The following is a 114,783-nucleotide window of genomic DNA, read 5'->3' as shown; positions in this document are numbered from 1 at the left end:
TCCTAACTTATTTGTTTAGTCACTCATAAGTATAGCGCATTTACATGGCTTTTTTAATATCTAATGGGATTATGCATTTCATTTTACAACAGACCATTATAAATGAATAACAATTTTTTCTCAAAAAATTAGAGCAATGATAAGTTGGTTTACCGTAGCCTTAAATGTTACAAAAGACACAAGATAGCATATCTTTTTTAAGATGAAGAGGAGTAAAGGCTTTAGTCCTAGTTGATTATGGTATAATGACTTGAACTTATGTTAAGAGTTTTAAATGGATGCACAACGTGATTTCAAAAAGTGAACCGAGAAGACTAACGAAGGACTGAAGACTAGCGATGAAAAAAAGAACACAATACCGATTGATGAGTGTCGCTGTAGCGATTACTATTAGTCTGGTTATCATTATTTTACATATTGTGTCGCACCGTGAGACGCAAGAAATATATACAAATCAAATGGAACATTTAGCATTAAATATTAAAAAGGACTTTTTGCATGATACAGTGAATAATGTGATTGGAGAAATCGAACATTTACGTGAATCGAAACGTAATATCTATCAAATAAATACAAATCATCGTTTGAATCGTTTTCAAGAAGCGTTACGCATGACAGACGTTGCTTTTGTTGACTTTTATGTCTCTGAATTTGAAGAAGAAAAATTTGAAGATTTGTGGAGTGGGTTATTGTACAACAAGGCAACTCAAGAGTTACTGTATACCACAGAGGAGAATAAGGGAGATTTAGCTGAGTTAATTCATGAATTTAATACCAATCTATCGGCGCAAGCTACAATTGAAAAAGGAGACCTTGTTGGCGTTTTTGGTGTACATAACCATTACATTGATACGGTTATAAAAACTGAAATCAAAACGATGTTGCACCAACAAACCTATGCGAATGATGCGTATATTTGGGTCAATGAAGTGGTTGATTATAATGGCGGGGATGACTATGCGGTTCGGCGTATTCATCCAAACCTAAAAGATACTGAAGGCATGTATCTTTCAACAGATGCTGAAGACCTTGTTGGAAATAAGCCTTATCAAGAAGAACTCAATGGAATTAATCAAGAGGGTGAACTGTTTTTCACTTATTTTTTTAAAGAAATGAAAAGTGACAGCATTTCCGAAAAGGTTACCTATGCAAAGCTATATGAACCGTATGACTGGATCATTGCGATGGGCGTTCATCTAAATGATATCGAGCACTATGTTAATGTGGTTAATGAAGAAAGTGACGCAAGACTAAGTGGAGTCATCGCGCGGTTATTGATTTATTTAACCGTTGCCGCTTTATTTGGATTTTTCTTACTTTATATCGTCAGCGAATTAAACTTAACACGAACGACCTCACGTTTAGAGCGTGAAGCAAACTTCGACCCATTAACCGACGTGTATTCACGTCGGTATGGGGAACGGCTGCTTGAAGAGTCATTTAGTCGTTATCAATTGTTGAATGAGTCGTTTGTAATTGTCATGATTGATATTGATAACTTCAAAGAGATCAATGATCATTATGGACATGAAGCGGGTGACGATGTGCTAAGAGCCCTATCAAAACAATTAAAAGCGAGTGTAAATAAGAGTGAGTTTGTCATCAGGTGGGGTGGTGATGAATTTATTCTGATACTAAAAGAAACAGATGAACAATTAATGCCCCGATTAAATGATTTAAAAGAACAGCTTAGCAATCGTGCAGTGACAACAAACAATGATGAAATCTTTACATCAGTTTCAATTGGTGCAACGCATTTTGCTCCATCAGACATAGATCCTTTGAAAAGTGTCGCGCGTGCGGATAAAATGATGTATCAATCCAAACATGATGGGGAAGTGTACATCAATTATGAAAGGTGAAAATTTTGTTCAAGCAACCTTAAATCATTCGTGATTTAGCGTTGCTTTTTCTTTAAGTGAAGGCGTAATATAGAAGAAGTACATCTTTTAAGAAGATAAATTATTGCTGGTTATCAGATGGATTTGATGACTTTAAGGAGTTCACTATGAGAAAATCAACAAAACGTATTTTAGTTGTTATTTTTGGTAACGTTTTATTAGGAATTGCGATTGGTGTATTAAGAATTGGGGGAATGGGCACCGATCCTTTTGCGACCATGAACTTAGGGGTTAGTAGTACGTTAGGTTTAACTTTTGGAGTGTACCAAGTAATCTTTAATGCACTTCTATTCATTGTTTTAATCGCAAATAGCCGCGAATTGATTGGGTTTGGTACCCTTATTAATATGACGATTCTTGGCTTTATATCCGACTTTATTGTGTTTGGTTTTGATGGATTAGCTTTCGATGAGCTCTCTCTTTTTGTTCGGCTAACTTTATTATTTCTGGGAATTATTTTGTCTTCACTTGGTTTATCATTGTATGTAACGGCAAACTTGGGGGTATCGCCTTATGATGCTTTACCACTTATGATTCAAAAAGCGACTGGACAAAAGCTTTCATTCGGTGTTGCTCGAATTATTGTCGATGTTACTGCGGTATTAATTGGGTTTTTATTTGGTGCAATTGTTGGTGTAGGGACCTTAATGATTGCCTTGTTACTCGGGCCTTTGACTACGGTCATCAATAAGCGAATTTCTGAACCCTTTATTTACCCAAAAGCGCGACTATAACAGTACGGTGTGAGGCAACTAGAAAGTTGGAAATCTTGATTTCAGTTAGAAGGGCGTATTTCTTATGAAACTAGCATTCATTGTAAATCCGGCATCGGGTAAAGGTAAAAAAACATTTCAACGTTTCAAGAAAGGGATTCGTACCCCTTTTCGAACGTACATGACTGAGTACACCAATCATGCGACTAAAATCACTAAACACTTAGTTAAGGAAGCGAAGATAACGTGTATTATTGTCGTAGGTGGCGATGGCACTATTCACGAAGTGATTAATGGCTTAAACGGCGCCCCCATGATAATTGGAGTGATCGGAAATGGGACAGGTAATGATTTTTCACGTTATTTTTATACCTTCAAACACCCTAAAGCGTTAGCGCGGTTCATAAACCGGCCGAAAACAGACCAGGCTGATTTGGGTGAAGTTAAGCATGCGAACTTGCGTCGGATGTTCGTTAATAACAGTGGCATTGGTTTTGATGCGCTCGTATGCGAGCGTGTGAATCAATCTGGATTGAAACCTTGGCTTAATCGTTTGAATTTGGGGAAACTTAATTATCTGTACCATTTTATCCGGGCGTTATCAACGTTCCAGCCATTTAGTATCAAATTATCAGATGGTAGAGATACCTGGTGCTTTGATCGTGTTTGGTTTGTAACCATCAGCAACCAACCTTATTTTGGCGGGGGAATGAAAATATCGCCAAAAGCGGACGCTTATGATCAACGATTAAATGTCACAGTCGTACATAATATCACTAAACAAATGATTTTGAAGTTGTTTTGGCGTGTCTATAATGGTACGCATGTCAATTATGATGCTGTCGAACAATTTACGAGTCGAGCGGTTATGGTTGAATTAAATGATCGGCGCGTTGCACATAGTGATGGCGAGACATACTACTTAAACCAGCATTTCCCAGTATTATATCAAGTGAAAGCGAATGAATTAACCCTTGTGAAAGGAGTAAAGCGAAGCTAGTGTTTATCAACGATTTGATGATGTTAAAAGACCTCAGGGAAATTAATTATCCTGAGGTCTTTTCCGTTCCCGTTTATTTTGATACATTAACTGATCAACATGATGGTAGAACTCATTAAAGTTTATGCCGTGATGGTAGACATCGCTACCAATGGCGACGTCAATGGGGTAATTCAATCCATGTTCGTTTGTGAGTAGTTGATGTCTGAACCGGATGATGAGGTTTTGATACAGTTTGCGATCGCCATTTGACATAATAATTGCAAACTCATCGCCACCTAATCGATAGCAAGTGCCATGGTCTGTAAATATTTCTTCAAGTGTGTGATGGACTGTAATGATGGCGTGATCACCATTCGCATGACCATAAGTATCATTTATCTGCTTTAAACCATTCAAATCAATTAAAATCAGTCTGAAATCTGAGTTGGGCGCACCAACGTATTTAGCTAAATCACGTTCGTAAGCGGTCCGGTTGAAGCCATCTGTCAACAAATCTTTATAGGCTAATTTTTGTAATGCACGTCGCTCACGTTCTTGTTCCGCACTAACTTTCACGTATTTATAGGCATCGTAGAACAAGAAAACAAAGAAGATTAAGAAGCCAATTCTTAAAATGCTCGAAATCGCTTGAAACCTTTCTAAGGCAAACAAAATGGCTTCAATGAAAAACGCGACAAAGAGGACGAAGAAGTAACGAAACAGTTGCACAACCGCTAAATTTTTATCGACAAACCATTCATAGAGAAGCAAACCTATTTGTAACAAAGACAAGCCGACAAGTAAGAACCATGTATGAGAAATGAGTTCAATATAACTATAAACATTTAATTGTTGTAAAATGATCATTGAAAGCGTTAGCACTGAATAAAAAACAGCCGAGAGTCTAAATGTCAGTCTAAATCGTTTCGTCGTCACTTCTTTAATATATAAAGACATAAACACTAACATAGTTGGGACCATTAGGTAACTTAAGGCCCCGATGACAAACGGATTACTCGTAATGAATTGAAGAAGTTTTGATTCGCCAATGATCCAAATACTGCTGGATACAGCCAGTAAGCCGAGGTATAAAATCCGATTATCACCGTACTTATTATAAGAAAAGCTTAAGCCAATATAGACTAGGCCTGCTAATAGAAGGATGCTTCCAATAAATCCGCCAATCCAGTTGGTTTTTAAGATATTTAAAAGAAGCGCATCGGCCGATCCTATTAACATAGGATTAATATCACCTGCAAATGCGGCGGTTTCTGATTTTAATTCAACTAATAATTCTTTACCCTGATAATCATGTGAGATAAACACGAGTTCCCAGGTGCTTGTGACGGGCGTTCTTAACCAGCCTTCTCGGCTGTTTTCTTTGTGATGAATAAGCTCACCATCCAGATATACTGTCACGTCTTGTAAAGATGCGCGTAAGAGCAAATGATCATAATCATCAGGTGTATGAGGTAATATGGTTGTGACGTAATACGTTGTTTCTGGACCGACTTTTAATTCAGTTGGGAGTGTCGTTGTTTTAACAAACATCTCGCCATAGTAAATATCCCAGTCCTGATCGAGTTCCACCATCCGGTTTGGAATTAATAAAGGCTCATCAGTCCGATGATAAATTGAAAGTGCACTTACAATAATAATGAAGAAAACAGATAGACTAAGTACTAAGTATCGGTTTCGTGGGTGATTATTCATGATGGCAGCCCTCGCTTCCGCGAACTAAAGATATTTATATTTTAGCACAAACTAAACGAATTGTATCGAGTGGTGTGCTTGGAAAAATGTAAAAAGATGATGGGTATAAAGTTGAATGAGAAAAAAGAGGATTAGGTTGATGGGCATCTGTTTTAGTAAACAGTAAATAAAATAATTAGCTTGCATATGTTTGGAGGTTTTATTTGTCGAGGCATTGGAGGTTATCGCGGAAATTCCGCTCAAATGGATGTCTATGTCTAAATGATTAGCGAGTGCTTAGTCTCGTTTCAAAAAAGAAGATGATGGTTCAGGTGTGTATGCATTTGATTGAACAGCTCGACAAAAATGAACGGACGTACGTAGTTATTGAAAGATGAAATCCTAAGCTTCTTTGGACGAGAGGAACAATCAATGCCTGTGAGAAGGGGAGCACTTAAAAATATGTAAAAAGGAATTGACTTGGTTAAGGTTGTCTTTTATAATGAAAACGAAAGCGCTTTCTAAAACGAAAAATACAAATAAATAAAAGTAAAAAGATTAACAATAGTTCTTGACTTCTTAATCAAAAGCCTATATATTTATAGTATTAACGAAAGCGCTTTCGGGTCGAGGAGGATAGAGCGAAATGACTACAATCTATGATATAGCAAAACAAACAGGCGTCTCCATCACAACGGTTTCGAAGGCTTTAAACAACTACCCAGATGTTGGCGTTAAGACAAAAGCGAAAATATTAGCTGCTGTCGAAGAAATGGGTTATTATCCGAACTCTTCAGCGCGCACCTTGACAACAAAGAAATCATGGACGTTGGGTGTTATCTTTATTGAAGATCTTGGTGTCGGCATTAAACATCCGTTCTTCAGTGCTGTTATTCAAAGTTTCAAACAAGAAGTGGAGAAATTAGGGTATGATTTAATTTTCTTAAGCCAAAATATTGGTCAAGAAAAGAAAAGTTATCTCGATCATGCCATTTATCGTGGTGTAGATGGTGTAGTCATTGTTTCTTCTGTTAAAGACGACCTTGAAGTATTAAAACTGATTGACTCAAAAATACCGACTGTCGTCATTGATTTACACAGCAATAAATCCAGTGTCGTATACAGTGATAATTTTTCTGGAAGTGAGTTAGCGGTTGAACACTTGTTTAAACTTGGGCACGAGAAAATTGCCCATATACGTGGTCATCAACTGACGTTCGCAGGATTTGAGCGTTATCGAGGTTTTATGCATGCAGCAGAAAAATTCAGCTTAACAATTCCTTCATCCTATATTGTTGAAGGTGACTTCTTTTCTTATGAAGGTGGTTATAATGCCATGTGTAAATTGCTTGAGCTTAAAGAACCCCCTACAGCCGTTTATACAGCAGGGGATATGATGGCGATTGGCGCGATCAATGCCATTACCGATCATGGTCTAGACGTACCGAAAGACATATCAGTTGTTGGATTTGATGATATTGAACTTTCTAAGTTTATGACACCAAAATTAACAACCGTTAAGCAAAACACAGATTTGATTGGTGAGAATGCAGCCAAGCTGTTGCTCAATCAAATTAGTGAAAATCACAAAGTGTTTACTGCGGTGACAATCCCGGTTGAACTTATTAATCGCGCATCAACAGCCGAAGTGAAGAAATAAAGAGGATGCACAAATCGTGCATTTCCACGAAAACGAAAGCGCTTTTGTAAAAGTTGATTCATCGGTGTTTTTGTGAGATAATAAGAAAACGAAAGCGCAACCATCATTAATTTTACACACCGCGCTTTTATTTTTTAAACGTCTTTCGAAAGCGCTTTTGATAAATGGCTTTTCTACGCAGTAGAAGCCGAATAAAAATTATAAGAAATGGGTGATTTAGAATGAAAAAAGTATTATTATTTCTATTGATTTCTGTTTTGACACTTGGTCTAGCTGCTTGTGGCGATGATGATTCTAGTAACGGATCGAGTGACGATAACTCAGGTGATAAAGAAACACTGACGGTTTGGTCATTTACGGATGAACTTGAACCAGCGATTGAAGCGTTTAAAGAAGAGCATGATGTTGATGTTGAATTAACCATTGTTCCAATTGAAGACTATCCAACACGTTTAAGACCAGTATTAGAAAGTGGTCAAGGCGCACCAGATATTTTCACAGGTGAACTCGTTTTTGTTAAAGAATGGATTGAACAAGGTTACTGGGAAACATTAAACCAAGAGCCATATAATGTGGAAGAAATTTCAGACGATTTTGTTGAATATGTTTATGAATTAGGTCGTAACTCTTCAGGTGAAGTTAAGGCGTTGTCTTGGCAAACAACACCAGGTGGCATCTTCTATCGTAGAAGTATTGCTGAAGAGGTGTTAGGAACAGATGATCCTGAAGCAGTTGGCGAAATGTTCGCTACACGTGATGCAATGTTTGAAACTGGCGCAAAACTAAAAGACGCTGGTTACCGTTTATTCCCGGATGAAGGCGCTGTACGTTGGTTCGCACAAGGTCAAGATCCAGAACCATGGGTAAACGAAAATGATGAACTTATCATGACTGAAGGTCGTTTAAACCACTTTGATTACGCAAAAGAATTACGTGAAGAAGATTTAACTGCATTTGCACCAGAATGGTCACCGGCTTGGTTTGCTGCAATGGACGGACCAATCAACTATAATGCTGGATGGGACGAAGTTGATGCAGAAGCAACAACAGAAGTTGAAGTATTCTCTTATGCTCTACCTACTTGGGGATTACACAGTGTACTTAAGCCTAACGTAGAAGATACTGCAGGCGACTGGGCAGTAACAAGCGGTCCAAACCCATACTTCTGGGGTGGTACATGGTTAGGTATGTATAGTGGTTCTGAAAATAAAGATTTAGCATGGGAATTCATTCAAATGATGACGCATGATGAAGAATTCTTGACGGATTGGGCACTTGAAACGGGTGACGTTCTATCTTACCTACCTGTAACGGATAAAATTAAAGATGATTTCTCTGAGGATTTCTTAGGTGGTCAAAATAACTACACATTCTTCTTAGAAGAAGCACAAAAAATTGATGCAAGTGTCGTTACGCGTTACGATCAACAAATTGATACGATGTTTGGTAGTATGGTAACAGAGTATGTCGAAGGTGTTAAAACAAAAGAAGAAGCAGTTCAAGAGTTTTATAACTTAGTCAGAAACTCTTATCCGCAAATTACAACACCAGATCAACAATAACAATAAATAATTAAGCAATAAGAGGAGTAATAAAGTGCTTACTCCTCTTATTGCTTTATAGAGAGGGGAAACAGTTTATGCAAAGCAAACTTAACAAATATGGTTATGTCTTTATTTTGCCTTTCTTCATCGTTTTTGCCACTTTTACGATTTATCCTATCATTCTTACCTTCTACTATAGCTTTACGAGTTACAGTGGTTTTGGTGATGCTGCGTTCATCGGTTTTGATAATTACCAACGGTTACTGACAGATAGTTATTTTTGGGAAGCCTTTTACAATACCATCTATATTTGGGGGATAAATTTTGGTTTCCAATTAGGGATTGCATTATTACTGGCCATTTTATTTTCAGATATTCGATTGAAAATGAAAGGATTAAGCTTTTTCAGAGCAGCATTTTACTTGCCAAACTTGATCACTATTGCATCGGTTGCCCTTCTATTTGGTATATTACTTGGTTGGCACCACGGTACAATTAATCATATCTTACTTGATTTAGGCTTTATTTCAGAACCTATTAATTGGTTGAATAATCCAACAACTGCACGGTGGTCAGTCGCTCTTATTGGTGCTTGGATGTGGTTTGGACATACATTCATCATCTTGATGGCTGGGATCTCCGGTATTTCAAATGATTATTTTGAGGCAGCACTAATTGATGGTGCGAGTCGGTTACAAATGTTCTTTAAAATCACCTTACCTTTACTAAAACCGATCATGTTGTATGTATTGATTACCTCATTAATCGGAGGATTACAAATCTTCGATTTACCGATGTTATTAACAGACGGACGAGGCGCACCACAAGGGTCATTAAATACGATGGTGCTTTATTTGTACAATCAAGCGTTTAGAGTAAATAATTATGGTTATGCGGCAGCGATTGCTTATGGACTATTCATCATTACCGTATGTTTTTCTCTTATAACCTTTAAAGCCATGTACAGAAAAAGCGTCAAGGGGGAATAGCGATCATGAATGAACAAACAAAGAAAAAAAATAAAATTATAAAATCAATATTTTATACATTGCTCGTTTTATTAGTGATCATTAGCTTTATTCCGTTTTATATGATGATTGTTAATGCGACACGGTCAAATGCAGATATTTTAAGAAATGGATTCACTTTAATACCAGGGCAAGCCATTGTTGATAACTATAATGTTCTATTAGAATATATGAACCTTTGGCGCGGATTTGCGAACAGTTTAATTGTTGCGTTAGCTGTAACTGTTTTGAGTTCGTATTTCTCAGCACTAACCGCATTTGGGTTTTCTGTTTACAAATTTAAAGGTAGTAACTTTTTATTTGTAACAATCTTAGTATTGATGATGGTACCAGGGCAATTAGGTTTAATTGGCTTTTATGACATTATGAGAACCTTTGGTTTCTTGGATACGTACATTCCGTTAATTGTCCCGCCAATTGCATCAACCTTTACTGTGTTCTTCCTCAGACAATTCTTATCGTCAGTTTTACACAGCTCATTAATTGAAGCAGCCCGAATTGATGGTGCCCATGAGTTCACGATCTTCCATAAAATTGGAGTGCCAATGATGATGCCTGCGATTTCTACCATGGCAATCTTCTCATTCATTGGTTCATGGAATAACTATATCTTACCTTTAGTTGTATTATTTAGTCCTGAAAAATACACGTTACCCGTTATGATGGGGGCATTAAGAGGCTCACAAGTTGCGCAAAACTTAGGGGCAATGTATCTCGGGATTGCGATTTCAGTTGTTCCGATCATGACTGCATTTATCTTCTTGTCTAAATACATTATCAGTAGTATATCTGCTGGGGCGGTTAAAGAATAATAAAAGAGGACTTGCCGCTGTGTAGCACGTAACGTTTAGGAGAGCGGCTACATTAAGCGGACGATGATGAGAATTTTAACTAACGAATATGACTTAAAAGCAAAACTTACAAGATTGAACTAGGTTTTGCTTTTAAGTATTTTTAAGGTAATGCATTAAACGCGCCTGACGAAAGCGCATGTTTGAAACATCGAGTTATAGTACAGTAACTGAATAAACAGCCCTCAAGTTCAGGGCATTAATAACAGTTTTCGGAGGTTTAATATGTATAAATTAAATGAAAATAATGACTTTCAAATTCAGCAATATCAACAAAAAGCAACGTTCTCAAGCTTCTTACCTGGCATTGCCGGCGTCGATGGAATACCAATGTGGGCGTTTTATGTTAATCGTGGGCAAGGGATCGCAAGCTTTGGTGTTCAAGATAAAGACCATGCCATTATGGAATTTTTACCTGCAGATAAATCTTATCAATTTGTCCAAGTTCAAGGGTTTCGAACATTCATTAAAATAATTGAAGATGGATCTGAAGTTGTGGTTGAACCATTTTCAAATCAACAGACCACGCCAACCGAAACCATGTACATTTCTGAAAATAAACTTATGTTGGAATATGTGGATGAAGTGTTACAACTCAAAATGAAGGTCGAATACTTTATTCTTCCAGAATCTCCAGTCGCAGGTTTAGTGAGACATGTTACCTTAGAAAACACAGCCACAACAGAACGTCAATTCGAACTACTTGATGGTTTGCCAAGCGTATTTCCAAGTGGCGTTGGAAATGCTGCCTATAAAGAGTTAGGCAACACGATTAAAAGCTGGTTTGATGTTGAGAATTTAGAACATCACATACCGTTTTATAAGCTGCGCGGAAGCATGGAAGATACCGCTGAGGTTAAAGTAGTGAATCAAGGTAACTTCTTTAAATCGATGATTCATTATCGTGGTGATGTCGAACTAAATCAACCAATCGTTGATCGAGATGTTATTTTCGGCACCGATACGGCGTTACAAGTTCCAGTGAATTTTATTAAAAACAACTTGAATGACCTGAAAAAACAACAGGCCGTTACAACAAATAAAGTATCGGGTGGTTTTGCCGCTAAGCAGTTTTCGCTAAACGCAAACGAAGCTGTTGAGTTATACACAGTTGTCGGGCAAGCCAGCCATATTGATAAGGTCAATGCGTATGTAAAAAACGACATAACGTTCGCACGTTTAAAGGCCATGCAAAAAACAGCAACAACAATTACTGATAAAATAACCGCACCAATTAACTGTCAGACAGGCGATAAGGTTTTTGATGCATATAGTCGACAAAGCTATTTGGATAATGGCTTAAGAGGGGGGTTCCCCTTTGTCTTTGAAGATGAAGATAAGCAAAATTTATATTATTTATATTCTCGGAAGCATGGCGATTTAGAACGAGATTATAATTTCTTTAGCATCAGTCCAACGTTTTATTCACAAGGAAATGGGAATTACCGAGATATCAATCAAAATCGCCGCTGTGATGTGTTTTTTGAACCGCGCGTGAAAGATTATAATATCAAAATGTTTATGAATTTAATTCAGTTAGATGGTTATAACCCTCTCGGTGTAAAAGGGGTTCGCTTCCAGTTAACGAATGATCGCTTTGAGTTTGCTCGCTATCTGGATGATGCTGACCAAGAGAAGGTCAAAAAATTCTTTATGACGCCGTTCACACCAGGTGAGTTGAAGCATTTTGTTGAAGATGAAGCGATTACAATAACTATTGATTTCAATACGTTCCTCGCGCGAGTATTAAGTGACTCCGAGCATTTGTTCCAAGCAGAATTTGGTGAAGGTTATTGGGTCGATCACTGGACGTATAATTTAGATTTAATCGAAAGCTTTTTAGCCATTTATCCAGATAAAGTCGCTACACTTTACTTTAATAATGACTATCAATATTTTGAAAGCCCAGCGCGCGTAAAAGCACGTCGTGATAAATATGTGTTGAACAATGGGCACTTACGTCAATATGATGCAGTCTATGAAGATGAAGTAAAAGAACAGGAAGCTAAAAAGCATCAAGGTGTGATGTGGATTAAAACAAATTATGGTCAAGGTGAGTTGTATAAAACCAGTCTCTATGCGAAATTATTTGTTTTAGGTCTGGTGAAGACCGCAACCCTAGCACCACAAGGCCTTGGTGTAGAGATGGAAGCAGGGAAACCGGGTTGGAACGACTCATTAAATGGGTTACCAGGAATGGTTGGCGCGAGTACATCTGAACTTTATGAAGTAAAACGCCTATTCGCGATGCTGTTAGCGGTTAATGATGACGAGGCCGTTGTTTCCTTACCTAAAGAAGTGGTAGGACTCATTGATGCCATGCTAGAAGCACTTGAAGACTTACAACAATCACGCTTAACCGAAGATCAGTATTGGCATGAGGTTGCAACCGCTAGAGAAACATACCGAGAAACAATCTATGGTGGCATTAGTGGTGAAGAGGTGTCATATCGTGTTGATGAACTGCAAGTGATTATTGAGCGTCTTAACGCGCGGGTAGAAGCAGGGATTAAAAACGTGCGAGCTGTAGATGATGCCTTAGTACCAACATATTTCTATTTTGTTCCTAAAAATGATTTAACAAACGGGTTGCCTGAGGTTGCAGAACTTGAGTGGGAGGCAAAACCGGTGACGCCATTCTTAGAAGGAATTGTTAAATCATTAAAACTGACAGAGGACCAAGCTGACGCCAAACGTATTTATCAAGCTGTTAAGTCCTCAGCCATTTATGACCAAAAGTTGGGGATGTATAAAACATCCATGTCAATTGCTGAAGAATCGAATGAACTGGGACGAGCAAATGCGTTCACACCAGGTTGGTTAGAGAATGAATCGGTCTTCTTGCATATGGAATATAAATATTTACTGGCAACATTAAAATCAGGTTTAGCAACAGATTTCTATCAAGATATAAAAACAGCACTGATCCCGTTCTTAGACCCGGAAGTGTATGGGCGTAGTACGTTAGAGAATAGTTCCTTTATTGCAAGCAGTGCAAACCCTAATAAAGACCTTCATGGGCGTGGATTTGTCTCGCGGTTAAGTGGATCAACAATTGAATTTATGAATATGTGGTTTGTGATGATGACAGGTGGAAAACCGTTTACAGTGAAAGGTAATCAATTAACATTTTCGCTTGCCCCGATTCTACCACGTTGGATGTTTAAAGCAGATGGTGCGTTAAGTTACACATTCCTTGGCCAGTGTCAAGTTACGTATCTGAACGCAACAAACGCTGATACCTTTGGTAAGGAAGCAGTTCAACCAAACGTGTACGTCTTGACCTATACAAATGGAGCGACGGTAACAATCAAAGCGCGTGATGTGGAAGGTCAGTATGCAGAAGATATTAGAAATGGAAACGTAAGTGAGATGGTTGTTACGCTTGCTTAAATGAATAAGGGGTAGGAAACGCTGCCCCTTATTCAATAAGTATCCATGCAAAAAAATAAAAGATAAGTAATGGTACATAGAGCGCGTTATCGAACCAAGAGGTAGACCCTGTATCATATAATTAGATGAGAGAGGTGATGAAATGCAAACCGAGGGCTTTTTTGTAAAATTATATTTTTGGCTTGATCAGTTCATGAAAATTGCTTATGTAAATCTTTTATGGCTAGTTTTTTCTTTAATTGGATTAGGTGTATTTGGTGTATTACCTGCCTTTGTTGCTGTATTAACAATCATTCGCAAGTGGATGATGAAGGATACAGATGTACCGATTTTCCAAACGTTTTTAGCGGCGTTTAAGCAAGCCTTTATCAAAGCAAATCTTTCAGGTTTGATTTTTGCTTTTATCTATTTCATTTTATCAGTGAATTATCAATATATGATGACACTTTCAGGTGCCCTACAAGTTGTTATGGCTGCAGCGTTTGGTATGAACGCCATCTTATTTTTTGTGACACTTGTCTACTTCTATCCTGTTTATGTCCATTATGATCTTCGATTGTGGGGCTATTTTAAACAAGCCTTTTTATTTGGCTTGATTCATATTCACTATGTTTTAGTCATAGGGATCCTTATTTATGGTCTTTATCATTTGTTCGTGGTCATTCCTGCGATTATTCTCATGTTTAGTCCTATTCTACTTGGCTTGATCCTGATGCCAATCACGTTATTATCTTTTAAGAAAATCGAGAAAAAAAAGCAAAACATTGCTGAAACGAATACCTGAACAATCCGATCATCAATACATGCGAAACAATGCCTGCGCTCACTATTATTTAAAATGTCTGGAGGACTAATCATGACCAATCAAACACAGTCCATAGCTGGATTTGCTGAATTTAGTCGTAAAGCTGCAGCTGAAGGTGCAGTGTTATTAAAAAATGATTTTCACACCTTACCACTTAAAACCGGGGAACACATTTCAATATTTGGAAGAAGTCAAATTGATTTCTACCGGAGTGGCACGGGTTCTGGTGGTAGTGTGAATGTTGCTTATAGTATTGATTTACTAGAGGGACTCATCAATAAACAATCAATCAGTGTGAATGAAGAACTCGCAGATACGTATAAAACCTGGATTAATCATCACCCGTTTGATAATGGCGGTGGTGGATGGGCACAAGAACCGTGGTTCCAAAAAGAAATGCCACTAACTAAAGCAATTGTTGAACAAGCCAGTCGTAAATCATCCAAAGCAATTATCGTACTAGGACGTACTGCGGGTGAAGATAAAGATAATCAAGATGAACCAGGTAGTTATCAATTAACCAAAGATGAAAGACAGATGTTAACGTTAGTAACGGAGTCATTTGATCAGGTAATTGTTGTGTTAAATGTATCGAATATTATAGATATGGCTTGGTTAACGGAAGCACCGTTTGCCGATGCCATTCAAAGTGTCCTATACGTATGGCAGGGTGGTATGGAAGGTGGCAACGCAGCTGCTGATATTTTAGTCGGTAACGTTACACCGAGTGGAAAGTTAACCGATACGATTGCATATTCGCTAGAAGATTATCCGTCGACAGAAAACTATGGCGATGCGATTAAAAATTATTATGTCGAAGATATTTATGTAGGCTATCGCTATTTTGAAACGTTTTGTCCAGACAAGGTTCAATATGAATTTGGGTTTGGGTTATCGTATACAGACTTTAGTTTAGAAACAACGCGTGCGACCGTTTATCATCAGGCGGGGGAAGCCTATTTAGAAGTCAGTGTAAAGGTAAGTAATACTGGCCAAACTTTTGCCGGTAAAGAAGTTGTACAACTTTATGCCGAAGCACCTCAAGGGCTGTTAGGTAAACCGAAACGCAGTTTGATTGGTTTTGAAAAAACCAATCAACTTGAACCTGGAGAAAGTGAAGAGGTTCAAATCCATGTGCCCCTTAGTCGCTTAGCATCCTATGATGACGCAGGGCTGACAGGTCACCGCTCAAGTTATGTATTAGAAGCAGGTCACTATCATATTTTTGTTGGGACAAGTGTTAAAGCACTGGATAGGGTTGCAATTGATCATCAACCAGCATTAGTCATTGACCAATTAGAAGTTATTGAAACGCTTGAAGAAGCTCTTGCTCCTGTTGAATATTTTAAACGGATGAAACCGGGCGACCTGACAGCTGATGGGTCATACCAGCTAACTTATGAAGCAGTCCCGCAACGACAGATATCACTGGCATCACGTATTGATGCGAACTTACCTAAAGAAATTGAACAGACTGGGAATAAAGGCTATACCCTACAAGATGTAAATGATAAGAAAGTAAGCATGCAAACATTTATTGCGCAATTAAATGATGAGCAATTAGCAACAATCGTCCGCGGAGAAGGAATGAGTAGTCCTTTAGTGACCCCAGGTACAGCTTCGGCATTTGGAGGTGTGAGCGATGATTTATTCAATTATGGAATTCCAATTGCTTGTACAGCCGATGGGCCATCAGGCTTGCGGATGGAAAGTGGTGCGTACTCAACACAAGTGCCAATCGGCACTTTACTAGCAGCGACGTGGAATACAGCACTTGTAGAAGAATTGTATACCTTTGAAGGGCAAGAAATGCTCGTTAATCAGGTTGATATCCTTCTAGGGCCAGGCATGAATATTAGACGTAGCCCATTGAACGGTCGTAATTTTGAGTACTTCTCAGAAGATCCTCTGATCACGGGTGCATTTGCAACGGCGGTAACTAGAGGTATTAAAAAATCAGGAACAGAAGCGACATTGAAGCACTTTGCTTGTAATAACCAAGAGAAAGACCGTCACAATGTTGATGCCGTAGTCTCTGAACGAGCGGTGAGAGAGCTATATTTAAAAGGATTTGAAATGGCAGTAAAAGAGGCGTCAGCGCAATCAATTATGACAGCCTATAATCCACTAAATGGTCACTGGACAGCTTCAAATTATGATTTGGCGACAACCATTTTACGAAACGAGTGGGGTTTTAACGGAATTGTTATGACTGACTGGTGGGCGAAGATGAATGATGTAGCTGAAGGAGGCGAAGCCAAGTCAGAATACACAGATCAGATGGTTCGTTCGCAAAATGATTTGTACATGGTGGTGAATAACTACGGAGCTGAAATAAATTCAGGTAATGATAATACACTGTCGTCTTTAGAAAAGGGTACGTTGACGCGTGGCGAACTTCAGCGCGCAGCGACGAACATTTGTACAGTGCTGATGGCGCTTCCCGTCTTTTTACGTAAACAAGAGCTTAACGAGACGGCAGTAATGATCGAACCTAAAGCGACATCAGTGTACAGTGATTCTTATCTGTTGCGCGAAGCCACACAGGTGTTAACAAAGCGTTCAACTGTCACATCACTTGAAGTAAAAACGCCAGGGACGTACCGTATTATTGTAAAATTGATGTCACCCAAGTCTAATTTAGCGCAAACGGCTTGTCAGTTAATGTTGAATGATCACTATGTGACAACCATCCAGACCAACGGTACGGATGGGAACTGGATTAGACAGAAATTAGTTAAAGTTAGTTTAAAACCTGGGTTTTATCTGATGAAATTAGCGGACATAAAAACAGATCTTGAGATTGAATGGATTGAGTTCAAGGCAATAGAATAATCGAAGGACAGACCAGACCTTTAGCGCAGTAAAGGTTTGGTCTTAAAAAAATAATGTAAGCGCTAACTAGTCAGATAATTTTAATTCAAAGCAGTAGTTTCATTTGGGCGTTTTCGAAAGCGCTTTCGTCATTTGAAGGAGGTGATGAACAGGTTATTGGTTTTTAAAATGCACATGCTTGAATACAATAGAATAATGGAGGTTTGACACGGATGATGACACGTTATACGAAGGCAGTATTTGCAATTTTAATTACATTATTGATGGTTTATGGTTTAACACCAACGGAACAAACGGAAGCAGCTGGTGAATGGCAATTAACGTTTGAAGATAATTTTGACGGTACGACTTTAGATACAAACAAGTGGAACTATGATACGGGAAACGGTTTTTATGATGGAGATACCTTTATTTCAGGTTGGGGAAATGAAGAGTTAGAATATTATCAAGAAGATAACGTTCGACTTGAAGATGGGCAGTTGATTATTGAAGGTAAAGAGGAGAGCGTTACTGATGAAACAGGAACGTATGACTATACCTCTGGGAAAATACATACCAAAGGTAAATTCAGTCAAACCTATGGTAGATTTGAGGCGAAAATGTCGCTTCCTGCAGGTCAAGGCTACTGGCCTGCTTTTTGGATGATGCCTGAAAATGATGTGTATGGCACGTGGGCGGCCTCAGGTGAAATTGATATCATGGAAAATAGCGGATCTCATCCAAATAAAATCGGGGGCGCTATTCATTATGGTGCTAAATGGCCGAACAATACGTATACAGCTAAAGATTATCTTTTCCCAGCAGGTCAAGATATTACTGATATGAATGTTTATGCGGTCGAATGGGAACCAGGTGAAATTCGTTGGTATGTAAATGATCAGTTATTCCAGACGTTAAATAATTGGTCGACGACAGATGAAGACCTTGCAACAAAATATGCATATCCCGCCCCTTTTGATCAAGACTTTTACATGATTTTGAATTTGGCCATTGGTGGTTGGTATGGTGGTGCGCCGGATGATACGACTACTTTCCCTGGTGAAATGGTTGTTGATTATGTCCGTGTTTACGAGCGTGCTGGTGAAAACTATCCTGCACCGACAGAACCAGAATTTGAGGCAGAGCCACTACCAGAAGGTGAAAAAGCAGCGATTGATGGTAATTATGTTTATGATCCAACCTATGCGGAAGGATTCACAAACTTAAAGACCAATGATGACGTTAGTCAGCACTGGACAGAACGCGACTGGAATTTTTTGCACTTAGAAGATTTTGGTGGTGATGGTTCAGTCAGTGTAGACACGATTGATGGTGTTCCTTTTGCAAAGGTTGATATTGCAAATCCCGGAAACCAAACGTATTCGATTCAAATGATTCAAAATGTGACAGTTGGCAAAGGGCGTTGGTATAAACTATCGTTTGATGCGAAATCAACCGAAGATCGAGATATAAATATAAAGATTGGTGGTGGCGCTGATCGCGGTTATGTGGCGTACTCACCAAATGCAAATTATGCCTTAAGTGATACCGTGGAAAGTCATGATGTTGTTTTTCAAATGCAACAAGACAGTGATACACGCGCGCGGTTGGAATTTAACTTAGGTACGAACGTTCAACCCGTTTGGATTGGAAATGTGGCGTTAGAAGAAGTAGAGCCTGTCGATGTTTTTAATGAGAATGATCCAAAAAAACCACTTCCAAACGGAAATCATGTTTACAATGGCACGTTTGATTTAGGTAAAATCAATCGCATGACATACTGGACATTTGATGTGCTAAGCGGTCATGCTACAGGAGCAGTTAATGAAGCCACGCGTATGTTTACTGCTTCAATTACCGATGGGGGAACGAAAGCTGATGATCTGCAGTTACATCAAACAGGACTAGATCTCCGAGCGAATGATGAATATGCATTAACATTTGATGCAAAAGCAACAGCAACCCGTACGATTTCGGTGGCTGTGATGAACGATGCTTCCGATATCACGTATTTAGAAAACCAATCGGTTGAATTGACAGAAACGGTCGATACAAAAACGGTTAATTTCACGATGCCAGATGTTAGTGATAATCAAGGGAAATTAGTATTCTTATTGGGTGGTGATGATCCAGCGGTCACAATTGACAATGTGTTTTTAAAGCGGATAACAAATAATAGTGCTGCATTAACAGTTGAAGAAGCTTTTCCATTAACGAACGGAACCTTTAATCTAGGTTTAGACAAATGGAGCATTCACAATCAAGGCGATCATGAACCTTCTTCTGAAGCGAGTGTGTCAGTTGTTGATGGTAAATTTGTTGCAAACGTGATGGATAACGGTACTGAGCCGTGGCACATCATGCTTATGCAAAATGATTTAACACTACTTGGGGATCATCGATATGAGTTAATGTTTGATGTCTCATCAACATTAGAACGTCAAATTGATGTGTCGATTGAAAATGCCTCTTACCATCGGTATTTTAGTGAAATCATCACGGTAGGGCCTGAAACAGAAACATTTAGTTATCAGTTTGATATGACTAAAACAGACACAGTTGGCTTGAAGTATTTATTAGGCGCAATTGCCGGTGCAGCGAATTTAGATGCGCATGAGGTTACGATTGATAATGTAAGACTTGAAGTTGTGGGCGAACGTGAGAAGAAATTCTTATTAAGTAATCCGGACTTTGATCACGGTTTAACCGATTGGACAGAACATGTCCAAGGTGTCTATGGCGATAACTCATCAGATGCGACATTTACGGTTGAAGATAAAATGGTGAAAGCGAGCGTAAGTGATACGGGAGAAAATCCATGGGATATCTCCTTCTCACAAGAAGGAAAAACAGTTGAGGCAGGTAAAACGTATTTGGTTCAATTTGATGCTTATGCGACAACAAATCGTAAAATTGAGCTTGTTGTTGATAACGGTGCACCAAGTTATCATCGTTACTTATCAGAAGAAATTGACCTAACAAATAATTTTGACACGTATTCGTTTGAAATGACGATGGAAGCAGCAGATGTTGTAGGTCTTAAATTTTTAATGGGTGCGATTGGCGAAGTTGCTAACTCACATGATATTTTTATTGATAATGTGAGATTTGAAGAAGTAGGTGTACGCGAATACCTTTATGGTTCTGATATTTTAGCAGTTACAGATCAAGCGGTAGAAGCTGTTGGTGAGAATGATGCTTTAACCATCTCCTTCGTTGATCAAGAATACATGAAAACAGTAACGTTAACTGCTAACCAACTAGAAGCACTAAAAGCAAAAAATGCCACCATTATCGTTAAGCGGAAGGATGTTATGGTAGAAATACCAAGTGCGAATCTTTCTGGAGATACGACCATTGAAGTTGTACCTAATGAAGCGAGTGACTTAACCTACACAAATGAAGCGTTAAGTGAGATTTATACCTTTAGTATTACAGCAAATGGTGAGGCAATGACAGCATTTGAAGCAGCTGTCAAATTAAGCTTTTTAGTAGATCATGCAGACATGAATCCTGCTAACCTTGCGGTTTATTATTTTAACCCTGAAACAAAAATGTGGGAAAACGTTGAAGGAAGTTATGAAGATGGCTATGTATCAACAGACGTAACGCATTTTAGTACCTATGCTGTCTTTAGTGAAACAACTTTTGATACAACGGGAGACAATTCGACCGGAGATAACACAACCGGAGACAATTTGAGCGGAGATGATACGACGGGAGATAACACAACCGGAAACAATTCGACCGGAGATGACACAACCGGAGATAACCCGACGGAAGACAACACAACGGACGAAGATAAAGAAGTTGGTGCGGTATTACCTGATACTGCAACACCACTGTATAATTTATTGGTGCTAGGTTTGATCTTGTTACTTGTCGGTTCTGGTGTATACGTTTATTCGAAAAGGCTAATTTGAAGTGTTATCGGATATAATTAGTTAAATATATTAAAAGAAGCATAAGCCTTAGCTGGTTTATGCTTTTTTACTGCGCTTAATTACATACATAGGGTGTATTTATGAAGAACAATAATTGCGAATTAGAAACGAGCTGATTGCTAAATGCTTTTTGCTACTACAATAAAGAATAGAGATATTGCTAAGATGAGAATCCAAGGGGTGATTAACATAGAGAAATATGATAAAAATAATTTATCTAGCTAAATCGGCTAGATATGATAAGCTATTTTAGATGTTAAATAGAATGATAAAAGCACTAGTATTAAAAAAGTTTAAACTTTAGATCAACAGTTTTTGATAGTTTAAGATTAGAAATTGCAACAAGTGATATTTGGTGAAAGAAACTTGTTGAAAGGAATTGTAATATTCAAAAAAAGATGTCATCGCTATAATGAAGTTGTGCCGATGATAACGCTATCAAATTTAAGTAGTTAAGTTAGGAAGTGTGTATCATATGTTAACTGAAAGGCAAAAAAGATTATTCGAATTATTGGTTTCTCAGCAAGATTTCCAGACTGTAGAGTTTTTTTCTTCAAAGTTGGGCGTTTCATCCCGTACGGTTCACTCTGAGTTAGAAGAAGTACAAAAACACATTGAAAGAAAAGGAGGCATACTTGAAAAAAAGAGAGGTGTAGGCATTCTTTACAAAAAAGATCATGAGACAGGAACACCCCCGTCACTAGAAAATGAAGATCTATATAACTTGAAAAACCGCCGAATGAAAATTATGGAGTTATTACTGTTTAGTGATCGTAAAGTTAGCTTTAATTCTTTGTCAGAAAAATTCTTAGTAAGTAAAACATCCATTATAAAAGATTTAGAGTTTATCATGAGTATTCTAAAAATAGATTCAAATCTGCAACTGAAAAGTGATATTACTGGGACTGAACTTTTCGGTAATGAAGAAGATATTCAGAAAGCACATTTGCAATTTGTGCGTTACGTTCTCCATGCATCGGACTATTGTCCAGATGATGTGGTCGAAAAGAAAATAAAATTATTAGAAGGTTTTTATGGTTCTCAAGTGATTTCGGTATGTTCAAACATTTTATACTCTTTTATTAGAGAAAATTTAAATGCTATTTCTGATCACTATATTCAAAACATGTTAAACATATTTGTGGTTTTAGTATACAGAATATCTAATGGACACCATATTAAACATAATAATAATCGCTTGATGACAGGCAATCAACAATTTTTTGATGATAGCGCAGTGAAAATGATACACAAAGCAAGTCTTCGTCTCGGTTTCTCTTATGAAAATACCGACGTTGAATATTTATCAATGCATTTAGTATCAAATCGAGTTAAACCGGTTCCGGATGAACGAATCGATACAGATGTAACTGAAGCATTGATTGAAAAAGTCTCGGCATTATTAAGCATTAACTTTTCAGATGATGCGAAGCTGGAAGATCAGTTAAAAAAACATATACCAGCGATGATTTATCGATTAAAGTCTCACAATAAGACAGACAATCCATTCGTAAATCAGATTAAACAAGAATTTTCATTAACATTTAATGTTATTTGGTTAGCCGTGAGTGAATTTGAAGAACAACTCCAAGTGACATTTAATGAGGAAGAAATATCTTTTCTTACAATGTATTTTCAGGCAGCGATCGAAAGAGCAAACCGGAATAAAAAGCTACTAATTATTTGTCAAATGGGAATTGCAACATCTGAACTTTTAATGAATCGGATTAAGAATGTTATTCCTTCACTTGACCGTGTTGAAGTGGCTTCTCTTCCAGAACTAGAACAAATGGACATTAAAGCCTTTGACCTAATTATATCCACAATTAAAATTAACGTTCCGGACGTTCCGGTTATTCTTGTATCACCGCTGCTTACAAATGAAGATGTAGAAAAAATCAAACAGTCGGGATACAGACCAAGTATGGTGAAGCAGCAGCCTCAAGCGTTTGTTGGAAGTGAGCTTGGCAAGCATCTAAATAAAGAAATGATTGTCTATCAATCAGATTTTTCAACGCGTGAAGACCTTATCAACACGGTGGGTCAATCACTTATTGATAACAGGTACGTAACGGAAGCATTCATTGAAAGTTTAAAGGAGCGGGAGAAATTAGGGGGCACAGACTTGCCTTCTGGAACAGCGACGCCCCACGGAAACCCGACATTTGTGAATGAAACGATAGTAGCGTTAGTTAAAAATAAGAAAAAGATCAAATGGGACAAGTATTATGTTGATATAGTTTTCGTCATTTGTATTGCCCCAAAAGATAAACAACTTACGCGTAGTCTATTATCTGATGTTTATAACGTTGTGGATAATAAAAAAGTTTTGAGTGAGTTAAGAAAACAAAAAAGTAAACAAGCATTTATTAATGTACTAGGGAGTGATGAATTTGACCAGCTTAGATGAGGATAAGTTAGAAGTAATATCAGAAAGGTTAATTTCTGTAGATTGTCACGTGTCGACAAGAGAAGAAGCGCTTAAATATCTAATCACTCAAGTTAAGCAAGAAAATTATGTTGATGATGGTGACCGGTTTTTTCAAGCAGTGATGGAAAGGGAAAAAGAAGCTTCAACAGCTATTGGTGATTTAATAGCCATTCCACATGGAAAAACAGATGTTGTCAAAAGGCCATTTGTAGCTTTCCTAAGATCGGACCAAGCGTTTCGGTGGTCTGATGCATCAACGGAAGCGGCTCAATTAATATTTTTAATTGGGGTACCAAAAGAAAGTGAAAGCAAATTACATTTAAAAATAATTTCAGAATTAAGTAAAAAACTACTGGATGAAGCCTTTAAAGAGAAGTTAATGACCTATACGAATCCTAAAGAAATATATGCCTTGTTAAATGCAATTAACGTTTAAAGGGTGGATGCAAGTCAATAAAAACGAAGGAGGAAGTAGTTATGAAAATTGTAGCAGTTACGGCGTGTCCAACGGGTGTGGCTCATACTTACATGGCTCAGGAGGCAATTGAAAAGGAATGCAGAAAAAGAGGTTACGACGTTAAGGTGGAGACGCAGGGAAGTATGGGAATTGAAAATGAATTAGAGCAGGAAGACGTCGATGAAGCAGATCTTGTCATTTTAGCTATTGCAATTGGAATTGAAGGGGAAGAACGCTTTGAAGACAAGGAAGAACAAGGAAAAGTTATTACTGTCGAGCCAGGAGAAGCTATCAAACGACCAGCTGAACTACTGAATAAAGCAGAAAATCTTTAGTGAAAAAAAGGAGGAGAAAAAATGAGTAAAAAATCAAGCATGTTTAAAGAGCTACAAAAAGCTTTTAATACCGGTGTATCTTACATGATTCCTGCCGTTGTAGTTGGTGGTGTATTCTTAGCGATTGCACTAGCAACAGGAACAGCAACGGATGCTGGAATGGAAGTAACAAATCCATTTATGCAAAATCTATTAGACTTAGGTATCTCAGGGTTCTCTATGATGATTCCGATTCTTTCGGGTTATATTGCTTATTCTATAGCAGGTAAGCCTGCTCTGGCTCCAGGTTTCATCTTAGGTTATGTTGCGAACAACCCGATTGGAGAATCTCAAGTACAAACAGGTTTCCTTGGGGCAATGATTTTAGGTGTTGCGGTAGGGTATTTCGTTAAGTGGTGTAAAACATGGAAGGTAGCACCAACAATTCGAACAATCATGCCTATCTTAATTATTCCAGTGCTAACAACATTTCTTTTAGGTATGGTCTATATCTATGTAATCGCTGTACCAATTGGTGGATTCATGGATTGGCTAGTTGTTGCGTTGAGTGAGATGCAAGGCAGCAGCGCAATTGTTTTAGGCTTAGTTATTGGTGCAATGACGGCCATTGATATGGGTGGACCTATTAATAAGACTGCCACAGCCTTTACATTAGCTTTAATGGCTGAAGGGGTTTATGCACCAAATGGTGCACACAGAATTGCAGTAGCGATTCCGCCATTAGCTTTAGCAATTTCTACGTTCATTGACAAGAAGAAGTATACAACAGAAGACCGGGAACTGGGTATGCCAGCATTCTTTATGGGGTTAATTGGTATTACAGAAGGTGCTATTCCTTTCGCTGTAAAAGATATTAAACGCGTGTTACCAGCGATTATCATTGGTAGTGCAGTTGGTGGGGCGTTAGGGATGATGAATGGTGTTGAAACATTGGTACCACATGGTGGTTTAATCGTGTTACCAGTTGTAAACGGAAAACTATGGTTCTTCTTAGCAATGCTAATTGGTACGTTAGTTTCAGTGGCGATTCTTCACTTCACCAAACCAAATGTAGAAAAAGCAGAAAAAGTAGAAACAGAAAAATAATAAAAGGGAGCGGATGATCTTATGCATAAATTATCAATTAAAAATACTGTCGAATCACTATTGGAATTACAAGCTGATGGAAAAAGTGCTACGTTATTAGGTATTGGTCCCATGTCAAGAAATTGTGTGCAAGCAACCTTGGAACTATCTAATGAAGATAACTACCCTGTCATGTTTATTGCTAGTCGTAATCAAGTCGATGCCGATGAACTTGGTGGTGGGTATGTGAATGGTTGGAATCAGTTTAGTTTTGCCAAAGCTGTTGAGGAAGTTGCTAAAGCGATTAATTATGATAACATGTACTACTTATGTCGAGATCATGGTGGTCCGTGGCAAAGAGATAAAGAACGTAATGACCACCTTCCAGTTGAGGAAGCAATGGAACTAGGTAAGAAATCGTATGTGGCGGATATTGAAGCGGGCTTTGACTTGTTGATGATTGACCCAACAAAAGATCCTTTTGAGGTTGGTAAAGTCGTTCCATTGAATACTGTTATTGATCGAACCGTTGAGCTCATTGAATTTTGTGAAAAGGAACGCTTATCTCGAAATTTACCTGAGATTGGCTATGAAGTAGGTACAGAAGAAACAAACGGGGGATTAACTTCAACGGAGACCTATGAAACTTTTATTTTAAAACTAAGTGAAGAACTTAAGAAACGCGATTTACCAATGCCTACATTTATTGTTGGTCAAACAGGTACTTTAACGCGTAAGACGGAGCAAGTAGGTAAATTCAATTTTAATAATGCGTTAGAATTAGCCCAAATGGCTAAAAGATATGGTGTCGGATTGAAAGAGCATAATGGCGATTACCTGGATGATGTGTCTTTACTTGAACATATCCCTTCCCAGATTACGGCAACTAATGTAGCGCCGCAGTATGGTACAGAAGAAACACGTGCCTATCTAAAACTGGCAACTGTCGAAGAAAGGTTAGAAACCTATGGTTTAATTAAAAAAAGCTCTAAGGTTAGAGAGACGTTACTTATTAAAGCGATTGAAAGCGAACGTTGGAGAAAATGGATGATGGATGGTCAAAAAGATTTGACGGTTGAACAAATTCTCAAGAGCAATGACGACGCGTTACGTCGTGAGATTCTAGATATTGCAGGTCACTATACCTTTAATAATGACGAAGTTAAAGCCGAAATTGAAAAAATGTATCAAAACCTTAAAGAGAATAATATTGATGGTCAACGATTCGTTATTGATCATATAAAACGACCAATTCGTGATTATGCAGAAGCCTATAACTTGAAAAATGTTACGTCTAGAATTTTAAAAACCAATCAATAATAAAAATACTTGGCTGGAAGTCTCTAATATTGAGGTATCAACAACAAAAGATAAGACTGAATATTCAAAAAATAAAAACCGAATATGACTGTTCAGAGAAGGAAGGAGATAGTCAATGTTTGAATCAATCGATGTAAAAGCTATAAATACAATCAGATCGCTAAGCATTGATGCGGTAGAAGCAGCAAATTCAGGTCACCCAGGACTACCCCTGGGTGCCGCGCCAATGGCATATGTACTCTGGTCAAAATTCTTAAAAATCAATCCATCAACAAGTAAAGCGTGGAACAACAGAGATCGTTTTATTTTGTCAGCAGGACATGGGTCAGCGCTGCTATATAGTTTACTGCATTTAGCGGGTTATGATGTAACAACAGAAGACCTTAAGTCATTTAGACAAAAAGATTCTAAAACACCTGGGCATCCAGAAGTTAATCATACAGATGGTGTCGAAGCGACGACGGGTCCATTGGGCCAAGGAATCGGTATGGCAGTTGGGATGGCAATGGCAGAAGCGCATCTAGCTGCAGTGTATAATGCCCCTGGCTTTCCAATTGTTGATCATCACACGTATAGTATTTGTGGTGATGGAGATTTAATGGAGGGTGTTGCACAAGAAGCGTGCTCACTAGCAGGTCATCTTGGTTTAGGGAAATTGGTACTGCTTTATGATTCTAACGATATTTCGCTTGATGGACCCACTAACAAATCATTTACGGAAGATACTAAAGCAAAGTTTAAAGGATATGGCTGGCAGTATATTTTAGTTGAAGATGGTAATGATTTATCATCCATATATCAAGCGATTGACAAAGCTAAAGCAGAAACAGAGAAACCAACGATTATCGAGGTAAAAACGGTTATTGGTTTTGGTTCATCTAATCAAGGGACTGCTAAAGTCCATGGTGCACCTTTAGGAAAAGAAGATGTGGCGCGTATAAAAGCGTCATACGGTTTTGAGAAACTGAAAGCATTTGAAGTTTCGGAAGAAGTGAAGAATCATTTTTATGATGAGATTGTTGACAAAGGAAAAAAGGCAGAAAAAGCATGGAATGAACTGTTTGACAAGTATACGAAAGCTTATCCAAAGTTGGCCGCTCAGTATCTTTCAGCGCATGGGAATGACCTGCCGGAAAATTGGGTGAACCATCTCCCAACTTTTGAAGAAAGTTATCAATCGGCTAGTCGTGTGACAAGCTCGGAAATCATTCAATCACTTGCAGAAAATATCCCATATTTATGGGGCGGATCTGCAGACTTATCTTCTTCAAACCATACAATGATTAAAGGTGCAGCTGATTTTGGTAAAGAAAATTATCAAGGAAGAAACATATGGTTTGGCGTCCGAGAGTTTGCGATGGCAGCAGCTGCAAATGGTATTCAGCTCCATGGTGGATCAAGGGTTTATTGTGGGACGTTTTTTGTATTTGTTGATTACTTAAAAGCTGCAATTCGATTAAGCGCGATACAAAATAATCCAGTCACCTATGTCTTGACACATGATTCGATTGCTGTTGGTGAAGATGGTCCAACGCATGAACCAGTAGAACAGCTGGCGAGTCTTAGAAGTATACCGAATATAAATGTGATAAGACCTGCAGATGGCAACGAAACGTTAGTCGCGTGGAAGATTGCGATGGAAGCTCAATCAACACCGACAGTACTCGTTTTGAGTCGCCAAAATCTACCTTTAATTCAGGAAGCTAATGAGTATGCTGAAGAAGGAGTCAGAAGAGGTGGGTATACCATTTCTAAACAAAAGGGTGAATATCCAGACGGTATATTGATTGCAACCGGCTCTGAAGTGAAACTAGCGTTGGAAGCTCAGAAACAGTTATTATCAGAAGCGATGGATGTAGCTGTTGTGTCTTTACCGAGTTTTGAACTGTTTAATCGTCAAAGCGAGGCCTATAAAGAGAGCGTATTACCAAAAAATGTTGAAAAACGACTTGCAATTGAGATGGGATCTAGTTTTGGATGGCACCAGTACACCGGATTCAATGGAAGGATTTGTTCGGTGGATAAATTTGGTGCCAGTGGCCCTGGTCCGGAAATTGTAGAAATGTACGGCTTTACTGTCGAGAAGATTGTTGCGATGTACAAAATGATTGATTAATAGTCCATATGAACACATGGACTGTTGAATGATCTCATTTAGAAACATAAAGGAAAAGGAGCTTATAGATAGTTTATAAGCTCCTTATTTGTTGTGCTTTCCTTTAATCTGCGGTAGCTAAAACTGTTATGAGATTGATGTAACTCTTTCTTACATAAAGATCTGTCGTAAGGCATGAAAAAAACACCTTTGCGTTAAGGTTAGGCGCAAAAAGATTGAAATAATTTAAAAAACATAACCGAATGAGTACGCTTCAAATTATAGTTATTACTTTACAAGTGTTGACTTATATTCAAATGAACATTAGAATGTAGTTAATCAAAGGAACGTTTGAATATGGAGGTATTTCGATGACTGAGCTTAAAAAAGACACGTGTGACGTATCAGAATTTAATGAAGATAAAGTGTACCGAGTAAAAGAAATGGTGGAAAGTGAAAATATTTTACAAGTCAGTGAGATGTTTAAAGCGCTCTGTGATGAAACACGCTTAAAAATCGCCTATGCATTAACGCAAGAAGTAAGGCTATGTGTATGTGATGTTGCTCATATTATTGGTGCCTCAACAGCAACGGCTTCTCATCATTTACGTCATTTGCGTAAATTAGGACTGGCGCAAAGTGTCAAAGAAGGTAAGCAAGTGTACTATTCGCTTGATGATGATCATGTAAAGACATTAATTACAATCGGTCTCGTGCACCAGAAGGAGGTTGAGCAACGTGGCCGAAACTAAACGAACGTACCGTGTTGAAGGTTTCTCGTGTGCGAACTGTGCAGGTAAATTCGAACGCAATGTTAATCGTCTACCGGAAGTGGAGACAGCGAAGGTTAACTTTGGCGCTTCTAAAATTACTGTCGTTGGCGAAACAACGATTGAAGCGTTAGAAGAAGCTGGTGCGTTTGAAGAGCTGAAAGTAATCGAAGAAGGAAAAGAAAAAGCTGAAAAAAAAGAAGTGTCACAAACAGAAGCTTGGTATCAAACGTATATCATTGAGCTTTTTGGGTTACTCCTTCTCACACTAGGCATCGTGTCTTATTTTATTAATGGCGAGATGAATCTAGTGACGATTTTACTAATACTCAGTTCTATTTTGACGCTAGGTGCGCATTTGCTAAAAGTTGGTGTGGTAAACCTTAGGCACTTTGATTTTGATATGAAAACATTGATGACGGTAGCTGTAATTGGTGGTGCATTAATTGGTGAGTGGTTAGAGATTGGTATTGTCGTGATGCTGTTTCGGGTCAGTGAACGTTTAGAGAAGTATTCGATGGATAAAGCGCGTCAATCAATTGCATCTTTAATGGAAATTGCGCCAAAACAAGCGCAAATCAGACGTGGCGATGAGGATAAGATAGTTCCAGTCGATGAAATTGAAATAAATGATGTGATGGTTGTCAAACCAGGTGAGAAGTTAGCGATGGATGGTATTGTGTTGGAAGGTACCTCTGCTGTTAATCAAGCGGCAATTACTGGAGAAAGCATCCCACAACCGAAAGAAACTGGGGACGAAGTCTTTGCAGGCACGCTTAATGAAGAAGGCTTATTGTTTGTCAGGGTGACTAAAAAAGTTAAAGATACGACATTACAGAAGATTATTCATCTGGTAGAAGAAGCGCAAGGAGAGCGTGCCCCGGCACAGGCATTTATTGATACATTTGCGAAATATTATACCCCGGCAATTATGTTTATAAGTTTACTCGTGGTCCTGATTCCGCCACTTGTGTTTGGTCTTGAGTTTAACACATGGCTTTACCAAGGATTAGCAGTGCTTGTGGTTGGTTGTCCCTGTGCTTTAGTTGTTTCAACACCTATATCAATCGTATCAGCAATAGGTAATGCGGCGAAAAAAGGTGTACTTATTAAGGGTGGGATTCATTTAGAAACGCTGGGGAAAGTAAACGCAATAGCTTTTGATAAAACAGGCACATTAACAGAAGGAACACCAGTGGTAACAGATCAAATTATCGTTGATCAAACATTTGATCAGAACTACTTTGCATCGATTATCTATCATTTGGAACAGAACACGACGCATCCGTTAGCGAAGGCATTAACAAAACATACGAAAACAAGTGCTAACGATGAGTTGAACGTTAAAAACGTTCAAGCCTTAACCGGTCGAGGAGTGTCAGCCGAGGTTAATGGTACAGAATTTGTTATTGAAAGCCCACGAGCATTGATTGAAGAAGGACAGGTAGACCAAGTGATACAGTCAAGTATTGAAGAACTAGAAGAAAACGGGAAGACAGTAGTTGTCTTACAAACTGATCAACGATTGATTGGATATTTAGCCTTACAAGACCCGGTCAGAACGTCTTCTAGAGCCGTACTTGAACAATTATCAGCATTAGGTGTAAAATCAACCGTCATGTTGACGGGCGATAACTATCGGACGGGTAAAGCAATTGCTGCGGCAACAGGGATTGGGGATTTTCGTGCAGAATTACTCCCGAAAGATAAACTGGATGTCATTAAACAGTTATCAAAATCACATCATCGGGTGGCCATGGTTGGAGATGGCATCAATGATGCGCCTGCCTTAGCAACGGCAGACGTCGGTATCGCAATGGGTGGTGCTGGAACGGATACGGCGTTAGAAACAGCAGATATTGCCTTAATGGCCGATGACTTAGCGAAGTTACCATTTACGATTAAGTTAAGTCGTAAAGCATTAAGAATTATTAAAGCAAACATTAGTTTTTCGTTATTAATTAAATTAGTAGCGTTATTTCTAGTGATTCCAGGGTGGTTAACGTTATGGATTGCTATTTTATCAGACATTGGTGCAACCCTGATTGTTTCGCTGAATAGCATGCGGCTAATGCGCGTCAAGGAGTAATGAATGAAGATCGAGAGAACGGTTGAAAGAGTATGATAAAAATAGCCCACTTTCGCATTAGTTTTAGCGAAGGTGGGCTATTTTTCAATTAAACTAAATATTTTTCATCTTCGGGTAGGTAATTCATGTATTCTTGATAGAAGTGCATCACGACTGCTTTAATTACAGCATAAGCGGGAACTGCAAAAATTAGACCAACAAAGCCAATCAAGGCACCCGCAGCGAGCATAATGACAACGACAGTGAGGGGATGAACATGAAGCACCTTTCCCATGATATTTGGTTCAACAAAATTCCCTTCAATCTGTTGCACGGCAATGACGACCACCGCTGTCCAGACACCGACCATTGGATCTTGGAAGAAACCAATTAAAACGGCAGGAATCGCCGACAGCCAAGGACCAAGGTAAGGAATTAAATTAAGCACAAGCGCTAGTAAGGCTAAAACAAGTGCGTAGTTAATGCCAACAATCAAATAACCGATGAACAACATAATTCCGAGGCTAACACTCACGAGCATTTGCCCTTGGATAAATGAGCCAAGGGAGTCATCCACTGATTTCAAGAGACGCTCGGTACTATCTTTCACTCTCGGACTTAAAAACTGAGTAATGAAAGGTACAAATTTGCCTGAATCTTTCAACATGAAGAACAGAAAGAATGGAATCAAAACAAATGAAAAGAGAAAACTAAAAACAGCACTAAGTGCACTGAAGACCGATGTAACGATTCGATCACCGTAGGAACTAAGGCTATCAATCGCCGAATCAACGGTAGATTGAACTTGATCTGGAATGGCAGCTTCATTATTTTGATAGAGCGCAAACATACTTTGGAACCATTCTTGGAATTCTGGTGCACTTTCATATAACTGTTGCAGCTGTGCTTGGGCAACGGGAATAATAAAATACACACTGAGCGCAATCAGCAAGATAATCACAACAAAGATGATAATCACGGCATAGACCCGTTTAATATGCAAACGTTCCAGTAAGTTTACGAAGGGGTTTGTAATATAAAATAAAAACCCCGCACCAATGATAGGTACTGCTACAGAAGCGAGCACGGTACCAATGGGTTGAAAAACAAAATCTGTTAATGATAATAAATAGATTAAACCAAAAATCATGAGCGCATAGACGAGAAAACGAAATGGTTTTTTATTTAACATAATCAAATTCCTTCCTTCATAGGGTATAGTAAACCATACCCGAAAAACAATCAGATGAAAACGGGTCAATTTTGTTATCTTTTATGAGGAACGGGTAAATATAAGTATTAAAGGGGGCGGAATCTGATGAAAAGAATACTATGGTTGCTATTTATTTCTTTGTTCATCATCGGTGCATGTAGCCAAGATGATTCGAATGGTGAGCCAGCAACGTCTGATGAAGAAACAGAAGATCAACAAGGAGACGAAGAGCCGTCAGAAACAGATGAAGACGAAGGGACAGACGAAGAAGAGCCTGCTGTTGATACAACGGAAGTAGACGTAAATGAGTTGCTTGTGGTTTCGTATGGCTTTAGTGATAACGACGAATTTTTACGGTACGAACTGATGCCAGTGGAAGGGGAATTAACGGAAGAAGAGCGTTTGCTAGAAACGTTACGGTTAAGTGATCCTACGGTGAGCCAATCATTTCAGTATTTAGAAAGTGTAACCATTGAAGCAGGAACGGCAACACTACAGTTTGAAGTCAGTGATCCATTTCTATCGCTAGCTTCAACAGAACATCTGCTACTTGATCAAATGTTACATCAAGTCGCACGTCACTACCAGATTGAACAATATGTACTAATGGAAGGGGAAACACGTGGTCTAGATTATGGTCAAGTCGGCTTTGTAGAAGAAATTGATGTTGAGTTAGAGCCTTATGCTGGTGTCTTTCTCATGACAGACCAGGCATTGATTGATGATGTAGAGATGCCGGTATTTCGAATGATTTCTGGTTTTGTTGAAACAGAAGACAATCAAAGCTTTGATGAAGCTGTTATGTTTAGTGCTGATCAAGTCGCACCAACGGGTTACGCGTCGATTTTAAATGGTATGACGTTACAAGATGTGAGTGTCTCAAATGAAGAAGCAGTCCTTACTGTCGAAGGTCAAGCCGAAGATGAAGCAGCCTTCCATGAGGGGTTAGCATTAATGGCCATGGTATATGATCTTGCTGCAGTGACAATCGAGTATCCAGATCAAATGGCTGAGACGAAACTAATGATAAAGTAACGTGAGCCAGCAATTTAAAAACCGCCAAGCGATTTCTCGCTTGGCGGTTTATTAATTAATTGAATAAGTCTGTAATTTCACCGGTTTCTGGATTAACAAGGTACCAGCCGTATGTTGCAGTGTGGTTTGCTCCGTCCCCGTTGTCGACCACTTCAAAGACTTGAATGCGATAATTCCCGCTGTCATCATCGCCATCATAGCGATAGTTCATTTCGGTTGAGAGGCCATCAGCCTGTAAATACTCCTCAACTAAACGAACGGCATCATCAGAACTATAACTACCCCCTGCATCCGTTTCGGGATTGTCTGAATCATTGGTTGTATCGTTTGTGTCATTCCCATCAGTGTCTGAACCATTTTCTGAAGGATCTGTTTCTGTATCAGTATCAGTTGAATCTTCTTCTGAATCTTCCTCTGTGTTTGATGAGTCACCATTTGTATTCTCATCCGTGTCTTCGGGTGTATCGGTATTATCGGAATCTGTATCTTCAACCGGCTCATTATCAGTGTTTTCAGGTTCTTCAGTTTGATCATTATTACAAGCTGTCATAAGCAGTAGCGCTGTAACAAGTAAAAGAAAAATCTTTTTCATGTGTGTCATCCCCTTTTCTAATATCATTATTGATAATGGTACGGTTTAATAGGAAAGAAGTCAATCGGGAAATAGAAGGAATTCGTTGCATTCGTATTTACTTTTTTTGACGTTGAACAACTAAAAGTGGAGTGCTATAATTATTACATCTAAGTAAGGAGGCGAAAGGCATGAACCAAACAACAGAAACGGTTGAATCTTATTTAGAATCCATTGAACATCAAGGCAAAAAAGAAGACACTCAGACGCTTTTTGAACTTTTCAAAGAAGTTTCAGGAAAACCACCCGTGATCTATCAAGGTGGAATCGTTGGTTTTGGAAGCTATCATTATGTTTATCCGTCGGGCCACTCAGGTGATGCGCCATTGATTGGATTTAAGACGCAAAAGGCTAAGTTTAGTATCTATCTCGCGACCGGTGATGCAGAACGCGACCGGCTCCTCAGTGAATTAGGTAAACATAAGATGGGTAAAGCTTGTTTATATGTAAATAAGCTCGCTGATATCGACCTCGATGTGCTTAGCGCATTATTGAAGCAATCGATTGATTTCTTGAAAAAGAACTATCCAGAAACTAAAGAGTAACTATTCTTTTCGGTTTCTTTTCGTGCTATAATAGACTTAATTGTGCGGTGAAAGCGCAATCATGAAACTGTTGAGTTAAACATATATATATAAAGAAGGAATAGGAGAAGGAGGCAACTGGTCATGGAGTACAATTATCAAACACCGCGTTATTTGCTGGTGATTGAACAAATTAAAGAAAAAATTAAAGAAGGCGAACTAGAACCAGGTGAACGTCTGCCTTCTGAAATGGAATTTTCTAAGCAATTACGTGTTTCTCGAAATACATTAAGAGAGGCACTTCGGATATTGGAAGAAGAAAATATCATTATTAGAAAACACGGCGTCGGTACATTTGTTAATCGCAAGCCTCAGTTTAGAGGTGGCTTAGAAGAATTATTTAGTATCACAGATATGATCAAACGGGAAGGGAAGGAACCAAGTACTGAGTGGTTATTTACAGGTTATACCGATCCGCACAGTGATGATATTGAAGAACTAGAGCTGACTGAGGATGAACGGGTATATCTGGTTAAACGACTAAGAAAAGCAGATGGTTTACCACTCGTTTACTGTATTGATAAACTACCTGAACATAAACTATCCGCTGACTTTATGATTCGGGGCGAGTCGATGTTGGACGCCCTACAAAAAGATGCGGGTATTATTATAAGTTATGCTAAGGCAGATATTAATACGATTAGCTATCATCATGAAATTTCAAAAATGTTGAATTGTGATAAAGATACACCGTTACTTGTCCTCAAACAAATTCACTTTGATTTAGATGATCATCCGATTTTGTATTCGTTAAACTTTTTTAGATCTGATGAAGTAAGTTTTAATGTTTTTAGAAAGCGAATGTTCTGATTTGTGTTTGTTGGACGTCATATCAATATAAACGAGGTTTGATAAGTCTTTTTTGTTAAGCCTCGTTTGTTTGCTGTTTATGCTGAAAATTAGTCATTTTTAGTTGACTTGTTGGACGTCTAACTTATATAATGAAAGAGTACTGTCGTGAAAGGGATTTCATCGCTTGGGTTAGTTGTTGGACGTCCTATCTAAAACGCACAACAAATGATAGGTGAAAATGAAGAAACTCACGTCACGACCCTACTATTAAATAGAGATAAAAACGTAAGACAACCTAGATTTAATCAGTGAAGTCATTGAATCAATGACTAGTCCCCTGCTAATCCGGGTATACAATTATGGGGGTCCGACGTCTTACGTAAGCTGTTACTCTCCCGTTACAAGCATATTGGACCCCTAAAAATTATTTAAATAGAAGCTATTTTGCTAATAACAACGCATCAGCTATTCACCTAATATATACATGAGAGAGGATGAGTAAGTAATGAGAATGGTTGACTTAATTGCCAAAAAACGTGATGGTGGCGAATTAACGAAAGCAGAGATTGATTTTATGATCAAGGGGTATACGGATGGTGATATTCCAGATTATCAAATGTCAGCAATGGCAATGGCACTTTACTTTAAAGAAATGACAACTGACGAACGTGTTAATTTAACAATGGCAATGGTTAAAAGCGGTGATGAAATTGATTTATCAGCGATTGAAGGAATTAAAGTGGATAAGCATTCAACTGGTGGTGTTGGTGATACGACAACCCTAATTTTAGCACCTTTAGTGGCCAGTGTCGGTGTCCCTGTTGCAAAGATGTCCGGTCGTGGACTTGGACATACAGGTGGGACGATTGATAAATTAGAATCCGTTCCGGGTTTCCAAGTTGAAATTGATGGCGAAACATTTAACAATCTCGTTAATAAAAATAAAGTATCCGTCGTAGGACAAAGTGGCAACCTTACCCCTGCCGATAAAAAACTCTATGCGTTACGTGATGTAACAGCTACTGTCAATTCAATTCCATTAATTGCATCGTCAATCATGAGTAAAAAGATCGCTTCTGGTGCAGATGCGATTGTTTTAGATGTAAAAACCGGTTCCGGTGCCTTTATGAAGAATATCGAGGATGCACGAGCACTTGCGAAAGCGATGGTTGATATCGGTAATGGCGCGGGTCGAAAAACAATTGGCGTTATTTCTGACATGAGCCAACCGCTTGGTTTTGCCGTCGGTAATGCGCTTGAAGTCAAAGAAGCAATTGATACCTTAAATGGTCATGGTCCAAAAGATTTAACGGAACTTTGTTTAACGCTAGGTAGCCATATGGTTGTTTTAGCTAATAAGGCAAAAACCATCGAAGAAGCGCGTGAGAAATTACAAGCGGTTATTGACAATAAGCAAGCACTAGAAACGTTTAAAGTCTTTTTAGCTTCACAAGGTGGTGACGCTTCTGTCGTTGATGATCCAAGTCGCTTACCTAAAGCTCGAGTGACGAAAGAAGTTCATGCACCTAAATCAGGCTATGTGGCTGAAATTGTTGCAGATGAAGTTGGCATTGCTGCAGGGATGCTCGGTGCCGGTCGGATGACAAAAACCTCGATAATCGATCTTGCCGTCGGTGTGGTTTTAAACAAAAAAGTCGGTGACTTTGTCGAAAAGGGTGACTCACTCGTAACCTTACACACAAATACGGAAGACACAAAAGAAGTGGAAGAAAAATTACTGAACGCTTATGCAATCAAGGAAGAAAAGCCGGCAGATTTACCACTTGTGTACGATGTTATTACGGAATAAAACTATAATTATAGAACGAGGAGAATGAATTATGAAGGAAGTAATCTTGGCGCTAATTTCCGGCATGCTCGTAGGGATTTTATTCAAATTCTTAAAGCTACCACTACCTGCTCCACCAGTGTTTTCTGCAGTTGTTGGCGTGTTTGGTGTATATTTCGGTGGCGTTGTTGCTGAATACATCAAAGCATTTATTAGTTAATCCAGTCTGGAAAACTTTTAACACATAAGGCAAAACAATAAAGCAAATAAAAGGAAGACAGTTCTATTAGAAAGATTAACAATAAGGAGGAGATAAGGATGACAGAACACTTTAAACGTATTTTCTTAGTAGTACTAGATTCAGTGGGTATCGGCGAAGCGCCTGATGCTGAGGCATTTGGTGATGAAGGTGCTGACACATTAGGCCACATCGCTCAACACATGAATGGCCTTTCTATGCCGACAATGGGGAAACTAGGACTCAGTAATATTCGTGAGATTCCTGGGATTGAAAAAGCAGAAACACCGCTTGCGCATTTCACAAAAATGCAAGAAGCTTCGAATGGAAAAGACACAATGACTGGACATTGGGAGATTATGGGGCTTTACATTGATCAACCTTTTCAAACATTTCCGGATGGCTTCCCCGATGATCTTTTAGATGAATTAAAAGAGAAAACAGGTCGTGGCATCATTGGTAACAAACCAGCATCAGGTACTGAAATTATGGTTGAACTGGGTGAAGAACATATGAAGACAGGAGACTTGATTGTTTATACATCTGCTGATTCAGTGCTCCAGATTGCTGCTCACGAAGATGTTGTCCCGATTGATGAGTTATATGAAATTTGTGAAACGGCCCGTGCAATGACGATGAATGATAAGTATATGGTCGGGCGTATTATTGCGCGTCCATTCACCGGAAAACCAGGTGCATTTGAACGGACATCAAACCGTCATGACTATGCGTTGAAACCATTTGGCGAGACAGTGATGAATGCTTTAGAAGATGGCGGCTTAGATGTGGTGGCTTTAGGCAAGATTGCTGATATTTATGATGGTGAAGGCGTGACGAAAGCGATTCGTACAGCCGATAATGATGATGGAATGGAAAAATTCATCCAATCGATTGATGATGATTTTCGTGGCTTAAATTTCTTGAATTTAGTGGACTTTGATGCTAAATATGGTCACCGCCGTGATCCACAAGGGTATGGTGAAGCGTTAGAAACGTTTGATGTGCGTCTACCAGAAGTACTTGAAAAATTAAATGATGATGATTTATTATTAATCACAGCTGACCATGGTAATGACCCTGTTGCAGAAGGGACCGATCACACCCGTGAGTATGTCCCGTTACTTGCCTATCATAAAGGCATCAAAGCAGGTAAACAGTTACCCATTCGCCAAACATTTGCTGATATTGGCGCAACAGTCGCTGATAACTTTGGGGTAAAAATGCCTGAATACGGCGTTAGTTTCTTGAAAGATATTAAAGAATAACGTATCGTTAAGATGAGATGAAAACAGAAAAATCAAGGAGGAATGAACATGACACAATTACATGAAGCAACAGCGTTTATTAAAGATAAATTACAAGTCACGCCGAAAGTTGGACTGATTTTAGGTTCTGGTTTAGGTATGCTTGCTGATGAGATTGAAAACCCGCTAAAAATCAAGTATGACCAAATCCCCGGATTTCCGGTATCAACGGTTGAAGGGCATGCCGGTCAACTGGTCATCGGTGAATTACAAGGTGTAAATGTAATTGCGATGCAGGGGCGGTTCCACTTTTACGAAGGCTACGGTTTAGATGCTGTAACATTCCCTGTCCGTGTGATGAAGCAATTAGGTATTGAAAAGTTATTCGTGACAAATGCAGCTGGCGGAGTCAATGAAAGTTTTGAGCCAGGTAATTTAATGTTGATCACTGATCACATCAACAATACAGGTCAAAACCCATTAATGGGACCGAATGATGCTGAGCAAGGGGTCCGTTTCCCAGACATGTCTCAAGCCTATGATCGGAAACTACAAGCAGTGGCAAAGGCAGTGGCACGTGACTTATCACTCGATCTTAAAGAAGGGGTCTATGTTTGGAATACGGGTCCAACCTATGAAACACCGGCAGAAATAAGAATGTTACAAACCGTGGGTGGCGATGCGGTCGGGATGTCTACTGTGCCTGAGGTTATTGTGGCAAGACACGCAGGTTTAGAGGTGCTCGGTATTTCATGTATCTCGAACATGGCAGCCGGGATTTTGGATCAACCACTTAACCACGAAGAAGTTATCGAAACAACTGAAAAAGTACGAGAAGATTTTCTGGGATTTGTCAAAACAATTCTGTCACGTCTTGCGTAACTTATTGATAGAACCAGTCTAGAGGAGGACTTAGGTATGTGTTATGAAACGATGATTAACGAAGCAAAAGAAGCACGCAAAAAAGCTTACACCCCTTATTCGAAATTTAAAGTTGGTGCAGCCCTGAAAACTAAAAGTGGGCACGTCTATCATGGATGTAACGTTGAAAATGCCGCTTATTCAGCTTGTAACTGTGCAGAGCGGAGCGCAATATTTTCAGCCTACAGCAATGGTGAACGTGAATTTGAAACGCTCGTTGTCGTCGCTGATACCGATCGTCCCGTTTCACCATGTGGGGTATGTCGTCAGGTGATCAGTGAATTATGTGAACCAAACATGCCAATTGTATTAACTAATTTAAACGGTGATGTGATGGAGACGACGGTAACAGATCTCTTACCAGGTGCCTTTTTAGCAGACGATTTAAAATCTGAGGAGGATTAATATGAATAAAGATTTAGCACAATATATTGATCATACAGCATTGAAACCAGATACAACAAAAGAACAAATCACAGCGCTTTGTGACGAAGCGATGCAATACAAGTTTTATTCTGTATGTGTCAACCCAACCTGGGTAGAAACAGCAGCGAAAGCACTTAAAGATAGTGAGGTTGATGTTTGTACAGTGATTGGTTTTCCATTAGGTGCCACAACGTCAGAAGTAAAAGCGTTTGAAACAAAAGATGCGATTGCAAAAGGTGCGACTGAAGTAGATATGGTGATTAATATTGCCGCTCTAAAAGATGGAAACGATCAATTTGTTGAGGATGATATTCGTGCAGTAGTAGAAGCGGCTGATAAACAAGCACGTGTGAAGGTCATCATTGAGACATGTTTATTAACGGATGCGGAGAAAGTTAAAGCATGTGACTTTGCGGTTGCAGCTGGTGCTGACTTTGTTAAAACGTCAACGGGTTTTTCAACAGGTGGTGCAACGGTTGATGACATTAAGTTAATGCGTAAAACAGTGGGGCCAGATATCGGAGTAAAAGCAAGTGGTGGTGTTCGTGATCGCAATGGTGCTCTTGATATGATTGAAGCAGGCGCAACGCGCATTGGTGCAAGTAGTGGCATTCAAATTGTTACGGGTGGAAAATCAGATTCTGATTATTAATCATTGAGTAGCCAACACGTGTATTAAGAGATACGCTAAAGGTAAGCGCTGCATGTAGCGCTTACCTTTTTTATACATAAAAAAAGGTGTGCAGACTGAGCTTAGCGACTCGGTCTACACATCTTTTTAAGTCTATTTATTTAACAACAAAGACAGGACAGTTTGCCTGTTTAACCACTTTATGACTCACGCTACCGAGGACCATCTTTTGAAACTTACTTAATCCACGACTGCCAATGACTAACAAATCATAGTTGCCTTTGTTTGCGAAAGCAACGATAGTCGGACCTGGATCGCCATGAAGCAGATGATAAGTATGGGTGACATTATTATCTTTAAGCATCTTTTCAATAGGTAAAAGTTTTTTTCTGCGTTTTGCCTCTAACTCTTCTTTATCGTGCGCATGTAAAACGTCATATTTAGCCTTGTCATAATCTGCTACGTAAACCACATCGATATGAGCATCATCAGATGAGTCGTGTAATTTGATTGCTTCCTCGGTTGAACGTAACGAATGTTCTGAACCGTCAACAGCTAGTAAAATATTTTTATACATTGTTCTCACTCCATTCCAAATCGCTATTCGTTTGTGTTAGTGCGCGGCTGGTTTTGCATTGGGGTCGTCAAAGATTGCCAACTTCTCTACGAGCTCTTGACTTTGAGTGTTTAGGTTTTTTAAATTTACCGTGTTATGATTTTTTCTGAGCTTAATTACGACTTTATCAATCGCAAACACAGCAGAATCATCCCAAATGTGCGCCTCGTTAAAATCAATATCAATGATTTGGTTTTCTACTGAATAATCAAACCCTTGGGTGAAACTATCGACGGAAGCGAAGAAAACTTGGCCCCTTACCCAATAAGTAGTAAGGTCAGCGGTCGTTTTAGTGTCGACCTTAACAATTGAAATTTTAGCAACAAAGAAAATCGCACTTAAGACAACCCCAGCCAATACTCCTTGGGAAAGGTCGTGAGTATAGACAACAATGCCGACAGTTGCAAGCATGATGATGGCATCTGATTTAGGTGCGTTTTTCAAATACTTGAATGAGCCCCAATCAAAGGTACCAATTGATACCATGATCATGATACCAACGAGAACGGGCATCGGAATTTGAATAACAACGTTACCCAATGCTAAAATGAGGAACATTAAGAAAATCCCAGCAACAAAGCTAGATAGTCGTTTGCGGCCGCCTGACTTTACGTTGATAATCGATTGACCAATCATGGCACAACCGGCCATCCCGCCAAAGAATCCAGTTACAACGTTTGCAAGCCCTTGCCCACGTGATTCTTTGTTTTTATTACTCTCTGTATCAGTAATGTCATCGACAATTGTTGCGGTGAGCAGTGATTCAAGCAACCCAACAATTGAAAGGGCAATGGCGTAAGGTAAAATAATGCCAAGCGTTTCAAATGTAAAAGGGACATTAGGAATAATGAACGAAGGCAACTGACGTGTCACCTCACCTAAGTCACCTACCGTACCTAAATTATAATCACCGAAGATTGCAATGGCGGTAAGGACGACGATTGCAACGAGTGGTGCAGGTATTGCAGTTGTAAAGCGCGGCAATACATAAATAATAATAAGTGTGATAATAACAAAAACATAAGTCATGGTAGAAATGCCGATGAAGTGAGGGATTTGTGAAGTGAAAATAAGAATAGCAAGTGCGTTCACAAATCCAATCATCACCGCACGTGGAATGAATTTCATTAGACGTGCAACTTTTAGAGCGCCGAAAATGTATTGAATAATACCCGTTACAATTGTTGCAGCGAGTAAATAGTCAAGACCGTAATCCTTGACCAGGGGCAGCATTAACAATGCCATAGCTCCTGTTGCCCCAGAAATCATCGCGGGCCGCCCCCCGAAAATACTGGTGACAATCGCAATGGTGAATGAAGCGTATAACCCGACCATAGGGTCAACGCCCGCAATGATTGAAAAGGCAATTGCTTCTGGAATAAGCGCAAGCGCAACAACAATTCCAGATAAAACATCTCCTTTTACATTACCAAACCATTGTTCTTTCATTTGTGTCATCATGGTTGATGTCCTCCTTAGAATTTCTTTGATTTTTTTCGCGTCACTTTATCTGAACATAGAAATTCCTCCAATAGTGCATGTGTGTGACATGAACTGCGGAGGAATGTGCATGTAACATATAGAATGAGTTGAACTGTCCGACATGCGTATCATTAATCGATACAACGACTAACTATACCAAAGCAATGCCAAACAGGCAATAGGCTTTGCAGATGTAACCCTTTACATCTCAAACTTTTTTATCTAAATTAGGCGAGAAAACCCCCATCTTCAAATTTCGTAAGAAATTAAGGTGGAGTAATTCAAGTCGTGTAATCAAAAAACTAAAATTGAATCAATGTCATGACTATTCATTTTCCCTGTATACAGCTTGGGTGGGTACTTTCTTTCTGATGCTTCAAAACCGTTGGGCCATAAGACCTCAGAATTACGACATGCGTTCAACTATAAAAAATCGAATGGTGATGGAGCATCAATATACGCAACCGTTAATGCTGGAAACTGTTGTTGCAGCGAACGCGCGAAGAAACGCATCCCAGGTGTTTCGCTTTCACGATGGCCAAGAATGATCGCTGCTTTTTTATTGTTTGTTTCTTGGGTATCTCGAATATACTCTGGGGTTTCCCACTCGTAACCTTCCCCATAAATAACCGTGTCACAGTCATGAACAGTCATTGCAGGAATGACCGTGGCACCGTTCCCGCGAAAACCAACAAAAATCGCAATGCGACTAACAAGTTGTTCTGGGGCACCAACATAGCGAAGCTTACCAAGCCCAAGCTTTCTTTTGATTTCATTAAGGTGTTCAATCAGAGGACGTTGATCTGGCAATTCAATAACACTTGTTTCACGATGCGCTTCAACAAGTTGGTCTTCCCAGCCTAGTGCTTGAACGAGACCGTGGGTGATAAGATCGGGTTGGTACTGGTGAATATAATCATGGAACCGAAAGATTTGTAGATCATGGGCTTTAATGAAGGCTTCTTTCTCGAGCATTAAAGCATCTGTTGAGGGGTGTTGATCCCAGTGACTATAATAGAGCCCTTCATGCGTTAACACCATGTTGCAGCCCTTATTAACAGCTTCTTTAAGAGCGGACAGGGTAGGCATAAACATCACAGCTATTCCTTTAACAACGGTGAGCCCATCTCCATATTTTAAGGTGTCGACAGTAGCTTCTGTCAAGACAATATCTTGTTTAATGAACGCAAGTACATCTTTTACTAACATCACTTCATTCACTCATTTCATTATGTATTTAGCTTGCAGTTTAAGCTTAGGGTTTTATGGTCGCAAAATATAGTGAGAAAGCAAAGGGATTCTTTAAAAAACTTTATATTAGCAGATGCGTGACAGCCATCGCATAGTTAACCTGTTAATTTTGATCGGCTTCACAAATCCTCTGCTTGACAACAACTTCGTACAACAGTTAAACTAAGGGTAATGAAGTTGATGGCTGCCTAGGCGGAAAGGTAACGGTGATGGCAGTATTTTTTTGTTGTTAAATGTTAACGCTTACAAACATAAGGAGTGTGTGACATGCACAAAGTTATTATTGTTGATGACGAACACTTTGTCAGAAAAGGAATTATGGCTTTGGTGGACTGGCGCCAAATAGATTATACGGTAATTGGGGAAGCTGATAACGGGGAAGACGCCTTGGCTCTTATTTTGAAAGAAGAACCTGACGTTGTTTTATCCGATATTCGTATGCCTATTTTTGATGGTTTAGAATTAATCAAAGCCGTTAAAGCACAGGCGAAAACCATGCCGAAATTTATTATTGTAAGTGGCTACAATGACTTTCAATATGCACAACGTGCTGTAAGACTCGGTGTGAGTGATTTTATTTTAAAGCCAGTCAATAAAAAAGAGTTAGAAGAAACGTTATTAAAGCTTTCGCATGAGATTTACGAAGAGCGGATGGAACAACAGACCAATCAGGCTTTTATTAACCATCACATTTTTCAGCGCGTTATTTTAGAAGAAAAAGACCCAACACCACGAGAACTCGGTATGTTGATAAAGCAAATCGATGAGCCTTCACGTTATCTAATCATTGATGTTCGCCATGGTTCAACAGACACAGCGATGGATGAAAAAATTCAGCATATCGTTACGCATTTTATTGGGGACCAAGAAATTTTCATACATCCTATCGATCGGGAAGGTTATGGCATCATTTTGGAACAGCGCCATTTACCTAAAAACGCCAATGAATTAAATTGGTTTTTTGACCACTTTAAACGGATGTTGGAAAAGGAAATTCATCAATCGATTTTTATGTTCGTAGGAAAAAGTGAGAGCGGTTTAAATGGAGTCATTACCTCTTATCAAACAGCAAAGGCACTAAGTGAACACCGGTACATTCAAATGGATGATCAACCAATTATCTACGATCAAGATAAACAGACCCAACTGGATCTTGCCCAGATGTTTGATCCAAGCGTAATGCGTCGGTTAATTGAGCATGTAGAGGAGAATAACGCTAACATTATTAAAGAGACGGTGAGTCAATGGATTGATGTGATTAAGTCACACGCAGTATCTATTGAGAATGTACGCTTATTTATTTATCAAACAGAGAAAGCACTCGATCAAGCGATGAAAAGGGCAAGTGATGAAGAAGGTTTTGAAGTAAAAACATTTATGCGCCAATTTGAGCAAAAATTAACCTTAGTCGAATTAGAAAAACATTTTGCTGCGTATCTTGTCGAGAAAGCTGAGCAACTCGCAACTTATCATAAAGCAAAGTTTAACGGAGATATTTATAAGGTGAAGCGCTATATTGATCGTCACTATCATGAGAGTCTGACGCTAAAGAAAATGGCGAATAAGTTTTTTATGAATCCGGTATATTTAGGACAACTTTTCAAAAAAACGTATGGAACGTATTTTAAAGATTATTTACTAGCGGTACGGATTGAAAAAGCAAAACAAATGTTACGCCAAACAGATCTTAGGGTCTACGAAGTTGCTGAGGAAGTTGGTTTTGGAAGTTCAGACTATTTTGTTACACAATTTGAAAAGATAGAGGGGTCTACCCCATCAAAATATCGTCAAAAGCTTACCGTTGAGAACAGGTAATAGACGAGAGGCAGGGTGCTCAAAGGTGAAGTCAATTTTTGATTATCGTGTTGTCACGTCTCAAGAGATGACCGTTAACATCGGATAACAATAAACAGGCCCAAAAGTCATCGTGACTTTTGGGCCTGTTTGCTTTAGTGTAAAAATTTCCAGTGAATAAGAACGCTTATTTACTGCGGTTAGGGTTATAACTAAAGTAATCAAAATCTGCATGTAACTGTTCACCAGAATTATCTTGAACACACATGCCAACAAATGCGCCTGTAAAGAAGCCGCCACCTTGAATGTAATCATCTGAAAGTTTATAAGACTCAAAGGTAGGTCCGATTTTCGAGAATGTTTTTCCGTCTAAACTATAGCTGTAATAATAGTCGTTGTAATCAACATTCACGCGTAAATAGACAGCCTCAGCATCTCCAAGTACAACCTCATGTCCTTGAATCGGTTGGTTAAATGTTGTATTATCTAAGGTCATGATGTCTAAAACACGACCTTTTTCTTCGTTATGTGTAATGTTTAAGTAGGTCCAGTTTTCAGTGTTGTAGTAGTTTACTAAACCGGCTTGTTGTTGGAAACTCGTTGGGTTAAACTCAACCTTTGTTTCAGCTTCAAAAACAAAATCTTGCCAGCGACGCGCAACAAGCGCTTGGGTAAAGAGTGACGTTAACGATTCCCGTCCATAAATACGTAAATGACTTTCCCGCGCCTGCAACGAAACGATCTCGTCACCAAGTGGGATCCGCAAGGATTGGAAATCAAGTGGTAAAGTATCTGCATCAAAGTCTACTTTAACAGGTTGTTCTTCGAAGGGTTGTTCGTCAATCTCAGGTCCATCAATTACTTCAAGTGGTGCGTTTCCACCAACAATATAAGGCCAATCATTCTGCCATTCAACTCGTTGAATGGCTGTTTCTCGCCCGAGTGGACAATAGCCACGTGGGTCAAGTAAAGGATCGGATGTTTTCGGAAGAATTCGTCCAGTTAAATGGACAAAGTACCATTCATCGGTATGTGTTTGCACAAGTGAGCCGTGCCCCGCTTTTTGTAGGGTGATTCTAGGATGCGCAAATGATGAGATCAATGGATTTTCTGGATGGACCTCGTAGGGGCCATCAATTGTTTTTGAGCGTGCAATGGTAGCTTGGTGATCAAATTTCGTCCCACCTTCGGCTGTTAAAAGGTAGTAATAGCCATTTATATAATAGAGATGAGGTGCTTCCGTTAATTTTACATCGGTACCTTTGAAGATGATTTTCTTTTCGCCGACTAATTTCTGTTGGTTGTGATCATATTCTTGGAGCACAATGCCGTAGAAGTTATGGTTTCCTTGACGATGATCCCAAACCATATTGACGAAATATTTTTTTCCATCATTGGGATTATGGAAAAGTGACGGGTCAAATCCAGATGAATTCATGTAGATAGGTTCTGACCACTCGCCGTCAATCGTATCACAGGTTGTTAAGTAGTTATGTGAATCCTTCCAATTCCCATCAGTAACTTTAATATCCGAATAAATCAGCCAAAACTTATCGTCATGATAAGAAAGTTGTGGTGCCCATACACCCCCGGAATTTGGGTTTCCTTTCATATCAAGTAAAGATTTGCGGTTAAGTGGACGTGCTTTAAGTTGCCAGTTTTTTAAATCTTTTGAGTGATGAATGCTGACACCTGGGAACCATTCAAAGGTTGACGTCGCAATGTAATAATCTTCACCAGCTCGACAAATACTCGGGTCAGGGTTAAAACCTGTTAAAATTGGATTTTCAATACGCATAATTAATCTCCTCCATTTGGGTTGTATTCGTTCTCTTTTGGTTTATAAATATTAAATTGTCCAGCTAAGGAAAGTAAGCTGAAGAAGTATAAACAGTTATCATAATAGCGTCTTTCACCAGTTCTCAGTGGCATGTTGAAAAAGTCCTTAACATAGCGGTCACTTAATTCGCCAGTTGTTGCTAGAGAGCCCATCGCAAGTGTTGCAAATAAGCCGACAGGGTGGAGTGCCTTTTCATCAAAAGGATCTCCATTGATTTTGTAGCGACGATAGTCACGCATTGGAATATCTTTAAAAAACAGTTGTAACTTTTCGTTAACTTGAACGGGTGTTTCTGGGGCGTGGAACCACTGATAATCGAGCCCAATGTTACAGCTGACGCGGTAAGAGTCACTAAAGAAATCACCGAAACCACGAATGTGATTAGGTGTACCGTCATAAAAAGCATATTCCGGCGATAAGCCAGTAATGGGGTGAGCGGCTTTTTCAATATAGCGTCTCGATTGTACAGTAGCCGCTTGCCAGAATGGGCGATCCAAAGGGTCAGCCCATTCGCTAAAGAGCTGATAGAAATGCGGCAAATGATAGGACGGATCAGAAAAATCAACTTCTGGAACAAATTTAATCAAGTGATTGTCGCGGTCCCACATCGGATAACCAGAGCCGTTTTCGCCGTTATGCACACAAGTTTTTAACAAATCTGTTGCTTGGCGGTGATAATCAAATGGGGCTTTGCGATCGCCCCAACGGTGACTGGCGAAATATAGAGCCAATGCGAAATACTCTTCACCGTCAGGTGCAGGTCCATAGGCGTTTTTAGTCCCATCTAACTGACAGGACCAAGCAAAGTAACCTTTGTGCAAACCTTCTTCCATGTACATATAAGTCTTTGACCATTTCCAAATCCGGTCAAAGATATCCTGGCGGTTCATTTGTACTGCCATCATCATTCCGTATGACTGTCCTTCGGTGCGAACATCATTATTTCCCGTGTCGACCATATAGCCAAGATCATCCCCTGATTCGAAGTATATTTGTGTTTCGGGATGGTTATCAGTGAAGAGGCGTTCCCATGTATCGACTATTTTAGCTTGTACAGCTGTTTGATCAATGCCGACGGTAGTAAAGCGATTCTGATAGTGATCGGTATAATAAGCACCTTTGGTCATTGTATGATCCTCCTGGATTATTAATAAGATGTAATTTTTGAATCGTCTAAATCACGGTAACTACTCGTTTCATCATCAACAGGCAGGCAAGTAATGAGACAGACCTCGTTTTTTGCGAGTTTATGAGTCACAGAGACACTACCTGGCGCTAACTGCATCGTTTCAACCTTCGGCATCATTGTTTTTTTGATGCGCTCAATCTGATCTTGGCTGGGAAAGCGCGGGCGACCAAGCTGTTGCCATGTGCGCCACGGGTTCCCGTCTGATTCGGTTAGGCGTTCCTTTTGAACGAAGACAGCTTTTGACTGGTTTGCGAGCGCAAATTCAATCAAGCGTTCATCTACATCGCCTTTTTCATCAGAATAGTTCCAAGCTAAGGCAACCAGTGTGCCGTCTATGCGTTCAGTTAGATAAAGTGAATCATCACGATAAAGTTCGCTGTCACCTAATTGACTAAAAAATTCATACAGGTGATAGGTTGGTTTTTTAATCCCGTGTAACGCTAGCATACCAAAGCCACCATGAAATAACGATTTAGGAATGCCCGCTTCTTCAAAAACATCACTAAAGGTCCAGTAGCTAAACCCGTCAACGCTATCACTCGCATTCACGAGGATGCTAGCTAGGTAACTCGCATTGACGAGTGTGTCATGAACAGGGTTAATTGGCGAATAAGATGTGTTGAATTCAGTAATGTAAAAGGGTAAGTGTTTAAAACCTTGCGCATCAATTTGCTTACGTACTGACGTGAATTGATCAAGCATGTCCTTAGGCGGTTCAAGCGCTTGATAATAATAGTCTGCTGTTTTAACCGGTGGTTTCGAGGTATAGGCATGTCGTGAGAAGAAATCAACCGGTACGTTTTCTTTCTTGCAAAATGTTAAAAAGTCATCCACCCAGTGATCTGAACCGCCACAAATAGCAGGACCTCCGACTTGCAGACGCGCATCAATTGCTTTAACCGTCATGGCCGTTAGTTTATATAATTCAAAGTAGGCGGCTTGGTCGGCGTCTTTCCAAAAATTCGTTAAATTGGGTTCGTTCCAGACCTCAATTGGCCACGTTACCACTTCGTCGAAGCCGTAACGCTCAATGAAATGAACCAAGGTTGCTTCAACAAGTTGTGCCCATTTTTTTGGTGTTTTCGGAGGGGTAATATTCCCTTTCCAATAAAAGACGGTTTCCTCGCTTGATTTTAATTTTTCAGGCATAAATCCAAGCTCTAAAAAAGGCTTGAGTCCAATCGCTAAAAAGCTATCAAAAATCCGATCGATATAGGTGAAGTTATAAAAGACTTCCGTTCTGCCCTCTGTTTCAACCTCTTGGTAAATGCCGATATCATCATGGAAGAGTCCATGGCCACGTATGTACTGAAAGCCAATCCTCGTCTGAACCTCACGTAAATGATTCATGTATTCTTCCTGTAAAGCGAGTCCTAACCGACCGGTACCAATCGAATAGTTAAATTGTGATGATCGTTTGCTTCTTGTGTAGTCAGATGATGCTAACATGTGCTTGTGTCTCCCTTCTCACTTAGGCAATAAAGATGCTTTGTCTTCATCTTACAAAAGAAAGCGCTTTAATATAAGGGTATACACTATAGGTTTTGGTGAAAAAACTATAGATATTTGTCAGTAAGTCGATCCTAACGGTTCTTTTTTGATCATCTTTATTTTTCAAAGGATTTTCTATAGTATTTGATAGATGAAAACGCTTTATTATGTGATATGCTGAGACTATCTTTAGAAATTATGGGTAAGTCTTTATCATTAATCACAGATGTTTACTAACTGATAAACAATCATGTGAATGGAGGTTGAACAATGCTTAATCAAAAATATGTGCTACTTATTGGTGTTATCCTATATGTACTTGTTTTACAATTTTACTTCTTCTCATCAGAAAGGCATCTTTTACACATGCTGCTTGGGTTTGCCCTGGCGGTGATGACCTTTAGACGCTACCGTCAATTAAAACAAAGAAATAAGAAGTCGAAAGCACAATTCCCTTTAATTCTTTTTTATTTCCTCACCTTTACCTTGTTTGTGTGGTACATTCAACCCTTTGTCGTTAGTTTTATGGTGTAAGGATGATGACTAATAGGGCAGATGCAAGTAAATTAAAAGTAGTGATGATTGTTGGTGTGCTTAGTCTCTTTCTACTGGTTGGGTGTGGCGGACGAGCAGAAAATTTACACCGTGAAGATGTCTTTCAAGTGACGTTCATTTCAAGTTTACCGACAAATGATGTTGAAGAGATGGAAGCATATCTGTATGAATTATTGGCTGAAGATTTGCCTGAAGGAATCTCGATTCAAGTACAGATGACGTTACCTTCATTTGATCGTCTAACGGTAGAATTGATTAATAAACAAGCGGATGTCGTTATTGTCGACGATGGGCTGGATCAAATTTTGATTGATCCCTATTATTTAGCACCTCTAGAATCAATTGATGGGGTGAATAAGCAAGAATTTGACCGGTTCGTCCGAGAAGATGATCGAGATGGGCGTGAACATCTTTATGCAGTTGGGTATGATGAAATGAGCCGACTTAGGGAAGATGTCCCTTATGAATTAGAATATGATCTGGTAGCGGGTGTGGTAGCGACAAGTCCGCATCAGACGTTAGCGCTAAATTTAATCAAAAAATGGTTGTAGGGGGAGATAGACTTGGGGAATAATTATGGCTTTGTATCGACGGGGTTTTATCGTCTGTTGGAGTGGTTGTGGTTTTTTATTTATCTCAATTTATTATGGTTAGGTTTCACGTTACTTGGGGTAATTGTCGTTGGTGTTTTACCAGCTACACTTGCGGTGATGGCGGTTATGCAACGCTTTGTTACTGGGGATAAGGATTTTTCAATCTTCCGCAGTTTCTTTGAAGCCTTCAAGACACATTTTTTTAAAGCGAATATTATCGGTTTATTTATTGGCGTACTCAGCTATTTGCTGTGGTTTAATTACCACTATTTATTAACGACGACGGGTGGAGAAGCGATTCTTTTGGCTTTGGGATGGAATGTTACGTTAGTGGTGGTAATTGTTTTCGTGTTGTATAGTTTCCCGCTTTATTTACACCAGCCCAAACATCTGAAAACACTAGTGAAAGACAGTCTGTTACTCGTATTAGCCACGCCCCTCTCGTTTCTTTCAATGGTGATATCCGTTGGATTAGTAGGTGCGTTCTTATCTATCATTCCTGGAATGATTCCGTTTTTAGGGATTGCCCTATTGAGTTGGGTAATGATGTGGAATATGCACCAAGCACTGTTACGTGTAGCGCGGAAGAAAGATCGACTTGAAAATCATCCAAATGCACCGATAATAGGGCATAGGGTGAAAGAACAAATCCGAGCCCTTTTTCAAAATTGACCCGTAAGGGAGGGCTTCTGATGCACCGGTTAAAACAATCCTTCAACGATTTGAAAATGCGCAATAAATTTTTAATCATTTACTTTATTACGGTGTTGGTGCCAATATTAATTTCAAACACCGTTTTTTTCAGTCAAATGACAACAAACTTTATTGAACAAAAACGAGAAGATACAGAACTTATAACTGAACAAACGAGTGAAGAGTTTAAACAGTTGATCGATCAAGCAATTGGGTTATCAACCTCACTCTATTTAGATGTCCGTTTATATGAATTTTTTAATTATGAATACCCTAATTTGGTAGAGTATGTTCAAGAATACAATGCAGTGATTAACCAATACCGTAAAACCGTACCCTTGTATAATGCTATCGAAGATATTCGTTTTTATACGACCAATCCTTCGATGTTGTATGCAGGTGGCATTCATCAGTTAGCAACAACTGGTGAGGCACAGGATTGGTATAACCAGCTCAATGCAACAAGTTTACCCACTTTAATTGAAAGAAAGGATGAAGCGGGGGTCCAGCTTGCCATTTACCGTCCGTTAGATTACTTCACTTTATACACGGATTTTCAAAATATCGTGAACATTAATTTGAACCCACGAGCCGTTAATAACGTGCTCAATAATGCTGCTGTTCAAGGTAATATCTATTTACTCAATGATAAACAGGACATTTTATTTAGTACCAACGGTCAAGAAACGGAAGATCAAACAGTGTTTGTTGCGGATGAATACGATCGAGACACCTATCATGTCAGTGAACATATCTTTCGGGATGATTACTTGCAAGGATGGTCAGTGGTAACTGTCGTTGATGAATCGATTTATACGAAAGAGTTGTTCGAATCAGCAAGGTTTATCATTCTTATTAGCATCATGAACTTTATATTACCGGGATTACTGATTGTCTATATTTCAAAGTCATTCCATACACGGCTGATTAATATTCTTGATCATACTAAAAAAATCGCCAAGAAAAATTTTGCTGAGTATCCGCATGTGAAATCAAAAGATGAAATTGGTCAGTTGGCTAACCAAATCAATCGAATGACGCGAAAAATCAATCAACTGTTCAATGAAGTCTTTAAAGCGAACTTAGAGAAAAAAGATTTAGAATTACGGGAAAAGGAAGCGCAGTTAAGTGCATTACAAAGTCAAATCAACCCACATTTCTTATTTAATGCATTAGAAACAATTCGCATGCGAAGCCTGATTAAAAACGAAGATGAGACAGCCGCAATTATTGAAAATATGGCGGGGATTTTCAGGAATTCTTTAGCGTGGGGCCGTAATTGGGTAACGGTAAACGATGAAGTGCGATTGATTCATGCTTTTCTAGAAATCCAAGCCTATCGGTTTGGTGATAAATTAAAGTACCGCATCAATGTTGAAGAAGATTTATTTAACTTTGAGATTCCGAACTTAGCATTCTTACCCTTTGTCGAAAATGCCTCAATTCATGGTGTTGAACCATTGAAAGCAAACGGCAAGATTACAGTTAACATTACGAAAACGGCGATGGGGTTAAGGTTTGTCGTCGAAGATAATGGTGTAGGCATTGCAGAATCTACGCTCACCACAATTATAAGTCAGATGGAGAACCAAGAAGAAATGGGTAATCAAATCGGTATTCAAAATGCTTACTACCGTTTGAAGTTGTATTATAAAGATCGCTTCCGCTTTAAGATTGAGAGTGAAGAAGGGATAGGCACAACCGTCACCATTGATTTACCTGCCCAAGATTCAATCCTAGAACCGTACTTAAAGAAAATAGATAAGCAAACCTTTACAGAAGAACAAAACAACGATTAAGAAAAGCAACATGCATAAGGGTTATTAAGACACTTTACCTTTGCCTAGTACAGGTAGGGGTAAGGTGTTTTTATCAGGCATTTTGTATGGCTTGAAGATAATCCAATCACGCCAGTTCGAAAGATGAATCGCCTTACTTTTTAGTAGGAAGCTAAACTTTTTAGGGTAGACAATGATCTTTAGGTAAAAACCTATATTCTTTTGATTGGATGTCTATATTTTTCAAAAATGATAGCGCCTTCATCTATATTTTTTGGGGTTCTAACTATAGTTTAACCTGGTGAGTTAAACCATTAGCCGGGCTATAATGAAAGTGCTTTCAAACGAGAGCAAATAAACTTTACAGTTGAAAGGGGTTAATCAAGTGTTTAAAAAGAAATCTTTATTACTACTCATCTTTGTCAGCTTATTCATGTTTTTAGTTGCATGTGGCGGAGACGATGATGCATCATCTGGCACAGATAATGGATCGGATTCTTCTAGTGATGATTCAGGATCGGAGGACATGTCAAATGATCCAATAACGTATCACTATTTTGTTGGAGCATCAGGAGATGATATCCATACAAATGAAACAACCATTGGTGGCATGCTTGAAGATGAAACGGGTGTTAACTTCCAGATGGAATACCTTGTCGGTGACTTAATGGAGAAATTAGGCGTTATGGTCGCAGGTGGACAATATCCAGATGTTGTTGTTCCTGACCACGGCATTGAAATGATGATGGATGCAGAAGCATTTATCCCACTTAATGATCTGTTGGAAGAACATGGTCAAAATATTTTAGCAATGTACTCAGATTACTTAGACCGTATTACAATGCCAGACGGTAACATCTACTACTTACCATTTGGTCCAACGATTAATGAATATGTACCAAACCCTAATATTGACCAAGGGGCATTTTGGATTCAACGTGGTGTTTTAAAAGACGCTGGCTTCCCAGAAATCAACACACTTGATGAATATTTAGCACTGATTAAAGATTATGCAGATGAAAACCCAGAAATTGATGGAATGAACACAGTTCCTTTCACTGGTTTAACGTATGATACAAGTTTCTTTACCTTCTCAAATACACCGAACCATTTAGCGGGCTACCCTAATGATGGTTCTGTACAAATCGACATGGACACACATGAAGCGAGTGTTTATGCAGATAGTGATGCGACAAAAGCATACTTAAAAGCATTAAATGAATTAAATAACGACGGTTACTTAGACCAAGAAATGTTCGTTATGAATAACGATGATTTCTTAGCTAAAATCTCTTCTGGTCGTGTCCTTGGATTCTTTGGGTACGGTTGGCAATGGGGTACTGCGCGTACGTCATTAGAAGAAGCAGGTAACCCAGATCAAGAATTTATGGCTTTACCGGTTGTTTTAGAAGAAGGCATTAAAGATCAGTACCTTGATCCTCCTTCATTCACACAAAATCGTGGTGCTGGCATTACTGTGAGTGCAGAAAATCCAGAACGTATCATTCAGTACTGGGATGAATTGATTCAAGAAGATATGCAAAAACTTGTGATGTGGGGCGAAGAAGGCGTCCATTACTCAGTTGATGAAGATGGCCGTTTCTACCGTACTGCTGAGCAAGTTGAACTCTCTGCTGATCAAGATGTCCGTAAAGATTTAGGTATGACAGTATTTGAATGGAACTGGCCACGTCTTAACGGTTCATTCTCTGATGGTAACGCGGTTGAATCACGTCGCCAGCCAGAAGTAGCAAAAGAGACATACCGTGACTCTGACCGTGAATATTTAGAAGCGTATAACATTGATACATTCTCTGGTCTTTTCTCTCAACCAGAAGAACGTCCTTGGTACCCAGCGTGGAGTGCAAACGTTGAACAAGGTTCTGATGTGGCATTGTTTGCGACACGTGCTGAAGAATTACAAAAACGTTACTATCCACAGATTGTTCTTTCTGATCCCGCAAGCTTTGATGCGGAGTGGGATAAGTTTGTTAATGAATACCGTTCATTAGATGTGGACACGTATGAAGAATTCTTTACTAATACAGTTGAAGCACGCTTAGATGGTGATTGGCAATACCGGTAATATTCATACAAATTAATTGGCGATGGCAAACACTTTGTTTGCCATCTGCCATCTTAATGAAGCGTGGGTGTTAACAATCCTTTAGTATCTCTGAATCGATCTAAACGGTTTAGTTTAGAAAAATAAATGGGAGAGGATTAATGGACAGTACCCCTAAAAATTGAATAGGAATCATCAGGATCAATTCTTAGCCATTGATTTAGACTTACCACGAAGCTGTGGATTTATTTTTCTAAATTAATACGTCAAAAGAAGGAGGAAATTATTGTGGGAGATGCAGTGAATGTAACAGGTAGTGTTAAGAAGAAAACAAAGAAAAAAAGACAACCTAAAGGTATTAAATATTTTCTGAAAAAAAGTAAGAGTCAAAAAGAATTATTGTTGATGAGCGTACCATTTTTAATTTGGTTGTTTATTTTCAAATACTTACCGCTCTCAGGTTGGTTGATGGCTTTTCAAGATTACAAACCCGCCCGGGGCTTTCAAGAATCAGAGTTTGTTGGGTTCGATCAATTCACCTTTTTATTCCAAGATCAACGCTTTTTAGAAGTTATGCGTAACACGCTAGCAATGAGTATGATCAATTTAGTGTTAGGGTTTGTGATGGCAATTACTTTAGCAGTATTGCTGAATGAATTACGTCAGGTTGGTTTTAAACGGATCGTCCAGACCATTAGTTACATGCCTCACTTCTTAAGTTGGGTAGTTGTTGCGGGTCTCGTTTCCTCCGCACTTTCTGTGGATGATGGCATTATTAATATCATGCTAATGAATTTAGGTATCATAGATACACCGATTATGTTCTTAGGTGTTGGTGAATATTTTTGGGGCATCATCGGGGCGTCTGATGTATGGAAAACCGTTGGTTGGAACTCAATTATTTACTTAGCAGCTATTACAATGATTGATCAAGAGCAATATGAAGCAGCAGAAATTGACGGTGCAACACGCTTGCAGCGGATCTTATATATCACTTTACCGGGTATTAAACCGGTTGTTGTCATCTTAATGATTATGAATATTGGTTACATCTTAGAGTCTGGTTTTGAAGCACAGTATCTCTTAATGAACCCGATGAACATGGGATATGCAGAAAACTTAGACATCTTTGTTCTTCGTTACGGGATTCGACAAGCGAACTTCTCACTCGCAACGGCAGCAGGTATGTTTAAAACAGTCATTTCATTTATATTCTTATTTGGCGCCAATAAAATCGCACAAAAACTTGGCGAAGCAAGATTATTCTAAAGGAGGAGCAGTCATGAATTTATTAAATCGCTTAAAAGGTAAACGAAGAAGTATCGATGATTTGATCTTTGATACCGTCAATGTCCTCATCATGATCCTTCTTGTTGTGGTCATGCTTTATCCAATGCTTAACACGTTAGCTATTTCATTAAATGCATCAACGGATACGGTTCGCGGGGGTATTCGTATCTTACCGCGGGTGTTCACCTGGTATAACTATGAACACGTCTTCACTGAAGCGCAAATTCTGCGCGCGGGTATAACCTCCGTGTTAAGAACAGTGATCGGTACCGGACTTGGGGTTATGGCTTCCGCGATGGTTGCTTATACCATCTCTCGCCCTCACTTTTTCTTAAAGAAATTTGTCACGATTGCCTTTGTTATGACCATGTATATGAACGCAGGACTGATTCCGACGTATCTATTACACCGCGATCTAAACCTCATTGGATCTTTTTGGGTTTATATTTTCCCAACGCTCATCGGTGTATTTAATATCATCGTGATTCGTTCATTCATTGAAGGCTTACCTGAAACCTTGTTCGAATCAGCGCGGATGGACGGTGCGGGAGAATTCACCCAATTCTTCAAAATCGCACTACCGTTATCGTTGCCAGTTATTGCAACCGTCTCCTTATTCGTTGCAGTCGGGCAATGGAATCAGTGGTTTGATGTATTCATCTATAACTCCTCAATACCAGAGTTAAGTACTTTACAGTACGAATTGATGAAAGTATTGAGTAATGCCAATGCAGCTTTTGGCTCTGGTGCTGGGGCCGAATCGCAGTTTGCCGCCTCGCAAGGTGGCGTCGTCGATGTGGTAACCCCACAATCTGTTCGGGCTGCGATGACCGTGGTTGTATCGGTACCGATTATCATGGTTTACCCATTCTTGCAGAAATACTTCGTTAAAGGCTTAACGATTGGTGGAGTAAAAGGTTAAGAACATTTTAAAATTTTAAGAAGGCGCCATAGAGCTGATAGCTTTTGGCGCTATCTTTTTTTGAAAGGAAGATAATAATGCAATTTAGACAATCAGAACGCCGGATTGATGGCCTTACGGTTGATCAGTTAACAAGTTATCGAGCGTGGTTACAATACCGAGAAAAGGATCAAGAAAAATACACAAAAACGGTAGCTCCTTATCTAAAAGCGGTATCGGTAACAGTGGATAATGACATCATTGAACGCGCATTAGATGAATGGACGGTCGGATTAAATGAAATGTTTAAACAACGTCCAGCTGTTGTGAGAGAGACAATAAGTGAAGGATTAGCCATTACGCTGGATCCGTCTCTACCTAACGAAAGTTATCAATTAAAGACGACAGAAAAACGGATTCAGTTAACCGCAAAAGATGCAAACGGTGTCTTGTATGGTGTTTTTCACTTATTGCGGTTGTTGCAAATGGAGGAGTCGCTTCAACACTTATCAATGACTGAAGTGCCAAAGAACCCAGTGCGAATGATTAATCAGTGGGATGACATGAATGGAGAAGTTGAACGAGGTTATGCAGGGGAATCATTTTTCTATAAGGATTATCAATTTATTAAAGATCGGCAACGCATTTATGATTATGCGCGATTATTAGCCGCTGCGGGAATAAATGCGATTTCTATTAACAATGTCAATGTTCATGAAAATGAGACGGATTTAATTTTTGATCGTTACCTCATGGACGTTAAACAAACATCAGATATTTTCAATCAGTTTGGTATTACCTTATTTTTAAGTATCAACTATGCTGCACCAATGGAAAAAGGAATTGCCTCAGCAGATCCATTAGATAAAGATGTACAAGCCTTTTGGAAAGCGCGTGCACAAGCGATTTATCAAGTGATACCTAACTTTGGAGGTTTTTTAGTTAAAGCTGATTCAGAAAACCGTCCAGGGCCGTTCACCTATGGTCGCAATCATGCTGAAGGGGCCAACATGTTGGCTGAAGCGCTTGAACCTTATGGTGGTCTTGTTATTTGGCGATGCTTTGTATACAACTGTAAGCAAGACTGGCGTGATCGTCAGACGGACCGAGCCCGAGCAGCTTATGATCACTTTATGCCGTTAGACGGCGCTTTTAAGGAGAATGTGGTCTTGCAAATTAAAAATGGACCGATGGACTTCCAAGTTCGTGAACCTGTGTCCCCTTTAATTGGGAGCTTGGAAAACACCAATCATTTTTTAGAATTTCAAATTGCTCAGGAGTATCTGGGGCAACAAAAACATTTGGTCTATCTTGTCCCACAGTGGAAAGAAGTGCTAAGTTTTGACACATACAGTAAAGGGATGGGCACTTATGTGAAAGATATTGTCGCAGGCGAGGTGTTTAAAAACGGACATGCAGGCATTGTGGCGGTATCAAATGTCGGTAGTGACTATAACTGGACCGGGCATCTGTTTGCTCAATTGAATCTGTATGGCTACGGTCGTATGATTTGGAATCCAGAATTAACGGCTGAGGCGATTGCATTAGAGTGGGTAAAACAAACCTTTGGTAATGATCCCTTTGTGATTAAAACCATCATGCAGATGGTGATGCCTTCTTGGGAGATTTACGAGAATTATACGTCGCCACTAGGCATTGGTTGGATGGTGAATATTTCACATCACTACGGACCAAACATTGATGGTTATGAATACGACAAATGGGGCACTTATCACTTTGCTGATCGCAATGGGGTTGGAGTCGATCGTACAATCGAAACAGGAACAGGGTTCACGGGACAATTCCACAAAGAGAATGCAAGAGTCTACAATGATTTAACCCGCTGTCCCGATGAATTGTTGTTATTTTTCCACCATGTGCCGTATACGCATCAACTTCACAGTGGTAAAACAGTGATTCAACATATTTACGATACACACTTTAGAGGGGTTGAACAAGTTAAGGCGATGATTGATGCGTGGCAATCACTCAAAGAGGCGATTGATCCGACACGCTATACGAGCGTGATGGAACGACTCGAACACCAATTGTATATGGCGAAAGAATGGCGAGATACCGTTAACACGTATTTTTATCGGAAATCGGGGATCAATGATTTGCACGGGAGAACAATTTATTAGATGAGGTGAAGGTAATGAAAATGACCTTTCGTTGGTTTTATGACGAAGATAATATTCCACTAGGATATATGAAACAGATTCCAGGCATGACCGGTGTTGTTGGTGCACTCTATCATATTCCGGTAGGTGCACCGTGGCCAGAAACAGCTGTTGCTACCATGGTAGAAGAGGCACACGAAGCCGGACTAGCACTTGAGGTTATCGAAAGTGTCAACATTCATGAAGATATCAAACTTGGCTTACCAACACGGGAGACATATATTGAAAACTATAAAGAGACAATTAAAACATTAAGTAAGTTCGGTGTGAAAGTGATTTGTTACAACTTTATGCCAATCTTTGATTGGACTCGCTCCGATTTAGCGATGCCGTTACCTGATGGTTCTACTGTGTTGAGCTATGAACGTGATCAGATTGAGGGGATTGATCCGGTGGTGCTGATTGAGCGAATAAAAAACAGCGCTAAAGGACATGCGATGCCAGGTTGGGAACCAGAGCGACTGAGTAAAATTGAAGCATTATTTGAACAGTACCAAGGGATGACGGAGGAAAAACTCTTTGATCATTTAGTCTATTTTTTAGAGGCAATTATTCCTGTTGCCAAAGCCTGCGATGTACGAATGGCGATTCATCCGGATGATCCGCCGTGGTCAGTGTTTGGTTTACCGCGGATCATTAAAAATGAAAAAGATTTAGACCGACTCATGGCTGCCGTTCCGGAGGTTGAAAACGGGATTACACTTTGTACGGGCTCACTTGGTGCCAACTTAGCGAATAATTTGCCGCGTATTTTTGAAAAATTTGTTGGCAATGATCGTGCGCCGTTTATTCATATTCGTAATGTGAAACATTTAGAAAATGGTGATTTTCATGAAGTGGCCCATCGTGATGATGAAGGGTCTGTTGATGTGAAAGCACTTATTAAGATTTTACACAAACATGATTATCAAGGCTACGTCAGACCTGATCATGGTCGAATGATTTGGGGAGAAGATGCTCGCCCAGGCTATGGCTTATATGACCGCGCCCTAGGAGCAATGTACATGCAAGGCTTATGGGACATGTTAGAGGAGGAGAATAAATGACAGGGATACATGAACAATTAAAAGGGAAGGTTGCCGTTGTTACAGGCGGTGGGGGTGTACTTTGCGGGTCAATGGCAAGAGAACTTGCCCGCCATGGTATGAAAATCGCTATTTTAAATTATCCGAAAGAACCAGGGGATCTTGCTGCTGCAGACATTATCGCCCAAGGTGGAGAAGCGATATCGGTCTATTGTGATGTAACCGACCGTTCAGTTGTTGAAACAGCTAAACAAGAAGTCCTTAAACAGTATGGTCGTGTTGATTTATTGATAAATGGTGCTGGTGGCAATCATCCTGAAGGTTCAACGACAAATGAGACCTATAACGAAAAAGATGTTGCTGATCCTGATATTCGTAGTTTCTTTGATTTATCGATGAAAGGATTTAATTTTGTTTTCAACTTGAATCTAATGGGAACGCTGATCCCCTCGCAAGTCTTTACCGATGAATTAATCAAAACGGAAGGGTCCATCATTAATATGTCATCAATGAGTGCACCTTCGCCAATGACTAAAGTGCCAGCGTATTCAGCAGCAAAAGCTGGTATTGATAACTTTACGCAATGGATGGCGGTACATTTTGGTGAGGCAGGTGTCAGAGTTAACGCATTAGCACCCGGCTTTTTCTTAACTGAACAAAACCGGACTTTGTTAACAAACGCAGATGGAAGCTTCACGCCGCGGACGGAGAAAATATTGTCGCAAACACCGATGAAACGCTTAGGTAAACCCGAAGATTTACATGGTGTCTTGCTGTGGCTAGCTGATAAAACCTACAGCGGCTTTGTTACAGGTATTAGTGTGCCTGTCGATGGCGGCTTCATGTCTTATTCGGGTGTTTAAGGAGGAAACGTGATGATTGATCAATTAAAGCAAGCAAAGTTAGTTGCGGTCGTACGTAAACTGCCTGGGAATCGCATCATCGAGGCAGTCGAAGCAGTAAGAAAAGGGGGCATTCACTTTGTTGAAGTGACTCTCGATGCGAAAGATGCCTGTGAACAAATCAAAGCATTGATCAATCACTTTGGTGACACCATAACAGTTGGCGCGGGTACGGTTCTAAGTGTCGTCGATGCCAAGCGTGCAAGCGATGCAGGGGCAGCCTTCTTGGTTTCCCCTCACTTTGATGCTGATATTCTGGCTTTTGGTAAAGCAATTGGAAAACCGGTTTTTCCAGGTACGCTAACACCGTCAGAAATGCAGACAGCAGTCAATGCGGGCGCTGAAATGATTAAAGTGTTCCCTGCCGGCACACTTGGCGCAGGTTATATTAAAAATATTAAAGGTCCTTTAGCGCATGTTGAGATGATGGCAACTGGTGGCATAGATCTTGACAATGTAGCCCTCTTTTTAAAAGCTGGCGTGAGTGTTGTTGGACTTGGTAGTCAGTTGATAAGCCGGGCGCGCGTTGATCAAGGTGACTTTGCTGGTATCGAAGAAACCGCATCAGCATACGTAAAAATTGTTGAGGCGCATGTGTCATGATTGATGTTGTCGCAATTGGAGAAAGTATGGTGCTGTTTCAACCAACTGACGGTGAGAAAATGGTGTATGCAAATCAGTTTAGTCAATCTGTTGCCGGTGCGGAAACGAATGTACTAATCGCTTTAAGTAAACTCAATCGACCTGTTCGGTTTATTAGTCAAGTCGGCAACGATCCTTTTGGTGAACGTGTACTACAAACACTGCGCCAAGAGCAGGTCGATACAACGTTTGTTGCAGTAACTGATCAAGCTTCGACGGGCATATTCTTTAAGGAGCGCCGGCCATTAAACGATCCTTTGGTTCATTATTATCGCAAGGGTTCAGCGGCCAGTCGATTGACACGTAAGGACTATCGATCACTCTGGCTAAAAGATGCTAAACACCTCCATGTGACTGGAATTACTGCTGCCTTAAGTGAAGAAAGCTTTCTCCTTTTAAAAGAGACCATGATTGCAGCAAAACAATTCGGTTTATCAATTTCATTTGATCCTAATATCCGGTTTAAGTTATGGGATAAAGATACAGCAAAGACAAGGTTGCTGGAGTTGTTGCCGTTGTGTGATGTGTTTCTACCCGGCGAACAGGAATTAGCTTTTCTTTTTCCGAAGCTTACTGAACAAGCTCAAATAGAAGCCGTAAAAAAACAAGGGGTCGCTGTGATTGTCTTGAAACGCGGGAGCCGAGGCAGTGGTTGTTATTTTCTTGACGAACATATTGAGCGGTCACCGTTTCCTGTGGACCAAGTGATTGATTCTGTTGGTGCGGGGGATGCTTTTACCGCCGGATTTTTACACGTTTTTTTAGATCTGAATAAACAAACCTTGACTAAACCTGAGATGGATCGAGCTTTAGAAGTAGCGAATGCCATGGGCGCTTACATGACTCAGTTTAAAGGAGACTGGGAAGGGGCACCGGATCGAGCGACTTTAAGTGAGCTCTTAGGTGAACATGCATTAACAGATAGATAATGAGGAGTGAAGATGATGTCATTTATTGATGAAGATTTTCTGTTGCAATCGAGTTATGCCAGACACTTGTATCACAATTACATGAAGGACTTACCGATTATTGACTACCATTGTCACTTATCAGCAGAAACGATTTTTCATAATCGCCCCTTTCGAACCATCACTGAGTTATGGCTTGCGGACGATCATTACAAATGGCGCGCACTTCGAGCCATGGGGATTGATGAATATTATATTACAGGTGAAGCAAGTGACGAAGAGAAATTTAAGGCATGGGCATCAATTGTTCCTAAAACGGTTGCTAATCCTTTGCATCACTGGACGCATCTCGAACTAAAACGCTATTTTGGTATTGATCAGTTGCTTGGCCCTTCGAATTGGGAAGCGGTTTATCAACAGTGCAATGAAAAATTAGCATCAAAAGATTTTCTTCCGCGAGCATTAATTGAACGATCAAATGTTTATATGATTGGCACCACAGACGATCCGATAGATTCATTGGTATTTCATGAAAAGCTACGCGCAGATGTGACATTTAAACCGCAGGTCCTACCAACACTTAGACCTGATCGATTAATTGATATCCAGGCACAGCAATTTCTAGAGTACCTTACAACTTTAGAAGAACGTTTTGCGATCAAGGTTCAGCAAATTACGCACTTGTTTGAATTACTGGACCGAATTGTTGAGCGATTCAGTGAAGCAGGGGCAAAACTGGCGGATCACGGAATCTCGGTACTTCGCTATCATGACTATACACCTTTTGATTTGGACCGTATTATTAAAAAGCGTTTAAATGACGAAACTTTAACACAGGTGGATGTTAATAAGTATCAAACAGGTGTGTTGCATTACTTAGCGAAACAATACACGAAAAAAAATTGGACCATGCAACTTCATGTTGGCGCACTAAGAAACAATCACCGAAAGATGTTACATCAACTGGGAACCGATCGTGGCTTTGATGCGATCGATGATCGCCCACTTGCCCAACCTTTAAATCAGCATTTTAGTAAACTCGCTGAAAATAATGCTTTGCCTCAAACAATCGTTTATAATTTAAACCCAACACAGAACGAGGTCGTATTAACTGCGCTAGGGAATTTTCAATCCGGTCCGACAATGGGAAGGATGCAATTTGGTTCGGGTTGGTGGTTTAATGATCAAAAACGCGGCATGGAACGTCAACTCAATGACCTTGCTCATTATGGCTTTTTAGCAACATTTATTGGTATGTTGACGGATTCTAGAAGCTTTGTTTCTTATCCACGTCATGAGTATTTCAGACGAATTTTAGCTAATGTTATTGCTGAATGGGTAAATGAGGGGATTATTCCTACGGATGAGCGCTTATTAAAGGAACTTGTTGAAGCCATTTGCTTCCATAATGCGAAGCAATACTTACAGCTTTAATGGAAGGCTTAAAGAATTTTTTCCTGCAAGCCTCCGGGAAGCAGTGAATGTGAGCGGTAGATTAAGGAAGCTTGTCAACACAAGAATGAAAGCGCTAAAAAAATTTTAAAAAACTTAGTATATTCGATAGACTAACTAAGTTAAACGTGATAGAATACAAGTATCAGCTTAAAACAAAACCAAGGAGGCTACACAGATGGCTTATTTTGATGAAATTAGTAAAGTAAAGTATGAAGGTCGTAACTCAGACAATCCGTTTGCATTTAAATTCTATAACCCTGAAGAGAAAATTAATGGTAAGACAATGGAAGAGACATTGCGTTATGGTATTGCTTACTGGCATACATTCACAGGTGATGGTGGGGATCCGTTTGGTGCGGGTACTGCGATTCGTCCATGGGACCACTTAAAAGGTATGGATTTAGCAAAAGCACGTGTTGAAGCAGCTTTTGAATTCTTCGAAAAAATTGATGCACCATTCTTCTGTTTCCATGATGTTGATATTGCACCTGAAGGTGACACATTACGTGAAACAAACAAAAACTTAGATGAAATTGTAGCAATGATCAAAGAATACATGAAAGACAGTAAAACAAAATTACTATGGAACACAGCAAATAACTTCACCAACCCACGTTGGACGCACGGTGCAGGAACTTCACCACATGCAGATGTTTTTGCATATGCAGCAGGTAAAATTAAAAAAGGTCTAGAAGTTGGTAAAGAATTAGGCGCAGAAAACTATGTATTCTGGGGTGGACGTGAAGGATACGAATCATTACTTAATACAAACATGAAGCTTGAGCAATCAAACTTGGCGAGCCTTTACCACATGGCACTTGATTACTCAAAAGAAATCGGTTTTGATGCACAATTCTTAATTGAGCCTAAACCAAAAGAACCAACGACACATCAATATGATTTTGATGTAGCGACAGCTACCGCATTCTTACAACAATATGATTTACAAGATCACTTTAAATTTAATATTGAAGCGAACCACGCAACACTTGCAGGTCACACATTCGAACACGAACTACGCGTGGCTCGTGAAAGTGGTATGTTAGGTTCAGTCGATGCCAACCAAGGTGATTTATTACTTGGATGGGATACCGATGAATTCCCAACAGATCTGTATTCAACAACACTTGCAATGTATGAAATTCTTAAAAATGGTGGTTTAGGTCGTGGCGGTTTAAACTTTGATGCGAAAGTACGTCGTGGTTCATTTGAAACAGATGATTTATTCCACGCACATATCGCTGGTATGGATGCCTTTGCTATTGGTTTAAAAGTAGCGCAAAAAATGATTGATGATAACTTCTTTGAAGGCATTGTTGATGATCGCTATGAGACATTCAAATCAGGCATTGGTAAACAAATCGTTGACGGTAAAACAAGCTTAAAAGAACTTGAAGCACACGCCATTGATATCAAGGACATCAACCTTAAATCAGGTCAAGTTGAGAAAATCAAAGCGAAAATGAATCAATACCTATTGAATATCTAATCACGAAATTAAATAAGTTTAATCATGCGAATCGTGCACTTGCGCCATTCGCATGATTTATATTAGGAGGTTTTTATATGGAGTACGTATTAGGCGTCGATTTAGGCACGAGCGCTGTGAAAGTGCTGCTTGTGTCAAAAGAAGGCCATGTTGTCGATGAAGTTTCAAAAGATTATCCACTCTATCACGACCAGCCAGGGTATAGCGAACAAGATCCTGGGGACTGGGTTAAACAAACAAAAGCAGCTTTAAAAGAATTAACGGCACGTGTTGATGATCCGAGTCAAATCAAGGGCATGAGTTTTTCGGGACAAATGCACGGTTTAGTATTGTTAGGGAAAGATAAAAAGCCGTTACGTCGAGCAATTTTATGGAACGATACAAGGACAACAAAAGAGTGTCGTGAGATCGAAGAGAAGGTTGGCATTGAGACGTTACATCAACAGACTAAGAATCCAGCACTTGAAGGGTTTACCTTACCGAAAATTCTTTGGGTTAAACATAATGAACCTGATATTTATGCACAAGCAGACGTATTCTTGTTGCCAAAAGATTATGTGCGATTCCAACTTGCGGGTGATTTGAGTATGGATTATTCGGATGCAGCCGGCACGTTGCTATTAAATGTGAGTGAAAAAACATGGAGTAACGAGATGTGCGAAAAAACAGGTGTTGATCTAAGCCTATGTCCTACACTTGTCGGTTCTTATGATGAGACAGGCACTGTGTTACCAGCAGTAGCTGAAGAAACAGGGTTATCAGCAGACTGTAAAGTTTTTGCAGGTGGAGCGGATAATGCGTGCGGTGCAATTGGTGCAGGTATATTAGAAGATGGTTTAACCTTATCTAGTACAGGTACCTCAGGTGTTGTTTTATCATTTGAGGAAACAGGAGATAAAGATTTCCAAGGACAAGTCCATTACTTTAATCATGGCGATCCGACGGCATACTATACCATGGGTGTCACGTTAGCGGCTGGTTATAGTTTAAGCTGGTTTAAGGATACATTTGCAAAAGATATATCTTTTAATGAATTAGTTGCAGAAGCAGGAGCTTCCACCGTAGGTGCTAAAGGCTTGCTTTATACACCATATATCGTTGGTGAGCGGACGCCTTATCCAGATAGTTTAATTCGTGCAAGCTTCATTGGTGCACACGCAAGTCACACGCGTGGCGATTTTGCCCGGGCAGTCATTGAAGGGATCACCTTCAGTTTAAATGAATCTGTCCATATCTTCCGTGAAAAAGGTAAAACCGTTAACAAAGTTGTTGCCAGTGGTGGTGGCGCTAAAAGTGATCTATGGTTACAAATCCAAGCGGATGTTTTCGAAGCTGAAGTCGTAACCTTATCAAATGAACAAGGACCAGGCATGGGAGCAGCGATTCTTGCCGCTGTTGGTTCAGGTTGGTTTAGCGACTTAAAAACATGCGCGAAAGCTTTTGTGACATACGATAAAAGCTATTATCCAATTGAAGAAAATAAACAAGCGTATCAAGAGTTATTTAGCCTATATCAACAAATTTATCCACAAACAAAAGCGATTAGCCATGGATTAGCTAAGTTTCGCTAAATAGGGAGTACATGTGATGGACACATTAAAATCATATTTTAAAGACGATTTTTTAATCGGCGCAGCCGTTAATAAAGCCTCGATCGATCTTGATCGTACACTTTTGACAGAACAGTTCAATTCAATAACTGCTGAAAATGAAATGAAGTTTGAAAACATTCATCCAGAAAAAGATCGCTATGATTTTTCTAACAGTGATTATTTTTTGGAGGTTGCAAAAGCAAACGGTATAGCTTTACGTGGTCATACCCTCGTCTGGCATAATCAAACACCCGCGTGGTTTTTTGAAGATGAAAATGGCCATGCTGTTTCTCGTGAGATTTTACTTGAACGCATGCAAGCACACATTGAAACAGTGGTCGGTCGTTATAAAGGACAGATTTATGCTTGGGATGTTGTTAACGAAGCGATTTCTGATGAAGAAGGTGTTTTTTTCAGGCCATCGAAATGGCTAGAGATTATTGGTGAAGATTTTATTGACCACGCTTTTCGCTTTGCGCATGCAGCTGATCCGACAGCAAAATTATTTTATAACGACTACAACGAATCAAATCCTGGAAAGCGCGAAAAAATTTATACACTTATTAAAGGGATGAAAGCTAGAGGGATTCCGATTCATGGCATGGGACTCCAGGCGCACTGGAATCTATATGATCCTTCACTTCTCGATATCGAGACAGCCATTGAGCGCTATAGCGAATGTGGTGTGGAGCTACACATTACTGAAATGGATGTCTCAATGTTCCGTTTCGATGATAAGCGCACCGATTTAATCGAACCAACAAAAGACATGCTTGAAGCACAAGCGCAGCGCTATCAAGATTTTTTTAAGCTGTTTCTTAAGCATCGTGCAAAAATTACTTCGGTTACGTTCTGGGGGATATCTGATCGCTACACGTGGTTAAGTGATTTTCCAGTTAAAGGAAGAAAAAACTGGCCGTTTTTGTTTGATACTAATAATCAACCTAAACCGGCATATGATCGAGTGTTAGACATCAAGTAGATGGAATGGTTTTTTAATCAATGATCTAAAAGCCCCGTGTTACCTTTATCGGTAGCACGGGGCTTTTTCGCTAATAATTATGTGTTGTTTGGGTCGTTCCATCACTGCGATGAATCACGAGTTGTGTTGCTTTATTTTTAGCAATGGTTTTGGCGCGATCAATCGCTGCATCTTTATTGTCAAAGCGGTCACTGGCCTGTTTAGCTCCTGCTGTTTTCACAACCCACTTATCTTCATCGGGCAAGACATGGACTGCATTATCTAACAATGTCGGGTCCGTACTCGAATCTTTCGATTCTTTTTGAAAGTCTCGGCCGGATTTTTGTTCCATCGCTTCTACTTCCCGCTTCGAGGCATCCTCATACCAGTCTTTGGCTTGACTAATGGCAATAGGAATGGCATCTTCTTCATTGTAGCCTTCTTTTAATAATCGATTAGTTATATCGATGGCTTTCTTCTTTAGTGGCGATTCAAAATTTTTAAATGAACTGGGGTAGTCATTCTCTGTATAAGGCATCGTTATATCCGCTCCTTTATTTTTGTAAGTATATGACAAGCTCTCTAATTTAAATACCCGCTCAGTTCTTAACTAAACATTGCTAGGAAAGAGAACGATCAATGAAAAAAACGATGATAACATTAATTATCATCGTTTTTCAATCAATTAAGAAAAGATTTACGGGTTATTTTTTGTTATAGGCTCCGTGCATGACTGGCCCAACAAAGGCATTTAATTTGAAACCATTCTTAATCGCTGCGTGGACGAAGTCTTTTGCTTTGCTTACTGCAACTTGAACGCTATCGCCATTGGCTAAGTTTGACGTGATGGCTGCTGCAAAGGTACAGCCTGCGCCGTGGTTATAGCTCGTTTCTAGTTTTTCTTTTTCAAGTACCACAAATGATTCGCCATCATAAAATAAATCGATGGCTTGTGCTTTCATGAAGGCTTTGCCACCCTTAATTACTACATTTTTGGCACCTAAAGCAATAATTTTTTCAGCCGCCTCTTTCATTTCGTCAAGTGTTTGGATGGGCTTCATTTGTGCTAACTGAGCCGCTTCAAATAAATTTGGCGTAGTTATGGTAGCAAGCGGTAAAAGAAGCTCACGCATCGCATCAGTATTTTCTGGTTGTAAGACTTCATGCTCGCCTTTACAGACCATCACGGGATCGATAACGACTTTATCAATGCCATGAGCTTTTATTTTTTTTGCACCTAATTTAATAATATCAACGGAACCTAACATGCCAGTTTTCATGGCATCGATCCCTACAGAAAGAATGGTATCGAGTTGTTTTTCAACGATAGCGACATCAATGGCTGTCACATCATGTCCCCAAGTATCGGGTTTCATCGCAACAATAGAGGTAATAGCTGTCATGCCATAAACATCATGTTCTTGAAATGTTTTTAAGTCAGCTTGAATCCCTGCGCCACCACTTGAATCTGAACCAGCTAATGTTAATGTTTTTTTCATATTAGTTTCCTCCTTCAAACGGATCATAAAAAAGATAAATCATCAGTGACATATTTGCTGCCAGAAAATATGTCCTATGCCTATCATAACATGTATTAATTGATTCAGAAACAAACCGGAAAATTAGGAACACTAAACAGCGTAGCTGAGCAAATTTTAGCATTATTTGGGTTATAACACTTAATATGTATATAATATGTCCATTTTAACGCTTATTTAAAAATAAAAGCGGTTACGTTTGGCGTTAATGCAAATTAATTCGGTTTTTTGATTGTTTAACGTATGATAAATGTATTAAAATAAAAGATAGTGCTGTTTTCTCTGAAAAAGTAAAGTTAAGATTTTGTATTTTTTTAACCAGTCATAAAAAGAGCAGCATGCGCGTCGTTACGTAAATGCGTTTCGTGAATGAAAATAGTTTTGCATGACGCATCGATGAGCAAATCATGAGTATGGATATAGACGAACTTAGTTTCATGTTGTAATTCGTTAACTACATGAAAAAGGAGTAGACGTATGGCAATAAATCAATCAGTGAGGGCTCGCGGGTTCTCACACAGCAAATTAATATTAATTGGTGAGCATGCGGTTGTGTACGATCAACCGGCAATCGCAATTCCGTTTGATGCAGTGTCAGCTGAAGTGACCATCTATCCGAAAGCTGGACCTGTCGAATTGATTAGTGATTTCTATCAAGGTCGAATGACAGACTTACCAACAAAAATGCAAGGGTTAAAAGAAATTGTTAGCGCCACGTGCGAAAAATTACATCAACAGGTAAAAGACTTCAGCATTGAGTTGACGTCGACGATTCCGATTGGTCGAGGTTTAGGATCTAGTGCTGCGATTGCAACGAGCATTATTCGAGGATTGTTTAATTATTTTGAACGGGATTTATCGCTAAAAACACTTCGCGATTTGGTTGACGTCTCAGAGACATATGCGCACGGGACACCAAGCGGAATTGACCGCGAAGCAGTGATTAATGATGAACCGATTTGGTTCCAAAAAGGTGAACTGATTGAACCAATTGAATTATCAGTACCACTCAATATTGTTGTCGCAGATACCGGCCGAATTGGCGATACTCATTTAGCAGTGACTTCAGTCAAAGATCGCTTACAAGAAGCACCGTTAGCAACTGAACAAAGTTTTGATAAATTAGGTAAACTTGCGCGAGAAGTGCGGACGCTACTTAAAACAGGTGAACTTACTCAGTTAGGCGAACGATTGGTTAAAGCCCACCAAGAATTAAAAGCTTTAGGGGTGAGTGATCCAGGCTTGGATCACTATGTAGAGGTGAGTCTTTTAAATGGCGCCTTAGGTGCTAAATTGACCGGTGGTGGTCGCGGGGGTTGCATGTTTGCTTTATGTGCATCAGCCGAGGCAACAATCGGGGTTGAAGCTGCATTAAAAAATGCGGGAGCAAAAGAAACGTGGTCGTTTCAATTAACGAGTGGGGTGATGACGCATGAAAAAAACAGCTCGCGCACACACTAATATTGCTTTAATTAAGTACTGGGGAAAACGAGATGAACAACTGTTTTTGCCCACGAATAGTAGTTTATCGATTACCCTAGATCGATTTTATACCGAAACGAGTGTAGAATTTGATGCCAATTTAACGGCCGATCGCTTTAGGTTAGACCATGCCGTTATTGAAGGGAAGGAACGCGAAAAAGTCCAGCACTTTTTAGATAAAGTGCGACGTGCAACTGGTGAAACCCGGTTTGCGCATGTCGAGTCCGTTAATCATGTACCGACAGCTGCTGGTTTCGCTTCCTCAGCAAGTGGTTATAGTGCTTTAGCGGCGGCAGCGATAAAGGCTGCTGGTCAGACCTTTACTGAAAAAGAATTATCTATCTTAGCACGCCAAGGCTCAGGTTCTGCGAGCCGTTCTGTTTATGGTGGGTTTGTTGAATGGCAAAAGGGTCAGTTACCAGATGGCAGTGATTCGCATGCAATACCGATCTTAAATCAAGATGAATTTGATCTTGCTGTTCTATCAGTTGAAGTTACCACCGAAAAGAAGAAGGTTCTAAGTCGTGAAGGAATGAAGCGAACCGTGGAAACCTCACCTTTTTACGAAGGCTGGTTAAAAACCGTTGATCGAGATTTAGCGGCCATTAAAACGGCTATTCATGCGCGTGATTTTAGAAGTATGGGTGAAATCCTGGAATACAATGCTTTGAAAATGCACGCAACGACCTTAGGGGCGGACCCGCCCTTTATGTACTGGCAAAGTGCAACGTTAAAAGTGATGGAAGCGGTGAGTCAATTAAGAGAAGAGGGCCTGCTGGCTTACTTTACCATTGACGCTGGACCGAACGTTAAAGTAATTGTCGAAATTGAAAATGAACAAGCAGTAATCGAGCGACTGAATCAAATAGATGTTGTAAGCGAGATTTACCCTTGCCGAGTTGGCCCGGGGATTACTTATTTAGATTGATGAGGGGGAACCATCATGAACGCACAACGTTATACTGTCCGGGCGCCGGGCAAACTATTTATTGCAGGTGAGTACGCCATTACAGAGAAAAATCATACCAGCATTGTGGCTGCGGTTGATCGATATTTATCGGTTGATATTCAATCCAGTCGATTAAATCGATTAGATTTGCCTAACTTAGGTTTAACCGATATTAACTGGCGATTTGATAAGGATAAGTTAAAAATGTCACATAAAGATTCACGGCTTCGTTTTATTAGCTCGGTAATGAAAACAGTTTATCAGTATAAGGGAGAAGATACACCGGCACATATTTTTGTGACGAGTGAACTTGATGATGAAGAAGGGTATAAGTATGGTTTAGGCTCAAGTGCAGCCTTAACTGTTGCGCTCACAAAGGCTTTACTTCGTTGCGGTGGTGAAGATAATTCGAGCTCGATGACCGTGTTTAAGTTAGCAGCGATTGCCCACTATAAAGCACAAGGAAATGGCTCATGTGCGGATATCGCCGCTAGTGTTTTTGGTGGTTATATTTTCTATCGTAGCTTTGATTTTGAATGGTTAAAGGCAAACCTTGAAGAACACACACCCATCCCTGCTTTAGTTGAACAAGAGTGGCCAAATCTTCATATTAGTGTCTTACCTGCGCCAGAAGATCTACATTTACTGGTGGGTTGGACAAAAGAAGAGGCGTCAACAAAAGACCTTGTTGAACATGTTGCGCGATATAAAGCGACGCATGAAGCTGAGTATCAAGCGTTCTTAACTGCATCAGATAAAGCAGTGGCAACGATTGCTGAAGGGTTTACTGAGCATAACGTCGACTTAATTTTGACGGGCATTAAAGCTAACCGTAAAGCGTTAAAGACCCTGGGTACTAACGCAGGTGTTGAGATTGAAACTGAAAAATTAACCCGATTAATTGAAGCGGCACCAACCGGGGCAGCGAAGTCCTCAGGTGCAGGTGGAGGGGATTGCGGGATTGTGTATACGACAACAACAAAGAACCATCCTGAAATTATCACACGCTGGGAAGAAAATGATATTGAAGCATTAGATTTATTTGTCTCGCCATTCGGTGTGACGATTGATTAACGCAAGCTTTCTCGATCTGTGGTTTAACGGGTGAATGATAAGTAGAGTTTAGATCGATATTCTCATCAATAAGTAATAGGAGAGCAGCCAAATGAACCTGGCTGCTCTCCTATTTGTTGTGAAACTAACGATTATTTATCCAATCCCTGGTAAAGGATTTGTTTATCCTAAACAAAAAAACACGCACACCTGTCGATCTGAAAAGCAGCAATTTATCTAAGTGCATGCATGTCCATTTACTTAGGGGTGAATCTGTTTGCCCTCAATCTTTAAGGAATAGATTTGATTAAATGAATATCATGGAGCGGTTTTAAGTAGTGATGGTCGTTTGTTGAAAAGAAAACTGACGACCAATACGTTAATAAGTAATGATGGGAACAAATATGATCCATTGTAAACAAATGAATACATCCAAATGTTTAGCCCATCAATCGTCGAGCTAAAGAAGATAACGCCGGCTAAATAATGACTGATAAACCGTAATATAATTGCGACTGAAACCCCGGCCAGCACCCATGTAACAAATGTTTGGGTCTTGCCAAATGATAAAGAACGTTTAGCTTGAGGTGCGAATAGTCCCGCCAATCCGAGTGCTGTGAAAGCAATTGGATAATCTAACAGGGCTTGGGCGGGATGGATAATCCAAGCGACGCCTATCATGATCTGCAACATGCCATACAAAAAACCTGCCAGAAGTCCTCCTTTCATCCCCCATCTAAAAGCCACAATAAAAATAGGAATCATCGCAAAAGAAATCGATCCCCCTTGCGCCCAGATCTTAAATGACAGAAACGGAATAATATCAAGCGCTAATGCAAAGGCGGTAAAAATAGCTACTTCAATTAAAAATAATGTACGTTTGGATTGCATACATCTAATCCTCCTGAATAATGGTATACAAAAAAGCAATGCTAAAAAGGGGTGCTTCCTGATGGAGGGCCCGCGCATTGCTTAAAAACGGCATCAAAAAAGCCACCATCCCTACGTCAGTATTAACTAACAGGTTCAGAGGGTCTAAGCATCAGGCTTACTCTCAGCTAGCTTCACTAGCTCCCCTTGAAGGCTTATTCATTACTTTCTTGTAGCACTAATATATCAACAAAACACACGTAAATCAACTCATCAAGTTAATCAGCCTTGTACAACTCATCAAGATAATTCGAGTTAATTTGATTGGTCCTTATCGCTCATTGCTTTTATAAAAAATGCAGATGGAAGCAATAACCCAAGTGATGCTTCTAATAAACTGAAAATACGTCCAACACCTACAGGAACGAGATCACCATATCCAACAGACATTAACGTGACACCACTAAAGTAGAGAAAGTCAGAAAAATGATTGATTTGTCGGTCATGTACGGTGTCGACAATTACAATATGTCCATTTAAATAAAGGGAATAATACAAGAGGCTAAAACCAACAAAGATGGCCAGCAAGGTAAAGAATAGCTTGAGAAACATCGGATGACTAAAGTGCGTATGCTTATCAGCGCGCTTTCGAATATAGTAGTAGAGTTCAATAACGAGAAAGACAATGACTCCAGTTATTAATAAAGTACTCAACGTAACACCTCCAAAATGAAACCGTGCTTTTGTAGCTACAACCTTCGCTTAGGTTAGCGTTACTTTAATAATCTTTTTACCCATTTTAAGCCATGCTTTTGATTTGGATAACGCAGGTCTAAATCAAAATAAGTGGTTTGTTTTAAGACGCTCTTTTGGTGTGTAAAGGTATCAAAAGAATATTTCCCGTGATAGTTTCCTGTTCCGCTCGCACCGACGCCGCCAAAGGGTAAGTAGGGTGTTGCTAAATGGTAAATGGTATCATTAATGCAGCCGCCACCAAATGAAAGTTCGTCTAAAATCGTTTGTTGCGTGATGCTTTTTTCACTAAATAAGTAAAGCGCTAACGGTTTTGGTTGTTTTTGGATCATCTCGATCGCATCATTTAAGTGTTGGTAGCTAAGAATAGGTAAAATTGGACCAAAAATTTCATCTTTCATGACAGCATCATCAAAGGTTATATTACTGAGAACTGTAGGCGCAATAATGCGTTTGTCAGAATTTGTCTGACCACCTTTGATTAACTGACCATTGTCTAAGAAACGTGTGAGTCGCTTGAAATGTTCTTCATTTACAATGTGGGTGTATTCTGAGTGATTGATTGGATCAGTTGAATAAAGGGCATCAATCGCTTCTGCAAGCAGTTCTAAAAACCGTTCTTTTACGCCTTCATGGACATAAACATAATCGGGTGCGACACAGGTTTGACCTGCATTGATGTATTTCCCCCAGGCAATTCGCTTCGCTGCTAGTTTTAGTGAAGCGTCATCGTGAACTATCGCCGGACTTTTACCACCAAGCTCTAGCGTATGGGGAGTGAGGTGATGACTCGCCTTCTCCATGACAATTTTCCCGACATTTACACTGCCGGTAAAGAAAATATAGTCAAAAGGGGTTTCAAGCAGTTCGGTTGATACATCAACGCCACCTTGAACCACGCTAATGTATTCAGGGATATACGTATGACTAATCATCTCATCGATGACATTTGCTGTATGTGGTGTGAGCTCCGATGGTTTTAAAATAGCTGTGTTTCCGCCGGCGATCGCCCCAATGAGTGGTGCAATTGCGAGTTGAAAAGGGTAGTTCCATGGTGCAATAATTAAGGTGACTCCGTAGGGATCGTGGTGAATCTTTCCTTTGGTACCTAGATGTGTAAGGGCTGTTTTGACTTTCTTTGGTCGCATCCATTTTTTCAAGTGTTTCTTGACATGATCAATCTCAGTATAGAGAATGCCAATTTCAGTCATGTAGCTTTCGAATTCGGATTTATGTAAATCTTGATGAAGCGCTTCAATGATTTTTGGTTCATATTGTTTAATTGCATCTTTGAGCAACGTCAATGCTTCTAGACGATGTGCAAGTGGTTTTGTGTTTCCCATGTGGAAATAACTTTTCTGTTTTTCAAATAGTGCCATAATAATCTCCATTCCTCTGCTGTAATAAAAACTGCCGTTTCGTTAAGAAATACCCGAAAGTAGTGGCGATTAAACGATAAGAAGGCAGTTTTGTTGACGTAGCTGTAAACAGATGTTATATTTATCTCGAATTAAAGATAATTTTATTTTTAGGATTGTGAACGAGAAGAAATGGGAACAGACTAACAAGCGTGTTATAAAACAAGTCAGTTTAAACTTTGAAGGAGTGGATATGAATGGTACAACCATTAAAAGGCATTCATCATGTAACTGCAATTACAAGTAGTGCCGAAAAGAACTATCAATTTTTTACTTACACATTAGGCATGCGTTTAATCAAAAAAACAGTCAACCAAGATGATATTCAAACTTATCATTTATTTTTTACAGATGAAGCGGGAAGCCCAGGGACAGATATGACTTTTTTTGATTTTCCTAACATTCCAAAAGGAGAACATGGAACAAATGAAATTTATCGAACAGGCTTCCGAGTTCCAAGTGATGAAGCATTGACCTATTGGGTGAAGCGGTTTGATCATTACAATGTTCGACATGAAGGCATCACTGAACAGTTCGGCAAAAAGGTTATTAACTTTATTGATTTTGATGAGCAACAGTATCAACTTGTTTCAGATGAACACAATAGCGGTGTTCCTGCCGGTGTTCCATGGAAAGAGGGCCCTGTACCGAACGATTATCAAATTCTTGGACTTGGGCCGATTCATATTACAATTGATAACTTTGATTTCTTTAATAAAGTTTTAACGCAGATCTTAGGCTTTGAACAAATTAAAGATCAAGATGGCAAGTATTTATATGAGGTTGGTGAAGGTGGTAATGGGGCACAAGTGCTGGTCCATCATGTAACCAATCAACCAGAAGGTCGCCAAGGTTATGGAACGGTTCACCATGTTGCTTTCCGTGTCGAAGACCGCGTGGCACTCGATGGTTGGATTGAATACTTACCGCAATTTGGTTTAAGAACCTCAGGTTACGTTGATCGCTTCTTCTTTGAATCATTATATGCCCGGGTAGCGCCGCAAATTTTATTTGAATGGGCAACAGATGGTCCAGGTTTCTTAGGTGACGAACCATATGAAACTTTAGGTGAGAAATTATCATTACCACCATTCTTGGAAGAAAAACGCAAAGAGATTGAACAGGCAGTACGTCCAATCGATACGACCCGTAGTGATAAAAAAATCGAAAAAGAATACTTTTAAAAGCAGCATGAAGTGAATACCTCCTCACTTCTTTTGGACTGTGATGTGAGCAATGAAAATGCTAGTGACCACCAGGTTAATTAAAGGTGCTCACTAGTTTTTTTGTTTTTAAAAAATGAAGACTTTACTGAAACCCCGGAAGGGGTTTCAAAGCCGTTCAGATGATGGGTTAATCCGATTACAAATTCATGAACAAGCAAACAGTTTTCGAAAATCTTGAATTCGTGTGCTGCTTTTTTAGATTACATCCTCTTCTGAGTGGAAGACTTATCACCGTTTTAGCACCCTGATCGAATGATTTGTGATAGAATCAAACAAGAACAATGAATAATAAATAAAGGATGAGGCTATAGCATGATTGCAAAAACAAAAGAAGATTTTAATGGATTAATTGAGATTGGTAAAATATGTGGTGCGATTCGTGATGAATTGGTACAAGCGACAAAGCCAGGCGTCACAACAAAGGCACTTGATGAAATCGCAAAAGCACATTTTGAAAGACATGGGGCGATATCAGCACCGAAAGGTGAGTATGATTTTCCAGGTTATACGTGCATTAGTGTGAATAAAGCAGTCGCTCATGGTATACCTTCTGAGCGTGTCATTAAAGAAGGGGACTTGGTTAATATTGATGTGTCAGGGTCAAAAGACGGTTACTTTGCAGATACTGGTGTTTCTTTTGTCGTCGGCGAAGCGGATGTAATCTTGCAAAAGATTTGTGATGTGGCAAAAGAGGCATTTGATGCCGGCCTTCAATTAGCTTATCCAGGTGCGAAAACAAGTGTGCTCGGTAAAGCTGTGCACGAAGTGGCTAAAAAACATGATTTAACGGTGATAAAAAATCTGACTGGACATGGAATTGGTCGCTCGATTCATGAATCACCTGAACATATTTTTAATTATTACTCACGCTGGGATGATGAAATCTTAAAGGATGGAATGGTGATTGCCTTTGAACCATTTATTTCAACGAATGAGGAAGATGTATATTTAGCTGATGATGCGTGGACTTATCAGACCGATGAAAGCTTTGTTGCGCAATATGAACACACAATTATTCTCACAAAAGAAGGACCGATTGTGACGACACTGTAAAATAACATCCACGTGTAATAAAACGAGAGCGTGCACATTATGTGTACGCTTTTTTATGCTTTGGTGCTGGTTCAATCCTCATAGTTAAGGGTTGGTAGGAAGAGTTAGCACCTTGTGATTGTTGTCAGTTTTTTAAAAATATTTCTATTTTTTATGTTCAAAGACAAATGGATTCGCTATACTGAAAGTGAAATCATACACATAATCAACCAAAATGAACAGGTGAGGTGAAGAGATGTTAGAAGTGAACGGATTATCGAAAACATTTAAAGATGTGGTGGCTGTTAATGGGGTGAATTTATCATTGCAAGCAGGGGAGTCCGTTGGTTTATTAGGTCCTAATGGTGCTGGAAAATCAACGACGATTTCAATGATGGCAACGGTGCTTCAACCAAGTGCAGGTGGTGTCTATTATAACGGTCAAGATAGTTTGAAACATACCCAAGCTTTGCGAAAAGATTTAGGGGTTGTACCTCAAGATATTGCTCTTTATGAAGAGTTAACGGCGTATGAGAATTTGCAGTTTTTTGGACGTTTATATGGGATGAAGGGAAAAGCACTAAAAGATAAAATAAATGAAGTATTGGATTTAGTAGGACTAGCAGACCGCAAGAAGCACCGCATAAAAACTTATTCAGGCGGAATGAAGCGTCGAATCAATATTGCGGCCAGTTTACTTCATAATCCGAAAGTACTGATTATGGACGAGCCAACGGTCGGGATTGATCCTCAGTCGCGTAGTTATATTTTGGCGCTGATTCGGAAATTAAATCAAGAACAAAACATGACTGTTTTGTATACGTCGCATTACATGGAAGAGGTTGAAAAATTGTGTGACCGTATTTATGTCATGGACCATGGTCAAATTATTGCTGAAGGAACAAAAGAAGCGCTTACGGCCTTACTGAGTGATGAAGAGACGGTCATTATCGAAACGCATGATAAAAAAGACGCGTTCAAAGCGGCATTAGTAGAAGACGGTTTAATCAAGCAAGTCATTGAAACGCAAACGGGTTACAAAGTCATTGCAGATAAAACCGATGCGTTACTTGGGAACGTTTTTGAGTTAGCTAAAACACACCAGGTAGCCGTACGCACCTTATCGATTCAAACACCGACACTTGAAGATGTGTTTTTACATTTAACCGGTCGAAAACTACGGGATTAGGAGGGGTCATATGTTCAATTTATTAAAAAAAGATGTCCTCACTATTTCAAAAGACCGTTCGGAATTGTTGATACTCTTGGTGATGCCATTTGTCCTCATTTCGATTTTAGGCTTTGCTTTAGGTGGTTTGATGAACAATACCTCACAATTAGAAGCGATTCCATTTGCCGTTGTCGAAATGGAAAATAATGAGGAAGAAAAAACAGAAATTGTTGATCAGTTAGCAAGTACTGGGCTTGATGAAGCAACGATTGATGCGATAGTGAGTGGCGTTGATGTGAATCAAGCGATTAATCAAATGTTGATTGAGCTAGAAAATGAGGCGCTACTCAATGTGGAATATATGAATGCTGAAGCTGCAGCAGCGGCGTTAGTAGAGGAAGAGGTACGTGGTGTATTAACAATACCGGCGGCATTGACAAGCCAAATCGTGAGAAAACAAGTGACTGATCAAGCCATTACGCAGGCGTTAACGTTACGTGTCCATGATGAAACGACGATTCAGGCCGATGTGCTTAAGCAAATATTCAAACGTTTTGTTTCAGAGTATAATTTAATGCTATCGATTCAAAACGTACGTGGGGAATCAGTGGTTATTCCTGATCAAACCGAATACGGTGCAACCGTCTCCGTGGAAACGACAACCCCTGTATCTGCGTTTCAGTATTATACAATTGGGATGGCCATGATGTTTAGTTTATATGTCGCTTCTTCCTTATCATCAAATGCCTTTAAAGAAAAGAAAACCGATGTATTAATGCGGATGATGCTGGCAGGGGAAAAGCCGATGCGCTATTTACTAAGTAAAGCAATCAGTGGTTATGTGTTGGTTTTTTTACAATTGCTGATCTTGGTGCTTTTATCAACCGTGTTATTTGATTCGTTTCCGAATCAATCGGTGAGCTTTTGGTTGACGATGACATGGATGACGCTCGTTTATGCTGTCGTGATTGGTGCACTAACGGCACTTTTAACATCACTAACGCTCATGATGTCACGTGATTCAGTCTCAGGTATTTTTAGTGGGTTAGTGGTCACTTTATTTGCTTTTTTAGGCGGGAGTTTTACACAAGTTGAACAAATTTCACCGTTTATCCGGACGCTTGGGAACTGGACGCCTAATGGCGCAATGATGACGGTTTACTTACAACAAATCCAAGGGTATGGCCTTGATGTGAGTGCGCCACTTCTGATACGAATTCTTATCATGAGCGTTGTTATCTTTGTGCTCGCCGTGGTGAGTTTTCCGAAAAGGAGGTTAAGCTAATGATAGATATTTACCGGTTACAGTGGAAGCGTCTGTTAAAAGAGCCGATGTTGGTGCTAACTTTTTTTGGGCTAACGATTCTGTTTGTCGTGTTTTTAGGACAAGGTGAGCAATCGAGTACAATCAAAGTCGTCACCTACACCGAAGACTTGTCTGAAGCGATTTATCAAGAACGGTTAGGAGAATTAAATCAAACCGATCATTATCAGTTTACTGCATCGACAATTCAAGCGGTAGAAGAAGACTTGAGCCACAACCGAATGGCTTTTGCCGTAGAATTATCTGCGGATAATTATCGGTTTTTAACTGGAAGCGAATCGTTTAGTCAACCGATGACTGATCAGTACTTAAGTGCCTACTATCATACGCGACAACTGTTAGAAGCGAACGAGCTAACTGCGGATGATATCGATACGTATATCGAACTGAGTATCGAATCGAGTCAAGCAGAAACAATGGCAGTTAACTATCAAATTCAAGTTGTTGTGGGAATGACGTTATACTTTGTAATGTATACCGTCCTCTTTCAGATGATGAGTATTGCTGAAGAGAAAAAAGAAGGAACATGGGACCGTATCATTATTGCCCCGATAAATAAGTGGCAGTTGTACGCAGGCCTGTTTCTCTTTTACTATACCGTCGGCTTGATACAAGTATTACTCAGCTTTGTCATCTTCACTCAAATCATTGGGTTTTCATTTGGATCGAGCTATCTTGCGCTTTTCGTCGGCGTTAGCTTGTTTTTATTTAGTATTGTAGCTTTAGGGCTCATGCTGGTTGCCTTTGTTAAGACACCGCAACAATTACAGGCGGTTATTCCGATTGTGGCCACCGCATCAGCGATGCTCGGCGGTGCATTTTGGCCGATTGAGTTTGTGACACAACCTGTGATTTTGTTCATGAGTCGAGTGATTCCGATTCGCTACGGAATTGAAGCTCTATCTGAAGTGATTCGAGAAGGAGCTTCAGTCGTTGAAGTCATTGAACCATTGGGCTTATTGGTACTATTAATGGTCGTGTTCGGTGCTATCGGCCTAACTGTACTTGAAAGGAAAGCAAAATAATTGAGCTACCGATAAGAAAGCGAAATCAATATGAAAATGAAAAATTGACCACTCTGGTCGACTGTGCTATATTTGAGTCGACCAGAGTGGTCTTTTCTGTAGAGAGGAGGAAGAGATGTGGATGATCCTTTTAAGAAATTAGACCCTAAAAAGCGAGCGTACATCATTGAAGTTGCGATGAAGGAATTTGCTAGTTACGGCTATGCAGACGCCTCAACAAATCGCATCGTAAAAGAAGCTGGCATTGGTAAAGGAATGTTATTCTATTATTTTAAAACAAAAGAACAGTTATATTTGTATTTACTTGACTATGGGTTAACGCAAATTGAAACAGCTTTTCTTGATCAGATTGATTTAAGTGTAACTGATTTTATTAAACGGATGCAGCAAATCGCTAAGAAAAAGATGATCCTTTTTAAAGCACATCCGCATTTAATGGCCTTTTTAGGAACCTTTATGTTAAAAGAAAATCAACAACTCAATGTGCCAACAACGATACAAGAGCGTTATCAAAAGCTGATCATAGAAGGCTATCAAAAAATGTACCAACAGATTGACCGAAGCTTATTTAAAGCAGATATGGATGCTGATAAGGCGATGCAGTTGATTGAATGGTCTATTAATGGTTACCAGCAGATGCTGACCGCACGCTTAAAAGCAGAAGACTTTGCAACACTTGATTTATCATCCTACTGGGATGAGTTTTATCAATATTTAGCCGTGCTCAAGCAAGCATATTACAAAGAATAGGGTGGTGTTTTCAAATGATGATTGAAGTAAAAGGTTTAGAGAAATCTTTCGGTAAGGTGCATGCGTTACAAGGTGTTGATTTAATGGTGGATAAGGGACAAATTGTTGGATTTATTGGCCCGAACGGTGCAGGCAAATCGACAACGATTCGCGTCTTGTTGGGCTTATTAAGAAAAGACAGTGGCAGTTGCCAAGTATTTGGTATGGATAGTTATGAAGATGCGGTGAATATTCATAAGCGAATCAGTTACGTACCAGGAGACGTCAATCTTTGGCCGAATTTAACAGGTGGTGAAGTCATTGACTTATTGATTGATATGCAAGGGAAAGCCATCGATAAAACCCGTAAAGCTTCTTTGATGAAGCGCTTTGACTTTGATCCAACGAAGAAGTGCCGCACCTACTCGAAAGGTAACCGGCAAAAAGTGGCTTTAATCGCAGCCTTTAGTACAGAAAGTGATTTGTATATTCTTGATGAGCCCACGTCAGGGTTAGATCCATTAATGGAACGTGAGTTTCAAAAGTTAATTGTTGAACAAAAAGAAAAAGGCAAAAGTGTCTTGTTATCGAGTCATATCTTATCTGAAGTTGAACAGCTATGTGATCATGTTGCAATCATTCGACAAGGGAAAATCATTGAGTCGGGTTCCTTGCAGGCATTGCGTCATCTTACGCGGATGCAATTTGTTGTTGAAACAACTGATGCTTTAACCGACTTTGCCTCAATCGAGGGGGTCTATGATGTCAAACGCGATGGTGCAACTTACTATTTCCAAGTTGATCATCAATCGTTAGCGCCAGTACTGCGTTACTTAAGCACGTACAATGTGACAAAACTAGAAAGTCAGCAACCAACCTTAGAGGATTTATTTATGCGCCACTATGAAAGTGAACCGGAGGGAGTGAAATAAATGATGCGGAAGCAATCGTTTTATCAGGCGAATAAACTGATTCGATTTTATTTAAAGCGAGAACGTGTAAAATTACCGGTATGGATTATTAATATTGTTGCGGTCACTTTAGCGGTCGCCCTCGCTTTTTCTGGCCTCTATCAATCAAAAGAAGAACGTCAAATGATGGCAGAGACGATGGAGAATCCAGCGATGAAGGCATTGATTGGCCGAGGATTCGGACTAGATAATTACACGAACGGAGCAATGTTGAGCCATCAAATGTTACTGATGACAATGGTAGTGGTTGCAATTATGTCAATTCTACTCGTGATTCGTTTAACACGCGCAGATGAAGAGAATAATCAATTAGAAATGCTACTGGCTTTACCAATTGGTCGTTTGTCGCCGAGCTTTGCGACCGTTGTAATTCTGGTGGTATCAAATCTGATTCTTGGACTTATAACTGCTTTTGGTTTAGCACTATTTAATATTGATTCGATTGATTTGATCGGCTCACTAGCTTATGGAACGGCACTGTTTGCGGTCGGTATCTTTTTTGGTGCTGTGACCTTATTAACAGCGCAGCTAAGCAATAACCAACGCGGGGCGATGATGCTCGCTTATCTAGTACTAGGTGTCAGTTATATCATCCGAGCAGTCGGGGATGCAGGAGATAACATATTGTCAGTCTTATCACCGCTTGGTTTATTATTAGAAACACAAGCATATGTAAATAATTATTTTTGGCCAAGTCTTGTCATTTTAGCACTTAGTGATGTGATTATTGTGATAAGTCTTTCGCTTCGGGCACGGCGAGACTTAGGCAGTGGTTTGCTTCCTGATCGTGCAGGGAAAGCAGAAGCCTCCAATTTGTTGAAAACCTTACCGGGACTAGCGCTGAATTTACAGAAGGTTCCGTTATGGTCATGGGCAGTGGGAATGGTGTTAATTGGTTTAAGCTACGGTTCAGTTCTCGGTGATTTAGAAGGATTTCTGACAGAGAATGAAGCGATTATGCAAATCATTGGCAACACAGAGACCTATAGTATAACGGAGCAGTTCATCTCTATCTTGATGAAAATCATGGCAATTATTTCAACGATACCTGCGTTGATGGTTTTCCATCGGATTAAAACAGAAGAACGATTTGGCAGACTCGATCACCTCTTAGCTCGACCCATTTCACGATTAAAGGTGTTCATCACTTATGTTAGCCTAGGCTTTATAACGAGCATCGTCATGTTAGTGCTCGGGATTGTCAGTCTAGCAGGTATTGGTGTTAGTGTAATTGATGTATCAATTAGCTTTATGACACTAGTTAAAGCGCAATTGGTTTACTTGCCTGCCATCTGGTTAGTACTCAGTGTGATGGTCATGATTTATGGGTTGAAAGGAAAGTGGGAAGGATTTAGCTGGTTTTATTTATTGTTTAGTTTTATTACTATCTATTTAGGTGATTTATTAGAGTTGCCAACGGTTGTGATGAGGTTATCGCCATTCAATCATATTCCAGAACTTCCTGTTGATAGCTTTCAGCTTTTGCCACTGATCTTAGTTAGTGGATTGGCGCTTATCTTTTATTCAGTAGGAGCACTAGGTTTTATGAAACGCGATATTCGCGAAAATTAAAAATGATATAGATGGAAATTTTCAATCTCGCTATGAAAGCGATTGATTTACCCGTATAATAAGAAGAAAATGGATTGGAACGGAGTGGCAGGATGTATTTAGTCTTCGATATTGGTGGAACATTTGTGAAGTATACTTATATGACATTAGAAGGTAACGAAATAGAAGCGGGTAAATTTAAAACACCTTATGAATCAACTGAAACGTTAATTGATCGTATGTATGATGTGTATCAACTACAACCAATGGTTCAAGGGATTGCGATCAGTTGTCCGGGTACCATTGATGTCGATACGGGCATGGTTTATCACGGCGGAGCACTAACCTATTTACATGAAGTCAATCTTGAAAAGCGTTTAGGGGAGAAAACAGGTGTTCATGTCTCAATTGAAAATGATGCAAAGTGTGCAGCGCTTGCCGAGCTTTGGCAAGGAAGTGTTAAAGGTCATAAAAATAGTGTCGTTCTCGTCATTGGCACCGGTCTAGGCGGTGGGGTAATTATTAATGGCGCGCTATATCGAGGGGCGCATTTAGAAGCGGGCGAAGTCAGTTACGTAATGACGCACGTTAATCCTGATACTAGGCAGGCTAACTTTGTTGCTGAAACAATTTCAGCCTCAAAGATGGTTAATGCGATTGCTCAACTTAAAGGATTAGATGAAGATGACGGCATCGGAGTTTTTAAGTATATTAGCAACCAAGATGAAGAAGCATTAGCAATTTTTGATCAGTTTTGTGAACGGTTAGCGACGCAAATTTTTAATCTCCAATACATTCTTGATCCAGAGGTGTTCGCCATTGGTGGGGGGATCAGCGTCCAGCCTGTTTTTTTAGAACGGCTTGAGCAAGCAATGATACGCTTGAAAAATGCGAATCCTAAACATGTTGCCTCACCGAAACTCGTTACCTGCCACTTTAGAAGTGCAGCGAACCTTTACGGGGCACTGTACCACCATATCTTAAAATATTCTGTGTAAGGTATGACGCAACGCTGAGAGAAGTGTCCCGTTTCAAGCACACACATATGTGCGAAGGAATGACAGTCATTCGCAAAGCATGTAGACGTTAAACGCTTGCAAACGCAGTAAAGCTCTGAACGCTTTTAAAGGTTCAGAGCTTTTTGGCTAGGGACAAGCCAGCCGTCAGCTGCTTAAGTGTGAGCTAACTGGACAACGGTCATAGCAGGATAAAGGTTACTTCTCTGATTGGGATTTTCTTCTTTTGATGGACACGTGAACGAAGGAGCGAAACGTTTCTAATCGTTAAGAAGCGGGAATGGTTAGGTAACTTGATAATATAGAGAAATCATGGTACGGTATAAAACAAAAATAACAAAGGGGGGCGTTCATATGCGAAATGTGAAACTAGAAGACTTGTATCATCACCATATTGTGCAGAAGTATGTGAATCGTTCTGGTATGGCACATGCGATAGATGTTGCAGAGAGCGCCCTGGAAATAGCTGAGGATTATCAGGTTGATCCTGATCTTGCTACGAAGGCAGGATTTTTACATGACATTGGTCACTACGAGTGGTATCGTGACGGGAAGTGGGATTATCAACTCTACAAAGATAACGATATTCATGCCATAAAAGGTGCGGAACGCGCGCACAAGCTACTGATTCGTCTCGGAGAAGATCCGAAAAAAGCTAAAGCAATTGCTTTAGCGGTCTTGCTTCACACCGATTCTTATTTACCGGAAGGAGAACTCCGGCTAACGCCACTGCAGGAGTGTATCCATCAAGCAGATACCAAAGTAGAAGAAGTAGGTGGACATCATCATTATCGTAAAATAAGTCATGAAGAAGCCTTGATGCGTATTCAAGCATTAGATCGACAAATTGAATATTTTTCAGTGGATGAAGAATTAATTGAATGAGTTTCCCTCCCATGTACAAAGTCGCGTTTCTTCCTCAATATGTTTACATTATGTACAGACGTGGAAGCGTTAGTTAACATGCGCGTATAAAAAGGAGAATGCGATAGGGTTCAAGATAAAGATGTTGAAGTAACAAAGCACGAGAAAAAATCAGATGCCAGTAAAGTTGGCGTAGCTGTGATCAAATATGGCACTATCCTGGTGATTTTCTTTGGGATTCTCTGGTTTATTATTAATTATATTCTTTAATTAGTGAATCAATCACCACGTTCTTTTAAAGAGAAACGAAATAGATATCGCAAAAACCAGTGCGCTGACGCACTGGTTTTTTGCATGAGTAATTAAAATTAAAGGTAAGGCTTTTAAGACGATCGGCTTTTGTGACGTAAATAATAGATGGACAGGATGGAGGCTTGAAGCCAACCGAAGCTAAGTAGTCCACCGGCCACAATGTCTGTAAAATAGTGGACGTCTAGAATCACACGACTCATTAAGACAAGTCCGATAATGATGACGAGGCAAGTGGTAATAAAGAATTTAAGTGACTGTCTTAGCTGACTTTGTAAGATAATAAAGGCTAAAAACCCATAAAAAGCCATTGCGCCAGTAGCATGTCCACTCGGGAAACTGTAACCGACACCATCAACGGCATCAATAATCTGCGGTCGGTCGCGTTGAAAGACTTGCTTTAGTAATAAAGTAAGTAAGGATGTCCCGGCCATATTAATCATAAAAATACTAATTAAATAACGTTCACGATAGACGAGGTAGAGAACCACGACAGCAATTGTAGATGCCAGCATTAAAAACCAAATCGAACCAAGTTCAGTAATGTATTGAAACAAGTGATGAACGGTAGAATTCGGCTCAAAACTTAACCATTGCTGGAATTGATGATCAATCATGAATTGTTCGTTTTCTAAAACCTCTTCGGCGAGCTCAATGAAAATATAACCTGCGACGAACAGTAAACTAAAACTTAAGAACATCCAAAGCAGTATCTGATTGGCTTTCATCCACTTTACTAAATTATTCCTCATGCATGACCCTCTGTTTCTGCATACATCTGACAAATTAAACAAATCGTCTGAACAGATTTCTCCATATCATCGAGTGAAGCAAACTCGAATTTCCCATGGAAATTCTCGCCCCCCGTAAATAAATTAGGCGTTGGTAAGCCCATATATGAAAGTTGAGCACCATCAGTTCCTCCGCGAATCGGTTCTATGATTGGTGTAATCCCTTGACGAATCATCGCCGCTTTGGCAATCTCGACAATGTGGAAAACAGGCGCTATTTTATCCTTCATATTGTAATATTGATCTGTCGTTTTAATTTCAATCCGGTTTTCCCCGTATTTTTGTTTGAATTCATGGACAACATTATCAATGTATTTTTTTCGATTAAGAAAGCCAACTTTATCATGGTCACGAATAATGTAATCTAAGGTTGCTGTTTCAACATCACCGTGAAAATCTAACAGATGATAAAAGCCTTGATGCTTTTCTGTGAATTCGGGAGCTTCAGCTTTCGGTAACCGGTCATGAAAAGCCATTGCCAGTTTTGTTGCGTGAACCATTTTGTTTTTTGCTGTTCCAGGGTGAACGTTATTGCCGTGAATGGTTACTTTACTGTGCGCAGCATTAAAGCTTTCATACTGTAATTCGCCAAGTGGTCCCCCATCAACAGTGTAAGCATAATCACAACCAAAGCGCTCAACATCAAAATGATGTGGGCCCCTACCAATTTCTTCGTCAGGCGTAAACCCAACACGGATTTTTCCGTGTTTGATTTCAGGATGTTCAATTAAATAAGCCATTGCGGTCATGATTTCCGCAATGCCAGCTTTATTATCAGCCCCAAGTAAGGTAGTGCCATCTGTCGTAATTAACGTATGCCCATGGTAATGATTTAAGTTAGGATACTCTGACGTCTTAAGGACGATGTTTTTAAGTGTGTTTAGGGTGATATCTGTCCCGTCATAGTTTTCAATGACTTGTGGCTGGACATTTGTTCCTGTTAAATCAGTGGCCGTATCTACGTGTGCTAAGAAACCGATCGTTGGGACCTTCGCGGTTGTGTTGGCTGCTAAAGTGGCCATCAAATAGCCGGATGCATCAATAGATACCTCGCTCATACCAATCGCTTCTAATTCAGCATGCAAGCGATGAAGTAAATCCCACTGTTTTTTTGTTGAAGGTGTGGTTGGACTTGTCTCGTCTGACTGCGTATCAATCGTGACGTAAGATATAAATCGTTCCAGTAAAGCTTCTCTCATAATATACTCGCTCCAATTCATAGATAGTTATCGTTTCAGTAACGCTAGTGTATCACTTTTCGGTGGATGCTTGCATGTGTAACGCCCCTAGGGTAGAGGTGGTTGTCCCTGTTCTATTAGGTAGACTATGTTGAGTAGATGCAATGAGTAATATACAAAAGCGAAGAGAATAGATTCTCTTCGCTTCTCTGTCGTTAATGATTAAGCCACTCTTTCCATGCGGCAACAGTATGACCGATTTGATAGCGCTGATAGTCTTCGGGTAAGAGTTGTAAGTTTTGACCACCAATCACAATGTCCAGGTTAGGTGCAGCCTCTCGGACTGTATCAATCAAGTTAGTAAGTTGATTGATACTTGAAGCTAACGTAAACGAGGCAGCTAATAAATTAATATTGCGCTTATTGATTAAATCAATCAACGAATCCGCTGGGGTGTTTTCTCCAATGAATAACACGTTAATCCCTTGTTTCTTCAAAAAAATAGAAAAAAGCAATAAGCCAATCTGGTGCATTTCATCGGTGGGGCAGACAGCAATTGCTGTTTGTTTTGGTTGTTTAACTTCTAGTTGGTAAAAGTATTCTGCAATCCGCTGCTGAATATAGTGACTCATAAAGTGTTCTTCTGCAACGGATAAATCATCGTTTTCCCATGACAAGCCGATTTTTGTTAAGACAGGAATAAAGAAATCGTGAAACGTTTGTTCATGGCCCAATGTGTCAACGAGAAAGTCAATGTAATTTGTCGCTTCATCCATGTAGTGGTTTTTTAGGGTTAAATAAATTTTGTCGATATACCAATCATAGTTGTTAGGGTTTAATTGGTTCTTTTGCTCGCGCTTCTCTCTATCTTTGAGGAGTTGCATCGCTTGTTTAATTGATATGGCTTTATCATTTTTTTGCTGAATAACCCAGTTTAACTTCTCGATGTCTTGTTCTGAGTATATCCGCGTACCGCCATCCGTTCGATCTGGTTTAATGATGCCATAGCGATTTTCCCAAGCGCGAAGTGTGATGGGTGAAACCCCCGTTAATTCAGAAACTTTTTGGATACCGTACATGGACGCACCTCCTGTAAGTTAAGACGATTAATCGTTCGTATTGGTTGCTATTTATTATAACGATATTACTAAAGATTGTTAATGGTTTTAGGCGTTTTTATTTAAAGTGATAAGGAAAAGTTATTCTAAATGCTTGTTTTTCTCGACTGATTTGAAAAGAATAAAAAAATAAAACATTTTTCTATACAAAAGTTATACAAAAATTATATAATAAAACAAGAAAAATGTCACGTTTTAACTTTTAAGTTATACATAGTACAGAATGAATTGGAGGAATAAATGATGAATAAACGCGTAATCGTGGTAGGTGCAGGACCGGGTGGTTTAGCAATAGCAATGCAATTATTGTATAAAGGGTATCAAGTCGATGTGTATGAAAAACAATCGCGTGTTGGGGGACGAACATCTGGGCTCAACATAGGTGCGTTTAAGTTTGACCTAGGGCCCACCTTTTATATGATGCCATCGGTACTCAAAGAAGTATTTGAAAATAGTGGGCGTAAAATAGAGGATTATATAGAGATGACAGAGCTTAATCCGTTATACACTTTAAAGTTTGGTGATGTTTACTTCCGGCCAAGTCGAAATCACGAACAAACGTATCAAGAAATTGAGCGTTTATTTCCAGGTAATGGTGAAGGTTACCGCCGCTTTTTAGATAAGGAAGGCAAAAAGTTTGAGGTTGTATCAGAATTATTGAAAAAACCTTTTGCAACATATAAAGATTACTTCTCCAATGCGACATTCCGAGCGTTACCACACTTAAACGCCTTAGATACGGTCTACGGAAGATTATCGAAATACTTTACCGATGAACGACTAAAATATGCTTTTTCATTTCAATCAAAGTATTTAGGGATGTCCGCTTGGGAGTGTCCGGGCACGTTTACTATTTTATCATTCTTGGAACATGCACAAGGACTTTTTCACCCGACAGGTGGTGTACATAAAGTTTCTGAGGCGATGGCTGAAGTGATTGGAGAACTCGGAGGAAACATTTATCTAAATACACCTGTAGAAAAAATCTTGATCGAAAACAAACAGGCAGTTGGGATTCGGACTGAGACAGGCGACAAACATTTTGCTGATGATATCGTGATCAATGCGGATTTCAGTTATGCAATGAGTCGTCTTGTTGATCAGAAACACTTAAAGCGCTATAAGAAAAAGAAACTTGAGCAAAAGGGATTATCGCTCTCAACGTACATGTTGTACCTTGGTGTCGATAAACCGCTTGATTTACCGCATCACATGGTTGTGTTTGCGGATGACTATGAACAAAACGTTAAAGATGTTACTTCGGGTGGACGCCTTACTGATGATTTCTCATTCTATCTCCATAACCCGTCCAAGCTTGATAAAACAATGGCACCGGCAGGGAAATCAGCTTTATATGTATTGGTCCCTGCACCGAACTTAAAGGCAGACATTGACTGGGAAGTAGAATCAGCTCGTTTTCGTGAAAAAGTCCTTGATAAATTAGAAGCTATCGATGGACTAACAGATTTGCGGGAACACATTGAGGTGGAAAAGATTGTTACACCCCTCGATTGGGAACAAGACTACAACGTTTATAAAGGGGCGACATTTAACTTATCGCATCACTTGCCACAAATGTTATCCTTTAGGCCACATAATAAATTTGAAGAATTTGATCACTGCTTTATTGTTGGTGGTGGGACGCATCCTGGGAGTGGTTTACCAACCATTTATCAATCAGCAATTATTAGTCAACAATTACTTGATCAACAATATGTGATCAGAGATTAAATGAAGTGCACTGTTTGAAAATGTGACGGTGCGTTTGGAGAGAGCATGGATATCGTGTCAATTGCAATGGTTGGAGGAGGTATTGGGGGTTAACGGTTTCTTTATTGCTAGGGAAGTCAGGAAGGTTAGTCTGTATGAAAAAGAAGACGAATGAGATGGTCGATTAACCTATCAAACAAACCGCTCGCATACGATTGACTAAGGAACGACCATTGTGCTTCTACCAGCGTTATTTAAAGAAGCATTAGCACAGACAGGGTTTGATATGGCAGATATCGAGCTAATGGCTGTCGATCCTTTATATGACTTCTATTACCCTGAGGGCACAGGGTTTCGGAAGTACGGTAACGAAGATCAACAACTTCATATCGAACGGTTACTGACTATCTGTCTCGTTTTTTACCGATCCACGCTTGTGTGATGCGTATAGTTTACAGACTTTATCTATCGGTGAAGCGCTCCTTTGTCCTATCGGGTAGAGATTAACAAGTACGTGAAAGGCGAAGAAATCATTGTGGGAAATCAAGAGGTAAAAGGGATTAAAACCGTTACGGGAATAGAAAAGTATGATAAAGTAATCTATAATGGTGATTACCCGACCCTTAATGATTTAATTAAGGATACGAAAGTTCCCGATAAAATTTATCAGCCTTCGACGGGCTGTGTAATGATGTATTTGTTAGATCCCAGTTAAATAGATGAAACGGACGCAACCGGCAGGAAAAAGCATCTTATATATGCTCGTGCCAAATGATTTGACCGTTTCTGAAGAGGTGTTAAGTGCATTTATCGAAGGGCAAATAGCTCGTGTAGAAGCGACCGTGTTACCGAATTTACGTCAACATATTGAATAGAAACCTGTCCGTACGCCACGTGACACTGCATCAGAAGGACTCTATCTAGGCGGAAGCTTTGGTGTTAAGCCACTGTTGAATCGGTCAGGCGCGTTTCGTCCGCAGATTATTCACTCCATGATTAAAGGGTTGTATGCGGTTGGAGCTAGTGTTCATCCTGGCGGTGGGTACCGATCGTGATGCAAGGTGCACGTTTGCTTTTTGAACACATAAAGAAGGGAGAGTAAGCTGTGCCACTGAGAAAAGATCTACGTGAACAAACCAAAAAAATGATGAAAGAGGGTTCTTCAAGCTTTTATCAGGCATTTAAATTTTTACCGAAAGATCAGCGTGAAGCGGTATATGTCGTTTATTCATTTTGTCGTTTGATTGATGATGCCGTTGATGAGCCAGAAACCTCAGTTTATACGCTCGCAGAACTTAAAGAACAGTTTGATTGTTTAGATGACGCTGACGGTCATTTTATCTGGCCAAGTCTTCGTTGGGCGTTCGAAACCTTTTCTTTAGATAAAGCGCCCTACTACGTACAAATGAGTGGTCAAGAGCTTGATTTTGTGCGAACGAAATATGATACGATGGATGAACTGGAAGATTATTGTTACCGTGTGGCAGGAAGTGTCGGTGAGATGATGGTGCCGATTTTGCATCCCGCTCCAAATGATGAGCTTTTAGAAGCCGGTGTGAGCTTAGGCAAAGGCATGCAAATTGTTAATATCATTCGAGACGTTGGAGCTGATTTAAAACTGAATCGGCGTTATATTCCGTTAGATATATTTAAAGCGCATGGGTACACGGAGACAGACTGGGAAAATCAAGTCGTTAATGACAACTTTAAACGCTTGATTGATGATTTAACTGCACGTGCTGATCAATGGTTTAAAGAAGGCTTAGCGCATGTGAAGCAATATCCGAAAAAGAGCGGCTTTACCTTGAAGCTTGCCGCTAGTTATTACCGAGAGATTATCCAAATTGTTAAAGAAAACGATTATCAGGTTTATGCGACGCGGGCGATTGTACCGACCGAGCGTAAATTGCGATTATTTAGCCAGATTTCGAAAACAACGTAGAGGATGAGAAGGATGAGTGAATCCATTCAAAAACGGAAAGCGGAACATATTAAGTGGTGCTTAACGGATGACGTATTAGGTGAAGGTGTTACAAATGGATTTGAACGCATCCGTGTAATACATAACGCGTTACCTGAAATAAATTTTGAAGATATCTCCCTTCAAACAAACTTTTTAGACATCCCGATTGCGACACCATTTCTAATTAGCTCGATGACAGGCGGTGCTGCTTTAGCAGGTAGTATTAATGAACATTTAGCACGCGCAGCAGAAGCCCGAGGCTGGGTCTTTGCGCTTGGCTCGACACGCGCATTGATTGAAGATGAAGCGTTCAGGCAATCGTTTAAAGTGCGTTCCTTTGCACCGACGATTCCGATTGTCGCGAATCTTGGAGCGGTCCAATTTAATTATGGTTTTACGACGGATATGTGTCAAACCATCGTTGATGAAACTGAGGCAACTGCACTTGTGCTTCATTTGAATTCAATCCAAGAGTTGATTCAATCAAGTGGCGACACGAATTTCGAACAGTTATTGCCGAAAATCGAACAGCTGGTTGATAAACTGGGTGTTCCAGTGGGTGTTAAAGAAGTTGGGTTCGGCATTGATGCGCATACCGCTAAGCGTCTTACGGATGTGGGTGTTTCATTTATTGATGTCGCGGGAGCAGGCGGAACGTCGTGGTCTCAAGTTGAAAAATTACGCTCAAATGATCGGTTGAAAAAACAAGCAGCCGAAGCGTTTAAAGGCTGGGGCATTCCAACGCTTGAAAGTTTACGAGCGGTAAAGGACGCTGTTGATGTACCTGTTTTTAGTAGCGGTGGAATGCGAGACGGCATTGACGCACTAAAAGCAATTGGTCTAGGAGCAAGTCAAGTTGGTTATGCCAAGACTATATTAAAAGAAGCTACTGAGTCAGCTGAAGCGGTAAACGAAGCCATGGCGGTGCGTGAATTAGAACTTAAGATGGGTATGTTTGGATTAGGTCATACGACTATTCAACAGTTACAACAGACTGATCGTATCATTGTTAATTAAGGCATATACGCGGTGCTATTCTAACAAATAAGGATTATCTGATCATGGATAAATTTGCATCCATACAGCTGATTTAAGATCTGTGCGATACGTAATGATAACTTAGCTTATTTAATTGGAGGTTGCTAAAGGTGGAATTCTTGATTGAACCAGAAGTGCTACTTGAAAAGATTGATGGGTACACAATTATTGATACACGCTTTGAATTGTTTGATCCTAAAAAAGGTAAAGCGCTCTACGAAACTGCACATATTCCTGGTGCGCTCTACTTTGGATTAAATGAAGATTTATCAAATGCGCCTCAGACACATGGTGGAAATCATCCGTTACCGGATGAAGCGCTATTTACTGAGAAATTAAGACGAGCGGGTATTGATAAAGATACACCAGTAGTCATTTATGATCAAGGCAACGCGATGTTTGCATCAAGGTTGTACTGGCTGCTCGATTATTATCAACACCAATCGGTTAAGATTTTAAATGGTGGGTTTGAACGTTGGAAAACGTTGGGTTATCCGACAACGTCAGTCGTTCAACGTCCTCAAAAAACAAGCGCACCTTTTGTTAAAGATGAGTCTTTTGTGGTTGATATTGATTATGTGAAAAGACACAAAGATGAACTAGGGATCACGTTAACAGATGCGCGAAGTTTAGAGCGTTATTTGGGGCAAATAGAGCCATTGTATACGAAGAAGGGTCATATTCCTGGCGCGAAGTGTTATGATTGGCAACAAGTGTTAAATAGTGATGGCACTTGGAAGTCAAAAGCCGAGTTACGCCAAGTTTTTCAAGACTTAAATCCAGATGAAGAAGTCATTTTATCATGTGGTTCAGGTGTGTCTGCGTGTATGAACTATTTAGCGCTTAAGTCGATTGGTTTTAAACATGTGAAATTGTATCCCGGTAGTTTTAGTGATTGGATCAGTTATCCGGAATTACCTGTTGAAAAGATGAAGCAATAGTTTTTGACAATGAACTTTCGTATTTATTTACACCCTTTTTACTTGGCGTAAAAGGGGTGTATTTTCATCTGTTTTGCATGCGAACTGAACAGTTTCTGTAACTCCATGACACTAACATCCGTTGATAAACGAAAAATTCAGAATTAAGTAAAAATGATATACCACTTTCCGTATAATTATGCTATAATAATCGTCATATATTCTGAAAATTAAAAAAAGATAAACAATAAGGGGAGACTATCATGAAAAAGTTCGCACTATTAATAGTTATGCTATTTAGCGTGTTGTTGGTTGCTGCTTGTAATGCTGCTGATGATGCAGAAGCAGAAGACACGGAAACAAACAAAGAGACAACAACTTATCAAATTGGTGCAACGCAAATCGTTGAGCATCCATCACTTGATCAAGCGTTCGAAGGATTTAAACAAGCGTTAGCGGATCAAGGCTTAGCTGTTGAATATGATGCACAAAGTGCGCAAGGGGACCAAACAACTGCCTTAACCATCGCTCAGAATTTTGTGGCTGATGATGTTGATTTAATCTTTGCTAATGCAACACCAAGTGCATTAACAGCTTTACAAGCAACAAACGATATCCCAATCGTCTTTACTTCAGTAACTGATGCGGTTGCGGCGGGGCTGGTAACAGCGATGGATGAACCAGGTGACAATATTACCGGTGTGCTTGATATGCATCCAGACGCAATCACAGAAACAGTGAATTTTATCGAAGAACATTTCACTGGTCAAACAATTGGCCTCATATATAACACTGGTGAACAGAATTCAGTTGTGCAAGTTGAAGCTGTGAAAGAAGCAGCCGCTAGTACAAGCTTATCAGTCGTTGAGCGAACGGTTGCGAGTTCGGCTGAAGTTCAGCAAGCAGCAACATCACTTGTTGGCGATGCAGATCTGTATTACATTGTGACAGACAATACGGTTGTTTCAGCTCTCGAAAGTGTTGTGGGTGTGGCAAACGAGCAAGATATGCCACTCATTGTTGGTGAGCCAGATTCCTTAAAACGTGGCGGTTTTGCTACCTTTGGAATCGATTATTATACCATTGGCTACCGCTCAGGTGAGATGGCGGCTGAAATATTGACAGGCACAAACACACCGAAAGAGATTCCGGTTGAATACCCACCAGAAATATCATTATTTGTGAATCAAGCGGCAGCTGAAGAACAAGGAATTACTTGGAAAAGCGAATGGGACGAGGCGCTTTCAGCTGAATAAATAGAAAGTGAGAGGCTGACGTTTACTTCGTAAACGTCGGCCTTATCACTTAAGAAGGGGAGTTTAAAACGTGTTTATTTCTATCTTTAATGCATTTGAATCAGGTATTATTTTTGCTATTATGGCACTCGGTGTCTATTTAACTTTTCGAATTTTAGATTTCCCGGATTTAACTGTTGATGGAAGTTTTGTCACAGGTGGTGCGGTGACAGCTATCTTAATTACGAATGGAATGCCTGCAATTATTGCTACATTTATTGCGATTGTTTGTGGATTTATCGCGGGTACGATTACCGGTTTATTAAATACAAAAGGTAAGGTTAATCCCTTACTATCCGGTATCTTAATGATGACCGCCCTCTACTCAATAAACTTAAGAATTATGGGCCAATCGACGATTCCACTTCTTAATCAATCGACGGTTTTCACTCAACTAAAAAACGTATTTGAATCCGCCGGTCTTGATGGGATCATTAATCAAGGTCTCACGGGACTTGGTTTAGAACGAACACCTTCAACGTATTCTGTGTTGTTAGTCATGCTTGTCGTCACTTTTTTCATTAAATTTGTGACCGATTATTTCTTGAAGACAGAGATAGGTTTAGCCCTACGAGCGACTGGAGACAATGAACGTATGATTCGTAGCTTTTCTGCGAATACAGATTTTCTAACGGTGATCGGTTTAGGGTTTTCGAATGCACTCGTCGCCTTAGCAGGGGGATTATATGCGCAATTCACTGGGTTTTCAGATTTGAACATGGGAATCGGGATGATTGTTGTTGGTCTTGCTTCTGTAATCATCGGAGAGTCTGTGGTTGGAACGAAGTCAATCATGCGAACAACTTTTGCGGTTATTATTGGTTCGATTATTTACCGTGTAGTTGTCACCTTAGCGCTACGTGCTGACTTTTTAGATAATGGCGATACGCGATTGATTACCGCCCTTTTAGTTATCTTAGCGTTAGTGATGCCAAGGTTAATCGAAACATATAAAGAGCGTACGCGAAAGAAGAAAAAGAGAGTCGCGCTTACTGAGCAAATAAAGGAGGGGGCTTAGCATGTTAGCTCTAGAACATGTCTCGGTTACATTTAATGAAGGAACAGCTGATGAAAAAAAGGCATTACAGTCGATTCAATTAACGTTAGAACAAGGTGAGTTTGTAACAGTAATCGGTAGTAACGGGGCAGGTAAATCAACGTTGATGAATATGATTTCAGGTGCCTTGTATCCTGATGTTGGTACAGTGTCAATCAATCAACAAAATGTTACTGCCCTTCCTGAGTATAAACGTGCTAAGCGGATTGGGCGTGTCTTTCAAGATCCGATGGCCGGTACTTCTCCTACAATGACGATTGAAGAGAACTTGGCAATGGCTTATAGTAGAAATAAGAAACGTTATTTAGTTCCGGGCGTAAATAAGAAACGTCGTGAACTGTTTAAAGAAAAGCTAAAAACCCTTCATCTTGGATTAGAAGACCGGTTAAATGCGAAGGTAGGTTTATTATCTGGCGGAGAACGTCAGGCTTTATCGTTATTAATGGCAACATTTACTGAACCTGATATCCTATTGCTTGATGAGCATACAGCTGCACTTGATCCATCACGAGCAGCATTAATTACAGATTTAACCGGTGATGTTGTCAAAGAGACAGGTCTCACTACACTGATGGTTACACATAATATGCAACAAGCGCTTGACCTAGGAAATCGTTTAATTATGATGGACAAGGGTCAAATTATCTTAGATATTCGCGGAGCGAAAAAACAAGCCCTAACAGTTGAAAAATTACTTCATGAATTTCAGCGCATTCGCGGGACGCATTTAGATGATGACCGGGCAATATTAGGTTAATAGATAAAGAAAGAAGGGGAGATAAATGAAATATGGATTTGCAGATCGGGTGCGTTATTTTGATTCATCAGCAGTGCGTGATATTTTAAAAGTTGTCAATAAAGGCGACGTCATTTCATTCGCAGGAGGATTGCCTGATGAAGGTCTCTTTCCGGTCGATGCGGTAGAGAAAGCATTTAGTAAAGCGATTCGTTCTGGGAACAAAGCACTCCAATACGCAGAAACAGAAGGGGTTATGGCATTAAGGAAACAACTTGCAGGACGGATGAGCAAAAAAGGCATCCAACGAAAAGCAAAAGATGTACTCGTTACTTCAGGTTCTCAACAAGCGATCGACTTATTTTCACGCGTCATGTTTAACCCAGGGGATGTTATTCTTACAGAGAACCCTACTTACCTCGCTGCGCTACAGGTATTTGCATCTTATGAGACACAGGTCATCCCAGTTGACTCAGATGTTGATGGAATGATTGAAAGCGATTTGGAAGAGAAAATAAAACAACATCATCCGAAATGCATCTATGTCGTACCAACTTTCTCCAACCCTGATGGTAAAGTGTGGTCGCAAGCGCGACGGGACATGTTGATGAAGTTAGCAGAACGTTATCATGTCGTTATTATGGAAGATGATCCTTATGGTGACATTCAATTTGACCCAGCATCAATGCCAAAGAGTTTAGCGGCAATGGATACATCGAATCAATATGTTGTCTATACGAGTACAATCTCCAAAACAGTTGTACCCGCGATGCGAATAGGATGGATTACGGGTCCACACCAAATCATTCGTCTAATTGCGCAGGCGAAACAGGCAGCGGATTTACACACGAATTCAATAAGTCAGCATGCCTTATCTCATTTACTTAACGACTACGATTTAGATCAGCACATTGAAACCATTCGTGAAACCTATAAGGGGCGAATGGAAATCATGAAACGTCGATTAGATAATGCAAATATTGAGGGGCTGACGTACCTTGAGCCGAAGGGCGGAATGTTTTTCTGGGTAACTCTACCTGAACGTTATGATCCGCAGGCATTGCTCGAAATCGCAGTCGCAGCGGGCGTTGCATTTGTTCCAGGGCAACCATTTTATGTGGGCAGTAAAAAAAGGCATACGCTGCGGTTGAACTTTACGAATGCGACACCAGATTTGATTGAAGAGGGAATGGATCGCTTAGTGAAGGTACTTAAATCAGTATAATAATGCTTACAACACCTCGGCACAATATTGTGACGAGGTGTTGTAAGTTAGTCATTCATGCCAAACAATTTATCTAACCATGAGCGTTTTTTTGGTCGATCTGGTTCTTTAATTTTTGGTGCACGATAAAAAATATCATTTAAATCCACGGCATGGTCATATGTTAAGACCAGACCGTAGCCGCTTTTATTGGATTTTTCATCCACGATGGTATAACGAATCCCGTGTTTTAAAGCAAGTCTTCGGTAGGGACTTAATGTATCAAGTGATAGTAAAGCATTAAATAACACATGAGCATCCGGATGCTTTTTAAGTTTTTCTTCAAATACATTAAGCCCGCGTTTATCGCGAATTTGATCTCTTGTTAACACAAATGCTGCCCGTTCGCGCAGGCTGCCTAAGAATAATCGTCGCTCATCAGGTTTTGTTTGTTTTTGACCATACATGCCTTCTTGTAAATAGTCATCCATGTTTTTTGACATCTATCTCACCTCAAGGCTAGTATAACAGATATATAGGCTTGGATTGAAGTAAAATAGCGCTTTTAAAAGTAAGGTATCTATTATATAGAAGAAAGGGGAAAGACTTAATGCTGTCGCTTAAAAATGTTGGGTTACTTAGACAAGGGAAATGGATTTTAGATGATCTATCATGGGAAGTTAAAAAAGGTGAACAATGGGTTTTACTCGGATTAAATGGAGCAGGAAAAACCGCGCTACTTCATATGTTAAGTGCGTACCACTTTCCAGCTAAAGGTGAGGTGACGGTGCTAGGTAAAACGTTCGGGCGAGATCCGCTAGGTGAGTCGTTAAGGCAGTCCATCGGCTTAGTTTCTGACACATTAAAGCAGCGTTTTTATAACGATGATTCAGCTTATCAAATTGTACTAAGTGGTGGATTTCAATCGATTGGTTTATATCAGTCTCCAACCGATGCCATGCGTATAAGAGCGCAACAGCGATTAAAGGATGTTGGCGCCTTCGATTATGCAGACCGATCATTTGAGACATTATCACAAGGAGAGCGCCAACGTGTTATGATTGCTCGTGCTTTGATGCGTGAACCCAAATTATTAATATTAGACGAACCGACCAGTGGTCTTGATTTTGTCGCGAAAGAGCAAGTCTTAGCTACGGTGGCGCAGTTAATGAATAAAGATGATGCCCCAATGGTGTTGTATGTGACACATCATGTCGATGAAATCTTACCGGGTTTTACACATGTGTGCATGTTGAAAGCGGGACGTATTCATCAAGCAGGACCTGTTGAAGAGTTAATAAACCAAGCCAGCTTGTCAACGTTTTTCGGGTGTGATTTATCGTTAGAATGGCACGGAAAGCGGCCGTATATTTTTAAAAACTGTTAATCGCTGATGCGTTTCTTCTATATAAACTTAAAAAAACCTGAAAAAGTAGTGAGGTGCGAACATGAGGCATCTTAGTGCTTTTTTAGTATATTAATCAGTTGTTCGAAAGCCGTGTGAGCAAATAACTGACATCTAAGTTTAATAAAAAAAGGTAGTGTTAAGGGGAGTTGTACGTTGAGCGGATTGATGGAGAAGTAGAGAGCAAGCGTGGTCGGTTAAGTGTGTATATGTAAGCGTTATCATTCTGTGTCATTCCAAATAATTTGAAAATGTAACAGTTAGATCCTGTTTCAATTTTGAAATATCAAATATAATAGCTTGCTTTTTATCAGAAAACCCTGTTACATCAACGTTTTGATTAGTGAGTGGAGATGGTAAATCATTAAATGTGAATAGTTTCACAAACCTGTCACAATTTCAGTATTTTGTAAGCGCATACAGATGATATGATGAAATCAGAAAGAACGAGGGGGGTATAAAATGATATTAACAGAGTGGAGAGACTTTGGTACTGATGCTGAATTTTATACGCAAGAGTTTTTTGAAGCACATGTCGATGACCGATTCGAAGCAATGAGCTTAGAAGAGGGTAAAGACATTCCGAATTTTATCTGGACAGATCAGCATGTTGTTGTAATTAAAAACAATACACGATTGATCAATGATGTTTCATTTGTTAAAATTCCTCGCAACCCGTCGGTTATGAATTTCGTTTAATTTTTTTGAGCTTTATTGCTCATAATTTCACATACAATATTAGGAGGCTAACACAATGGTCACAAAAACAGACAAAAAAAATGAAGTAAAAGAACCAACAGTAGCAGAAGCGATTGACAAACTAGCTACAAACGCACAACAGGCACTAGCAGAAATGAGAAAGCTAGACCAAGATCAAATCAATGATATCGTAAAAGCAATGGCACTAGCTGGTCTTGACAAGCACATGTACCTTGCGAAATTAGCGGTTGAAGAAACAGGGCGTGGTGTTTATGAAGATAAGATCATCAAAAACATCTTTGCAACTGAATATGTTTACCACAACATCAAGTACGATCGCACAATTGGTGTGATTAGTGAAAACGAACATGATGGTGTTGTAGAAATCGCTGAACCAATCGGTGTTGTTGCAGGTGTTACACCAGTAACAAACCCAACATCAACAGCAATGTTTAAATCACTAATTTCAATTAAAACTGGAAACCCAATCATCTTTGCATTCCACCCAGGCGCGCAAAAATGTAGTTCAGAAGCAGCTCGTATTTTATATGAAGCAGCAGTAAAAGCCGGCGCTCCTGAAAACTGTATTCAATGGGTTGAAAAGCCTTCAATTGAAGGAACTCAAGCATTAATGAAACACCCTGGTGTCGCAACAATTCTTGCAACAGGTGGTCCAGGCATGGTTAAATCAGCATACAGCTCTGGTAAACCAGCGCTTGGTGTCGGTGCAGGGAACGTTCCGTGCTACATTGAAAAGACAGCAAACATTAAGCGTTCTGTAAATGATCTTATTATGTCAAAAACATTTGATAATGGTATGATTTGTGCATCAGAACAAGCGGTTATTGCTGATAAAGAAATCTATGACGAAGTTAAACAAGAAATGATTAATAACAAAGTTCACTTCTTAACACCAGCTGAAAAAGCTAAAGTAGAAAAACTTGTCATTAACGAAGATACTTGTGCTGTTAACCCTAAAATTGTGGGGATGAAACCAGTACTAATTGCTGAAATGGCAGGCGTTAAAGTACCAGAAGATACTAAGATTCTTGTTGCTGAATTAACAGGCGTTGGTCCAGATCATCCACTATCTCGCGAGAAATTAAGCCCAGTTCTTGCTGCTTACAAAGTAAATAGCACAGAAGAAGGTTTGACTCGCTCAGAAGAAATGCTAGAATTCGGTGGTTTAGGTCACTCTGCAGTTATTCACTCAAATGATCAAGACGTGATTGATCAATTCGCTAAACGTATGAAAGCGGGTCGTCTAATTACGAATGCACCGTCATCACAAGGAGCGATTGGTGATATCTATAATGCTTACCTTCCATCATTAACGCTAGGTTGTGGTTCTTACGGTGGAAACTCAGTATCACAAAACGTTGGTGCAGCAAACTTAATTAACATTAAAAAACTAGCGAGAAGGAATAATAATATGCAATGGTTTAAAGTTCCTGAAAAAATTTACTTTGAGAAAAATTCAATTCAATATTTACAAAAAATGCCTAAGATCACAAAAGCAATGATCGTAACTGATCCAATGATGGTTAAATTAGGTTACGTTGATAAAGTGTTGTATCACTTACGTAAGCGTTCGGACTATGTACACTGTGAAATCTTCTCAGATGTAGAGCCGGATCCATCAAAAGAAACAGTTATGCGTGGTACGGCAGCAATGGACGCATTTGAGCCAGATGTTATCATCGCTTTAGGTGGTGGTTCTGCAATGGATGCCGCTAAAGGTATGTGGTTATTCCATGAACACCCAGATACTGAATTTGATGGCATTAAACAAAAATTCTTGGATATTCGTAAACGTGTCTATAAATTCCCTGAGTTAGGAAACAAAGCACAATTTGTTGCGATTCCGACGACATCAGGTACTGGTTCTGAGGTTACACCGTTTACTGTAATCACTGACAAAGAAAACAACATTAAATATCCATTAGCGGATTATGCATTAACACCAGATGTTGCGATTATCGATCCACAGTTTGTTATGACAGTACCACCAGTCATCACAGCTGATACAGGTATGGATGTATTAACACACGCAATTGAAGCATATGTGTCGGTTTTAGCTAATGATTACACTGATGGTTTGGCAATGAAAGCAATCAAATTGGTCTTTGATAACTTAGTTACAGCATACAAAGACGGATCTAATGAATTTGCGCGTGAGAAAATGCACAACGCTTCAGCGCTTGCGGGTATGGCTTTTGCCAACGCATTCTTAGGTATTAACCATAGTTTAGCGCACAAACTAGGTGCTGAATTCCATATTGCACACGGTCGTGCTAATGCAATTCTTATGCCGCATGTTATTCGTTACAATGCGAAAAAACCAACAAAATTCAACTCGTTCCCTAAATATGAGCACTTCGTAGCAGATAAACGCTATGCAGAAATTGCACAATCATTAGGATTACCAGCTAAAACTACTGAAGAAGGCGTTGAAAGTTTAGTAAATGCAGTCTATGATTTAGCGAAAAAATTAAACATCCCAATGTCAATCGCTGAAAACGGCGTCGACAAAAAAGAATTTGAAGCACGTGTGGATTATCTAGCAGATCGTGCGTTTGAAGATCAATGTACAACGGCAAACCCTAAATTGCCGTTAGTAACAGAACTTGCTGATGTCTACCGCAATGCCTTTGTAGGTAAGTAATTTAAGTTTCCCCTTTTAAATAGTTATATACCAAAAACCCCTTCGTCCTAGTCAACGAAGGGGTTTTACTTTAATAGCTAATGATTACTTAGGTGTTTAGAGGCTAGCTTGATAAATTGCAACTGCATCAGCACGATTTAATGATTTAAAGCCACCGAAGCTATCGCTTAAACGGACAGTATGATCAGCCATTTCTTCAATCGTTGAAGCATCAATTTCATAATCTTTAAATGAAACGGGTGCGCCAATTGATGTCCAAAATGCGCGTAATCGTTGAATTCCACATAAAGCAAATTCATGATCTGACATGTGACCTTGTTCTAGACCAAAGACGCGTGTCGCCATTTGTTTAAAACGATCGACATCAGTTTCTAAAACATGTTCCATCCAGTGAGGGAAGAGAATGGCTAGACCACCACCATGCGGAATGTCATGAACAGCAGAGACGGCGTGCTCTAAATTATGTGTCGCCCAATCGCCGTGATACCCCATGCTTACCATGCCGTTTAGTGCCATGGTTCCTGCATAAAGAATTGTAGCGCGATGATCGACGTTGTCTAGGTCACTCATTAATTTTGGTCCGGTTTCAATTACTGTCTTAAGGATACCTTCAACCATATAATCTTGTAGCGGTGTCGTTTCGTGGTGGAAGTAATGTTCAAGTGCATGGGACATAATGTCAACAATTCCGTAAATGGTTTGGTCTTCGGGTACGGATAGCGTATGCGCAGGATCTAAAATTGAAAATGTTGGGTATGCGTAAGGGCTTCCCCAACCAAATTTCTCATTGGTATCCCAATTTGTAATAACCGATCCGGCGTTCATTTCAGACCCAGTTGCAGCCAAGGTCAAAACGGTACCGAATGGTACGGCATCCGTAGCCTGCCCTTTCTTAGAAATAATATCCCAAATATCATCTGTTGATTTTGCGCCAACAGCAATTGCTTTTGTGCAGTCAATTGTACTACCACCACCTACGGCAAGGATGAAGTCAATCTGATGGGATTCAACGAGCTCAATGCCTTTTCTGACCGTTGCTAAACGTGGGTTAGGCTCAACGCCTGAAAGCTCGGTAACATGTGCATCAATTTTTTCGAGCTCAGCCAATACGTCAGCGTAAATACCATTGCGCTTGATGCTGCCACCGCCATATACAAGTAAAACGTTCTTTCCATAAGGTCTAACCTCATCCGCGAGTTGGGTGAGTGTACCTTTTCCAAAAATTAATTTTGTTGGGTTATGAAATGTAAAGTTGTTCAATATTATCGCCTCCTAACTCATATAATGATTCCTTTTAAAAACGTTGTAAAGTAATAAGCAACTAATGAAGCTGATTAAAAATCATTTTAGTGAGTTAGCTAGGGAAATGAGAGGTTATTGAAAACGTTTTACTGTATTAATATAGATGTATACAAAAACTATAACAGAGTAATACAGGTTTGTTGTTATCACTTTCTAAGGTTATTTAGAGTATCTAAGTCACTAGGTTAAACCTTATGAAATCAGTGTTTTTAATAGATTTAAAAGTATGACATTAGTGAAATCCTTTACCGTAATAAAATTTGAACAAATTATGAACATTCACTATAACAGTTTTAAAATGTGATGGGTTTCACTTTATTTTTTATACCAAACGGTATATACTGTTAGTATAAGTTAATTAATCAAAAGATCATGTGATATAAAATTCAAGGAGGTAGCGGAATGAAAACTGCAGAAGAAGTAACAATGAACAGCGCTTGGAACGGTTTCCGTGAAGGTAGATGGCAAAAAGAGATTGATGTACGTGACTTTATTATCAAGAACTTTACAGAATATGAAGGTGACGAATCATTCTTAGTGGGCCCTACTGATAACACAACTAAACTTTGGGATAAAGTAATGCATTTAACAAAAGAAGAACGTGAACGTGGTGGCGTATACGATCTTGATACGAAAATTGTCTCAACAATTACTTCACACGATGCCGGTTATTTAGATGAAGGTCTTGAAAAAGTTGTCGGTGTTCAAACGGATATTCCTTTCAAACGTTCACTTCAACCATTCGGCGGTATCCGCATGGCATCTGTATCTGCTGAATCTTATGGCTATAAATTAGATGAAGAAGTAGAAAAAATCTTTACTGAATATCGTAAGACACACAATCAAGGTGTATTCGATGCTTATAATGCAGAAATTCGTGCAGCGCGTCGCGCAGGTATCGTAACAGGTTTACCAGATGCTTATGGACGTGGACGTATCATCGGTGATTACCGTCGTGTAGCCCTTTACGGTATCGATAAATTATTAGAAATGAAAAAAGCTGATTATGATTTAATCGGTGGTAATGGTGTGATGAGTGACGATGTTATTCGTGATCGTGAAGAGCATTCAGAACAATACCGTGCCCTACAAGAATTAAAGCAATTAGGTAAAATTTATGGTTTCGATATTTCTAAACCAGCTCAAAACGCGCAAGAAGCATTCCAATGGTTATACCTTGGCTATCTGGCAGCGGTTAAAGAACAAAACGGTGCAGCAATGAGTCTTGGCCGGACATCTACATTCTTAGATATTTACATTGAACGTGATATCGCTAATGGTGTGATGACTGAAGAAGAAGCACAAGAACTCGTTGATCACTTTGTTATGAAGTTACGTCTTGTTAAATTCGCAAGAACGCCTGAATACAATGAATTATTCTCAGGTGACCCAACGTGGGTAACGGAATCTCTAGCAGGTATGGCAGAAGATGGTCGTTCGTTAGTTACGAAAAACTCATACCGTTTCTTGCACACATTAGATAACTTAGGTCCAGCACCTGAGCCAAACTTAACTGTACTTTGGTCAGAAAAATTACCTGAGAACTATAAAAAATATTGCGCGAAAATGTCAATTCAATCAAGTTCAATTCAATATGAAAATGACGATTTAATGCGCGGTCACTATGGCGATGACTATGGTATTGCTTGTTGTGTATCTGCCATGCGTATTGGTAAACAAATGCAATTCTTTGGTGCACGTGTAAACTTAGCAAAAGCCTTACTTTACTCAATCAATGGTGGTGTTGATGAGAAATCTAAAGCGCAAGTAGCGCCAGGATTCGCACCGATCACTTCTGAGTACTTAGATTTTGATGAAGTAATGGGTAAATACGACACAATGTTAGATTGGTTATCAGGCGTTTATGTTAATGCCTTAAATATCATTCACTACATGCACGATAAGTACAGCTATGAAAGAATTGAAATGGCGCTTCATGATCGTGAAGTATTCCGCACAATGGCGTGTGGTATTGCGGGTCTTTCAGTAGTAGCTGATTCATTAAGTGCAATCAAATTTGCAAAAGTTCGTACCATTCGTGATGAAGATGGTTTAGTTGTTGATTACGAAGTAGAAGGCGACTTCCCTAAATACGGTAACAATGATGATCGTGTTGATATGATTGCTGCTGATTTAGTGAAACGTTTCATGAACAAAGTTAAACAACATAAAACGTACCGTGATTCAGTTCATACACAATCACTGCTTACGATTACATCTAACGTTGTCTATGGTAAGAAAACAGGTAATACACCTGACGGACGTCGTGCTGGCGAACCATTTGCACCGGGTGCTAACCCACTTCATGGTCGCGACACAAACGGTTCATTAGCTTCACTTATGTCAGTTGCTAAAATGCCATATGAGTACGCAATGGATGGTATTTCTAACACATTCTCAATCGTACCAAAAGCACTTGGTAAAGATGATGATACACAAAAAACAAACCTAGCAGCAATGCTTGATGGTTATATTAAGAAAAATGGTCATCACTTAAATGTTAACGTATTTGACCGTGAAACATTGATGGATGCAATGGAACATCCAGAAGAGTATCCGCAATTAACCATCCGTGTATCGGGTTACGCTGTTAACTTTGTTAAGTTGACAAGAGAACAGCAAATTGATGTTATTAACCGTACGTTCCACGAAAGCTTATAAGGTTCATGTATAGGAGGGTTACACCATGAAAGGAAACATTCACTCAATTGAAACGCTTGGTACCGTAGATGGTCCAGGTTTACGCTATATAATATTCACACAAGGTTGTTTATTGCGTTGTCAATTTTGCCATAATCCAGATACCTGGAAAATGTCAGGTGGCAAAGAAATGACCGTTAAAGAACTGGTCGATGACATAAAGACCTACAAAGACTTCTTTGATTCATCAGGTGGTGGTGTGACAGTTAGTGGTGGTGAACCGTTAATTCAAGCGGAATTTTTACTTGAATTATTCACGGAACTTAAAAAGTTGGACATTCACACGTGTATTGATTCATCAGGTGGTTGTTTCAGTCGTGCCCCTCGTTTCATTGAAACGCTTGATAAGTTAATGGAAGTAACCGATTTAATTTTATTCGACTTTAAACAAATTGATGATGAAAAACACAAGGTATTAACAGGTGTATCAAATCAACATATCTTAGACATGGCGCGGTATTTGGATGAAAAAGGTGTGCCGATTTGGGCGCGTCACGTGCTCATACCTGGTGGCAGTGATGATGATCAACTCTTGCAACGATTATCAGACTTTATTGCGACTCTTTCAAATGTCGAGCGGATTGATGTTTTACCTTATCACAAACTTGGTGTTTATAAATGGGAAAATCTCGGTCTAGCTTATCCGCTTGAAGGTGTTGAACCACCATCAGAAGAACGGGTTAAAAACGCGGAAGCAATTTTAAATCGAGAAAAAACAATTGTACGAACATAAATACAAAGGTGTATCTTCTTAATAGAGAAGGTGCACTTTTTTCTTTAGTTGCATCCCTGGTGGTGAAGAAAAGCGCTAGTTGAAAAGATGATGAGACGCTCTAAATTTGTTGGTGTGTCAGCGATTGATGCGGTTTGTAACTTTTTAGATACCTGAGACTATGCTTAGCTTCATAATGTCTATCAGCTTAGTAGGGATTGCCCTAGATCAATGATCTAGATCTTTTTATTGATTCAAATCAGAAGAAGTTATGGGTGTGTATCACTAGAAATGTGATGGAAAGACGCATACAAAAAATGTTTCTAAATATAGATGTTTAAAAACCGACTAAAAAGGTATACATAATATGTAGCAAAAATATAAAGGAGTGGATCAAATAATGAGTAATGTAATGTTTACTTCACACGCAACAGCTAAAGGTGGACGTAAAGGTCACGTAAAATCAGATGATGGGATCATTGATTTGAATTTAGTTGACCCGGCATCAGGATCTAGCGAAAAAGGTTCAAATCCAGAGCAACTTTTTGCAGCGGGCTATGCAGCCTGTTATGATGGCGCGTTAAACTTGATCGCTGATCGAGAAAAGAAAGAGATTGATTCCACACTAACGGCTGATGTAAGTTTATTGAAAGATGAAAGTGACGGTGGCTTTAAAGTAGGTGTCGTATTGCAAGTTGATATAAAAGGTGTTGACCAAGAAGAAGCGGAGCACTTAGCAAAACTTGCTCATGACTTCTGCCCGTATTCTAAGGCAACGCGTGGCAACATTGATGTTGAGTTGAAAGTTACTGCAAAATAATGAAGAACGGAATCCCTGCTAGAGATAACGAGCTAGTAGGGGTTCTTTTTGTTCTTGCATTGATGCATTTGGGTGCGTTATATTAGAGAGTGGAGTGTGATTGATTCCGTTGGCGCATGCGTTTCTTGAAGGTTAATTAAGGGTATTAAAGTAACGTAAGCGCGAAGGAATGAATCGAATAATTTAACTATAGGAGTGGTGAGTCATGGCAGATGAAAAAATATTGATTGTCGGCGCTGGTCGAATGGCACAGGCAATTATTAAAGGTCTAAAACAAGCGGGTTTCACGAACGTTTTAGTTGGTAATAATGGCAATGTTGAACGTTTAGAAGAGGTTGAATCACGCTTTGGAGTTAATTCGACTGAGCAATGGCAAAATCACGTTTCTGATCAAAATATTATAATTTTAGCGATGCCGCCAGAAGCACATGATGAAGTCCTGGCAGAACTGAGTGAAGTTGTTGAGAAACAATTGATTTTAACAGTTGCTGCAGGTATTGATGTAAGTTATATGCAGGAGCGTTTACCAGAAGGAACGCCAGTAAGCTGGTTAATGCCAAATACGGCAGCTGCCAAAGGTCAATCAATGACCTTGTTCGCTTTAGGTGAGCATGTGAATGATCAACATGAATATTATATTGAAAAGATTCTATTTAGTATTGGTCAATTCAAGAAATTAACAGAGACGCAGATGCATGCATTAACGCCGATCACTGGAAGTGGCCCAGCCTTCATTTACCGAATGGCTGATAATTTAATCAAAGAAGCGCAAAAAAGTGGTATATCAGAAGTTACTGCTAAGCAATTGATCGCGCAAATGATTAAAGGTTCAGCGGAGATGTTGACATCTGACCTTAAATGTCCGCAAGACTTGATGGATGAGGTAGCGAGTCCGGGTGGCGTAACAGAACGTGGTCTGCAAGTTTTTGAAAAATATCATTTTGATGAAATGATGCGTGAAGTCATTGAAGCATGTTTAGAGCGTGCGGAATTAGATGAATAGAAAACCTTGACTGACAAAATCATTATCACGTATGATAATGGTGAGGTGAAGTTATGAAGATTGCAATCGTATATGCGAGTATGACCGGTAATACGGAAATGATCGCCGAAGAGTTTAAAGCGTATTTTGATAAACATTCCGTTGAGTATCAATCTTACCATATTAATCATGATGATTTTTTTGCGTTTGACTTAACGGATTATGATGCCATCTTATTTGGCTCGTACACTTACGGGGATGGTGAATTACCATTTGAGCTAGAAGATTTTTATGATGAGTTGGATGATGAAGACCTATCAGGGAAAATCTTTAGTCTGTTTGGGTCTTGTGACTCGTTTTATCCGTTATATGGTGTTGCTTTAGATATATTAGCTGATAAATTCACTGCGCAAGGTGCGACGGTTGTTGGTGAGTATCTAAAAGTTGATTTGGCGCCAGATGGTGAAGATATTAAACAGGTTCACGCCCTTGCGGATACATTTCTTAATGCAACTAAATAGGTGTAATTTAAACCAATCTTTTAAACATCGTGAGGATGTTACTAAGATTGGTTTTTATTATTTCTGATGATGCGTGTCCTTGTCCATAAAACGATCATATAAAAGAATATACAGAGGTTACGTAAGGATATATTATCTTGCTTTTATTTTGAAAAAATATAGAATTGAAATAAGAAAGTGAGAAATATTTTTACTATATATTATCCTTGTAAAGGAGGAAGTTAATATTGAAATTCACTAGAATCGATTGGTTTCTTTTAATTTTCATCATGATTACCTCTATGCTTCTTTATGTTTTTTTTGCTAATAAAATATCTAATCATTTTTTAAATTTAATTATTTTGTCATTGAGTATCTTAACAGGAACTTTAAGAAATATTTATTACAAAAAAAAGAGAAATAAAATTAGGGAATATGAATATAAAAAACGCGAATTTTAATATAATGAATAGTTATTTTGGGAATATTGTGGAAATGATTTGAGGTTTTATGGTTTTTATCTCGAGTTTGACACTTAATTTAAAGAAGGTCTGTTGTAAAATGAAATGCATAATCCCATTAGATATTAAAAAAGCCATGTAAATGCGCTATACTTATGAGTGACTAAACAAATAAGTTAGGA

96 protein-coding genes and 1 riboswitch are annotated in these 114,783 nt (G+C 39.6%); of the genes, 77 read left to right on the top strand and 19 right to left on the bottom strand.

The window, feature by feature from the left end; all coding sequences use genetic code 11:
• The first annotated feature begins 338 nt into the window (after positions 1-338).
• The 3 genes from DES38_RS07660 to DES38_RS07650 all read left to right on the top strand — a co-directional run bounded on the left by DES38_RS07660 (position 339) and on the right by DES38_RS07650 (position 3,614).
• Positions 339-1,862, top strand: a complete 1,524-nt coding sequence (locus DES38_RS07660; RefSeq protein ID WP_110251527.1) for a sensor domain-containing diguanylate cyclase — start codon at positions 339-341, stop codon at positions 1,860-1,862.
• A 146-nt stretch (positions 1,863-2,008) separates the two neighbouring features.
• Positions 2,009-2,635: a YczE/YyaS/YitT family protein gene (locus DES38_RS07655; RefSeq protein WP_110251526.1), complete on the top strand. Its 627-nt coding sequence runs from the start codon at positions 2,009-2,011 to the stop codon at positions 2,633-2,635.
• Positions 2,636-2,699: 64 nt separating this feature from the next.
• The gene (locus DES38_RS07650) at positions 2,700-3,614 is read left to right on the top strand and encodes a diacylglycerol/lipid kinase family protein (protein WP_110251525.1); all 915 of its coding nucleotides are present in this window, start codon (positions 2,700-2,702) and stop codon (positions 3,612-3,614) included.
• 42 nt (positions 3,615-3,656) lie between these two features.
• Here the strand turns inward: DES38_RS07650 and DES38_RS07645 are convergent, their stop codons facing one another.
• Positions 3,657-5,309, bottom strand: coding sequence for a GGDEF domain-containing protein (locus DES38_RS07645; RefSeq protein ID WP_110251524.1), 1,653 nt, complete (start codon positions 5,307-5,309; stop codon positions 3,657-3,659).
• A gap of 625 nt (positions 5,310-5,934) precedes the next feature.
• Here DES38_RS07645 and DES38_RS07640 point away from each other — a divergent pair.
• From DES38_RS07640 to DES38_RS07565, 16 genes are all read left to right on the top strand, one after another.
• Positions 5,935-6,948: a LacI family DNA-binding transcriptional regulator gene (locus DES38_RS07640; protein WP_110251523.1), complete on the top strand. Its 1,014-nt coding sequence runs from the start codon at positions 5,935-5,937 to the stop codon at positions 6,946-6,948.
• A 221-nt stretch (positions 6,949-7,169) separates the two neighbouring features.
• On the top strand, positions 7,170-8,510 hold the full coding sequence (locus tag DES38_RS07635; protein ID WP_110251522.1) for an ABC transporter substrate-binding protein: 1,341 nt from the start codon (positions 7,170-7,172) through the stop codon (positions 8,508-8,510).
• A 77-nt stretch (positions 8,511-8,587) separates the two neighbouring features.
• Entirely contained in the window at positions 8,588-9,481 is an 894-nt protein-coding gene (locus DES38_RS07630; RefSeq protein WP_110251521.1) for a carbohydrate ABC transporter permease, read from the top strand.
• A 5-nt stretch (positions 9,482-9,486) separates the two neighbouring features.
• Positions 9,487-10,332, top strand: a complete 846-nt coding sequence (locus tag DES38_RS07625; RefSeq protein WP_110251520.1) for a carbohydrate ABC transporter permease — start codon at positions 9,487-9,489, stop codon at positions 10,330-10,332.
• Between the two features lie 264 nt (positions 10,333-10,596).
• Positions 10,597-13,764: a hypothetical protein gene (locus tag DES38_RS07620; protein WP_110251519.1), complete on the top strand. Its 3,168-nt coding sequence runs from the start codon at positions 10,597-10,599 to the stop codon at positions 13,762-13,764.
• A gap of 142 nt (positions 13,765-13,906) precedes the next feature.
• Positions 13,907-14,548 (top strand): YesL family protein, encoded by a 642-nt coding sequence (locus DES38_RS07615; RefSeq protein WP_110251518.1) that lies wholly within the window; start codon positions 13,907-13,909, stop codon positions 14,546-14,548.
• A gap of 72 nt (positions 14,549-14,620) precedes the next feature.
• Complete coding sequence (locus DES38_RS07610) at positions 14,621-17,404, top strand: glycoside hydrolase family 3 protein (protein ID WP_110251517.1); 2,784 nt, start codon at positions 14,621-14,623, stop codon at positions 17,402-17,404.
• A 212-nt stretch (positions 17,405-17,616) separates the two neighbouring features.
• On the top strand, positions 17,617-21,306 hold the full coding sequence (locus tag DES38_RS07605; protein ID WP_110251516.1) for a carbohydrate binding domain-containing protein: 3,690 nt from the start codon (positions 17,617-17,619) through the stop codon (positions 21,304-21,306).
• 496 nt (positions 21,307-21,802) lie between these two features.
• The gene (locus tag DES38_RS07600) at positions 21,803-23,737 is read left to right on the top strand and encodes a BglG family transcription antiterminator (protein WP_110251515.1); all 1,935 of its coding nucleotides are present in this window, start codon (positions 21,803-21,805) and stop codon (positions 23,735-23,737) included.
• Positions 23,721-24,194: a PTS sugar transporter subunit IIA gene (locus tag DES38_RS07595; RefSeq protein WP_211305844.1), complete on the top strand. Its 474-nt coding sequence runs from the start codon at positions 23,721-23,723 to the stop codon at positions 24,192-24,194. The genes DES38_RS07600 and DES38_RS07595 overlap by 17 nt, the downstream gene beginning before the upstream one ends.
• Positions 24,195-24,235: 41 nt before the next feature.
• A complete protein-coding gene (locus DES38_RS07590) occupies positions 24,236-24,550 on the top strand; it encodes a PTS fructose transporter subunit IIB (RefSeq protein WP_110251513.1) in 315 nt (104 codons plus the stop codon).
• Positions 24,551-24,571: 21 nt separating this feature from the next.
• Positions 24,572-25,636: a PTS fructose transporter subunit IIC gene (locus DES38_RS07585; protein ID WP_110251512.1), complete on the top strand. Its 1,065-nt coding sequence runs from the start codon at positions 24,572-24,574 to the stop codon at positions 25,634-25,636.
• 21 nt (positions 25,637-25,657) lie between these two features.
• Complete coding sequence (locus DES38_RS07580; protein WP_110251511.1) at positions 25,658-26,935, top strand: class II D-tagatose-bisphosphate aldolase non-catalytic subunit; 1,278 nt, start codon at positions 25,658-25,660, stop codon at positions 26,933-26,935.
• Between the two features lie 115 nt (positions 26,936-27,050).
• The gene (gene tkt, locus DES38_RS07575) at positions 27,051-29,051 is read left to right on the top strand and encodes a transketolase (protein ID WP_110251510.1); all 2,001 of its coding nucleotides are present in this window, start codon (positions 27,051-27,053) and stop codon (positions 29,049-29,051) included.
• A gap of 350 nt (positions 29,052-29,401) precedes the next feature.
• The gene (locus DES38_RS07570) at positions 29,402-29,782 is read left to right on the top strand and encodes an ArsR/SmtB family transcription factor (RefSeq protein ID WP_110251509.1); all 381 of its coding nucleotides are present in this window, start codon (positions 29,402-29,404) and stop codon (positions 29,780-29,782) included.
• On the top strand, positions 29,769-31,889 hold the full coding sequence (locus DES38_RS07565; RefSeq protein WP_245881986.1) for a heavy metal translocating P-type ATPase: 2,121 nt from the start codon (positions 29,769-29,771) through the stop codon (positions 31,887-31,889). The genes DES38_RS07570 and DES38_RS07565 overlap by 14 nt, the downstream gene beginning before the upstream one ends.
• A gap of 88 nt (positions 31,890-31,977) precedes the next feature.
• Here the strand turns inward: DES38_RS07565 and DES38_RS07560 are convergent, their stop codons facing one another.
• A complete protein-coding gene (locus DES38_RS07560) occupies positions 31,978-33,060 on the bottom strand; it encodes an AI-2E family transporter (RefSeq protein WP_110251507.1) in 1,083 nt (360 codons plus the stop codon).
• 126 nt (positions 33,061-33,186) lie between these two features.
• Here DES38_RS07560 and DES38_RS07555 point away from each other — a divergent pair, with 126 nt between their 5' ends.
• Complete coding sequence (locus DES38_RS07555; RefSeq protein WP_110251506.1) at positions 33,187-34,116, top strand: hypothetical protein; 930 nt, start codon at positions 33,187-33,189, stop codon at positions 34,114-34,116.
• Between the two features lie 55 nt (positions 34,117-34,171).
• Here DES38_RS07555 and DES38_RS07550 read toward each other — a convergent pair whose 3' ends face one another.
• Positions 34,172-34,708 carry a hypothetical protein gene (locus DES38_RS07550; RefSeq protein ID WP_110251505.1) on the bottom strand — a complete coding sequence of 179 codons (537 nt, stop codon included), beginning with the start codon at positions 34,706-34,708 and terminating at the stop codon, positions 34,172-34,174.
• Positions 34,709-34,878: 170 nt separating this feature from the next.
• Here DES38_RS07550 and DES38_RS07545 point away from each other — a divergent pair, with 170 nt between their 5' ends.
• The 8 genes from DES38_RS07545 (at position 34,879) to deoC (ending at position 41,393) form a co-directional block, all read left to right on the top strand.
• Positions 34,879-35,292 (top strand): DUF1801 domain-containing protein, encoded by a 414-nt coding sequence (locus DES38_RS07545; RefSeq protein ID WP_110251504.1) that lies wholly within the window; start codon positions 34,879-34,881, stop codon positions 35,290-35,292.
• 123 nt (positions 35,293-35,415) lie between these two features.
• Complete coding sequence (locus DES38_RS07540) at positions 35,416-36,141, top strand: GntR family transcriptional regulator (RefSeq protein ID WP_110251503.1); 726 nt, start codon at positions 35,416-35,418, stop codon at positions 36,139-36,141.
• Positions 36,142-36,628: 487 nt separating this feature from the next.
• Entirely contained in the window at positions 36,629-37,933 is a 1,305-nt protein-coding gene (locus DES38_RS07535; RefSeq protein ID WP_110251502.1) for a pyrimidine-nucleoside phosphorylase, read from the top strand.
• A gap of 31 nt (positions 37,934-37,964) precedes the next feature.
• A complete protein-coding gene (locus tag DES38_RS07530; protein WP_110251501.1) occupies positions 37,965-38,132 on the top strand; it encodes a XapX domain-containing protein in 168 nt (55 codons plus the stop codon).
• Between the two features lie 98 nt (positions 38,133-38,230).
• Positions 38,231-39,415 (top strand): phosphopentomutase, encoded by a 1,185-nt coding sequence (gene deoB / locus DES38_RS07525; RefSeq protein WP_110251500.1) that lies wholly within the window; start codon positions 38,231-38,233, stop codon positions 39,413-39,415.
• A gap of 42 nt (positions 39,416-39,457) precedes the next feature.
• Positions 39,458-40,276: a purine-nucleoside phosphorylase gene (locus DES38_RS07520; protein WP_110251499.1), complete on the top strand. Its 819-nt coding sequence runs from the start codon at positions 39,458-39,460 to the stop codon at positions 40,274-40,276.
• A gap of 36 nt (positions 40,277-40,312) precedes the next feature.
• Positions 40,313-40,720 carry a cytidine deaminase gene (gene cdd / locus DES38_RS07515; RefSeq protein ID WP_110251498.1) on the top strand — a complete coding sequence of 136 codons (408 nt, stop codon included), beginning with the start codon at positions 40,313-40,315 and terminating at the stop codon, positions 40,718-40,720.
• A gap of 1 nt (position 40,721) precedes the next feature.
• Entirely contained in the window at positions 40,722-41,393 is a 672-nt protein-coding gene (gene deoC, locus DES38_RS07510) for a deoxyribose-phosphate aldolase (protein ID WP_110251497.1), read from the top strand.
• 136 nt (positions 41,394-41,529) lie between these two features.
• Here deoC and DES38_RS07505 read toward each other — a convergent pair whose 3' ends face one another.
• The 3 genes from DES38_RS07505 to DES38_RS07495 all read right to left on the bottom strand — a co-directional run bounded on the left by DES38_RS07505 (position 41,530) and on the right by DES38_RS07495 (position 44,679).
• Positions 41,530-41,949, bottom strand: a complete 420-nt coding sequence (locus tag DES38_RS07505; RefSeq protein WP_110251496.1) for a universal stress protein — start codon at positions 41,947-41,949, stop codon at positions 41,530-41,532.
• A gap of 36 nt (positions 41,950-41,985) precedes the next feature.
• Positions 41,986-43,449, bottom strand: coding sequence for a SulP family inorganic anion transporter (locus tag DES38_RS07500; RefSeq protein WP_110251495.1), 1,464 nt, complete (start codon positions 43,447-43,449; stop codon positions 41,986-41,988).
• Positions 43,450-43,893: 444 nt separating this feature from the next.
• Positions 43,894-44,679 (bottom strand): Nif3-like dinuclear metal center hexameric protein, encoded by a 786-nt coding sequence (locus DES38_RS07495; protein ID WP_110251494.1) that lies wholly within the window; start codon positions 44,677-44,679, stop codon positions 43,894-43,896.
• A gap of 309 nt (positions 44,680-44,988) precedes the next feature.
• Here DES38_RS07495 and DES38_RS07490 point away from each other — a divergent pair, with 309 nt between their 5' ends.
• Complete coding sequence (locus DES38_RS07490) at positions 44,989-46,536, top strand: response regulator transcription factor (RefSeq protein WP_110251493.1); 1,548 nt, start codon at positions 44,989-44,991, stop codon at positions 46,534-46,536.
• Positions 46,537-46,702: 166 nt separating this feature from the next.
• On the opposite strand, the gene DES38_RS07485 is transcribed toward DES38_RS07490, so the two are convergent.
• Genes DES38_RS07485 through DES38_RS07475 form a run of 3 tightly spaced genes read right to left on the bottom strand, consistent with a single transcriptional unit; the run spans position 46,703 to position 50,993 of the window.
• Positions 46,703-48,316, bottom strand: a complete 1,614-nt coding sequence (locus tag DES38_RS07485) for a glycoside hydrolase family 43 protein (RefSeq protein WP_170114368.1) — start codon at positions 48,314-48,316, stop codon at positions 46,703-46,705.
• A complete protein-coding gene (locus tag DES38_RS07480; protein ID WP_110251491.1) occupies positions 48,316-49,482 on the bottom strand; it encodes a family 8 glycosyl hydrolase in 1,167 nt (388 codons plus the stop codon). The genes DES38_RS07485 and DES38_RS07480 overlap by 1 nt, the downstream gene beginning before the upstream one ends.
• Positions 49,483-49,502: 20 nt before the next feature.
• Positions 49,503-50,993, bottom strand: a complete 1,491-nt coding sequence (locus tag DES38_RS07475) for a GH39 family glycosyl hydrolase (protein WP_110251490.1) — start codon at positions 50,991-50,993, stop codon at positions 49,503-49,505.
• A gap of 312 nt (positions 50,994-51,305) precedes the next feature.
• Here DES38_RS07475 and DES38_RS07470 point away from each other — a divergent pair, with 312 nt between their 5' ends.
• The 16 genes from DES38_RS07470 (at position 51,306) to DES38_RS07395 (ending at position 70,085) form a co-directional block, all read left to right on the top strand.
• Complete coding sequence (locus DES38_RS07470) at positions 51,306-51,569, top strand: hypothetical protein (RefSeq protein ID WP_110251489.1); 264 nt, start codon at positions 51,306-51,308, stop codon at positions 51,567-51,569.
• Between the two features lie 2 nt (positions 51,570-51,571).
• On the top strand, positions 51,572-52,141 hold the full coding sequence (locus DES38_RS07465) for a hypothetical protein (protein WP_146206364.1): 570 nt from the start codon (positions 51,572-51,574) through the stop codon (positions 52,139-52,141).
• Between the two features lie 12 nt (positions 52,142-52,153).
• On the top strand, positions 52,154-52,855 hold the full coding sequence (locus DES38_RS07460) for a YesL family protein (protein WP_170114367.1): 702 nt from the start codon (positions 52,154-52,156) through the stop codon (positions 52,853-52,855).
• Positions 52,856-52,875: 20 nt separating this feature from the next.
• Complete coding sequence (locus tag DES38_RS07455) at positions 52,876-54,675, top strand: sensor histidine kinase (protein WP_110251486.1); 1,800 nt, start codon at positions 52,876-52,878, stop codon at positions 54,673-54,675.
• Between the two features lie 364 nt (positions 54,676-55,039).
• Complete coding sequence (locus DES38_RS07450; RefSeq protein ID WP_211305843.1) at positions 55,040-56,740, top strand: extracellular solute-binding protein; 1,701 nt, start codon at positions 55,040-55,042, stop codon at positions 56,738-56,740.
• Between the two features lie 384 nt (positions 56,741-57,124).
• A complete protein-coding gene (locus DES38_RS07445; RefSeq protein ID WP_110251529.1) occupies positions 57,125-57,988 on the top strand; it encodes an ABC transporter permease in 864 nt (287 codons plus the stop codon).
• Positions 57,989-58,001: 13 nt separating this feature from the next.
• Positions 58,002-58,931, top strand: a complete 930-nt coding sequence (locus DES38_RS07440) for a carbohydrate ABC transporter permease (RefSeq protein ID WP_110251485.1) — start codon at positions 58,002-58,004, stop codon at positions 58,929-58,931.
• Between the two features lie 77 nt (positions 58,932-59,008).
• Positions 59,009-61,051 (top strand): alpha-glucuronidase family glycosyl hydrolase, encoded by a 2,043-nt coding sequence (locus tag DES38_RS07435; protein ID WP_110251484.1) that lies wholly within the window; start codon positions 59,009-59,011, stop codon positions 61,049-61,051.
• A gap of 14 nt (positions 61,052-61,065) precedes the next feature.
• A complete protein-coding gene (gene uxuA, locus DES38_RS07430; RefSeq protein ID WP_110251483.1) occupies positions 61,066-62,136 on the top strand; it encodes a mannonate dehydratase in 1,071 nt (356 codons plus the stop codon).
• Positions 62,133-62,978: an SDR family oxidoreductase gene (locus DES38_RS07425; RefSeq protein ID WP_110251482.1), complete on the top strand. Its 846-nt coding sequence runs from the start codon at positions 62,133-62,135 to the stop codon at positions 62,976-62,978. Before uxuA ends, DES38_RS07425 begins: the two co-directional genes overlap by 4 nt.
• Before the next feature lie 12 nt (positions 62,979-62,990).
• Complete coding sequence (locus DES38_RS07420) at positions 62,991-63,620, top strand: bifunctional 4-hydroxy-2-oxoglutarate aldolase/2-dehydro-3-deoxy-phosphogluconate aldolase (RefSeq protein ID WP_110251481.1); 630 nt, start codon at positions 62,991-62,993, stop codon at positions 63,618-63,620.
• Complete coding sequence (locus DES38_RS07415) at positions 63,617-64,588, top strand: sugar kinase (RefSeq protein ID WP_110251480.1); 972 nt, start codon at positions 63,617-63,619, stop codon at positions 64,586-64,588. The genes DES38_RS07420 and DES38_RS07415 overlap by 4 nt, the downstream gene beginning before the upstream one ends.
• Before the next feature lie 12 nt (positions 64,589-64,600).
• Positions 64,601-66,001 carry a glucuronate isomerase gene (gene uxaC / locus DES38_RS07410; protein ID WP_110251479.1) on the top strand — a complete coding sequence of 467 codons (1,401 nt, stop codon included), beginning with the start codon at positions 64,601-64,603 and terminating at the stop codon, positions 65,999-66,001.
• A gap of 196 nt (positions 66,002-66,197) precedes the next feature.
• The gene (gene xylA / locus DES38_RS07405; RefSeq protein WP_110251478.1) at positions 66,198-67,511 is read left to right on the top strand and encodes a xylose isomerase; all 1,314 of its coding nucleotides are present in this window, start codon (positions 66,198-66,200) and stop codon (positions 67,509-67,511) included.
• Positions 67,512-67,588: 77 nt separating this feature from the next.
• On the top strand, positions 67,589-69,082 hold the full coding sequence (gene xylB / locus DES38_RS07400; protein ID WP_110251477.1) for a xylulokinase: 1,494 nt from the start codon (positions 67,589-67,591) through the stop codon (positions 69,080-69,082).
• A 16-nt stretch (positions 69,083-69,098) separates the two neighbouring features.
• Positions 69,099-70,085 (top strand): endo-1,4-beta-xylanase, encoded by a 987-nt coding sequence (locus DES38_RS07395; RefSeq protein WP_110251476.1) that lies wholly within the window; start codon positions 69,099-69,101, stop codon positions 70,083-70,085.
• A 70-nt stretch (positions 70,086-70,155) separates the two neighbouring features.
• Here DES38_RS07395 and DES38_RS07390 read toward each other — a convergent pair whose 3' ends face one another.
• Positions 70,156-70,602, bottom strand: a complete 447-nt coding sequence (locus DES38_RS07390; protein WP_110251475.1) for a DUF2188 domain-containing protein — start codon at positions 70,600-70,602, stop codon at positions 70,156-70,158.
• A 166-nt stretch (positions 70,603-70,768) separates the two neighbouring features.
• Positions 70,769-71,563: a bifunctional hydroxymethylpyrimidine kinase/phosphomethylpyrimidine kinase gene (thiD, locus tag DES38_RS07385; RefSeq protein WP_110251474.1), complete on the bottom strand. Its 795-nt coding sequence runs from the start codon at positions 71,561-71,563 to the stop codon at positions 70,769-70,771.
• Positions 71,564-72,079: 516 nt separating this feature from the next.
• Between thiD and mvk the strand changes: the two genes are divergently transcribed.
• Genes mvk through DES38_RS07370 form a run of 3 tightly spaced genes read left to right on the top strand, consistent with a single transcriptional unit; the run spans position 72,080 to position 75,107 of the window.
• Positions 72,080-73,063, top strand: coding sequence for a mevalonate kinase (gene mvk, locus DES38_RS07380; RefSeq protein ID WP_110251473.1), 984 nt, complete (start codon positions 72,080-72,082; stop codon positions 73,061-73,063).
• Positions 73,035-74,012 (top strand): diphosphomevalonate decarboxylase, encoded by a 978-nt coding sequence (gene mvaD, locus DES38_RS07375; RefSeq protein WP_110251472.1) that lies wholly within the window; start codon positions 73,035-73,037, stop codon positions 74,010-74,012. Before mvk ends, mvaD begins: the two co-directional genes overlap by 29 nt.
• Before the next feature lie 15 nt (positions 74,013-74,027).
• Positions 74,028-75,107: a phosphomevalonate kinase gene (locus DES38_RS07370; RefSeq protein ID WP_110251471.1), complete on the top strand. Its 1,080-nt coding sequence runs from the start codon at positions 74,028-74,030 to the stop codon at positions 75,105-75,107.
• A gap of 297 nt (positions 75,108-75,404) precedes the next feature.
• Here DES38_RS07370 and thiT read toward each other — a convergent pair whose 3' ends face one another.
• The 3 genes from thiT to DES38_RS07355 all read right to left on the bottom strand — a co-directional run bounded on the left by thiT (position 75,405) and on the right by DES38_RS07355 (position 78,100).
• Positions 75,405-75,977 carry an energy-coupled thiamine transporter ThiT gene (gene thiT, locus DES38_RS07365; RefSeq protein ID WP_110251470.1) on the bottom strand — a complete coding sequence of 191 codons (573 nt, stop codon included), beginning with the start codon at positions 75,975-75,977 and terminating at the stop codon, positions 75,405-75,407.
• Positions 75,978-76,068: 91 nt separating this feature from the next.
• Positions 76,069-76,174, bottom strand: a riboswitch (TPP riboswitch).
• A gap of 97 nt (positions 76,175-76,271) precedes the next feature.
• Positions 76,272-76,670: an ion channel gene (locus DES38_RS07360; protein ID WP_110251469.1), complete on the bottom strand. Its 399-nt coding sequence runs from the start codon at positions 76,668-76,670 to the stop codon at positions 76,272-76,274.
• 59 nt (positions 76,671-76,729) lie between these two features.
• The gene (locus DES38_RS07355; RefSeq protein WP_110251468.1) at positions 76,730-78,100 is read right to left on the bottom strand and encodes an aldehyde dehydrogenase; all 1,371 of its coding nucleotides are present in this window, start codon (positions 78,098-78,100) and stop codon (positions 76,730-76,732) included.
• A 224-nt stretch (positions 78,101-78,324) separates the two neighbouring features.
• On the opposite strand from DES38_RS07355, the gene DES38_RS07350 reads away from it, so the two are divergent.
• The 10 genes from DES38_RS07350 (at position 78,325) to DES38_RS07305 (ending at position 89,057) form a co-directional block, all read left to right on the top strand.
• On the top strand, positions 78,325-79,311 hold the full coding sequence (locus DES38_RS07350; RefSeq protein WP_110251467.1) for a ring-cleaving dioxygenase: 987 nt from the start codon (positions 78,325-78,327) through the stop codon (positions 79,309-79,311).
• Positions 79,312-79,665: 354 nt separating this feature from the next.
• Positions 79,666-80,406 (top strand): type I methionyl aminopeptidase, encoded by a 741-nt coding sequence (map, locus tag DES38_RS07345; protein WP_110251466.1) that lies wholly within the window; start codon positions 79,666-79,668, stop codon positions 80,404-80,406.
• Between the two features lie 235 nt (positions 80,407-80,641).
• On the top strand, positions 80,642-81,574 hold the full coding sequence (locus DES38_RS07340; RefSeq protein WP_110251465.1) for an ABC transporter ATP-binding protein: 933 nt from the start codon (positions 80,642-80,644) through the stop codon (positions 81,572-81,574).
• 10 nt (positions 81,575-81,584) lie between these two features.
• Positions 81,585-82,841, top strand: a complete 1,257-nt coding sequence (locus DES38_RS07335) for an ABC transporter permease (protein ID WP_110251464.1) — start codon at positions 81,585-81,587, stop codon at positions 82,839-82,841.
• Positions 82,841-83,905, top strand: coding sequence for an ABC transporter permease (locus tag DES38_RS07330; RefSeq protein WP_110251463.1), 1,065 nt, complete (start codon positions 82,841-82,843; stop codon positions 83,903-83,905). Before DES38_RS07335 ends, DES38_RS07330 begins: the two co-directional genes overlap by 1 nt.
• A 117-nt stretch (positions 83,906-84,022) precedes the next feature.
• Complete coding sequence (locus DES38_RS07325; RefSeq protein ID WP_110251462.1) at positions 84,023-84,655, top strand: TetR/AcrR family transcriptional regulator; 633 nt, start codon at positions 84,023-84,025, stop codon at positions 84,653-84,655.
• A 14-nt stretch (positions 84,656-84,669) separates the two neighbouring features.
• Entirely contained in the window at positions 84,670-85,566 is an 897-nt protein-coding gene (locus tag DES38_RS07320; RefSeq protein WP_110251461.1) for an ABC transporter ATP-binding protein, read from the top strand.
• Complete coding sequence (locus DES38_RS07315; protein WP_245881984.1) at positions 85,567-87,177, top strand: ABC transporter permease; 1,611 nt, start codon at positions 85,567-85,569, stop codon at positions 87,175-87,177.
• 92 nt (positions 87,178-87,269) lie between these two features.
• Positions 87,270-88,154: an ROK family protein gene (locus DES38_RS07310; protein WP_110251460.1), complete on the top strand. Its 885-nt coding sequence runs from the start codon at positions 87,270-87,272 to the stop codon at positions 88,152-88,154.
• A gap of 372 nt (positions 88,155-88,526) precedes the next feature.
• Entirely contained in the window at positions 88,527-89,057 is a 531-nt protein-coding gene (locus DES38_RS07305; RefSeq protein WP_110251459.1) for an HD domain-containing protein, read from the top strand.
• Positions 89,058-89,419: 362 nt separating this feature from the next.
• On the opposite strand, the gene DES38_RS07300 is transcribed toward DES38_RS07305, so the two are convergent.
• The 3 genes from DES38_RS07300 to DES38_RS07290 all read right to left on the bottom strand — a co-directional run bounded on the left by DES38_RS07300 (position 89,420) and on the right by DES38_RS07290 (position 92,393).
• Entirely contained in the window at positions 89,420-90,097 is a 678-nt protein-coding gene (locus tag DES38_RS07300; RefSeq protein WP_110251458.1) for a phosphatase PAP2 family protein, read from the bottom strand.
• The gene (gene pepT / locus DES38_RS07295) at positions 90,094-91,335 is read right to left on the bottom strand and encodes a peptidase T (RefSeq protein ID WP_110251457.1); all 1,242 of its coding nucleotides are present in this window, start codon (positions 91,333-91,335) and stop codon (positions 90,094-90,096) included. The genes DES38_RS07300 and pepT overlap by 4 nt, the downstream gene beginning before the upstream one ends.
• Positions 91,336-91,529: 194 nt before the next feature.
• Positions 91,530-92,393, bottom strand: a complete 864-nt coding sequence (locus DES38_RS07290; RefSeq protein ID WP_110251456.1) for a MerR family transcriptional regulator — start codon at positions 92,391-92,393, stop codon at positions 91,530-91,532.
• A 279-nt stretch (positions 92,394-92,672) separates the two neighbouring features.
• Here DES38_RS07290 and DES38_RS07285 point away from each other — a divergent pair, with 279 nt between their 5' ends.
• The 11 genes from DES38_RS07285 (at position 92,673) to DES38_RS07240 (ending at position 102,376) form a co-directional block, all read left to right on the top strand.
• Positions 92,673-94,163 (top strand): phytoene desaturase family protein, encoded by a 1,491-nt coding sequence (locus tag DES38_RS07285; protein WP_245881983.1) that lies wholly within the window; start codon positions 92,673-92,675, stop codon positions 94,161-94,163.
• A 214-nt stretch (positions 94,164-94,377) separates the two neighbouring features.
• Positions 94,378-94,584: a hypothetical protein gene (locus DES38_RS07280; RefSeq protein ID WP_110251454.1), complete on the top strand. Its 207-nt coding sequence runs from the start codon at positions 94,378-94,380 to the stop codon at positions 94,582-94,584.
• A gap of 93 nt (positions 94,585-94,677) precedes the next feature.
• A complete protein-coding gene (locus DES38_RS07275; protein WP_146206363.1) occupies positions 94,678-94,857 on the top strand; it encodes a hypothetical protein in 180 nt (59 codons plus the stop codon).
• A gap of 4 nt (positions 94,858-94,861) precedes the next feature.
• Positions 94,862-95,017, top strand: coding sequence for a hypothetical protein (locus DES38_RS11995; RefSeq protein ID WP_170114366.1), 156 nt, complete (start codon positions 94,862-94,864; stop codon positions 95,015-95,017).
• A 230-nt stretch (positions 95,018-95,247) separates the two neighbouring features.
• Positions 95,248-96,084, top strand: coding sequence for a phytoene/squalene synthase family protein (locus tag DES38_RS07270; protein ID WP_110251452.1), 837 nt, complete (start codon positions 95,248-95,250; stop codon positions 96,082-96,084).
• A gap of 12 nt (positions 96,085-96,096) precedes the next feature.
• A complete protein-coding gene (fni, locus tag DES38_RS07265) occupies positions 96,097-97,122 on the top strand; it encodes a type 2 isopentenyl-diphosphate Delta-isomerase (protein ID WP_110251451.1) in 1,026 nt (341 codons plus the stop codon).
• 131 nt (positions 97,123-97,253) lie between these two features.
• A complete protein-coding gene (locus tag DES38_RS07260; protein WP_110251450.1) occupies positions 97,254-98,084 on the top strand; it encodes a sulfurtransferase in 831 nt (276 codons plus the stop codon).
• 242 nt (positions 98,085-98,326) lie between these two features.
• On the top strand, positions 98,327-99,319 hold the full coding sequence (locus DES38_RS07255) for an ABC transporter substrate-binding protein (protein WP_110251449.1): 993 nt from the start codon (positions 98,327-98,329) through the stop codon (positions 99,317-99,319).
• A gap of 70 nt (positions 99,320-99,389) precedes the next feature.
• Positions 99,390-100,376 (top strand): ABC transporter permease, encoded by a 987-nt coding sequence (locus tag DES38_RS07250; protein ID WP_110251448.1) that lies wholly within the window; start codon positions 99,390-99,392, stop codon positions 100,374-100,376.
• A gap of 1 nt (position 100,377) precedes the next feature.
• Positions 100,378-101,172: an ABC transporter ATP-binding protein gene (locus DES38_RS07245; RefSeq protein ID WP_110251447.1), complete on the top strand. Its 795-nt coding sequence runs from the start codon at positions 100,378-100,380 to the stop codon at positions 101,170-101,172.
• A 25-nt stretch (positions 101,173-101,197) separates the two neighbouring features.
• Positions 101,198-102,376, top strand: a complete 1,179-nt coding sequence (locus DES38_RS07240; protein WP_110251446.1) for an aminotransferase-like domain-containing protein — start codon at positions 101,198-101,200, stop codon at positions 102,374-102,376.
• Between the two features lie 47 nt (positions 102,377-102,423).
• Here DES38_RS07240 and DES38_RS07235 read toward each other — a convergent pair whose 3' ends face one another.
• Positions 102,424-102,858 (bottom strand): YueI family protein, encoded by a 435-nt coding sequence (locus DES38_RS07235; protein ID WP_110251445.1) that lies wholly within the window; start codon positions 102,856-102,858, stop codon positions 102,424-102,426.
• Positions 102,859-102,965: 107 nt separating this feature from the next.
• On the opposite strand from DES38_RS07235, the gene DES38_RS07230 reads away from it, so the two are divergent.
• The 3 genes from DES38_RS07230 (at position 102,966) to adhE (ending at position 107,124) form a co-directional block, all read left to right on the top strand.
• Positions 102,966-103,742 carry an ABC transporter ATP-binding protein gene (locus DES38_RS07230; protein ID WP_110251444.1) on the top strand — a complete coding sequence of 259 codons (777 nt, stop codon included), beginning with the start codon at positions 102,966-102,968 and terminating at the stop codon, positions 103,740-103,742.
• 480 nt (positions 103,743-104,222) lie between these two features.
• A complete protein-coding gene (locus tag DES38_RS07225) occupies positions 104,223-104,459 on the top strand; it encodes a hypothetical protein (protein ID WP_110251443.1) in 237 nt (78 codons plus the stop codon).
• A 55-nt stretch (positions 104,460-104,514) separates the two neighbouring features.
• Complete coding sequence (gene adhE, locus DES38_RS07220; RefSeq protein ID WP_110251442.1) at positions 104,515-107,124, top strand: bifunctional acetaldehyde-CoA/alcohol dehydrogenase; 2,610 nt, start codon at positions 104,515-104,517, stop codon at positions 107,122-107,124.
• Between the two features lie 96 nt (positions 107,125-107,220).
• Here the strand turns inward: adhE and DES38_RS07215 are convergent, their stop codons facing one another.
• On the bottom strand, positions 107,221-108,384 hold the full coding sequence (locus tag DES38_RS07215) for an iron-containing alcohol dehydrogenase (RefSeq protein WP_110251441.1): 1,164 nt from the start codon (positions 108,382-108,384) through the stop codon (positions 107,221-107,223).
• Between the two features lie 444 nt (positions 108,385-108,828).
• Between DES38_RS07215 and pflB the strand changes: the two genes are divergently transcribed.
• The 5 genes from pflB (at position 108,829) to DES38_RS07190 (ending at position 114,161) form a co-directional block, all read left to right on the top strand.
• Positions 108,829-111,087: a formate C-acetyltransferase gene (gene pflB, locus DES38_RS07210; protein WP_110251440.1), complete on the top strand. Its 2,259-nt coding sequence runs from the start codon at positions 108,829-108,831 to the stop codon at positions 111,085-111,087.
• Positions 111,088-111,112: 25 nt separating this feature from the next.
• The gene (gene pflA / locus DES38_RS07205; RefSeq protein ID WP_110251439.1) at positions 111,113-111,859 is read left to right on the top strand and encodes a pyruvate formate-lyase-activating protein; all 747 of its coding nucleotides are present in this window, start codon (positions 111,113-111,115) and stop codon (positions 111,857-111,859) included.
• Between the two features lie 379 nt (positions 111,860-112,238).
• On the top strand, positions 112,239-112,658 hold the full coding sequence (locus tag DES38_RS07200) for an organic hydroperoxide resistance protein (RefSeq protein ID WP_110251438.1): 420 nt from the start codon (positions 112,239-112,241) through the stop codon (positions 112,656-112,658).
• 205 nt (positions 112,659-112,863) lie between these two features.
• The gene (gene proC / locus DES38_RS07195; RefSeq protein ID WP_110251437.1) at positions 112,864-113,661 is read left to right on the top strand and encodes a pyrroline-5-carboxylate reductase; all 798 of its coding nucleotides are present in this window, start codon (positions 112,864-112,866) and stop codon (positions 113,659-113,661) included.
• Positions 113,662-113,714: 53 nt separating this feature from the next.
• Positions 113,715-114,161, top strand: a complete 447-nt coding sequence (locus tag DES38_RS07190; RefSeq protein ID WP_110251436.1) for a flavodoxin domain-containing protein — start codon at positions 113,715-113,717, stop codon at positions 114,159-114,161.
• The last annotated feature ends 622 nt before the right edge of the window (positions 114,162-114,783 follow it).

Source organism: Streptohalobacillus salinus (assembly GCF_003201605.1).
Taxonomy (GTDB): domain Bacteria; phylum Bacillota; class Bacilli; order Bacillales; family Amphibacillaceae; genus Streptohalobacillus; species Streptohalobacillus salinus.
This window is presented reverse-complemented; position numbering and strand designations above follow the sequence as displayed.

Excerpts from the sequence above, each read along its gene's own strand:
- DES38_RS07200 (WP_110251438.1), top strand. The coding sequence starts at position 112,239 with ATGAGTAATGTAATGTTTACTTCACACGCAACAGCTAAAGGTGGACGT.
- DES38_RS07490 (WP_110251493.1), top strand. The coding sequence starts at position 44,989 with ATGCACAAAGTTATTATTGTTGATGACGAACACTTTGTCAGAAAAGGA.
- DES38_RS07440 (WP_110251485.1), top strand. The coding sequence starts at position 58,002 with ATGAATTTATTAAATCGCTTAAAAGGTAAACGAAGAAGTATCGATGAT.
- DES38_RS07420 (WP_110251481.1), top strand. The coding sequence starts at position 62,991 with ATGATTGATCAATTAAAGCAAGCAAAGTTAGTTGCGGTCGTACGTAAA.
- DES38_RS07330 (WP_110251463.1), top strand. The coding sequence starts at position 82,841 with ATGATAGATATTTACCGGTTACAGTGGAAGCGTCTGTTAAAAGAGCCG.
- DES38_RS07255 (WP_110251449.1), top strand. The coding sequence starts at position 98,327 with ATGAAAAAGTTCGCACTATTAATAGTTATGCTATTTAGCGTGTTGTTG.
- DES38_RS07585 (WP_110251512.1), top strand. The coding sequence starts at position 24,572 with ATGAGTAAAAAATCAAGCATGTTTAAAGAGCTACAAAAAGCTTTTAAT.
- DES38_RS07530 (WP_110251501.1), top strand. The coding sequence starts at position 37,965 with ATGAAGGAAGTAATCTTGGCGCTAATTTCCGGCATGCTCGTAGGGATT.
- DES38_RS07555 (WP_110251506.1), top strand. The coding sequence starts at position 33,187 with ATGAAAAGAATACTATGGTTGCTATTTATTTCTTTGTTCATCATCGGT.
- DES38_RS07435 (WP_110251484.1), top strand. The coding sequence starts at position 59,009 with ATGCAATTTAGACAATCAGAACGCCGGATTGATGGCCTTACGGTTGAT.
- adhE (WP_110251442.1), top strand. The coding sequence starts at position 104,515 with ATGGTCACAAAAACAGACAAAAAAAATGAAGTAAAAGAACCAACAGTA.
- DES38_RS07505 (WP_110251496.1), bottom strand. The coding sequence starts at position 41,949 with ATGTATAAAAATATTTTACTAGCTGTTGACGGTTCAGAACATTCGTTA.
- DES38_RS07625 (WP_110251520.1), top strand. The coding sequence starts at position 9,487 with ATGAATGAACAAACAAAGAAAAAAAATAAAATTATAAAATCAATATTT.
- DES38_RS07340 (WP_110251465.1), top strand. The coding sequence starts at position 80,642 with ATGTTAGAAGTGAACGGATTATCGAAAACATTTAAAGATGTGGTGGCT.
- DES38_RS07370 (WP_110251471.1), top strand. The coding sequence starts at position 74,028 with ATGAACGCACAACGTTATACTGTCCGGGCGCCGGGCAAACTATTTATT.
- DES38_RS07535 (WP_110251502.1), top strand. The coding sequence starts at position 36,629 with ATGAGAATGGTTGACTTAATTGCCAAAAAACGTGATGGTGGCGAATTA.
- DES38_RS07655 (WP_110251526.1), top strand. The coding sequence starts at position 2,009 with ATGAGAAAATCAACAAAACGTATTTTAGTTGTTATTTTTGGTAACGTT.
- DES38_RS07545 (WP_110251504.1), top strand. The coding sequence starts at position 34,879 with ATGAACCAAACAACAGAAACGGTTGAATCTTATTTAGAATCCATTGAA.
- pflB (WP_110251440.1), top strand. The coding sequence starts at position 108,829 with ATGAAAACTGCAGAAGAAGTAACAATGAACAGCGCTTGGAACGGTTTC.
- DES38_RS07600 (WP_110251515.1), top strand. The coding sequence starts at position 21,803 with ATGTTAACTGAAAGGCAAAAAAGATTATTCGAATTATTGGTTTCTCAG.
- DES38_RS07190 (WP_110251436.1), top strand. The coding sequence starts at position 113,715 with ATGAAGATTGCAATCGTATATGCGAGTATGACCGGTAATACGGAAATG.
- map (WP_110251466.1), top strand. The coding sequence starts at position 79,666 with ATGATTGCAAAAACAAAAGAAGATTTTAATGGATTAATTGAGATTGGT.
- DES38_RS07635 (WP_110251522.1), top strand. The coding sequence starts at position 7,170 with ATGAAAAAAGTATTATTATTTCTATTGATTTCTGTTTTGACACTTGGT.
- DES38_RS07540 (WP_110251503.1), top strand. The coding sequence starts at position 35,416 with ATGGAGTACAATTATCAAACACCGCGTTATTTGCTGGTGATTGAACAA.
- deoC (WP_110251497.1), top strand. The coding sequence starts at position 40,722 with ATGAATAAAGATTTAGCACAATATATTGATCATACAGCATTGAAACCA.
- DES38_RS07660 (WP_110251527.1), top strand. The coding sequence starts at position 339 with ATGAAAAAAAGAACACAATACCGATTGATGAGTGTCGCTGTAGCGATT.
- DES38_RS07570 (WP_110251509.1), top strand. The coding sequence starts at position 29,402 with ATGACTGAGCTTAAAAAAGACACGTGTGACGTATCAGAATTTAATGAA.
- DES38_RS07500 (WP_110251495.1), bottom strand. The coding sequence starts at position 43,449 with ATGATGACACAAATGAAAGAACAATGGTTTGGTAATGTAAAAGGAGAT.
- DES38_RS07615 (WP_110251518.1), top strand. The coding sequence starts at position 13,907 with ATGCAAACCGAGGGCTTTTTTGTAAAATTATATTTTTGGCTTGATCAG.
- pepT (WP_110251457.1), bottom strand. The coding sequence starts at position 91,335 with ATGAGAGAAGCTTTACTGGAACGATTTATATCTTACGTCACGATTGAT.
- DES38_RS07650 (WP_110251525.1), top strand. The coding sequence starts at position 2,700 with ATGAAACTAGCATTCATTGTAAATCCGGCATCGGGTAAAGGTAAAAAA.
- DES38_RS07350 (WP_110251467.1), top strand. The coding sequence starts at position 78,325 with ATGGTACAACCATTAAAAGGCATTCATCATGTAACTGCAATTACAAGT.
- DES38_RS07235 (WP_110251445.1), bottom strand. The coding sequence starts at position 102,858 with ATGTCAAAAAACATGGATGACTATTTACAAGAAGGCATGTATGGTCAA.
- DES38_RS07230 (WP_110251444.1), top strand. The coding sequence starts at position 102,966 with ATGCTGTCGCTTAAAAATGTTGGGTTACTTAGACAAGGGAAATGGATT.
- uxuA (WP_110251483.1), top strand. The coding sequence starts at position 61,066 with ATGAAAATGACCTTTCGTTGGTTTTATGACGAAGATAATATTCCACTA.
- DES38_RS07605 (WP_110251516.1), top strand. The coding sequence starts at position 17,617 with ATGATGACACGTTATACGAAGGCAGTATTTGCAATTTTAATTACATTA.
- DES38_RS07310 (WP_110251460.1), top strand. The coding sequence starts at position 87,270 with ATGTATTTAGTCTTCGATATTGGTGGAACATTTGTGAAGTATACTTAT.
- DES38_RS07455 (WP_110251486.1), top strand. The coding sequence starts at position 52,876 with ATGCACCGGTTAAAACAATCCTTCAACGATTTGAAAATGCGCAATAAA.
- DES38_RS07355 (WP_110251468.1), bottom strand. The coding sequence starts at position 78,100 with ATGGAGATTATTATGGCACTATTTGAAAAACAGAAAAGTTATTTCCAC.
- DES38_RS07245 (WP_110251447.1), top strand. The coding sequence starts at position 100,378 with ATGTTAGCTCTAGAACATGTCTCGGTTACATTTAATGAAGGAACAGCT.
- proC (WP_110251437.1), top strand. The coding sequence starts at position 112,864 with ATGGCAGATGAAAAAATATTGATTGTCGGCGCTGGTCGAATGGCACAG.
- DES38_RS07395 (WP_110251476.1), top strand. The coding sequence starts at position 69,099 with ATGGACACATTAAAATCATATTTTAAAGACGATTTTTTAATCGGCGCA.
- DES38_RS07390 (WP_110251475.1), bottom strand. The coding sequence starts at position 70,602 with ATGCCTTATACAGAGAATGACTACCCCAGTTCATTTAAAAATTTTGAA.
- xylB (WP_110251477.1), top strand. The coding sequence starts at position 67,589 with ATGGAGTACGTATTAGGCGTCGATTTAGGCACGAGCGCTGTGAAAGTG.
- mvk (WP_110251473.1), top strand. The coding sequence starts at position 72,080 with ATGGCAATAAATCAATCAGTGAGGGCTCGCGGGTTCTCACACAGCAAA.
- thiD (WP_110251474.1), bottom strand. The coding sequence starts at position 71,563 with ATGAAAAAAACATTAACATTAGCTGGTTCAGATTCAAGTGGTGGCGCA.
- DES38_RS07300 (WP_110251458.1), bottom strand. The coding sequence starts at position 90,097 with ATGAGGAATAATTTAGTAAAGTGGATGAAAGCCAATCAGATACTGCTT.
- tkt (WP_110251510.1), top strand. The coding sequence starts at position 27,051 with ATGTTTGAATCAATCGATGTAAAAGCTATAAATACAATCAGATCGCTA.
- DES38_RS07225 (WP_110251443.1), top strand. The coding sequence starts at position 104,223 with ATGATATTAACAGAGTGGAGAGACTTTGGTACTGATGCTGAATTTTAT.
- DES38_RS07610 (WP_110251517.1), top strand. The coding sequence starts at position 14,621 with ATGACCAATCAAACACAGTCCATAGCTGGATTTGCTGAATTTAGTCGT.
- DES38_RS11995 (WP_170114366.1), top strand. The coding sequence starts at position 94,862 with ATGAAACGGACGCAACCGGCAGGAAAAAGCATCTTATATATGCTCGTG.
- DES38_RS07425 (WP_110251482.1), top strand. The coding sequence starts at position 62,133 with ATGACAGGGATACATGAACAATTAAAAGGGAAGGTTGCCGTTGTTACA.
- xylA (WP_110251478.1), top strand. The coding sequence starts at position 66,198 with ATGGCTTATTTTGATGAAATTAGTAAAGTAAAGTATGAAGGTCGTAAC.
- DES38_RS07315 (WP_245881984.1), top strand. The coding sequence starts at position 85,567 with ATGATGCGGAAGCAATCGTTTTATCAGGCGAATAAACTGATTCGATTT.
- deoB (WP_110251500.1), top strand. The coding sequence starts at position 38,231 with ATGACAGAACACTTTAAACGTATTTTCTTAGTAGTACTAGATTCAGTG.
- DES38_RS07630 (WP_110251521.1), top strand. The coding sequence starts at position 8,588 with ATGCAAAGCAAACTTAACAAATATGGTTATGTCTTTATTTTGCCTTTC.
- DES38_RS07470 (WP_110251489.1), top strand. The coding sequence starts at position 51,306 with ATGCTTAATCAAAAATATGTGCTACTTATTGGTGTTATCCTATATGTA.
- DES38_RS07550 (WP_110251505.1), bottom strand. The coding sequence starts at position 34,708 with ATGAAAAAGATTTTTCTTTTACTTGTTACAGCGCTACTGCTTATGACA.
- DES38_RS07640 (WP_110251523.1), top strand. The coding sequence starts at position 5,935 with ATGACTACAATCTATGATATAGCAAAACAAACAGGCGTCTCCATCACA.
- DES38_RS07415 (WP_110251480.1), top strand. The coding sequence starts at position 63,617 with ATGATTGATGTTGTCGCAATTGGAGAAAGTATGGTGCTGTTTCAACCA.
- DES38_RS07480 (WP_110251491.1), bottom strand. The coding sequence starts at position 49,482 with ATGACCAAAGGTGCTTATTATACCGATCACTATCAGAATCGCTTTACT.
- thiT (WP_110251470.1), bottom strand. The coding sequence starts at position 75,977 with ATGCAATCCAAACGTACATTATTTTTAATTGAAGTAGCTATTTTTACC.
- DES38_RS07475 (WP_110251490.1), bottom strand. The coding sequence starts at position 50,993 with ATGTTAGCATCATCTGACTACACAAGAAGCAAACGATCATCACAATTT.
- DES38_RS07590 (WP_110251513.1), top strand. The coding sequence starts at position 24,236 with ATGAAAATTGTAGCAGTTACGGCGTGTCCAACGGGTGTGGCTCATACT.
- cdd (WP_110251498.1), top strand. The coding sequence starts at position 40,313 with ATGTGTTATGAAACGATGATTAACGAAGCAAAAGAAGCACGCAAAAAA.
- DES38_RS07240 (WP_110251446.1), top strand. The coding sequence starts at position 101,198 with ATGAAATATGGATTTGCAGATCGGGTGCGTTATTTTGATTCATCAGCA.
- pflA (WP_110251439.1), top strand. The coding sequence starts at position 111,113 with ATGAAAGGAAACATTCACTCAATTGAAACGCTTGGTACCGTAGATGGT.
- fni (WP_110251451.1), top strand. The coding sequence starts at position 96,097 with ATGAGTGAATCCATTCAAAAACGGAAAGCGGAACATATTAAGTGGTGC.
- DES38_RS07285 (WP_245881983.1), top strand. The coding sequence starts at position 92,673 with ATGATGAATAAACGCGTAATCGTGGTAGGTGCAGGACCGGGTGGTTTA.
- uxaC (WP_110251479.1), top strand. The coding sequence starts at position 64,601 with ATGATGTCATTTATTGATGAAGATTTTCTGTTGCAATCGAGTTATGCC.
- DES38_RS07520 (WP_110251499.1), top strand. The coding sequence starts at position 39,458 with ATGAACATGACACAATTACATGAAGCAACAGCGTTTATTAAAGATAAA.
- mvaD (WP_110251472.1), top strand. The coding sequence starts at position 73,035 with ATGAAAAAAACAGCTCGCGCACACACTAATATTGCTTTAATTAAGTAC.
- DES38_RS07560 (WP_110251507.1), bottom strand. The coding sequence starts at position 33,060 with ATGTTAAATAAAAAACCATTTCGTTTTCTCGTCTATGCGCTCATGATT.
- DES38_RS07465 (WP_146206364.1), top strand. The coding sequence starts at position 51,572 with ATGATGACTAATAGGGCAGATGCAAGTAAATTAAAAGTAGTGATGATT.
- DES38_RS07305 (WP_110251459.1), top strand. The coding sequence starts at position 88,527 with ATGCGAAATGTGAAACTAGAAGACTTGTATCATCACCATATTGTGCAG.
- DES38_RS07495 (WP_110251494.1), bottom strand. The coding sequence starts at position 44,679 with ATGTTAGTAAAAGATGTACTTGCGTTCATTAAACAAGATATTGTCTTG.
- DES38_RS07620 (WP_110251519.1), top strand. The coding sequence starts at position 10,597 with ATGTATAAATTAAATGAAAATAATGACTTTCAAATTCAGCAATATCAA.
- DES38_RS07335 (WP_110251464.1), top strand. The coding sequence starts at position 81,585 with ATGTTCAATTTATTAAAAAAAGATGTCCTCACTATTTCAAAAGACCGT.
- DES38_RS07645 (WP_110251524.1), bottom strand. The coding sequence starts at position 5,309 with ATGAATAATCACCCACGAAACCGATACTTAGTACTTAGTCTATCTGTT.
- DES38_RS07290 (WP_110251456.1), bottom strand. The coding sequence starts at position 92,393 with ATGTACGGTATCCAAAAAGTTTCTGAATTAACGGGGGTTTCACCCATC.
- DES38_RS07445 (WP_110251529.1), top strand. The coding sequence starts at position 57,125 with ATGAGCGTACCATTTTTAATTTGGTTGTTTATTTTCAAATACTTACCG.
- DES38_RS07580 (WP_110251511.1), top strand. The coding sequence starts at position 25,658 with ATGCATAAATTATCAATTAAAAATACTGTCGAATCACTATTGGAATTA.
- DES38_RS07320 (WP_110251461.1), top strand. The coding sequence starts at position 84,670 with ATGATGATTGAAGTAAAAGGTTTAGAGAAATCTTTCGGTAAGGTGCAT.